Origin of the sequence: Acinetobacter sp. SA01, from assembly GCF_011319235.1 — a bacterium.
GTDB lineage: Bacteria > Pseudomonadota > Gammaproteobacteria > Pseudomonadales > Moraxellaceae > Acinetobacter.
In genome coordinates this window covers 1-115,343 of sequence record NZ_WXXM01000011.1, presented here as the reverse complement: position 1 = coordinate 115,343, position 115,343 = coordinate 1, and the positions used below count along the sequence as shown (strand labels likewise).

At 43.2% G+C, this 115,343-nt stretch carries 107 protein-coding genes and 1 riboswitch (1 of these 108 running past the window's edge); of the genes, 45 read left to right on the top strand and 62 right to left on the bottom strand.

Features of this window, described 5'->3' with window-relative positions; all coding sequences use genetic code 11:
* Positions 1-789: the 5' portion of an acyl-CoA dehydrogenase family protein gene (locus GTU69_RS11515; RefSeq protein WP_166170647.1), read on the bottom strand. It extends 393 nt beyond the left edge of the window; only the first 789 of its 1,182 coding nucleotides appear in the window; it begins with the start codon at positions 787-789; its stop codon lies beyond the left edge, outside the window.
* A gap of 130 nt (positions 790-919) precedes the next feature.
* On the bottom strand, positions 920-2,863 hold the full coding sequence (acs, locus tag GTU69_RS11510) for an acetate--CoA ligase (RefSeq protein WP_166170645.1): 1,944 nt from the start codon (positions 2,861-2,863) through the stop codon (positions 920-922).
* A 295-nt stretch (positions 2,864-3,158) separates the two neighbouring features.
* On the opposite strand from acs, the gene GTU69_RS11505 reads away from it, so the two are divergent.
* On the top strand, positions 3,159-3,740 hold the full coding sequence (locus GTU69_RS11505) for a DUF805 domain-containing protein (RefSeq protein ID WP_166170643.1): 582 nt from the start codon (positions 3,159-3,161) through the stop codon (positions 3,738-3,740).
* A gap of 110 nt (positions 3,741-3,850) precedes the next feature.
* Complete coding sequence (locus GTU69_RS11500) at positions 3,851-4,828, top strand: mechanosensitive ion channel family protein (protein ID WP_166170641.1); 978 nt, start codon at positions 3,851-3,853, stop codon at positions 4,826-4,828.
* Here GTU69_RS11500 and GTU69_RS11495 read toward each other — a convergent pair.
* The 5 genes from GTU69_RS11495 to prfB all read right to left on the bottom strand — a co-directional run bounded on the left by GTU69_RS11495 (position 4,811) and on the right by prfB (position 9,865).
* A complete protein-coding gene (locus tag GTU69_RS11495; protein ID WP_166170639.1) occupies positions 4,811-5,524 on the bottom strand; it encodes a 16S rRNA (uracil(1498)-N(3))-methyltransferase in 714 nt (237 codons plus the stop codon). The genes GTU69_RS11500 and GTU69_RS11495 overlap by 18 nt on opposite strands.
* A 203-nt stretch (positions 5,525-5,727) precedes the next feature.
* Entirely contained in the window at positions 5,728-7,008 is a 1,281-nt protein-coding gene (locus GTU69_RS11490) for a 3-deoxy-D-manno-octulosonic acid transferase (protein WP_166170637.1), read from the bottom strand.
* Positions 7,009-7,118: 110 nt separating this feature from the next.
* Positions 7,119-8,195 carry an alkene reductase gene (locus GTU69_RS11485; RefSeq protein ID WP_166170635.1) on the bottom strand — a complete coding sequence of 359 codons (1,077 nt, stop codon included), beginning with the start codon at positions 8,193-8,195 and terminating at the stop codon, positions 7,119-7,121.
* A gap of 39 nt (positions 8,196-8,234) precedes the next feature.
* Positions 8,235-8,537 carry a metalloregulator ArsR/SmtB family transcription factor gene (locus tag GTU69_RS11480; protein ID WP_166170633.1) on the bottom strand — a complete coding sequence of 101 codons (303 nt, stop codon included), beginning with the start codon at positions 8,535-8,537 and terminating at the stop codon, positions 8,235-8,237.
* Positions 8,538-8,769: 232 nt separating this feature from the next.
* Positions 8,770-9,865, bottom strand: a protein-coding gene (gene prfB / locus GTU69_RS11475; RefSeq protein WP_143222687.1) for a peptide chain release factor 2 whose coding sequence is annotated in 2 segments (ribosomal slippage) — positions 8,770-9,792 and positions 9,794-9,865 — 1,095 coding nt in all. Because the reading frame shifts where the segments join, the coding sequence is not laid out codon by codon here.
* A gap of 419 nt (positions 9,866-10,284) precedes the next feature.
* Here prfB and GTU69_RS11470 point away from each other — a divergent pair.
* Positions 10,285-11,073, top strand: coding sequence for a putative porin (locus tag GTU69_RS11470; protein WP_166170631.1), 789 nt, complete (start codon positions 10,285-10,287; stop codon positions 11,071-11,073).
* A gap of 173 nt (positions 11,074-11,246) precedes the next feature.
* A complete protein-coding gene (locus GTU69_RS11465) occupies positions 11,247-12,080 on the top strand; it encodes a putative porin (protein WP_166170629.1) in 834 nt (277 codons plus the stop codon).
* 43 nt (positions 12,081-12,123) lie between these two features.
* Here GTU69_RS11465 and recJ read toward each other — a convergent pair whose 3' ends face one another.
* The 10 genes from recJ to GTU69_RS11415 all read right to left on the bottom strand — a co-directional run bounded on the left by recJ (position 12,124) and on the right by GTU69_RS11415 (position 25,895).
* Positions 12,124-13,827 carry a single-stranded-DNA-specific exonuclease RecJ gene (recJ, locus tag GTU69_RS11460; protein ID WP_166170659.1) on the bottom strand — a complete coding sequence of 568 codons (1,704 nt, stop codon included), beginning with the start codon at positions 13,825-13,827 and terminating at the stop codon, positions 12,124-12,126.
* Positions 13,827-14,483 carry a pyridoxamine 5'-phosphate oxidase gene (gene pdxH / locus GTU69_RS11455; protein WP_166170627.1) on the bottom strand — a complete coding sequence of 219 codons (657 nt, stop codon included), beginning with the start codon at positions 14,481-14,483 and terminating at the stop codon, positions 13,827-13,829. Before pdxH ends, recJ begins: the two co-directional genes overlap by 1 nt.
* A 9-nt stretch (positions 14,484-14,492) precedes the next feature.
* Positions 14,493-15,824: a phosphoglucosamine mutase gene (gene glmM, locus GTU69_RS11450; protein WP_166170625.1), complete on the bottom strand. Its 1,332-nt coding sequence runs from the start codon at positions 15,822-15,824 to the stop codon at positions 14,493-14,495.
* 126 nt (positions 15,825-15,950) lie between these two features.
* Complete coding sequence (gene guaB / locus GTU69_RS11445; RefSeq protein ID WP_166170623.1) at positions 15,951-17,417, bottom strand: IMP dehydrogenase; 1,467 nt, start codon at positions 17,415-17,417, stop codon at positions 15,951-15,953.
* Positions 17,418-17,750: 333 nt separating this feature from the next.
* A complete protein-coding gene (locus GTU69_RS11440; RefSeq protein WP_166170621.1) occupies positions 17,751-18,116 on the bottom strand; it encodes a YkgJ family cysteine cluster protein in 366 nt (121 codons plus the stop codon).
* 95 nt (positions 18,117-18,211) lie between these two features.
* Positions 18,212-19,009 (bottom strand): MBL fold metallo-hydrolase, encoded by a 798-nt coding sequence (locus tag GTU69_RS11435; protein WP_086196618.1) that lies wholly within the window; start codon positions 19,007-19,009, stop codon positions 18,212-18,214.
* Between the two features lie 181 nt (positions 19,010-19,190).
* Complete coding sequence (locus tag GTU69_RS11430; RefSeq protein WP_086196531.1) at positions 19,191-19,769, bottom strand: TMEM165/GDT1 family protein; 579 nt, start codon at positions 19,767-19,769, stop codon at positions 19,191-19,193.
* A gap of 74 nt (positions 19,770-19,843) precedes the next feature.
* Positions 19,844-19,988, bottom strand: a riboswitch (yybP-ykoY riboswitch).
* A 225-nt stretch (positions 19,989-20,213) separates the two neighbouring features.
* On the bottom strand, positions 20,214-22,229 hold the full coding sequence (locus tag GTU69_RS11425) for a 2-oxo acid dehydrogenase subunit E2 (RefSeq protein ID WP_166170619.1): 2,016 nt from the start codon (positions 22,227-22,229) through the stop codon (positions 20,214-20,216).
* A 2-nt stretch (positions 22,230-22,231) separates the two neighbouring features.
* Positions 22,232-24,946, bottom strand: a complete 2,715-nt coding sequence (aceE, locus tag GTU69_RS11420; RefSeq protein ID WP_166170617.1) for a pyruvate dehydrogenase (acetyl-transferring), homodimeric type — start codon at positions 24,944-24,946, stop codon at positions 22,232-22,234.
* A gap of 259 nt (positions 24,947-25,205) precedes the next feature.
* Entirely contained in the window at positions 25,206-25,895 is a 690-nt protein-coding gene (locus tag GTU69_RS11415) for a M23 family metallopeptidase (protein WP_086196534.1), read from the bottom strand.
* A 109-nt stretch (positions 25,896-26,004) separates the two neighbouring features.
* Between GTU69_RS11415 and GTU69_RS11410 the strand changes: the two genes are divergently transcribed.
* The gene (locus GTU69_RS11410; RefSeq protein ID WP_166170616.1) at positions 26,005-26,445 is read left to right on the top strand and encodes a DUF721 domain-containing protein; all 441 of its coding nucleotides are present in this window, start codon (positions 26,005-26,007) and stop codon (positions 26,443-26,445) included.
* Between the two features lie 97 nt (positions 26,446-26,542).
* On the opposite strand, the gene lpxC is transcribed toward GTU69_RS11410, so the two are convergent.
* The 8 genes from lpxC to gshB form a co-directional block, all read right to left on the bottom strand.
* The gene (gene lpxC, locus GTU69_RS11405; protein WP_166170614.1) at positions 26,543-27,445 is read right to left on the bottom strand and encodes a UDP-3-O-acyl-N-acetylglucosamine deacetylase; all 903 of its coding nucleotides are present in this window, start codon (positions 27,443-27,445) and stop codon (positions 26,543-26,545) included.
* A 124-nt stretch (positions 27,446-27,569) separates the two neighbouring features.
* The gene (gene ftsZ / locus GTU69_RS11400; protein ID WP_166170612.1) at positions 27,570-28,760 is read right to left on the bottom strand and encodes a cell division protein FtsZ; all 1,191 of its coding nucleotides are present in this window, start codon (positions 28,758-28,760) and stop codon (positions 27,570-27,572) included.
* Positions 28,761-28,919: 159 nt separating this feature from the next.
* Entirely contained in the window at positions 28,920-30,182 is a 1,263-nt protein-coding gene (ftsA, locus tag GTU69_RS11395) for a cell division protein FtsA (protein ID WP_166170610.1), read from the bottom strand.
* 71 nt (positions 30,183-30,253) lie between these two features.
* On the bottom strand, positions 30,254-31,108 hold the full coding sequence (locus GTU69_RS11390) for a cell division protein FtsQ/DivIB (protein WP_166170608.1): 855 nt from the start codon (positions 31,106-31,108) through the stop codon (positions 30,254-30,256).
* Between the two features lie 3 nt (positions 31,109-31,111).
* Positions 31,112-32,041, bottom strand: a complete 930-nt coding sequence (locus GTU69_RS11385; RefSeq protein ID WP_166170606.1) for a D-alanine--D-alanine ligase — start codon at positions 32,039-32,041, stop codon at positions 31,112-31,114.
* Between the two features lie 56 nt (positions 32,042-32,097).
* Positions 32,098-33,546, bottom strand: a complete 1,449-nt coding sequence (gene murC, locus GTU69_RS11380; RefSeq protein ID WP_166170604.1) for a UDP-N-acetylmuramate--L-alanine ligase — start codon at positions 33,544-33,546, stop codon at positions 32,098-32,100.
* A gap of 12 nt (positions 33,547-33,558) precedes the next feature.
* A complete protein-coding gene (murG, locus tag GTU69_RS11375) occupies positions 33,559-34,656 on the bottom strand; it encodes an undecaprenyldiphospho-muramoylpentapeptide beta-N-acetylglucosaminyltransferase (RefSeq protein ID WP_166170602.1) in 1,098 nt (365 codons plus the stop codon).
* Between the two features lie 331 nt (positions 34,657-34,987).
* Positions 34,988-35,938, bottom strand: coding sequence for a glutathione synthase (gene gshB, locus GTU69_RS11370; protein ID WP_166170600.1), 951 nt, complete (start codon positions 35,936-35,938; stop codon positions 34,988-34,990).
* 116 nt (positions 35,939-36,054) lie between these two features.
* Between gshB and GTU69_RS11365 the strand changes: the two genes are divergently transcribed.
* Positions 36,055-36,246 carry a DUF3565 domain-containing protein gene (locus GTU69_RS11365; protein ID WP_166170598.1) on the top strand — a complete coding sequence of 64 codons (192 nt, stop codon included), beginning with the start codon at positions 36,055-36,057 and terminating at the stop codon, positions 36,244-36,246.
* A 370-nt stretch (positions 36,247-36,616) separates the two neighbouring features.
* On the opposite strand, the gene GTU69_RS11360 is transcribed toward GTU69_RS11365, so the two are convergent.
* Positions 36,617-37,081 (bottom strand): MarR family winged helix-turn-helix transcriptional regulator, encoded by a 465-nt coding sequence (locus GTU69_RS11360; protein ID WP_086196545.1) that lies wholly within the window; start codon positions 37,079-37,081, stop codon positions 36,617-36,619.
* A gap of 958 nt (positions 37,082-38,039) precedes the next feature.
* On the bottom strand, positions 38,040-38,690 hold the full coding sequence (pyrE, locus tag GTU69_RS11355; protein ID WP_086196546.1) for an orotate phosphoribosyltransferase: 651 nt from the start codon (positions 38,688-38,690) through the stop codon (positions 38,040-38,042).
* Between the two features lie 40 nt (positions 38,691-38,730).
* On the opposite strand from pyrE, the gene GTU69_RS11350 reads away from it, so the two are divergent.
* Both GTU69_RS11350 and GTU69_RS11345 read left to right on the top strand, forming a co-directional pair.
* A complete protein-coding gene (locus GTU69_RS11350) occupies positions 38,731-39,549 on the top strand; it encodes an exodeoxyribonuclease III (protein ID WP_166170657.1) in 819 nt (272 codons plus the stop codon).
* 489 nt (positions 39,550-40,038) lie between these two features.
* Complete coding sequence (locus GTU69_RS11345; protein ID WP_166170596.1) at positions 40,039-40,386, top strand: Spx/MgsR family RNA polymerase-binding regulatory protein; 348 nt, start codon at positions 40,039-40,041, stop codon at positions 40,384-40,386.
* A 75-nt stretch (positions 40,387-40,461) separates the two neighbouring features.
* On the opposite strand, the gene GTU69_RS11340 is transcribed toward GTU69_RS11345, so the two are convergent.
* Entirely contained in the window at positions 40,462-40,899 is a 438-nt protein-coding gene (locus GTU69_RS11340; RefSeq protein ID WP_086196549.1) for a DUF2147 domain-containing protein, read from the bottom strand.
* A gap of 154 nt (positions 40,900-41,053) precedes the next feature.
* On the opposite strand from GTU69_RS11340, the gene GTU69_RS11335 reads away from it, so the two are divergent.
* A complete protein-coding gene (locus tag GTU69_RS11335) occupies positions 41,054-41,965 on the top strand; it encodes an alpha/beta hydrolase (protein WP_166170594.1) in 912 nt (303 codons plus the stop codon).
* 83 nt (positions 41,966-42,048) lie between these two features.
* Here the strand turns inward: GTU69_RS11335 and GTU69_RS11330 are convergent, their stop codons facing one another.
* Complete coding sequence (locus GTU69_RS11330; RefSeq protein WP_086196551.1) at positions 42,049-42,615, bottom strand: NAD(P)H-dependent oxidoreductase; 567 nt, start codon at positions 42,613-42,615, stop codon at positions 42,049-42,051.
* A gap of 259 nt (positions 42,616-42,874) precedes the next feature.
* On the opposite strand from GTU69_RS11330, the gene GTU69_RS11325 reads away from it, so the two are divergent.
* Positions 42,875-44,074 (top strand): GGDEF domain-containing protein, encoded by a 1,200-nt coding sequence (locus GTU69_RS11325; protein ID WP_166170592.1) that lies wholly within the window; start codon positions 42,875-42,877, stop codon positions 44,072-44,074.
* On the opposite strand, the gene GTU69_RS11320 is transcribed toward GTU69_RS11325, so the two are convergent.
* The 5 genes from GTU69_RS11320 to GTU69_RS11300 all read right to left on the bottom strand — a co-directional run bounded on the left by GTU69_RS11320 (position 44,071) and on the right by GTU69_RS11300 (position 48,495).
* Positions 44,071-44,751: a glutathione S-transferase family protein gene (locus GTU69_RS11320; RefSeq protein WP_166170590.1), complete on the bottom strand. Its 681-nt coding sequence runs from the start codon at positions 44,749-44,751 to the stop codon at positions 44,071-44,073. The genes GTU69_RS11325 and GTU69_RS11320 overlap by 4 nt on opposite strands.
* A gap of 4 nt (positions 44,752-44,755) precedes the next feature.
* Positions 44,756-46,510 carry a protein-disulfide reductase DsbD gene (dsbD, locus tag GTU69_RS11315; RefSeq protein ID WP_240921627.1) on the bottom strand — a complete coding sequence of 585 codons (1,755 nt, stop codon included), beginning with the start codon at positions 46,508-46,510 and terminating at the stop codon, positions 44,756-44,758.
* A gap of 102 nt (positions 46,511-46,612) precedes the next feature.
* A complete protein-coding gene (locus tag GTU69_RS11310) occupies positions 46,613-47,383 on the bottom strand; it encodes a transporter (RefSeq protein ID WP_166170586.1) in 771 nt (256 codons plus the stop codon).
* A gap of 15 nt (positions 47,384-47,398) precedes the next feature.
* Positions 47,399-47,941: an ankyrin repeat domain-containing protein gene (locus tag GTU69_RS11305; protein ID WP_166170584.1), complete on the bottom strand. Its 543-nt coding sequence runs from the start codon at positions 47,939-47,941 to the stop codon at positions 47,399-47,401.
* A 176-nt stretch (positions 47,942-48,117) separates the two neighbouring features.
* Positions 48,118-48,495, bottom strand: coding sequence for an HPF/RaiA family ribosome-associated protein (locus GTU69_RS11300; RefSeq protein WP_166170582.1), 378 nt, complete (start codon positions 48,493-48,495; stop codon positions 48,118-48,120).
* 493 nt (positions 48,496-48,988) lie between these two features.
* Here GTU69_RS11300 and GTU69_RS11295 point away from each other — a divergent pair, with 493 nt between their 5' ends.
* The 3 genes from GTU69_RS11295 to GTU69_RS11285 all read left to right on the top strand — a co-directional run bounded on the left by GTU69_RS11295 (position 48,989) and on the right by GTU69_RS11285 (position 51,177).
* Positions 48,989-49,738, top strand: a complete 750-nt coding sequence (locus GTU69_RS11295; RefSeq protein WP_166170580.1) for an outer membrane protein OmpK — start codon at positions 48,989-48,991, stop codon at positions 49,736-49,738.
* Positions 49,739-49,850: 112 nt separating this feature from the next.
* On the top strand, positions 49,851-50,354 hold the full coding sequence (locus GTU69_RS11290; protein WP_166170578.1) for a GNAT family N-acetyltransferase: 504 nt from the start codon (positions 49,851-49,853) through the stop codon (positions 50,352-50,354).
* 121 nt (positions 50,355-50,475) lie between these two features.
* Positions 50,476-51,177, top strand: a complete 702-nt coding sequence (locus tag GTU69_RS11285) for a phospholipase D family protein (protein WP_166170576.1) — start codon at positions 50,476-50,478, stop codon at positions 51,175-51,177.
* Between the two features lie 52 nt (positions 51,178-51,229).
* On the opposite strand, the gene parE is transcribed toward GTU69_RS11285, so the two are convergent.
* Both parE and GTU69_RS11275 read right to left on the bottom strand, forming a co-directional pair.
* A complete protein-coding gene (gene parE / locus GTU69_RS11280; RefSeq protein WP_166170575.1) occupies positions 51,230-53,110 on the bottom strand; it encodes a DNA topoisomerase IV subunit B in 1,881 nt (626 codons plus the stop codon).
* A 14-nt stretch (positions 53,111-53,124) separates the two neighbouring features.
* Entirely contained in the window at positions 53,125-53,709 is a 585-nt protein-coding gene (locus GTU69_RS11275; RefSeq protein WP_166170573.1) for a YqiA/YcfP family alpha/beta fold hydrolase, read from the bottom strand.
* A gap of 248 nt (positions 53,710-53,957) precedes the next feature.
* Here GTU69_RS11275 and GTU69_RS11270 point away from each other — a divergent pair, with 248 nt between their 5' ends.
* The gene (locus GTU69_RS11270; RefSeq protein ID WP_166170571.1) at positions 53,958-55,289 is read left to right on the top strand and encodes a hypothetical protein; all 1,332 of its coding nucleotides are present in this window, start codon (positions 53,958-53,960) and stop codon (positions 55,287-55,289) included.
* A gap of 367 nt (positions 55,290-55,656) precedes the next feature.
* Here GTU69_RS11270 and GTU69_RS11265 read toward each other — a convergent pair whose 3' ends face one another.
* Both GTU69_RS11265 and gshA read right to left on the bottom strand, forming a co-directional pair.
* Positions 55,657-56,181 (bottom strand): disulfide bond formation protein B, encoded by a 525-nt coding sequence (locus GTU69_RS11265; protein ID WP_166170569.1) that lies wholly within the window; start codon positions 56,179-56,181, stop codon positions 55,657-55,659.
* An 18-nt stretch (positions 56,182-56,199) separates the two neighbouring features.
* Positions 56,200-57,777 carry a glutamate--cysteine ligase gene (gshA, locus tag GTU69_RS11260; protein WP_166170567.1) on the bottom strand — a complete coding sequence of 526 codons (1,578 nt, stop codon included), beginning with the start codon at positions 57,775-57,777 and terminating at the stop codon, positions 56,200-56,202.
* A 226-nt stretch (positions 57,778-58,003) separates the two neighbouring features.
* On the opposite strand from gshA, the gene GTU69_RS11255 reads away from it, so the two are divergent.
* The 5 genes from GTU69_RS11255 (at position 58,004) to GTU69_RS11235 (ending at position 63,429) form a co-directional block, all read left to right on the top strand.
* Positions 58,004-58,543 (top strand): DUF924 family protein, encoded by a 540-nt coding sequence (locus GTU69_RS11255; RefSeq protein ID WP_166170565.1) that lies wholly within the window; start codon positions 58,004-58,006, stop codon positions 58,541-58,543.
* 51 nt (positions 58,544-58,594) lie between these two features.
* Positions 58,595-59,146: a hypothetical protein gene (locus GTU69_RS11250; protein ID WP_166170563.1), complete on the top strand. Its 552-nt coding sequence runs from the start codon at positions 58,595-58,597 to the stop codon at positions 59,144-59,146.
* Between the two features lie 30 nt (positions 59,147-59,176).
* Positions 59,177-60,484: a DUF445 domain-containing protein gene (locus GTU69_RS11245; RefSeq protein ID WP_166170561.1), complete on the top strand. Its 1,308-nt coding sequence runs from the start codon at positions 59,177-59,179 to the stop codon at positions 60,482-60,484.
* A gap of 317 nt (positions 60,485-60,801) precedes the next feature.
* Entirely contained in the window at positions 60,802-62,592 is a 1,791-nt protein-coding gene (argS, locus tag GTU69_RS11240; RefSeq protein WP_166170559.1) for an arginine--tRNA ligase, read from the top strand.
* A 225-nt stretch (positions 62,593-62,817) separates the two neighbouring features.
* Positions 62,818-63,429 carry an SPOR domain-containing protein gene (locus GTU69_RS11235; protein WP_166170557.1) on the top strand — a complete coding sequence of 204 codons (612 nt, stop codon included), beginning with the start codon at positions 62,818-62,820 and terminating at the stop codon, positions 63,427-63,429.
* 201 nt (positions 63,430-63,630) lie between these two features.
* On the opposite strand, the gene asd is transcribed toward GTU69_RS11235, so the two are convergent.
* The 3 genes from asd to pncB form a co-directional block, all read right to left on the bottom strand.
* On the bottom strand, positions 63,631-64,482 hold the full coding sequence (gene asd / locus GTU69_RS11230) for an archaetidylserine decarboxylase (RefSeq protein WP_166170555.1): 852 nt from the start codon (positions 64,480-64,482) through the stop codon (positions 63,631-63,633).
* Positions 64,479-65,327 carry a rhodanese-like domain-containing protein gene (locus GTU69_RS11225; RefSeq protein ID WP_166170553.1) on the bottom strand — a complete coding sequence of 283 codons (849 nt, stop codon included), beginning with the start codon at positions 65,325-65,327 and terminating at the stop codon, positions 64,479-64,481. The genes asd and GTU69_RS11225 overlap by 4 nt, the downstream gene beginning before the upstream one ends.
* Before the next feature lie 113 nt (positions 65,328-65,440).
* On the bottom strand, positions 65,441-66,646 hold the full coding sequence (gene pncB / locus GTU69_RS11220) for a nicotinate phosphoribosyltransferase (RefSeq protein ID WP_166170551.1): 1,206 nt from the start codon (positions 66,644-66,646) through the stop codon (positions 65,441-65,443).
* A 360-nt stretch (positions 66,647-67,006) separates the two neighbouring features.
* Here pncB and dtd point away from each other — a divergent pair, with 360 nt between their 5' ends.
* On the top strand, positions 67,007-67,447 hold the full coding sequence (gene dtd, locus GTU69_RS11215) for a D-aminoacyl-tRNA deacylase (protein WP_086196572.1): 441 nt from the start codon (positions 67,007-67,009) through the stop codon (positions 67,445-67,447).
* A 137-nt stretch (positions 67,448-67,584) separates the two neighbouring features.
* Here dtd and GTU69_RS11210 read toward each other — a convergent pair whose 3' ends face one another.
* From GTU69_RS11210 to serB, 3 genes are all read right to left on the bottom strand, one after another.
* A complete protein-coding gene (locus GTU69_RS11210) occupies positions 67,585-68,064 on the bottom strand; it encodes an SCP2 sterol-binding domain-containing protein (RefSeq protein ID WP_166170549.1) in 480 nt (159 codons plus the stop codon).
* A gap of 148 nt (positions 68,065-68,212) precedes the next feature.
* Positions 68,213-68,548, bottom strand: a complete 336-nt coding sequence (aciT, locus tag GTU69_RS11205; RefSeq protein ID WP_086196574.1) for an AciT family ciprofloxacin tolerance protein — start codon at positions 68,546-68,548, stop codon at positions 68,213-68,215.
* 422 nt (positions 68,549-68,970) lie between these two features.
* Positions 68,971-70,191 (bottom strand): phosphoserine phosphatase SerB, encoded by a 1,221-nt coding sequence (serB, locus tag GTU69_RS11200; RefSeq protein ID WP_166170547.1) that lies wholly within the window; start codon positions 70,189-70,191, stop codon positions 68,971-68,973.
* A 77-nt stretch (positions 70,192-70,268) separates the two neighbouring features.
* On the opposite strand from serB, the gene GTU69_RS11195 reads away from it, so the two are divergent.
* Entirely contained in the window at positions 70,269-71,522 is a 1,254-nt protein-coding gene (locus GTU69_RS11195; RefSeq protein ID WP_086196576.1) for a hypothetical protein, read from the top strand.
* Positions 71,523-71,614: 92 nt separating this feature from the next.
* Here GTU69_RS11195 and GTU69_RS11190 read toward each other — a convergent pair whose 3' ends face one another.
* From GTU69_RS11190 to mhpT, 3 genes are all read right to left on the bottom strand, one after another.
* Positions 71,615-72,559 (bottom strand): bile acid:sodium symporter family protein, encoded by a 945-nt coding sequence (locus GTU69_RS11190; RefSeq protein ID WP_166170545.1) that lies wholly within the window; start codon positions 72,557-72,559, stop codon positions 71,615-71,617.
* 97 nt (positions 72,560-72,656) lie between these two features.
* On the bottom strand, positions 72,657-73,292 hold the full coding sequence (gene pncA, locus GTU69_RS11185) for a bifunctional nicotinamidase/pyrazinamidase (protein ID WP_166170655.1): 636 nt from the start codon (positions 73,290-73,292) through the stop codon (positions 72,657-72,659).
* A gap of 229 nt (positions 73,293-73,521) precedes the next feature.
* Positions 73,522-74,727 carry a 3-(3-hydroxy-phenyl)propionate transporter MhpT gene (gene mhpT, locus GTU69_RS11180; RefSeq protein WP_166170543.1) on the bottom strand — a complete coding sequence of 402 codons (1,206 nt, stop codon included), beginning with the start codon at positions 74,725-74,727 and terminating at the stop codon, positions 73,522-73,524.
* 722 nt (positions 74,728-75,449) lie between these two features.
* On the opposite strand from mhpT, the gene dapA reads away from it, so the two are divergent.
* Genes dapA through purC form a run of 3 tightly spaced genes read left to right on the top strand, consistent with a single transcriptional unit; the run spans position 75,450 to position 77,724 of the window.
* A complete protein-coding gene (gene dapA, locus GTU69_RS11175) occupies positions 75,450-76,349 on the top strand; it encodes a 4-hydroxy-tetrahydrodipicolinate synthase (protein ID WP_166170541.1) in 900 nt (299 codons plus the stop codon).
* A gap of 13 nt (positions 76,350-76,362) precedes the next feature.
* Entirely contained in the window at positions 76,363-76,968 is a 606-nt protein-coding gene (locus GTU69_RS11170) for a lipoprotein-34 precursor (NlpB) (RefSeq protein ID WP_086196579.1), read from the top strand.
* Between the two features lie 36 nt (positions 76,969-77,004).
* Positions 77,005-77,724 (top strand): phosphoribosylaminoimidazolesuccinocarboxamide synthase, encoded by a 720-nt coding sequence (gene purC, locus GTU69_RS11165; protein WP_086196580.1) that lies wholly within the window; start codon positions 77,005-77,007, stop codon positions 77,722-77,724.
* A gap of 339 nt (positions 77,725-78,063) precedes the next feature.
* On the opposite strand, the gene GTU69_RS11160 is transcribed toward purC, so the two are convergent.
* Together GTU69_RS11160 and GTU69_RS11155 are read right to left on the bottom strand one after the other, a co-directional pair.
* Positions 78,064-79,338, bottom strand: coding sequence for a replication-associated recombination protein A (locus GTU69_RS11160; protein WP_086196581.1), 1,275 nt, complete (start codon positions 79,336-79,338; stop codon positions 78,064-78,066).
* Positions 79,339-79,496: 158 nt separating this feature from the next.
* Entirely contained in the window at positions 79,497-79,949 is a 453-nt protein-coding gene (locus tag GTU69_RS11155) for a YcgN family cysteine cluster protein (protein WP_086196582.1), read from the bottom strand.
* 192 nt (positions 79,950-80,141) lie between these two features.
* Here GTU69_RS11155 and GTU69_RS11150 point away from each other — a divergent pair, with 192 nt between their 5' ends.
* Positions 80,142-80,300, top strand: coding sequence for a DUF1328 domain-containing protein (locus GTU69_RS11150; RefSeq protein WP_086176419.1), 159 nt, complete (start codon positions 80,142-80,144; stop codon positions 80,298-80,300).
* 181 nt (positions 80,301-80,481) lie between these two features.
* Here GTU69_RS11150 and murJ read toward each other — a convergent pair whose 3' ends face one another.
* Positions 80,482-82,023 (bottom strand): murein biosynthesis integral membrane protein MurJ, encoded by a 1,542-nt coding sequence (gene murJ, locus GTU69_RS11145; protein ID WP_166170539.1) that lies wholly within the window; start codon positions 82,021-82,023, stop codon positions 80,482-80,484.
* 84 nt (positions 82,024-82,107) lie between these two features.
* On the bottom strand, positions 82,108-82,683 hold the full coding sequence (gene ampD / locus GTU69_RS11140; RefSeq protein WP_086196584.1) for a 1,6-anhydro-N-acetylmuramyl-L-alanine amidase AmpD: 576 nt from the start codon (positions 82,681-82,683) through the stop codon (positions 82,108-82,110).
* Between the two features lie 175 nt (positions 82,684-82,858).
* Between ampD and nadC the strand changes: the two genes are divergently transcribed.
* A complete protein-coding gene (gene nadC, locus GTU69_RS11135; RefSeq protein ID WP_166170537.1) occupies positions 82,859-83,704 on the top strand; it encodes a carboxylating nicotinate-nucleotide diphosphorylase in 846 nt (281 codons plus the stop codon).
* A gap of 90 nt (positions 83,705-83,794) precedes the next feature.
* On the opposite strand, the gene rph is transcribed toward nadC, so the two are convergent.
* The 3 genes from rph to GTU69_RS11120 form a co-directional block, all read right to left on the bottom strand.
* On the bottom strand, positions 83,795-84,511 hold the full coding sequence (gene rph, locus GTU69_RS11130) for a ribonuclease PH (protein ID WP_166170535.1): 717 nt from the start codon (positions 84,509-84,511) through the stop codon (positions 83,795-83,797).
* A 174-nt stretch (positions 84,512-84,685) separates the two neighbouring features.
* Positions 84,686-85,825, bottom strand: a complete 1,140-nt coding sequence (locus GTU69_RS11125) for an acyl-CoA desaturase (RefSeq protein ID WP_171522026.1) — start codon at positions 85,823-85,825, stop codon at positions 84,686-84,688.
* Between the two features lie 90 nt (positions 85,826-85,915).
* The gene (locus tag GTU69_RS11120) at positions 85,916-86,938 is read right to left on the bottom strand and encodes a ferredoxin reductase (RefSeq protein WP_166170531.1); all 1,023 of its coding nucleotides are present in this window, start codon (positions 86,936-86,938) and stop codon (positions 85,916-85,918) included.
* A gap of 173 nt (positions 86,939-87,111) precedes the next feature.
* Between GTU69_RS11120 and GTU69_RS11115 the strand changes: the two genes are divergently transcribed.
* Complete coding sequence (locus GTU69_RS11115; protein WP_086196589.1) at positions 87,112-87,771, top strand: TetR family transcriptional regulator; 660 nt, start codon at positions 87,112-87,114, stop codon at positions 87,769-87,771.
* A 60-nt stretch (positions 87,772-87,831) separates the two neighbouring features.
* Here the strand turns inward: GTU69_RS11115 and GTU69_RS11110 are convergent, their stop codons facing one another.
* Positions 87,832-88,449, bottom strand: coding sequence for a thiol:disulfide interchange protein DsbA/DsbL (locus GTU69_RS11110; RefSeq protein ID WP_166170529.1), 618 nt, complete (start codon positions 88,447-88,449; stop codon positions 87,832-87,834).
* Positions 88,450-88,629: 180 nt separating this feature from the next.
* Between GTU69_RS11110 and ubiG the strand changes: the two genes are divergently transcribed.
* The 13 genes from ubiG (at position 88,630) to GTU69_RS11045 (ending at position 100,076) form a co-directional block, all read left to right on the top strand.
* On the top strand, positions 88,630-89,343 hold the full coding sequence (ubiG, locus tag GTU69_RS11105; protein ID WP_166170527.1) for a bifunctional 2-polyprenyl-6-hydroxyphenol methylase/3-demethylubiquinol 3-O-methyltransferase UbiG: 714 nt from the start codon (positions 88,630-88,632) through the stop codon (positions 89,341-89,343).
* Complete coding sequence (locus tag GTU69_RS11100; RefSeq protein WP_166170525.1) at positions 89,343-90,041, top strand: HAD-IA family hydrolase; 699 nt, start codon at positions 89,343-89,345, stop codon at positions 90,039-90,041. The genes ubiG and GTU69_RS11100 overlap by 1 nt, the downstream gene beginning before the upstream one ends.
* A 31-nt stretch (positions 90,042-90,072) precedes the next feature.
* Positions 90,073-90,819, top strand: coding sequence for a YciK family oxidoreductase (locus tag GTU69_RS11095; RefSeq protein ID WP_092820591.1), 747 nt, complete (start codon positions 90,073-90,075; stop codon positions 90,817-90,819).
* Positions 90,820-91,023: 204 nt separating this feature from the next.
* On the top strand, positions 91,024-91,179 hold the full coding sequence (locus GTU69_RS11090; RefSeq protein WP_166170523.1) for a hypothetical protein: 156 nt from the start codon (positions 91,024-91,026) through the stop codon (positions 91,177-91,179).
* 300 nt (positions 91,180-91,479) lie between these two features.
* Positions 91,480-91,878 carry an RcnB family protein gene (locus GTU69_RS11085; RefSeq protein WP_166170521.1) on the top strand — a complete coding sequence of 133 codons (399 nt, stop codon included), beginning with the start codon at positions 91,480-91,482 and terminating at the stop codon, positions 91,876-91,878.
* Between the two features lie 227 nt (positions 91,879-92,105).
* Positions 92,106-92,492, top strand: a complete 387-nt coding sequence (locus tag GTU69_RS11080) for an RcnB family protein (RefSeq protein WP_086196595.1) — start codon at positions 92,106-92,108, stop codon at positions 92,490-92,492.
* A gap of 130 nt (positions 92,493-92,622) precedes the next feature.
* The gene (gene argA, locus GTU69_RS11075) at positions 92,623-93,975 is read left to right on the top strand and encodes an amino-acid N-acetyltransferase (protein ID WP_166170519.1); all 1,353 of its coding nucleotides are present in this window, start codon (positions 92,623-92,625) and stop codon (positions 93,973-93,975) included.
* Between the two features lie 329 nt (positions 93,976-94,304).
* A complete protein-coding gene (locus GTU69_RS11070; protein ID WP_166170517.1) occupies positions 94,305-95,267 on the top strand; it encodes a sulfonate ABC transporter substrate-binding protein in 963 nt (320 codons plus the stop codon).
* A 28-nt stretch (positions 95,268-95,295) separates the two neighbouring features.
* Positions 95,296-96,288 carry a sulfonate ABC transporter substrate-binding protein gene (locus GTU69_RS11065; RefSeq protein ID WP_166170515.1) on the top strand — a complete coding sequence of 331 codons (993 nt, stop codon included), beginning with the start codon at positions 95,296-95,298 and terminating at the stop codon, positions 96,286-96,288.
* A 16-nt stretch (positions 96,289-96,304) separates the two neighbouring features.
* The gene (ssuD, locus tag GTU69_RS11060) at positions 96,305-97,480 is read left to right on the top strand and encodes an FMNH2-dependent alkanesulfonate monooxygenase (RefSeq protein ID WP_166170513.1); all 1,176 of its coding nucleotides are present in this window, start codon (positions 96,305-96,307) and stop codon (positions 97,478-97,480) included.
* Positions 97,480-98,295: an aliphatic sulfonate ABC transporter permease SsuC gene (gene ssuC, locus GTU69_RS11055; RefSeq protein WP_166170511.1), complete on the top strand. Its 816-nt coding sequence runs from the start codon at positions 97,480-97,482 to the stop codon at positions 98,293-98,295. Before ssuD ends, ssuC begins: the two co-directional genes overlap by 1 nt.
* A gap of 10 nt (positions 98,296-98,305) precedes the next feature.
* Positions 98,306-99,115 carry an ATP-binding cassette domain-containing protein gene (locus GTU69_RS11050; RefSeq protein ID WP_166170509.1) on the top strand — a complete coding sequence of 270 codons (810 nt, stop codon included), beginning with the start codon at positions 98,306-98,308 and terminating at the stop codon, positions 99,113-99,115.
* 346 nt (positions 99,116-99,461) lie between these two features.
* Positions 99,462-100,076 carry a TetR/AcrR family transcriptional regulator gene (locus tag GTU69_RS11045; protein WP_086196602.1) on the top strand — a complete coding sequence of 205 codons (615 nt, stop codon included), beginning with the start codon at positions 99,462-99,464 and terminating at the stop codon, positions 100,074-100,076.
* Between the two features lie 79 nt (positions 100,077-100,155).
* Here the strand turns inward: GTU69_RS11045 and GTU69_RS11040 are convergent, their stop codons facing one another.
* Positions 100,156-100,719, bottom strand: coding sequence for a 5'-methylthioadenosine/S-adenosylhomocysteine nucleosidase (locus GTU69_RS11040; RefSeq protein WP_166170507.1), 564 nt, complete (start codon positions 100,717-100,719; stop codon positions 100,156-100,158).
* Positions 100,720-101,039: 320 nt separating this feature from the next.
* Between GTU69_RS11040 and ribF the strand changes: the two genes are divergently transcribed.
* The 5 genes from ribF to GTU69_RS11015 all read left to right on the top strand — a co-directional run bounded on the left by ribF (position 101,040) and on the right by GTU69_RS11015 (position 106,652).
* Positions 101,040-102,041, top strand: a complete 1,002-nt coding sequence (gene ribF, locus GTU69_RS11035) for a bifunctional riboflavin kinase/FAD synthetase (protein ID WP_166170505.1) — start codon at positions 101,040-101,042, stop codon at positions 102,039-102,041.
* Positions 102,042-102,104: 63 nt separating this feature from the next.
* A complete protein-coding gene (ileS, locus tag GTU69_RS11030) occupies positions 102,105-104,951 on the top strand; it encodes an isoleucine--tRNA ligase (RefSeq protein ID WP_166170503.1) in 2,847 nt (948 codons plus the stop codon).
* A complete protein-coding gene (gene lspA, locus GTU69_RS11025) occupies positions 104,944-105,486 on the top strand; it encodes a signal peptidase II (RefSeq protein WP_086196606.1) in 543 nt (180 codons plus the stop codon). Before ileS ends, lspA begins: the two co-directional genes overlap by 8 nt.
* Positions 105,479-105,961, top strand: a complete 483-nt coding sequence (locus GTU69_RS11020) for a peptidylprolyl isomerase (protein WP_166170501.1) — start codon at positions 105,479-105,481, stop codon at positions 105,959-105,961. Before lspA ends, GTU69_RS11020 begins: the two co-directional genes overlap by 8 nt.
* A gap of 148 nt (positions 105,962-106,109) precedes the next feature.
* Positions 106,110-106,652 carry an NAD(P)H-dependent oxidoreductase gene (locus tag GTU69_RS11015; protein WP_166170499.1) on the top strand — a complete coding sequence of 181 codons (543 nt, stop codon included), beginning with the start codon at positions 106,110-106,112 and terminating at the stop codon, positions 106,650-106,652.
* Between the two features lie 656 nt (positions 106,653-107,308).
* On the opposite strand, the gene GTU69_RS11010 is transcribed toward GTU69_RS11015, so the two are convergent.
* From GTU69_RS11010 to GTU69_RS10985, 6 genes are all read right to left on the bottom strand, one after another.
* A protein-coding gene (locus tag GTU69_RS11010) for an IS3 family transposase (RefSeq protein WP_166170497.1) occupies positions 107,309-108,456 on the bottom strand; the annotation gives its coding sequence in 2 pieces (ribosomal slippage) (positions 107,309-108,210 and positions 108,210-108,456; 1,149 coding nt in all).
* Between the two features lie 90 nt (positions 108,457-108,546).
* Entirely contained in the window at positions 108,547-109,731 is a 1,185-nt protein-coding gene (locus tag GTU69_RS11005) for a PQQ-dependent sugar dehydrogenase (protein WP_166170495.1), read from the bottom strand.
* Between the two features lie 318 nt (positions 109,732-110,049).
* Positions 110,050-110,373 carry an ankyrin repeat domain-containing protein gene (locus tag GTU69_RS11000; protein ID WP_166170493.1) on the bottom strand — a complete coding sequence of 108 codons (324 nt, stop codon included), beginning with the start codon at positions 110,371-110,373 and terminating at the stop codon, positions 110,050-110,052.
* Between the two features lie 28 nt (positions 110,374-110,401).
* Positions 110,402-111,793 (bottom strand): RNA-binding domain-containing protein, encoded by a 1,392-nt coding sequence (locus tag GTU69_RS10995; protein WP_166170491.1) that lies wholly within the window; start codon positions 111,791-111,793, stop codon positions 110,402-110,404.
* Between the two features lie 94 nt (positions 111,794-111,887).
* Positions 111,888-113,237, bottom strand: a complete 1,350-nt coding sequence (locus tag GTU69_RS10990; RefSeq protein WP_166170489.1) for an aromatic acid/H+ symport family MFS transporter — start codon at positions 113,235-113,237, stop codon at positions 111,888-111,890.
* Positions 113,238-113,559: 322 nt separating this feature from the next.
* Complete coding sequence (locus GTU69_RS10985) at positions 113,560-114,924, bottom strand: MFS transporter (RefSeq protein WP_171522024.1); 1,365 nt, start codon at positions 114,922-114,924, stop codon at positions 113,560-113,562.
* Positions 114,925-115,343 lie beyond the last annotated feature (419 nt).

The window sequence follows — 115,343 nt, the reverse complement described above, 5'->3', positions numbered from 1 at the left end:
GGATTTGGACCAGGCTTTTTGGCTCTGTACGGTTTGTCTGGCAGTTGCAAAAGCGCCTTCTGCCACGCCTAAAAACAGATGCACAAAAATCAGTTGCGCAATCAACGGACGTAAACTTGAATACGGCGTACTCAGGGGTCCCGGATTGAGCAATAACTCATCTTTTTTAATTTTAACCTGCTCAAAATGACTGGTACCGCTGTCAGTCTGGCGTTGTCCCATATTGTTCCAGTCACCTAAGAAGCTCACCCCTTCTCGGGCTGTCGGAATCACACCTATCAACAATTTACCTTCATCGTTGTAAGCTGAGCAGAGCAATACATCGGAATCGATCGAACCTGAACAGAAGCTTTTGTCGCCATGAAATAGATATGCATTTTCAGACACTTGGGTTGCAATGGTTCGTCGGTCTAAGGGATTTAAAGTATTGCCCCAAAACAGGTTTTCTTTTGCAGTTTGCTCCAACCATTTTCCATACTGTTCAGGCTGGGAAAACAGTTGCACCGTCGCAATCAGCAAATGATGAAAACCATAAACATGTGCCAGTGAACTGTCGACCTGGGCAATAGTCTGAATGGTTTGAAAAACTGTTTTCCAGTCTGCGCCCTGACCGCCATATTGCACAGGAATAGACAGCCCCAATAAACCACTTTGACGGATTAAATCACGCTCCTGTTTTGGGTTGCCGCCCTGTTTATCACGTTCAGCAGCAGTGGTTGCAAACTGTTCCGCCAGTTGTTGAGCGATGTATAATGGATTTGAAGTTAAAAGCGGGGATGAAGCATTCATAATATGATCTGATTATTGCTATATTTTTAGCTTAGCAGATGATGTTTTGCTGCTTTATCTGAATGCCTGCTGTGCTTATACATAAAATAAAAATACCGCCTCATTTTCAGGCGGTATTTTTATAAATGACTTATTTATCGGGATAGACCGTTGCAATCAGATTGTTCACCACCTGTGGGTCGGCCAGGGTTGAAGTATCTCCTAAAGTGTCCAGTTCATTGGCGGCAATTTTTCTTAAAATACGGCGCATGATTTTACCGGAACGGGTTTTCGGTAAAGCTGGAGCCCAATACAGGGCATCCGGTGTAGCTACGGGTCCCAAAACCTTACGCACCCAGTTAATCAGTTCATGACGCAGCTCTTCGGATTCCTCAAAATTTGCCTGTAAGGTGACGAATGCACAGATACCCTGTCCCTTAATATCATGCGGCATACCGACCACCGCCGCTTCAGCGACATGCTCATGCGCTACCAAGGCACTTTCCACTTCTGCCGTACCCAAACGGTGGCCAGAAACATTCAGTACGTCATCGACGCGTCCGGTAATCCAGTAATAGCCATCCTTGTCACGGCGGGCACCATCTCCGGTGAAATACGTCCCCGGATAAGTCGAGAAATAGGCTTCGATAAAACGTTCAGGATCACCCCAGATGGTACGCATCTGACCCGGCCAGGAATCCTTAATGATCAGGTTGCCTTCGGCTTCACCTTCAAGTTCCTTGCCTTCAGCATCGACGATGGCGGGTTGTATGCCGAACAATGGTCGGGTTGCAGAACCGGGTTTTAAATCGGTTGCACCCGGCAAAGGTGAAATCAGGATTCCGCCAGTCTCGGTTTGCCACCAGGTATCGACAATTGGACAGCGGCTTTCACCGACCACGGTATAATACCAGTTCCAGGCTTCCGGGTTAATCGGCTCACCCACCGAACCGATCAGGCGCAAGCTGCTGCGGTCACTTTCCCGAACGAAGGCATCGCCTTCGCGCATCATGGCACGAATCGCCGTGGGTGCGGTATAGAGGATGGAAACATTGTGCTTATCGACAATATGACCGGTACGCGCCCAAGTTGGATATTGCGGTACACCTTCAAACATCACCGTGGTGGTGCCATTGGAAAGTGGGCCATAGATCACATAGGAATGCCCGGTAATCCAGCCCGCATCCGCAGTACACCAAAACACATCATCCTGCTTGATATCGAACACTTCGCGGAAAGTGGAATTCACATAAGTCAGATAGCCACCGGTCGTATGCAACACTCCTTTAGGCTTGCCGGTCGAACCCGAGGTATACAGAATGAATAGCGGATCTTCGGCATTCATCGGTTCAGGCGGGCAGATTTCATTCACCGACATGATTTCCATGTGATACCACAGATCACGCCCTGGCTGCATTTCAATCGGGTTGCCAGTACGGTGTACCACAATCACATGTTCAACCGATTCAGTCCCGGCAATTTTCAAGGCTTCATCAACATTGGCTTTAAGCAGAATCGGCTTGCCGCCGCGCATGCCGGAATCGGCGGTAATCACCATTTTAGCCTGACTATCTTCAATCCGGCTGGCCAGAGAATCTGGTGAAAAGCCGCCAAATACCACACAATGTACCGCACCAATCCGGGCGCAGGCCAGCATCGCAATTGCGGCTTCCGAAACCATCGGCATATATAGCACCACCCGGTCGCCTTTTTTAATCCCGTTCTTTTTCAGGACATTGGCAAAACGGCAGGTCTCATCATAAAGTTCGTTAAAGGAAATAATCTTATGACGGGACGGGTGATCACCCTCCCAGATAATCGCCGGTTTATAAGGGTGTTCCTTGAGATGACGGTCCAAACAGTTGGCACTGAGGTTTAGCTGGCCATCAGCGAACCATTCAATCTTGAAATTGTCCTTGTCAAAACTGGTATTTTTGACCTGGGTAAACGGTTTGATCCAGTCCAGCTTGCTGGCCTGTTCAGCCCAATATTCATCAGGCTGCTCGATGGATTTCTGATAACGCTCGAAATATTCAGACTCATTGGTGCGAGCGGTTTTTTTAAATTCTTCTGGTACAGGATAGATTTCATTCATTGCTTACTTCCTTGATCTTATTCATCTCATCACGAGATGTTATGCCGCGTTATTGCTTTATTTATTGACTGCGTATTTACAGTATGGCGATTATTTTTCAACCGCTTCAATCATGCTTTGGTCGTAGTTTATTTATACAATTTAAAACACAGACCTCTCATCATATTCAACAAAAAAATATGGTTCTATGAGTATCTGACCTGTTCTTTTAATCTTATAATTTAAGCATAGAACGTACTGTTAACTTTACAAAATACAATATTTTTCTTCTCTGAATTTTATTTGGAAAACGCGTATGAACCCGCACGACGACTCCTCCTTTTTTTCCCGCGTCCAACCGGCCAGGTCAGATAATCCACTCTCTCCAGAAGGTCGTTTTGGTCGTCTGAGTTCAATTGGCTGGTATGGGTTTGTGCATCTGATTGCTTTCTTTGCCACCATTGCTCTTAGCCTGACCATGGGTATCTTTAACTTTCATACCCTGTCGATGGACAATCAGTTCGTCAATACCCTGACAGGAATCGCCGGACTCGGTTTCGTAGCCATTCTGGTGCTGTATATCTATTTTCTGATCATGATTAGCATACGCCGTTTGCATGATCTGAACCGTAGTGGCTGGCTGACCCTGCTGTTCCTGCTGCCACTGGTGAATATTTTTATGGGGCTGTATTTGCTTTTGGGTTCAGGGACTAAAGGTAGCAATAAATATGGACTGCCGCGTGAAACACTGGTCTGGGAAAAAATATTGGCCTGGTTGATGATCATCCTCGCAGTTCTGAGCTTCTTGGCTTCAGGCAGCATAATATCTTATCAGTTTGGTACAGGTGAACTGGAAGTTCCCCCACAAGTCATTCAAAAAGGCACTCAATATTTCTAAAGTTGGCTGACAATTTTTGACAAAACGTCAATGAATGCTAAATATTGTCGGTTAAATTTTTGTTCAGTTTCAGGCAAAATGTCCGGCAATGATCATCATCCGGAAAACTTGTGGCTGAAAAACAAAACGCCTTGAATGAGGTAACTCAAGACACCTCTCAACTTTTGCAAGAAGCAACAGAAAAGACAGCGCAAACTGTCATTGAACATACAGCAAAATACAATGATGCCTATTCCACCATCGACAAATTTGTTGATGCCTTTTGGGAACGCCTGCCTTATTTATGTATCGCGTTGGTGGTCTTTAGCATTTTCTGGTTGCTGTCAAAACTGTTTAAGCTCTTTGTCCGTAAAGCACTTACTGACCGTAGTTACACCAAACAAAACCTGGTACTGGTGCTGAACCGTGTCGGCAGTTCTGCCATCATCTTTATCGGCTTTTTAATTGCCATGGTGATTGCCATTCCAGGTTTTACCCCGGGTCAGCTGATGAGTGCTCTGGGAATTGGTTCGGTTGCCATCGGTTTTGCGTTCAAGGACATTTTCCAGAACCTGCTCTCTGGCATCTTAATCCTGCTGGGTGAACCGTTCAAAATTGGCGATGACATTATTGTTTCGGGCATGGAAGGAACGGTTGAGGATATCCAGATTCGTGCAACCTACTTACGTTCTCCCGATGGTCGCCGCATCGTGATTCCCAATGCGACGGTATATACCAGTGCCGTGATTGTAAACACGGCCTATCAACGCCGTCGTTGTGAATTTGTGGTGGGGATTGGTTATGAAGATGATGTACAAAAAGCCAAGAGCATTATCTTAAGCATTTTAGATAAAGACCCGACCATTTTGAGCCAGCCTGGATTTGCAGTAAACGTCAATGCACTTGCAGACTTCTCGATTAACCTGAATGTACGTTGGTGGGTCGATACTACAGAAACCACCACCGCAGGTTCAATCAGCGAAGTTCAGGAACGCGTGATTAAAGCCTTTGCTGAACATGAAATTTCGATTCCTTATCCGGTACAGGAAGTCAAAATCTATCGTGGCAATGACACGACAGAACTCGCTGAATCAGCACGTGCTAAATAAGCGGCCCAATATGTAAGGAATTACCGTTTCGGTCCGAATAATACGGTTGCCCAGGCTGACTGCCTGGCAGCCGTTTTTTATGAGTAAATCAATTTCATAAGGGATAAAACCGCCCTCTGGGCCAATTACGATGGTACAGGGATGATCAATGGCAAAAGGCATGGATTGCTCTACATAAGGATGGGCTACATAAGCAGGACATTCTGCCGTAATTAAACCGGGCAGCACATCTTCAACAAAAGGTTTAAAGCGTTTATGGATTTCAATTTGCGGTGCAACCGTATCCCCTGCCTGTTCCAGACCCAGTGTGACATAATGATCCAGCTGCTGTAGAAATGGGGTTTGCCAATAGCTTTTATCCACACGATAGCTATGCAGCAAAATCATTTTTTCCACCCCCAGGGTCACGCTATCCATAATCAGGCGGCGCAGCACTTTCGGACGTGGCATAGCGACAATTAAAGTTACTGGCAACTTGGCTGGAACATCTTCTTCTTTGAGCGGTTTTAATCTTATAGCGTGTTCGGTCACTTCCACAATTTCGGTGAGATAGCGTTTTCCCTCACGAATACCCACTTTAAGCGTATCACCTACAGTAATCTCTAGATGTTGCTGTAGATGCTCTAACTGACGTTTGCTGGTAATAGACCAGTATTCAGATTCAGTTTGGCGTGGGTCAAGGAGGACAATATTCATAATCTTCTGCTAAAGAATCATTCAACATATTAGGATACGCGGAAGGCGACAGGGATGTCGCCCGCTGATCTGTACAGCATGGATGCTGTCTCAGATCAGCAAAGGATTTTTGCTACTTTTGATCCCTCAAAAGTAGAGATTGCCTACGAATCAGCATTTAAACTTTTCTGTAAAAATGAGGCCGTATGGTGCATTTGAAATATTTAAATATACTGATCAATCACCGCAATATGTTTGGCTAAAGAACCCTTGTTCTGCAACATAATTTTCTGCGCGTGCTGGTTCAGCTGCTCTGCAGCGCTGTGATCATTTAACAGCTCCATCAAAACCTTCACCGCCTGCTCTGCATCTTCTACGACTTTCACACCCTCTACTGCGACAAATTTATCAACAATGGTCTGGAAGTTAAAATAATTTTTACCCAAAACCGTCGCTACATTTAAAGCAATCGGCTCCAGAATATTATGTCCGCCACCCGGTTCATTCAGCGAACCGCCAACAAAGCCAGCTTGGCTAAGTGCATACCACAGCCACATTTCCCCCATCGAATCGGCTAAATAGACTTGGGTATCTAACTGAATAGCTTCCCCTGCACTGCGACGACTGGTTTTTAGATTCAGATTTTGCGCAAGCTGAAACACTTCATCAAAGCGTTCCGGATGACGTGGCACCACAATGACCAGCAATTCTGGATGTTGTGCCAGATAAGGCTTGAAAGCCGTTAACAGTTTTTGTTCTTCAGGAGCATGGGTACTGGCAAGGGTGATGATTTTACGTGCCGATAAATGCCAGTCCTGTTGCAATTGCTGTGCCTGTTGAATAAAACTGTCCGGTGCATGAATATCAAATTTAATGCTGCCCAATACCTGACTTTTATTGGTTGCCATGCCCAAATTACGGTAACGATCTAAGGTCGCCTGATCTTGAGCCAGCAAATGTTCCAAACCCTTCAGCATGCCTTGGGTCAGTCCTTGAACCTTAGCATAGCCTTTGGCCGATTTTTCTGAAAGTCGGGCATTAATCAGTAAACATGGCACTTTAAATTGCTGTGCCTGATCGATTAAATTCGGCCAGATTTCAGTTTCTACCAAAGCCAATACTTTGGGCTGATATTTTTGATAAAACGTCTGGACTAATTTTTTCTGATCGGCAGGCAAATACACGGCCTGAAACAAATGTTCATAAGGTGCTTTTAGAAATAGTGACTTGGCCCGAGCCTGACCCGTCTTGGTGGTATTTGTGACCAGTACCGGATGGCCAAGTTTGAGGTAATGTTCAATTAAAGGCTGGGCTGCGTTGGTTTCTCCAACCGACACCACATGAAACCAGATCGAATGCAGGTTTTTCGGCGGTTGAAATGGACCAAAGCGCTCAAGACATTCTTGTTGCAATTGCTCCGTATTCAGCGCACGTTTTTTAATCTGCCATTTATACAATGGCTTAATTAGAGTAAGTGCCGCGTTGTACCAAAAAGGAGTAGCCAAACAAGTTGCCTCAAATCATGTTCAATCGGCAAAATATAACAGAGCAGCCTTCACATGTTAATGAATTCTGCTCTGTGACATCATTTATTCTATTTTATGGAAGTAGCTGCTTAACTTTCAGCAAGCTGTTTATTCAGGAATGGATAGTCAATATAGCCTTCTGCCACATCGGTTCCAATCATGTTTTCCAGTTTCAATTCATTCAGTGGTTCATCTTCCACCAAACGCTCAAACAGGTCTGGATTGGCAATATAAGCCTTACCGAAAGACACCGCTTCCGCTTTACCTGATGCCAGCAGCTCAAGCGCATCTTCACGGCTTAAACGCATATTGGCAATATACGGCACACCGTTGGAACGCGCTTTCATGTCTAGGCTGATGCTGTCATCGGCCAGATATTCACGGGTAAAGAAAAAGGCAATTTGACGTTTACCCAATTCTTGCATGACATAACCAAAGGTTTCTTTAGGATTGGCATCACCCATATCGTGCTCATCGCCACGCGGTGCCAGATGTACACCGACACGACCTGCGCCCCACACTTCAATCAGTGCATCTACAACTTCTAATAAGAAGCGGGCACGGTTTTCAGCAGAACCGCCATATTCATCTTCACGCAGATTGGTTTTGCTTTGCAGGAACTGGTCAATTAAATAACCATTGGCGGCATGCAGTTCTACCCCGTCAAAACCGGCCGCTTTGGCTTTAATTGCGGCTTGTTTGTATTGTTCGGTAATGGCATGGATTTCTGAAATTTCCAGGGCACGTGGCACCACATATTCACGTTTCGGACGCAGCAGGCTGACATAGCCAGCTTGCTTCACATTACTGGCTGAAACTGGTGTTTCACCTTTTAACAGATCAGGATGGGAGACACGTCCCACATGCCACAACTGCGCTACGATCAAACCGCCTTTACCATGCACCGCATTGGTAACCAGTTTCCAGCCTTCTACCTGTTCATCGGTAAACAGACCCGGGGTTTTTTCATAACCGTTGGCTTCTTCTGAAATCACTGTCGCTTCGGAGATGATTAAACCTGCGCTAGCACGCTGTGCATAGTACTCCGCCATCATGGCCGTCGGAACACGGTCTGCTGTAGCACGGCTACGTGTCAGTGGTGCCATCACCACACGGTTTTTAAGTTTGAGTTCACCAAATTGAATTGGGGTAGAAAAATCTGTCATCAAGCCATCCTCTTACAGCTGGCCTGGACTAATTAAAGTCTAAAGCGCATGCTGTAAATGTTGTAAAAATTCCTGAATCAGTGCTTCATTACGAGAGAAATAAGACCATTGGCCATATTTGGTCACTTGAATCAGTCCTGCTTGTTGCAACACCGATAAGTGATTGGACATGGTGGATTGAGAAATATCCGCGATTTTTTCCATCTGCCCTGCACATACACCACGACTAAAATCATTGCCACATTCTTCAGTGGAAATGAAACGTTCAGGTTCTTTTAAACATTGCAGAATCTGACGTCGAATCGGGTTGGCTAAGGCTTTATAAATCGCTTCTGTGTCCATCTCATTTCACTCATGTTCATGATCAGCACTTTCGCAAAAATCATTATATCGAATTTATGCGATATTAATATCGAAAATTATCGATATTATGAGTCATTTTGTAAATTGCTGTCATTTTATCCAAATCCAGATCATTCTAGCATTGTCTGGTCAGGGGCATTCATCCTGCTGATCGACAAATGTTAAAGCTAAAAAAGCAGAGGACCCGCCTCTGCTTTTCCACGCAATAAACTTATAGACCCTGTTTCAGGCTGGCTTCAATAAATTTATCCAGATCACCATCCAGTACTGCACCAGTATTCGAGGTTTCTACACTGGTACGCAAGTCTTTAATACGCGAGTCATCCAGTACATATGAACGAATCTGGCTGCCCCAGCCGATATCAGATTTGGTATCTTCCAGCGCCTGCGCCGCTTCATTACGTTTGCTCATCTCTAATTCATAGAGTTTGGCACGTAACTGTTTCCAGGCATGGTCACGGTTGGCATGTTGTGAACGCTGGTTCTGACAGGCCACTACAATACCGGTTGGTGCATGGGTTAAACGTACCGCAGAGTCGGTTTTGTTAATGTGCTGACCACCAGCACCGGATGCACGATAAGTATCGGTACGTACATCTGCCGGGTTAATATCAATTTCAATGTTGTCATCCACTTCTGGCGATACAAACACGGCAGAGAATGAAGTATGACGACGGTTACCCGAGTCAAATGGCGATTTACGCACTAAACGGTGTACACCAGATTCGGTACGCAGCCAGCCATAGGCATACTCGCCTTCCACACGAATGGTCGCCGATTTAATTCCGGCCACATCACCGTCAGATTCTTCCATCACTTCGGCTTTAAAGCCATGACGTTCAATCCAGCGCAAGTACATACGAAGCAGCATTGAAGCCCAGTCCTGTGCTTCCGTACCGCCTGAACCAGCCTGAATCTCCACGTAACATGGATTCGGGTCCATCGGATTACTGAACATACGGCGGAATTCAAGTTTTGCCAGTTCCGCTTCTGCAACATCAAGTTCAGCCTGAACATCCTCCAGCATGGCTTCTTCGTCCGCTTCTACAGCAAGATCAAGCATGGCTTGGGCATCTTCAAGCTGAGTAGCTAAACCATCCAGTACATTCAGTACATTCTCAAGCTCGCCTTTTTCTTTGGCCATGGCTTGGGCACGGCTTTGGTCATTCCAGATCGCCGGATCTTCCAGTTCACGCAGAACCTCTTCTAAACGTTCCTTTTTCAGATCGTAGTCAAAGATACCCCCGTAATGTCAGACCACGGTCGTTTAAGTCTTTTAATTGGTTTAGATAAGGATTAATTTCCACGTGAATTACTCTCAATCAGAATATTAGGCTTAAATAGCCATCAATTATAACACAGAGCATCGATGCAGTTTTAGAGGGCTTTAATTCAATAACAATTGAGCAAATAATGCATAAAAACAGCTTATAAAAAACACTTAATCAGGAGAGCATTTTTAAGATTCAAATCATTTTTATGTTACAAAATACTCGGTTTTTTATGTAAAAAACGTCTAAATTCATAAAACCTCCACAATTTTAATAAAACAAAACATTTTAATATTTTTATATTTTTCAAATACTTGTTAAAAATAAATTACACAATATTACCTTAGAAACATTTCTGTAACCTTGGGTGGATTGACCTAGTTTTGTTTTGCTCTAGACTAAAAGTTGTAACAAAAAATGTATTATTTTTAACCGAAATTTGAGGGGTAGTATCCATGAAAAAATTAGCCATTGCTTCAGCACTTCTTTCTGCTCTAGCAGTCACAGGTACAGCCAATGCCTACCAGGCCGAAGTCGGTGCAGCAGCAGCTTATATTGATCCAGACAACGGCAGTTCAGGTAGTGCCTTCGGTGTAGATGGTACTTATTACTTTAACCCCGTACAAACTCGTAATGCGCCACTTGCAGAAGCGGCATTCCTTGACCGTGCCAGCAACGTCAATGCACACGCAACATTTGCCGATCGTGGCGATGTAGATGACAACACTTATGGTGTGGGTGCTGAAGTTTATGTTCCAAACTCAGATTTCTATCTGGGTGGTGATGTAAGCCGTAACAATACTGAATATCGTGATGTATTGGGTCAAAAATATGACTTTGATACCACTTATTATTCTGCTGAAGTCGGTTATCTTCCAGCACCAGGCCTATTAATTGCCGCTGGTGTAAAAGGATATGACAACGACAATGATGATGGTGTAGATCCTACAGTTCGTGCCAAATACGTGACCCAGCTGAGTAATGGTAAAGATATCAACCTTGAAGCAGGCGCATCATTTGGTGATCTAGACGAGTTCAATCTTGCTGCCGATTACTTCATTGATAAATCATTAAGTGTTGGTGCGGATTACTACAACAACGACTTAACTGATCAAAATGAATTTGGCATTAATGCGCGTAAATTCTTTAACCAACAAGTCAGCCTTGAAGGTCGAGTTGGTTTCGGTGAAGTGGGTAATAACGACTACAACTCATTCGGTGTAGCTGCTAAATACCGCTTCTAAGCGTGCCTTAACTCCTTTTCATCAAGTGGCCCATCTTCGGATGGGCCACTTTTTTGCTCTGTAATAAAGCATTTAGATAGTTTTTGCACATTGACGGGGCAAATATAAACTGTACACTTTGTTACAACTGTTCAAGAAACAGTCATATTTTTATAACAAAGAGAGAAATCTAAATGCTTAAAAAACTTGCTCTTGCTACAGCACTTTTGGCTAGCCTAGGAACTGCACATGCTTATCAAGCTGAAATTAATGCTGCATATGAAAATACCGACATTGATGACAGTAACGACATTGATACTTATGCAATTGGCGGGAAATATTATTTAAATGGGGTTCAAGTTAGAAATGCTCCTCTAGCTGAAGCAGCTTTTTTAGGCAAAGCAAGCAATATCGGTCTTGGCTATGCCAATGCCCGTACTGATGATGATTTTGCAGATTTAGAAATTGATACTGTAGGTATTAATGGTGAATTCTTTATCCCTAACTCACAGTTTTATGTTTCTGGAAGCTTAAATCGTGCTGAAGTGACTGTTGAAAGTGAATTTGCTAAAGCATCTGATGACAATACAGGTTATGCAATTGAAGCAGGTTACCTACCAGTTAACGGCTTACTGTTAGCTGCAGGTGTTTCTAAAGAAAACATTGATCCAGTATATGTTTCAAAAAATGGTTTCATAGACACTTTTACCAATCTAGCCTCTGTAGCAGATGAGACTGCTGTGACTTTGCGCGCAAAATACGTCACTCAAATTGGCAATCATTTTACCAATTTTGAGGGAGCAACATATTTTGGAGATGAAACTGCATATCGTCTAGGTGCAGACCTTTACCTCGATCCTACACTTAGTGTTGGTATTTCCTTCGCTGACTCAACGATTGAAGATTCAGATACCATTTTCAGTATTCGTGGTCAGAAATTCTTTACTCCAGTCATTGCTGCCGGTATGAATTACACGACAACTGATGGTGGGGACTCTTTTGGAATCAACGGTACTTTCCGCTTTTAAGCTTTAAGATTAAAAACAAAAACCGCTCAATTGAGCGGTTTTTTTATTGTTCCAAATGGATCACGCGTAGTTGTAAACTGACGTTGCCATTAAATTCATTTTTATCAATTTCATAGACCAGTCGTACACTGCCCTGCATGGCATCAAATTCAAACTTGTTACGTGCATTAAAGGCGATGGCTTCCACAATTTGACCATCTTGCAAAGCCAGACGCAGCTTTAAATGCATTTCTTTCAGCCAGCGATAATCCAGAACCTTAAATATCCCTTCAAAAATCGGCGATGGAAACTTTTGCCCCCAGGGGGTTAAATTTTGCAGAAAATCGACTGTTTCAATGTGAAAATGTTCTGTCGGTAATTCACCATCAGTCCATAAAGTGGCCTGAAACAGTGACTCATCCATATTTGAAATTAAAGCCTCAAAGACCTGCTTAAATTCATCAAAATGCTGTTTCTGAATGGTCAAACCGGCAGCGGCGGCATGTCCGCCAAAATGGCTGACCAAATGGGGATACTGCTCGGCAATCATTTCAATCGCATCGCGTATATGTACGCCCTCTATAGAACGGGCAGAGCCTTTAATATGTATACCATCTTCATCGGAGGCAAAAACAATACTGGGGCGATGAAACTGTTCTTTTAAGCGACCGGCCACAATCCCAATCACGCCCTGATGCCAATGTGGCTCAAACAGAATGAGCACAGCTGGTAAATGCTCTTGGTCCAGCTCCAGCTGAGTAAGCTCAGACAAAGCCTCCTGTTTCATCTGGCTCTCGACCTGTCGGCGCTCAGTGTTCAATTGATTTAATTGTTGTGCCAAGGGATAAGCGGTTTGCAGATCGGCAGCCAGCAGACATTCAATCCCTATGTCCATGGTTTCCATGCGTCCAGCCGCATTAATCCGTGGTCCCAGAACAAAACCCAAATCTTGAGCATTTAAAGAAGCTGGATCACGTCCGGCAATATCCAGCAATGCGCTAATTCCCGCACGACACTGATTTTGCCGTATGCGCTTGACCCCGGCATCGACCAGAATACGGTTGTTATAATCCAGGCTGGCCACATCGGCATAAGTGCCTAAAGCTACCAGATCGAGATATTGGGCCACTTTTGAGGTCGATTTTCCTAATTGGCTGCGATAACTGGACAAATTGGCGAGCAGGTAAAACGCCACCCCGACCCCAGCCAAAGCCTTGCTGGGGAATTCACAGCCCAACTGGTTCGGATTGACCACAGCTTCGGCTTTAGGCGTTTCTTTGGTGGTCAGGTGATGATCAGTAATAATCACCTGCATGCCATGTGCTTGTGCCTGTTCCACCCCGGCATGGCTGGAAATACCATTATCTACCGTAATCAAAAGGTCAGGCGTGAAATTGGCAAAAGCCAGGTCGGCAATTGCAGGCGTCAGTCCATAACCATATTTAAAACGATCCGGCACCAGATACGCGACATTCGCGCCCATATCCCGCAAAGCTAAAATCATCAATGCCGTACTGGTGGCCCCATCGGCATCATAATCTCCCACAATGACAATTTTCTTTTGCTGATCAATGGCCTGATCCATCAACTGAATGGCAGCATCCAAACCTTTCATGGTCGGCGCTAAAAGATGCTTCAATTTCAGTTCAAGTTCTTGTTCCGATTGCACACCACGGCGCGCTAAAATTTGCGCAATAAACGGTGACACGCCCTGGAAGTTTTCAGGGCGTGTAATGAACGGTCTTTGCTGAATCAGTGTTTTTGGCATTAAGGCATGAGTCGTTGTAAGTTCCACTTACCGTCGATTCTTTCATAACACAAGCGGTCATGTAAACGGTTAGGACGACCTTGCCAAAATTCATAATAATCCGGTTGCAGGCGATAGCCGCCCCAGAATTCAGGTTTTGCCAATTCTGCTTTATCGCTCACCTGATCTTGCAAAATCTGAAAACGAGTCTGTAGTTCCTCACGACTGACAATCACACCACTTTGTGGCGTACTGATATGCGCTGCAATCTGGCTGTCTCGCGGGCGTTTATGATAATAATCTGTTGATTCCTCTAAAGAGATTTTTTCAACGCGGCCGCCGACACGAATTTGGCGTTCTTGCTCAGGCCAATAAAACAACAGTTCGGCATAGGGATTGTCTGCCAAATCCAGGCCTTTTTGACTGTCGTAATTGGTATAAAAATCATAACCTGCTTCAGTCGCACCACGTAATAATAGGGTACGCACATGCGGACGGCCTTGTGCACTCGCAGTTGCGAGCGACATGGCATAGGGTTCATGCAGTTGTGCTTCTAAAGCATGGTTAAACCAATTCAAGAATTGCTCATGCGGATTTTCAGCCACATGAGTTTCGTGTAATTCCCCTTTCTGGTAACTCAAGCGCAGTTCGCTCAAGTCTTTAATCAGATCACTCATATTGTTCCCTTATACTGCGTTAGAACGTACACTGTCTGCAAGCTGATTGGCCAAAGCCGTGACTTCTTGCAGATCATCCCCTTCAACCATCACCCGAATGACCGGTTCCGTTCCTGACTTACGAATCAGTAAACGACCACGGCCTTTTAATTGTGCTGCAGCCCGATCAAATTCAGCCACCAATGCAGGCACAGCATACGGGTCAAACATTTGTTGCAAACGTACATTTACCAAGACATTTGGCAATAAATGGAAACCTTCAACCAGTTCATGTAAGGCTTTCTTCTGTTCGACCATGACAGTCAATACCTGCAAGGCAGCTATAATCGCATCGCCTGTGGTACTTTTATCCAGCGTCAGAATATGTCCTGATGGTTCACCACCAATAGCCCAGCCATTTTCATCCAGGGCTTGTAGCACATAACGGTCACCCACGCTGGCACGGACAAATGGAACCTGGGCTTTTTCCAAAGCCAATTCAAGTGCCATATTGCTCATGACCGTACCGACAATGCCTGCCGGCTTTTTCGAGCCCTGTGTTGCCAGAATATATAAAATATGATCACCAGTAATTTGCTGACCGCTTTTATCCACCATAATCACACGGTCTGCATCGCCATCAAAGGCAATACCCAAATCTGCCTGATGTTCAAGCACGGCTTTTTGCAGGTTTTCCGGATGGGTCGAACCACAGTCCTGATTGATGTTTAGGCCATCCGGTTCATTATAAAGTGCTACGACTTTGGCGCCCAGTTCCTTAAACACCGATGGCCCCACGTTATAGGCAGCACCATTGGCACAGTCCACCACAATTTTCAGGTTACTGAGGTCAAAATGGTAAGGGAAAGTCGATTTACAGAATTCAATGTAACGGCCATTGGCATCTTTTACACGCACACTTTTACCCAGGTTTGCGGTATCTTCAATTTTGAGTTCGTTTTCGAGCTCTTTATTGATCGCATCCTGTAATTCATCCGGCAGTTTTTTACCTTCGCTAGAGAAGAATTTGATTCCATTATCAAAATAAGGATTGTGTGAAGCTGAGATCACAATCCCCAAGCTGGCATGTAAAGCACGGGTTAAATGGGCAATCGCAGGGGTAGGTAAAGGACCAAGCAAATGCACATATACACCCGCCGCATTGAGACCGGCCTGTAATGCAGATTCTAAAATATAGCCTGATAAACGCGTATCTTTACCCAACACAACAATTGGTTTTTTCTTATTACTGAACTGTTTTAAAACCTTACCTGCCGCAAAACCTAACTTCAAGGCAAATTCAGGTGTAATTGGAAGCTCCCCAAACTTTCCACGAATTCCATCTGTTCCAAAATAACTCATTTTCTACTCACTTCTTATACATTTATGGGGAAATTAACCATCCCATTTTCATGCAAATACTTTACACCAAAATCAAAAAAGCCGTCATATAAATGACGGCTTTTTCATGAGGTTGATTACTAAAAATCAACCAACACGGTAGTTCGGTGCTTCTTTAGTAATGGTCACATCATGTACGTGTGATTCAGACATACCAGCTGCAGTGATTTTCACAAACTTGGCATTTTGACGAAGATCGTTCACGGTTGCAGAACCGGTATAACCCATAGAAGAACGCAGGCCACCCATCATTTGATGAACGATATTACCCATAGGGCCTTTGTAAGGTACGCGACCTTCAATACCTTCTGGTACAAGTTTTTCCTGACCGGCTTTAGCGTCCTGGAAATAACGGTCAGCAGAACCTGTTGCACCCGCCATTGCACCCAATGAACCCATACCACGGTAAGCTTTGTAATAACGGCCCTGGAAGAATTCTACTTCACCCGGTGCTTCTTCAGTACCAGCCATCAATGAACCGACCATGATAGTGCTTGCACCGGCGCCAATTGCTTTCGCCATATCGCCAGAGAAGCGGATACCGCCATCTGCAATCAAAGGAATCTGGTCTTTCAATGCATTGGCAACGCTGTCAATCGCAGAAATTTGTGGCATACCAATACCGGCAACAATACGTGTAGTACAGATCGAACCAGGACCGATACCGACTTTTACCGCATCCGCACCGGCATCAAGAAGCGCAAGTGCAGCATCACCAGTGGCAATGTTACCGCCAATCACCTGAACTTGCGGATAGTTGGCTTTGACCCAGCGAACACGTTCAATCACGCCTGCAGAGTGACCATGAGCTGTATCGACAACAATGGCATCTACACCTGCTTCAACCAGTGCTTCAACACGGCTTGGTGTTTCTGTGCCAGTACCGACTGCCGCACCGACACGTAGACGACCGAGGTCATCTTTACAGCTGTTTGGATAAAGTTCCGCTTTACGGAAATCAGTGACCGTAATCAAACCTTTCAGTTCGTTGTTATCACCTACCACCAGTACTTTTTCAATGCGATTTTTTTGTAGAAGTGCCTGGATATTTTCTTTTGATTCGTTTTCACGAACAGTCACCAGACGGTCCTGACCGGTCATGATATTGCTGACAGGTTGTTCCAGATTGGTTTCGAAACGTGTATCACGACCCGTCACAATACCGACAACCTTGCCATCTTTAACCACAGGCACACCGCTGATGTTGTTGGCTTGAGTGATTGCGATCAGTTCACGAACCGTGGTTTCTGGCGTTACGGTGATAGGATCTTTCACCATACCCGCTTCAAATTTTTTCACACGGCGTACTTCTGCAGCTTGCGCAGCAATGTCCATGTTTTTGTGCAAGATACCAATACCACCATTTTGCGCCATTGCAATTGCCATACGGGATTCAGTCACCGTATCCATAGCTGCTGACACAAGAGGAATATTCAGGTTAATGCCACGAGTAAGGCGTGTCTTTAAGGAGACATCTTTTGGGAGAACAGTTGAGTAGGCAGGGAGTAATAAGACATCATCGAAGGTTAAAGCTTCTTGAACGATGGTCAACATAACAGTCTCACTGGTAATTTCCGTGCGCTATTATAAACAAAAAAAACAATTTTATTCATGCTTATTTCAGGCAGCAATGTAAAATAAATTTAGATTACTGAATATTATTGGGTTTTTGAATTTAAATACCGCAATTCGGGCTGAATTTCCTGATCAGTATTTCATTCAGACTGGACAACAAAAAACCTCGCGCTATATCACCTAGACACCGCAAGCCCCGCTAACCAGTGCAAAAGGCTCTAATCGTGGCTTTACCCATCAAAACCGTGTGTTTTTAAATAAAAAAGCAGAGCCAGGGCCCTGCTTTTTTATTCTGAGATGACGAATCACGATCTAGCTGACACGTTCAAAACTATCATCATTCTCGGCATCCTCTACCCTAATCTGGATAAAGGGAATCATATTGTGGGCCATACGGGCCTTGTTGCATTGTTCATCGGCAATTTGCACTTCTTTACACGAGGAACTGCGCAGCTGGTACATGCCACAACTGACCTGTTCACCTATGCTGCCTTCTAGCGCGATACAGCGTGGATTTTTTTGATTGGTTCCTGCCATGCATGAATAGACTGCTGTGACAGGTTCAGTATAATTTTCGGGCATTGGAATTCCCTCTGCCCAATAAAATGAAACCCGAAAATAGGCGCAACATGCGCCACAGCTTAAACATGCATCCTGTGCAGGAACTTGAGACAACATTTCTTATAAATTCTCGTCATCAAAAAAGTTTTTTGGGATAGAAAATATAAAAAATGTTGTTTTTTGACTCAAGAAAAATTTTGTATTTTCTTGAACTATTCAGGACAGGTAAATACGCTTTCGTCCATCAGGTCGGTGCCGCATTCCAAGGTTTCAATCCAGTCCAAAAATTGATGGATCTGCTCTTTGCCAATAAATGGCGTGCCATGCTGTGGCACAATCATTTCCACATCCATGCTACGAACCATTTGTACCCACAGACGGATCACTTTATTGCAACACATATAGCGTTGATGAAAGCCTTTCATCTTCGGAATATGCGCAGCAAAATTTTCCAGCGGTTTAGAGACATCATCTACCATGGATGCGCCCATATCACCAGAAAACAGAATTTTGGCAATCGGATCATAAAACTGGAAATTACCGACCGAATGCAGAAAATGTGCCGGAACGGCAACAATGCTCGATTCACCCAACGGAATCACCTGACCATGGTCAGGCAGCTCAACCAGACGATCCAGCCAGTTCCCTTTCATCCGGTCGCTCATGAAAGCCGAGCTCAAATGTGGCAAGAAACGTGCCCATAATTTTGATGCTACTATTTTGGCCTCGGTATAGACCAGCCAGCGTGGCATAGAAGTAATAATGTCGGGGTCCTGATGGGAGGCCATGACATAATCAAGATTGGTTAGACGGGTATATTTGTTCAGCTCCATGGTCAATGGAACATAGGTCAAGTCGCCCCCTGGATCAAGCACTGCAGCACGTTCATGATCCAAGATTAGAAACTGGTTTGCCTGTACACCTTCACCTTTCACTAAACTGGTAAAACTAATACATTTATGCGTACCATTATCAAATAGTACCTGTGATGTGGTGCGATCAAACGCCATACCCATTCCCCAAAATATCGTTTTTAAACTAAATTTTTAATTCCTCTCAACATATAGGGATTCATGGAAATTTACAACAAAATAACATCTGAATACTGGTAGATTTATCAGTAAATTGTGCGGTATTTCTCAATAAAAAATCCCGACAAAAATGCCAGGATTTTTTTAATGCTATTCAAATTTAAAAGAAATAATGTTGTACTAGTGCCGCCACACCTATCACTAAAAACACAACTGCACCAATTTTATGAATCAGTGAAATCGGTAGTTTTTCTGCCAGTTTGTTACCAATAAAGACCGCAGGAGCATTGACCAGCATAATGCCCAGTGTAGTTCCCAATGTTACCCAGCCAACACTGTCAAAGCGCGCGGCAAGGGCCACGGTAGCAATCTGGGTTTTATCACCAATTTCTGCCAGAAAGAATAAAACAAACGTGGCACTAAAGACGCCATATTTTTGCCATTTATTAATACTTTCAGTTTCATCATCCAGTTCATCTGGAATCAGCATCCAGGCCGCCATCCCAATAAATCCAAGAGAAACAATCCATAACAATACGGTCGGGCTCAGAACAGTGGTAATCCATTGACCCAGTACAGCGGAAACACCATGGTTGACCACGGTCGCCAGAAAAATTGCAATCAGAATGGGTACAGGTTTACGGAAACGCGCGGCCAGCAGTAAAGCCAGCAATTGAGTTTTGTCACCCATTTCAGACAAGGCAACAACAGCTAAAGAAATCAGGAAGGCTGAAAGCATGATGTATTTCTCTGGCTAGCATAATAAAACCTGTGACTCACCCCTCCTGCTAGCCAAATTGAGCAGAGTGGTAAATCAAAGGTCTTGCCAACAAAAAGAAAATCATGATCAAAAGATCATTTGGTTCTTTGCTATGATGACCATGTTCTGTGGAACAATTATGTTGACCATCACCTTTTTACATTGCGTAAAAAGCGGCTACTCCCCAATGAAGTGCATGCATTTTAAGCTGAAAGATAAAAATTTTCAAATGACTTTAAAAATATCATTTCAGGATAATGCTAAACATTGCTACTCATGACAAAAATTGCATTAAAGATCATTTTAAACGGCTGTGTTCAGCGTCTTATCCCTATCATAAGAATGAGTCTGTGTATGTCTCAACACCAAAGCTTTCATAACAAAACCCTGCCGAAGCAGGGTTTTGTGTAGCCTAAACTGAAATTAGAGCAACAGACTACGGATATCCGCCAACAATTTGGTCAGCTTATGGGTAAAGCGTGCTGCATCTGCGCCATTAATCACCCGGTGGTCATAAGACAATGACAATGGAAGCATCAGCTTAGGATCAAAACTTGTACCATTCCAGACCGGTTGCATGGTGGCTGGTGAAATACCTAAAATCGCCACCTGAGGCCAGTTCACCAATGGGGTAAATGCGGTACCGCCAATTGAACCCAGGCTGGTAATCGTAAAGTTCGCACCTTGCAAATCTTTCGGTGACAATTTCTTGTCACGTGCTTTCTTGCTCAGCTCACCCAGTTCAACTGCAATTTGCTTGATTGATTTTTGATCTGGATTACGCAGTACCGGTACAGTCAAACCATCCGGTGTTGCCACGGCAATCCCCATATGGATTTCATTACGCAGCAATACCGATTTTTGATCGTCTGCCAAATGGCCTGCAAAATACGGCTCTTCCTTCAACAGATGAGCGACTGCTTTGGCAATAAAAGCCAGAATCGTCAGGCTAATACCGTCTTGTTTAAACTTAGCTTTGAGTTCACCACGCCATGCTTCAAGTTCGGTAATATCTGCCAGGTCAAACTGCGTCACCTGTGGAATGTAGTTATTCAATGACAATTGCGGCACAGATACCTGTTGCAGACGGGTCATGGCTTTCACTTCACCACCGCCAAATGCCGAGAAGTCTGGCAATGCAGGCAAGCCAGGAACTTGTGCTACAGTCTGTGCTAACGGTGCAGCTTGAGGTGCAGTTAAGCGTGTTTTTACATAAGCAAAAACATCTTCCTTCATCAAGCGGTCATGAGCACCTGATGCCTTCACTTCAGCAAGTACCACGCCCAACTCACGCGCCAGCTTACGCACCGCAGGACCGGCATAGACTTTGGCATTGGCAGCATTCTGCTCTTTGCTCAGCTTATCAGCCGATTGAACGGGTGCTTGTTCTACAGATGTAGCCGCTTGTGGCACTGCTGCCGGAGCAGGTGCTGCTTTGGCTGCAGGAGTAGCTTCAACTTTAGCTGGCTGAGCTACAACTGCCTGTCCTTCCACTTCGATGGTTACCAGAGCCATGCCTTGTGAGACATTTTGCCCCATTTGTACGTGAATGGCTTTAATTACCCCTGCCGATGAGCTTGGTACTTCAACGGTCGCTTTATCAGATTCAACCACAATAATGCTTTGATCCGCCTCAACCGTGTCACCGACTTGAACTAAAATTTCCGCCACTACAGCTTTATCTACACCCAGATCAGGCACAGCAATTTCAACGTCTCCGCTTGGTGCAGAGGCTACAGGTGCCTGAACTGATGTTTCTGTTTTTGGCGCATTCACAGAAGATGTTTCTGTAGAAGCTGTACTTGGTGCTGCTTCAACAGCTGAAGATGCAGTTTTCACTTTGAGCAGAACCACACCTTCTTTGACTGTGTCGCCTGCCCGAACTTCAACGCTCTCAACCGTACCTGAAACGGTACTTGGCACTTCTACAGTGGCTTTATCAGATTCCACCACTACAATGCTTTGATCGACAGCAATTTCATCACCTACCTGGACCAAAATTTCGCCGACCAGGGCTTTTTCTACCCCAATGTCAGGGACTTGCACTTCAACAATTGAAGAGCTGCCAGTCGGAGCCTTCGGTGCAGAAGCTGCTGGTTGATGGGATGCCAGTTCCTGCATAATTTCCTGATCAGGCAGCGAGGTCGGAGTATTTTCCGAAGTCTTCTGTGAAGCAGCTGCTTCCTGGACTTCAGTCGCACTGGTTGAACCGTCTTCAGCTTCTAGTTCAATCAGGACCGAACCTTCTGAAACCACATCGCCCGCTGCAACCGTAATACTTTTCACAATCCCTGCCGAAGTACTTGGCACTTCAACAGAGGCTTTATCTGATTCAAGCAAAATCAGGCTGTCATCTACCGCAACGCTATCGCCCACTTTCACTAAAATTTCAGCAACGGTGGCTTTATCTACCCCAATATCAGGTGTTTTGATTTGCATGCTTAGTTCTCCTCACCTGATTGTTCTTTATAGTCCGCAACCGCCTGAATTTCAGGATGTGCTTGAGGTGCCCAAGCGACTGGACGATCAGTATCAAGTTCAAAGCTGGAGATGGCATCTTTCACCAAACGCGCATCAACCTCACCTTCATCGGCCAGTTTCTTCAAGGTTGCCACAACAATGTGCGCAGCATCCACACCGAAGTAACTACGCAAATTGCCACGAGTATCTGAACGGCCGTAACCATCGGTGCCCAAAGCTACAAATGGACGGTTGTCTGGAAGATAGGCACGAATCTGTTCGCTGTATGCGCGCATATGATCGGTTGCAGAAACCACGATACCGTCTGTTTCACGCAATTGTTGTGACACCCAAGATTCTTTGGTGTCTTCTGCCAATGGATGCAGGCGATTGTATTCTTCACATGCCATACCATCACGTGCCAGTTCGTTGAAGCTGGTGACACTCCACACATTCGAGTGAATCTGGTATTCATCGCGCAAGATTTTCGCCGCTTTAATCACTTCACGAAGAATCACACCGGAACCCATCAGCTGAACAGTGGCTTTATCATCCTGTTCAAGCAGATACATACCGCGCTTGATGCCTTCTTCCACACCTTGCGGCATTTCAGGATGCTCATAGTTTTCGTTCATGACGGTCAGGTAATAGAACACACGTTCCTGATTGACATACATGCGTTGCAAACCATCGTGTACGATCACTGCAAGTTCATAACCGAAACATGGGTCATAAGACACACAGTTCGGAATAGTATTCGCCAGAATATGCGAATGACCATCCTGATGCTGCAAACCCTCACCATTCAATGTAGTACGGCCCGCAGTTGCACCCAACAAGAAACCTTGTGCCTGGGCATCACCGGCTGCCCAGGCAATATCGCCAATACGCTGGAAACCGAACATCGAGTAGTACATGTACATTGGAATCATCGGCAGGTTATTGGTTGAATAACTGGTTGCCAAGGCTGCCCATGCACTCATTGCACCGGCCTCGTTAATTCCTTCCTGCAACATGTGACCATCTTTGGCTTCACGATAGTTCATCAGCTGTTCTTGGTCTTCGGGAGTATATTTCTGACCATGTGCAGCATAGATCCCCAACTGACGGAACATGCCTTCTAAACCAAAGGTACGTGCTTCATCCGGTACGATCGGAACAACGCGGTCTTTAATGGCTTTTTCTTTCAGCAGCGCTGAAATTAAGCGAACCATCACCATCGTGGTTGATTGCTGTTTGCCATTTGAACCTTTTAATACCGCATCAAACACTGAAAGTTCTGGAATTGCCAAAACTTCACTTTCTTTACGACGTGCAGGCAGATAGCCACCCAATGCTTCACGACGTGCCTTCATGTATTTAATTTCAGGCGAGTTTTCACTTGGACGGTAGAATGGAACTTCTTCAAGCTGCTCATCGGTAAATGGCAGATTGAAACGGTTGCGTACATACTTGAGTGATTCAAGCTGCATTTTCTTGATTTGATGCGTTTTATTGACCGCTTCAATTTCTTCGGACAGACCATAGCCTTTGACAGTCTTCGCTAAAATTACGGTTGGCTGACCTGTAGACTTCATTGCTTCGGCATAGGCAGCGTACACTTTGTAAGGGTCATGACCGCCACGGTTTAAGTTATCGATGTCTTCATCACTTAAACCTTTAACAAGTTCTTCAGCTTCTGGGTATTTACCAAAAAAGTGTGCACGCGTATAAGCACCACCTTTGACTTGATAACGTTGATAATCACCATCAACGGCCTCTTCCATCACGGCTTTTAAAGCGCCTGACTCATCTTTGGCAAGCAGCGGATCCCAATGACGGCCCCATACCACTTTAATCACGCGCCAGCCGGCACCACGGAATAAGGATTCAAGTTCCTGGATAATCTTACCGTTACCACGCACCGGACCATCAAGACGCTGTAAGTTACAGTTCACCACCCAAATCAGGTTATCTAACTTTTCACGACCGGCGAGCGAAATCGCACCTGTACTTTCCGGTTCATCCATCTCACCATCGCCAAGGTAAGCCCAGACCTTACGGTCTTCTTCTTTAATCAGACTACGGTTCATCAGGTATTTTTGAATATGCGCCTGATAGATCGACATGATCGGACCCAGACCCATCGATACGGTCGGGAACTGCCAATAATCCGGCATCAAGTACGGATGCGGATAACTCGGTAAACCATTGCCACCCACTTCACGGCGGAAATTGTTGAGCTGATCTTCAGTCAAACGGCCTTCAAGGAATGAACGCGCATAAATACCAGGCGCACAATGTCCTTGGTAATAGATCATGTCACCACCAAAGTGGTCGCTATTGGCGCGGAAGAAGTGGTTAAAACCAACATCATACAAGGTTGCAGAAGATGCAAAACTGGCCAGGTGACCACCCAGGTCGTCACCGGTTTTATTGGCACGTAACACCATTGCCAAGGCATTCCAGCGAATCAGGGCACGGATACGGCGTTCCATATCCTGGTCACCTGGCATGGCCGGGGTTTCTTCAACTGAAATGGTATTAAGATAAGGAGTATTTAGACGCTGAATAGGAACATGCTTGGCAATCGCGCGCTGATAGAGTTTTTCTAACAAAAATGCAGCACGCTCTGTACCCATATGCTGTAAAACCGAGTCAAATGCATCTTGCCATTCTTGGGTTTCTTGCGCGTCGGTATCACCATAAAACGCCATATTTCACCTATTCCTTAAGCTTATTTATAGTTTCTATATGTATCACACTTTAGAGGGCATCAGTTATCGCCACAACTGAATACGGAATACCACTATTATTTAGATAATAAATACTCATTGACCATTCTTTACGCAATAAAACAAAAAACCGCCAATAAAGGCGGTTTTTTATACAATAACTATTCTCTTGAATGATACTATTATATTCGAAAGCTCTAAATGCCCTAGAGTTACTCTTTAACGAATATGTACATCTATCTTATGGCAACATTGCTAAATAAGTAGATGGATTTTTGCGTTGTCCATCTTTCACTACTTCATAATGCAAATGTGGACCGGTACAACGACCTGTACAACCCACATTGGCAATGTGCTCTCCAGCTTCTACGCGATCACCAACACGGGCAATTAAACGTGATGCATGCGCATAACGGGTTAAATAGCCATTACCGTGATTAATTTCCACGTATTGGCCATAACCTGTACCCCAACCCGATTTGGTCACTACACCCGGGCCAGTCGCATAAATAGGCGTACCGCTTGGTGCGGACAAATCCAGACCAGAGTGATTTTCAGCGCGGCCACCCATGGTACGGCCACCAAAGTCTGAGCTCACACGTTTCATGGCTGGAAGGGGATGAGATACTAACCAGGAGTAAGCGTTGCCAGAATAAGTTTGTGAATTCTTTGAACCATATTTTTTAGCCAATGATTCATTGTTTAATTCAATTGTTTTTTCACGCAATTGAACATTCATTCTGGTTTCAGCAGGAAGATCAATATCATTTGACTCTGCATAAGACCCTTGAGCCAAAGTACGAGTCAATTGTTCAATGCGATCTTCCGATACATTATTAGAGTTAGGATTTAATTCAACTAAATCTGCAAAAGCCACAGATGCGGCAGAAGCTGCCAATGAAAACGCTAATAAAATACGTCGCGTATGCATAAAAAAACCTCTTTTAACTGTTCTTAGTCAATGTCCTTGCGTGATCTCTTCCTTGATATCCACTAAAAGAAGTGCGTAAGATTAAGACACAAGTATGTAGGAACAATGTATGTCGGAACCAGTTAACATCTTTCAACAAACAAGAAAACACTTAAAAACAGGAAACTTTACGTTTCTCTCTACACAAGTTGCTGCATGGCAGAAACTTACAAAACTCATTCAACCGATATTGCCCCAACCGGAGCAATGGCAAGTTGTTTGTTATGAACATGGCATTTTGACGATTACGGGTGCAAATCAAGCCATGATTAGCCAGCTTGCCTATCTTCAAAAGCAATATATCTCACAATTGTTACAATTACCTGAATTTAAAGACTTACAAAAATTGCAAGTACGATTAAGAATTCAGACGCAACCCCCTTTAAAACCCCAATCTCTGTCCCGATCCCTTAGTCCAGATACTCAAGACTTACTGCGTGGTGCTGCCGACTTTGTAAGCGACCCTAAGCTTAGCCAAGCTATGCTACGTTTGGCAAGAAATAAAAAGTAACCAATACAGGCATATCTTTGAATTAAGAAAAAAAACATGTGAACTGCTTAACAATTCATTTTGTTATACTATAACGTGTGCATTAAAAGACAATAACTTATGTCACACTTACATAAGAAATTGGGCATTGATTAATGTCATCAAATGTTACAATTTCGTAATTACTTGGATCACTTTTAACATTGCGTAATAATTGATTATTTAAGGCATGTCCGGACTTATACCCATCAAATTTGGCAATAATCTGGTGGCCTAAGAGATATAAATCCCCGACTGCATCCAGAATTTTGTGACGGACAAATTCATCTGAGAAGCGAAGCCCTTCTTCATTGACCACACCAGTTTCATCTACCCCAATGGCATTGTCCAGACTCGCCCCCAAGGCCAGATTATTGGCTTTTAGATAATCCAGATCTTTCATAAAACCAAAAGTACGTGCTCCACTGACTTCATAGACAAAAGTTTCGGTAGAAAAGTCGATGGTTGCTGACTGATATTCTTTTTTAAATGCAGGATGATCAAAATCAATGGTAAAGTTGAGCTGGAAGCCATCATGAGGATGAAATACTGCACGCTTATCATCAATGAATGCTTCAACATGTTTTAAAATTTTTATAAATTTTTTCGGTGCATCCTGTTCTTGTAGTCCGCCTTGCATCAGCAGGTAAATAAATGGACCAGCACTACCGTCCATAATCGGAACTTCTGAAGCCGAAACTTCAATAATCAGGTTATCAATCCCCAGTCCTGCAATGGCACTCATGACATGCTCAATGGTCCCGACTTTGGCATTTTCCTGAACCAAGTTTGAACACATAAATGCTTCTTGAATCAGCATGGCGTCTGCAGGAATGTCCACCTGCGGATCTAAATCGATACGTCGAAATACAATACCCCCATCCACATGGTGCGGCACAAAGTTAATTAAGACTTTTTGCCCACTATGAAGACCAATACCGCTCGCTTTCACGACACGCTGTAGGGTACGTTGTTTCAACATGTTTTTCTATCATCTGCTCATCAAACCGCTATACGTTAGCATATTTAGCCATTGATAAAAAATAAAAAGGTAGTCTTGCGACTACCTTTTCTGTTGAATTTATGCATTCTGCATAAATTTACCATTATTTACGTTGCTGATTTTTCAAGTAATCCTGAATACTCATTGGCGTTGGACGGGCTGAACCGACTGCTGGAGCAGGTGCCGCTGCTGCCTCATTTTGCTGACGTTGAATGGCTGGCACATCATCATCTTCAACGACAGCCTGAGCCGTATGAGTGACTGGACGTGTTGCAGACTGTACTGATGGGCGTTTTACCGTATCTGCAGAGTCCGCTGAATTACGGGTCAAACCGGTTGCAATTACAGTGACACTGATTTCATCACGCGCATCCGGATCAAAGACCGTACCGTAAAACACCTGACCTTCATCAAGATCGACAATCTGGTTGACGACATCGGTAATTTCTTCAATTTCACCGAAGGTCACATCATCACCACCGGTGACGTTAATTAAAATGCCTTTGGCATTCATAATAGTCACGTTATCCAGTAATGGGCTGCGAATAGCCTGTTCAGCCGCCTGACGGGCGCGTGTTTCACCACGGCCTGAACCCACACCCATCATCGCATAACCGCGAGTGCTCATGGCCGTTTTCAAATCAGCAAAGTCAAGGTTGATATGACCGGGACGAACCACCAGATCAAAAATACTGCGCACTGCATTCAGCAATACATCATCTGCCTTTTTATAAGCATCTTTCATGGAAATGTCACGGAAGACTTTAAGCAAACGCTGGTTAGGAATAATAATTAATGAATCGACATGTGCTTCCAGAGCTTCAATGCCTTTTTCTGCCGACTGTTGACGACGCTTACCTTCAAAGTTAAACGGAGTCGTCACCACACCCACAGTTAAAATGCCCATTTCTTTGGCAATTTCAGCAACAACTGGCGCAGCACCCGTACCTGTACCACCACCCATACCGGCAGTGACAAATACCATATCGGTACCCTCCAGATGTTGGCGAATCAGTTCACGGCTTTCTTCAGCAGCAGTTTGACCTACTTGCGGATTTGCACCTGCCCCCAGACCACGCGTGCTTTGTTCACCTAACTGGATTTTGAATTGGGCATTCATACGGTCTAAAGCTTGTTTGTCGGTATTGGCACAAACAAATTTTACCCCTTGAATGTCGGATTCAAGCATGTGTTGCACGGCATTACCACCAGCACCACCAACACCAAATACAGTGAAACGGGCTTGACCGTTGCTATCGTTTTGATCATCTTCTAAAAATTCAAATGAGGCCATGACCTTTGGATTTCCTAATTCGTAATTGGCAGTCACTTAAGCCCGTATACTGCCTTGATCTTAATAAAAATTGAGTTTAGGATGCTGTCCAACCACACACTTGTCAAGTGCAAGCCGTTAGACGAACAACTTCCTTACAATATTCCCAATAAATTTCACTTAAAATATCGATTTTAACTGATTGTTTAACGCTGACCATGCCCGACCGACCCGCTTAAATAGAGTCAGTTTTTCAGGATCTGTCGCTTCTACAATAGTATCTTGCGTATCACTTTGGCTAAACATCAACAAGCCGGCAGCAGTGGCATACTGTGAACGGCGCAAAGCCGCCTGATTCTGTTCATCAGCATGTACTTGTACTGGTGGATTGCCTAAATGCGCTGACACCCCCAACATATGACGTGCCAAATTCACCATACCTTCAATTTGACTAGCATCACCCGTCAGAACTACACCATGATACAGACCATGAATGGCCCCATTCTGCTTTAATTCTTGATGAACCTGGGTCAGAATTTCTTCATAACGCGCAATAATGATTTCTGCCAATTCAATACGGCTAATGGTCTGTGGACCATCAATGCCCTGAAATTGAATCATATGGTCAGGTTTAACCACTTTCAGGTCAACACAGCCATACAACAATTTCAGCCGTTCAGCTTCTTCAGTGGTGGTTTGCAATACCGCAGCAATATCACGGGTGACATGCTCTCCCCCACGCTGCAAAGTATGCGTCAATGCCAAGCGACCATCCAGATAAACGGCAATATTGGTGGTACCGGCACCGATATCGACCAAACATACCCCATATTCTTTTTCATCTTTCAGCAAACTGGCTTCAGCTGTTGCCAAACAGGAAACCACCATTTTCTCCACGCCAATATTAGCCCCTTTAAGGGCACGATCCAGATTTTGCATGGTGCTGATTGGCAACATCATCAGCTGATAATGCCCGATCATGCTATGAGCAGACATGCGAATCGGATTTTGCACCCATTCCGCAGAATCATCCAGTTCAAAACCTAAAGGTACCGCACTCACCAGATAATGGTCTGAAGTCAAATGACTGGCTTTGGCCAATTCGAGTGCACGAACCACTTCGCTTGTTGTAATTGTGTGGTCGCTATTTTCAATCGGAGTACGGCCTGAGGCATAAAAGCTTTTTAATTCTGCACTTGGAATGGAAACCCAGGCAGAATGCACCCGGCATTCAGCCATATCTTCTGCTTCTTGTACGGCATTTTTAATTGCAGTGATGACCTTATCGAGACTTACAATTTTCCCTTTATTCATGCCTCGGTTACGAGCGGTTGCCATCCCAATCACTTGGATATTGTCTGGCGCATGTACCTTACCAATCAAAACTGAAACTTTGTGTGTCCCAATGTCAATCGCAACAACCGAGGGAACAGCTTCATTCATTATCTACTACTACCATTACGTGTTTAGTTAATTTATGGCCTTAAGCCTCTATTTTATATAAAGCCGCTCAATTATGGCTTTACCGTTCTTGTATCTGCAATGCTTGTGTCATCAATCGTTACAACAAAATGACCATTTACAATATTCGGGGGTGCTGCATTCTTCCATTGTATGGCCAATCCGTTTCTATAACGCAAGTCTACTGATGAAATTTTAGCCCAAACGGGTTTTAGATCACTTTGTGCCAGATGACTTAAGCGTTGAAGTTTACCCATGGTCTGATCCTGATCGACAATAATGCGTAAACCTGAATCAAACTGCATGAACCAGGTCATACGTTCTGTTAAATATAATTCTTTTAAACGAATGTTGACCGGCAGGAACAACTGGTTAATTTCATTGTAGCGACGCATCATCATTTTTGACTGAGAAGCGGGACCATGCAGCAAAGGTAATTTCTGGTTATTCTGCGGCACCACTTCTGCAAAAATATCACCACTGTCACTCAATAGCCGTCCGGTTCCCCAACGAGCAATGGCATGACGCGGCATGACGCGCACACGAATTGAATTTGGCCATGCACGTGAGACTACCACGCGATCCACCCAAGACAACGCTAAAGCCTGATCGCGGATTTGTTCCAGATCAGAGGTAAAATAATTTTCTGTCACCTTGGGTGCAACATGAGTCATGACCTGGCGATTTTCAGCCTCTGAGCGGGTACCCACTACACTCAGTTTAGCCACCTGGGCATCCGTCATAACACCATACAGACCATAAATCCCCACTGCCAATACGGCAAGTGCAACCAGCAACAACAACCAGCCACCCAAATTCGCAAGCTTTTCCTTAGGTGTAGGTAGCTTTTCATGAATAGAGGTAATTGCTGCTCGTTTACGACGCATTGAAGCAGGGAGTTGAGCCATAATCTAGTAAGCCGCAGCCGTTAAAGTCTGTTCTAAAATCGCCACACATAACTCATCAAAACTATAGCCCACAGCTTTTGCCGCCTTTGGTACTAGAGAATGACTGGTCATGCCCGGAACAGTATTCACTTCCAGTAACCAGAAGTTGCCCTGTTCATCCTGCATGGCATCAATACGCCCCCAACCACTTGCACCTACGGCCTGGAAAGCACGTAAACACAAAGCTTGCAGACGTTTTTCTTCTTCTTCGGTTAAACCACACGGAATGCCGTACTGCACGTCATTACGGTTGTATTTGGCTTCATAGTCATAGAATGCCACATCTTTTGGCGGTTCCAGGCGAATAATCGGCAAAGCCTGACCATTTAAAATCACAATAGTAAATTCACGGCCGGTAATCCATTTTTCTGCCATCACCACGGCATCATGCTCAGTGGCTTTGGCAATTGCATCGGTAAAGTCTTCCTTACGTTCAACTTTACTCATACCAATACTTGAACCTTCATGTACCGGTTTGATAATAAACGGCAGACCAATGCTGTCCACTATGGCATCCAGATCAGAATCTTTGGTCACAATGCGATAGGGGGCCGTTGGCAGTTCCGAACCTTGCCAGACCTGCTTGGTCTTCACCTTATCCATGCCAATCGCAGAACCTTGCACACCGGTACCGGTATAAGGAATATTCAACCATTCCAATGTACCTTGGATTTGACCGTCTTCACCACCGCGGCCATGCAAGACAATAAAAGCACGGTCATAGTTCACCAGTTCAGTTACACTACGCTCTTGCGGGTCAAAAGCTTCGGCATTCACGCCCGAACGCACCAATGCTTCAAGCACAGCTTTACCACTATCTAGAGAAACCTCGCGCTCAGCTGATTTACCACCAAGCAATACGGCAACTTTACCGAATTTTGAAGCATTTGCCACGTTTATATCCTTAAACTTTATAACTGAACAATCACACTCAAAAACACACAAAGTGATTATTTTAAATACAACTTATTTTGTGCAAGCTCAACCGAGATCGCACCCACATTACCTGCGCCTTGCGTTAATAACAAGTCATTTGGCTGCAACACTTTTTGCATCACATTTTGTAAATTGCCATCTACAGGATCAATCAAAATCGGTTCAACCTCACCGCGCAAACGGATACTGCGCGCCAGACTGCGACTATCTGCCCCGACAATCGGCTTCTCGCCTGCAGGATACACTTCCAGCAATAACAATTGGTCAACTTGTGACAATACATCGACGAAGTCATCAAAGCAGTCGCGGGTACGGGTAAAGCGATGCGGCTGGAACATCATCACCAGACGGCGGTCTGGATGACTTTGACGTGCAGCCTTAATGGTAGCTTCGACTTCTTTAGGATGATGACCATAGTCATCCACCAGTTTCACATTGCCACCTTCAATCTCAAATTCACCTTGAACCTGGAAGCGACGGCCCACACCGCTAAAGCCTTCTAATGCACGGCAGATCGCGCCATCAGAAACGCCTTCATCCGTAGCGATACCGATTGCTGCCAAAGCATTAAGCACATTATGCAGACCCGGCTGGTTCACCGTCACACGAAGCGGTTCACGGTTTTTACGCAGCACGGTAAAGTGAGTACGCATACCGTCCTGATCAACATCGACAGCACGGATGTCATTGTCTTCATTAAAGCCATAAGTCAACACTGGACGACCAATACGTGGCATGATTTCACGGATGTTGGCATCATCACCGCACACCACAGCCAGGCCGTAGAATGGTAATTTTTGCAGGAACTGGACAAAAGTATCTTTGAGCACATCAAAGCTGCCGCCATAGGTATCCATATGATCCGCATCAATGTTGGTCACAATGGTGGCCATAGGTTGCAAGTGTAGGAATGATGCATCTGACTCATCTGCTTCAGCCACGATATAACGGCTTGCACCCAGTGCCGCATTGACACCGGTACGGTTTAGCAAACCACCAATCACATAGGTTGGATCCAGGTTTTCTTCCGCCAGCATACAGGTCACCAGACTTGTCGTGGTGGTTTTACCATGCGTACCGGCAACAGCAATACCGTGACGGTAACGCATCAGCTCACCCAGCATTTCCGCACGGCGAACCACTGGAATACGGCTTTCAATTGCGGCCTTGATTTCCGGGTTTTCCGGATCAATCGCGGTTGAAACCACCAGTACATTGGCATCTTTAATATTTTCAGCCGTATGACCGATATAAACCTTGATACCGTTTTCTTCAAGTTGCGCCGTAGTTTTAGACGCTTTGATGTCTGAACCAGAGACCTGATAGCCTTGGTTCTTCAATACTTCTGCGATACCACACATCCCTGCACCGCCGATTCCCACAAAATGAATGTGTTTGATACGGCGCATTTCAGGCACTTTGATTAACTTTTTTGCTTGATCAGCAGGAGTAGATGGAGACATATATTACTCTAATTACAATTCTTGAATTAAACGAACCACGTGTTGGGTTGCATCTGGTTGAGCCTGTTGACGTGCCTTGACTGCCATTTCAGACAACAATTGGCGATTCATCAACGGGACTAAAAGTTCTTTTAAACTGTCTGGGGTTAAGGTAGATTGTGGACAAATTTTTGCCGCCCCACTTTTGGCTAAAAATCTGGCATTCGCCGTCTGGTGATCATCGACCGCACTTGGCAGCGGCACAAAAACAGCTGCCACACCTGCCGTTGCAATTTCTGTCACGGTTAAAGCACCAGCACGACAAATAATCAGATCGGCATCAGCATAGGCTTTGGCCATATCTTCAATAAAGGGTTGTACTTTAACCTGCAACGATGCCGGCTTATCAGCATAACGGGCACGGGTTGCCTCGGCATGGTTTTGACCACATTGATGATACACATTCAATGGTACGTTTAGCTGCTTTAACGCTTCCGGTACACGCTCATTCAATGCTTGCGCGCCCAATGAACCACCGACAATCAGTACACGTAGTGGCAAACCAGCTTTTTCACGTTCCTGATAACGCCAGGACGGACTTAAAATTTCAGTAATTTCTTTACGAACCGGATTGCCTGTGGTCACAATTTTTGCACTTTCAGCAAAAGTACCGGGAAATGCCTGACACACTTTTTTGGCAATACGTGATAACTGGGTATTGGTAAAACCTGCAATGGCGTTTTGCTCGTGAATAATCACGGGAATGCCCAAGGCACGGGCAGCCAAACCACCGGGACCAGCCACATAACCGCCAAAACCGGCTACGGCATCGACTTTCAGCTGTTTCATATAGCGCATGGCGCTTAAGGTAGCTTTTAAAATTTTAAACGGTGCCAATAACTTACGTACAGGACCATTACCACGTACACCCTGAATATCAATCTGGTAAATTGGAATATTGTGATTTTTTAATAAGCGGTTTTCCATGCCTGTCGGCGTTGCCAACCAGGACACTTGAATTCCCTGCTGCTGTAATTGTTTGGCAACAGCAAGTGCTGGAAAAACATGCCCACCGGTTCCGGCAGCCATCATCATCACATGTTTCGGCTTTGTTTGCGTTGCTTCGGTCACAGTCTAATTCTTCAATTCTAAAATAGGAATAACGAAATTTGATTTTAAGCTAACAATTGTAATCACAAACGCATAACCGTGAAAGGTTATTTACTTTTTTTCAACATGCGTTTCATTGTTTTTTTCTTCAGATTTTAAAGTTTAAACTAGTTTTATTGATAATCGAGCAAAATATATATTTTTTAAGCAATTTTATGACCTGTCTTTTGAACAATGCATAAATTCCCGTCCCTTTGTATCCCCAAATAAAAAGCAAGAAAAGGAACGGATCAAACAGAATAAAAAAGAGCTCTTATTTTAGTAGGAGCTCTTTTTTTTATAAACATCAGACTTATGCTTTTACTTTTAAACCTGTTTCCAGAACAGCAAATAAATCGTCGGCAATAGATGTGCCAAACTGTGCATCAATCTCACGAATACAGGTTGGACTGGTAACATTGATTTCTGTCACATAATTGCCAATTACATCTAATCCCACAAAAATCAGGCCTTTTTCTCTGAGATAAGGGCCTACTTTTGCCGCAATCGCTTTATCATTTTCAGTTAAGGGACGGGCTTGACCCAAACCACCAGCTGCTAGGTTGCCGCGCACTTCACCATTTTGCGGAATACGGGCTAAACAGTAAGGTATAGGCTCACCATTTACCATCAGGATGCGCTTATCGCCCTCAACAATTTCCGGAATATAACGCTGCGCCATAATCGGCCGAGTACCGTTATTGGTCAGCATTTCAATAGTCGATCCAATATTGATGCCATCTTGATACAAGCGGAAAATACCTGTACCCCCCATCCCGTCCAGTGGTTTTACAATCACATCCACCTGTTCTTTTAGAAACTCACGAATCAGCCCTTCATTTGAGGTCACCAGAGTCGGAACCTGAAGTTCAGGGAACTGGGTGGCGAACAATTTTTCGTTGCAGTCACGCAGGCTTTGCGGCTTGTTAATAATCCACGCCCCTTCACGCTCAGCCTGTTCCAGAATATACGTGGTATAAACAAAATTCATGTCGAAAGGTGGGTCTTTACGCATCAACACCACGTCATAAGCTGCAATCGATTCTTTTTTCTTTTCACCCAATTCATAATAATGGTTATAGTCTTCAAACACTTTCAGGGGTGAAATCAAACCGAAGGCTTTACCCTGATCAATATATAAATCTTGCTGTAATGCATAACCCAACTCATGCCCACGACGGCTGGCAGCCCACAGCATGGCCATAGAAGAATCTTTTTTCAGGTTTACATTTTCGATGGGATCCATCACAACAAGTACGCGCATATCGATCTGCTCATGTATTTTTAACTTGAGAAAAGTATAGCGGAGTTTAATCTTTCTTTTTTCTCAATTTTAATAAAGCTTGTATCGAATCATTTGAAAGCGGCAAGGAGTACCTCATGCAACAAGCGATTATTGGATTTCATTTAGATGAAGAAAACCATTGGGTTGCAGACCTTTCCTGTGGCCATACCCAGCATGTTCGACATAATCCGCCTTGGCAAAACCGCCCGTGGGTGATAACTGAACAAGGTCGAAAAGAGAAACTAGGAATAATATTGGAGTGTAAGAAATGTGAAGAACCAATTTAATTATGATTCCATAAAGGATAAATAATAAAATAATTATGCAGAATACAATATTATATCTTATTTATCCCATCTTAAAAAATAATTTTATTTTAACCTTATAAAATTTAAAACTGCTTAAATAATAAAGTACAGACAATTTAAATCAAAATATTTAAAAAATAAAATTTTCATCAATCATATTCACCCCAACCAGTTTAATTTTTATTTAACAAAAAAAATACCTTATTAGACTTAAAAAAAGCATAATCTTTCACAATTTTTATTAAAATAATAACGATTAACTTATTTCTAATATAAAACAAATCCTCTTTATTATCACAATAAAAAATCATGGACATTTTATTTAAATAGCTATGTACTTTAATTTATTTTAAGGGGCAAGATTTTTAAAAATATGTTTCAGGTTATCCAGCATTTTTTCAATTTGTAGCGGTGTTAAGCCATCAAAAGATTGTTCTAATACGACCAGGCTGAGATCATTAATTTTTTGAATCATTTGTTGTCCTTTATCTGTTAATAATACTCGCGTAATTCGAGCATCATCTTCACAACAATAAGTATTTACTAATCCTTCTTCTTTTAAGCGATAGACCACTTTGGTGGTGGTCGACATTTTAGAAATCAACATTTCCGACAGATCAGATACGCTAGCCTTATTTTTGGATTGTAATGCCAGCAAGATACGACGGCGCGAATTATCTAAACCATATTTTTTTAATGCATGATCAACATTTTGTATATATTGAGCATGTACTTGAGTAATCCAGTGATACAGAGAATTTTCTAAATTAAAATCTGCAGATCCAGATAAAAATTTATTGTACTTTTTTGCCATAATCTCACCTTTTTAATATATTAAGACCATTTAAATTATTTTAAAGACGCATTGTATTTTAGCTTCTTTAGTTTTAGGTTACATTTTTATCAATTCAATATCTGGTATTAAGTTTTTCCACTCACTCTCAGGTAATATTAACTCTCTAATTCTTTTTCGCTTCTGTGAGCCTCTTTTTTATAAAAAGAATTAGAGAGCCAAAGTTTAAATGAAAATCCCTTTTATATTTATCTATTGTTATTATGCAAGCCGATTAAATCATTTTAATGGTTAAATGATCTATCACAAAAAATACCATTTTATTTCTGAAAATGTGTAAAAATGTGACAAAGTTTACAGTAATTTATTTTGGAAAAATCCTCCATTTTCTGCACTTTTTATTCTCAAAAAATAAGTTATAATTTAATTTATAGTCTTTTTATATTTATGAATAAAAATAAAATACTGTTTAATTTAGTATTTTTATCTATAAAAATTTTATACCCTTAGGGTATAAAATCACAGCACCCCCATAAAATCGAATGAAAAATAATCTATTTTTAATAACTTACAATATGCATTTTGTATAATTTATTAACTAATCATGAATTTATTAGATATTTTTATACAGAATAAATTTAAAGCGGAATTTTACTCTGAAAAATCAGGTTTTCTTTGTCGCAAAATTTTAAGAGCTATCCGTATACGGAGCCTGAGCAAAAGGGGTAAGTCTCTCTTAAATCTTCTAGTCTTAGCCCTAAATAAATACCGGTTTAGAGGGTATAGATTAAAACGGTGCTCAACTTCAATAGCATGTATTGGCGTCTTCTTTCAGCCTAAAAACAAACAAAAGATGAATATGACTAGAGCTTTGTTTAAAGCCTGAGTACTTTTTTAGTCGATTTTTTTAAGTTATCTCTTATTTTCTTAAAATGACAAAAAAGGAAGCACATGGCTTCCCTTTTTAACCATTGACCGATCAGATACCGTATTTCACACGATAGGCTTCCATTTTCGCTAAAGCGTCTTTTTCGCCTTTAGCTTCCAAGAAATCCATCAAATCTTTCATGGTAATCAAGGCATGAACTGGAATTTCCAGTTCTTTTTGAACTTCCTGAATAGCAGACAATTCGCCCTGTCCTTTTTCCTGACGGTCTAGAGCCACCAATACTCCGGCAATTTGCGCACCAGCATTTTTAAGAATGGTGACCACTTCACGAATGGCTGTACCTGCAGTAATGACATCATCAATAATCCAGACTTTTTTGCCTTCAACCGATGCGCCAACCAGCACCCCGCCTTCACCGTGATCCTTGGCTTCTTTACGGTTAAAGCCCCAAGGTACACTTACACCATGATTTTGTGACAATGCCACGGCAGTCGCAGCAACAAATGGAATCCCCTTATAGGCCGGGCCAAAAATCACTTCGACATTGTCACATGCCGTTAATTTGTCTGCATAGCCTGAAGCCAGTAGCGTTAACGCCTCGCCATCATTGAGCAAACCCGCATTAAAAAAATAAGGACTCACACGACCCGATTTTAAAGTAAACTCACCAAATTTAAGCACACCACGTGATAATGCAAGTTCGATAAAAGCTTGAGGGTTAAAAGTCGCTTGCGACGTCATGAGGTGCTCCAAAATTCAGAAATAGAGGTAAGACTTGCGTATGATACCAAAGAGTAGCTATCCAAGTGATCAAAAAATTCTAAGAGTCGTTTCAATTAACGTAAATGGCTTGCGTTCAGCAGTGACCAAAGGCCTGCTGGAATGGCTGGAACAGTCAGATGCAGATGTCATTTGTATGCAGGAAAGCCGGATCACCCATGCGCAGTGGACTGAAAAATTTAGACCTGAAGGCTGGTACACGCACCTGTTCCCAGCAGAACGTGCAGGCTATGCCGGTACCGCCATTTATAGTCGCCTACCTTTTGCCTCTGTAAAAGATGGTTTAGGCTTTGAACTGGCCGACTCTCAAGGGCGCTTTATCGCTGCCGAATTTGATCTCGGTTTAGACAAGCCTGTATACATCTGTTCGCTGTATTTGCCTTCAGGTTCATCCGGTGAAGAAGCCCAAGCCCGTAAAGATCACTTTTTGGATCAGTATCAAGATATTCTCAAACAATGGCGGGATGAAGATAAATCGATCATCGTCTGCGGTGATTACAACATTGTGCATAAACGCATTGATATCAAGAACTGGTCGGGCAACCAGAAATCTTCAGGCTGCCTGCCACATGAACGCGCCTGGCTCGATCATATTTATGATGATCTGGGTTATGTCGATACTTTCCGTGAAGTGCGCAAGGAAGCCGAACTTTATTCATGGTGGTCTAATCGCGGACAGGCACGTGCCAAAAACGTCGGGTGGCGCATTGACTATCAAGCCTGCTCACCAGACTGGAAAGCCCGTACTGTCAATGCCTGGGTGTATAAGGAGACCTGGTTTAGCGACCATGCACCGGTGATTATTGATTATAAAATATAGTCCACAATGCACATTGAGTGAACTATTGTTCACTCAATACAGGCATATAGATTACAAAAGATGTCGAATTTGTGGCTTTTTATATACATGTTTTAAGTGCATTATTGTTGCACGGCACAGGGACAAGTCAGGATGACTGAAAAAGGACAGGACGCCGTAGGATGAAACAGAATAAAGCACTTCGGTAGCTTATTTTGCAAGGATGTGACAATGGACGTTGAAATGAGACCCGCATAATCAGGATGATTGAATGCGGGTTTTCTCTATTCGTTATCTTTATTTTTTCTTTTCTATTTCTATATTTTTTCTATTTTCTATATATTATATTTAGAATAATCATATGGTTCTTATTTATAGCTTTATAATTACAAATCTAAATGTCAGTTTAATGACAGCTGAATTTTTTAATTTTAATCATTTAATTCACTCTAGAGCTTCTGATGGATTTTCGTTACGCTATTGAAGAATAGAAAATGGAATAATTCACCTATGCTGAAGATTTATGGTATCAAAAACTGTAATTCAATGAAAAAAGCCTTTGACCTGCTTAATCAACTCGGTCTTGAATATGAGTTTCACGATTACAAGAAACAAGGCATTGCTGCTGAAACGGTAAAAACATGGCTGGATAACGAAGGTCAGGAAGTCATCCTGAATAAAAAAGGCACCACTTGGCGCAAACTGAGCGAAGCGGAACAACAAACAGCTTTAAGCAGTGAAGAAAATCTCATTGAAGCGCTCACCCGCCATAACAGCTTAATCAAACGTCCTGTGCTTGAAACTGATTCTGGTTATATCGTCGGCTTTGATGAAGAAGCATATCGGGCATTAAAGTAAGCCTCCTGCACCATCCGCATTAAAAAAGCCTGACATTGTCAGGCTTTTTTGTTTTATCCATTAGGCTAGGCAAACTTAGTTTGCGCGAACCCAAGTCTGGTTACGGCCTAAAACAGATACGCCAATAAAACCGCGTAATTCGAGCGTTTTACCGCCATTTGCCAGTTCACCTTTGAGTTTGTAGGTTTTGCCTGAAGAAGGGTCAAGGATAGTACCCTCTTCATAACTTGTACCACCGACATTTTTAAGACCGTGAACAATCTTTAAACCTTTTAAAGATTTATTATGATATGGACCTTCACATTTTTTACATGCCTGTTCTTCGCCCGGTGTCAAAACTTTTTGAATACTCGCAGACAATGTGCCATTTTTTTGTTCAGTAAATTTTACGATTGCTTTGGGTTGTTTTGTTTTATCGTCAATCGTTTTCCAAACTGTTCCATTTAAAGGATCAGCAGCATTTGCCAAAGCTGTTAATCCGAGCAATCCTAATGCAAGAGCAATTCTTTTCATTTTTTTTCGTTTCCTAGTCTAGTGTAGACGGCCTTAGTATTAAAAAGTCACAACATATTTGCAATTCTTCCGTGTGACCGTTTAGTGTAATCTTGTAACTTGAATTGGTAAACAACCAGTTATCCCCCAAAAGATATAACAAGATGGAAAAAACATGAAGATAAATCCGTTATGGAAACAATTAATTACAGAAAGTTTTTTAAAAACCACCATCCGTCTGCCAAGCCAGTTTAACTTACCTCCAAATTCAGCACGCTTTGTCATTGAACAAATGTGCCGTCTATTTCCGCAGAATAAAAATGTCAGTATTCGCCCAATCCGTCTTGCCGGTTTACGTGCTGAAGAAATCAAACCTCACAATGAGGCCACACAGCTTATTTTACATATACACGGCGGTGCATTCTTTTTAGGATCCTTAAATACCCATCGGACATTTGTATCCGACATGGTGGCACGGACCCAAATGCAAGCGCTGCACGTAGATTATCCTCTCGCGCCTGAACAGCCTTTTCCTGAAGCGCTGGATGCACTGTTTGATGTTTACAATATTTTGCTCGACCAAGGCATACAAGCCAAGGATATTATTTTGTCCGGGGATTCCTGTGGTGCCAATCTGGCTTTGGCCTTGACACTTAAAATTCGTGATGAACAGCTGCCTCAGGTCAGTGGTCTGATGCTGTTGTCACCCTTTTTAGATTTAACCCTCACCAGTGAATCCTTACGCTATAACCAGAAACACGATGCCTTATTGTCCATTGAAACCTTAGAAACCGGAATTGATTATTACGTTCCTAAATCGATGGATAAATCACATCCCTCAATTTCTCCCCTATTTGCAGATTTAACTGGATTACCTCCTACACTGGTACAAGTAGGATCGAAAGAAATTCTGCTGGATGATGCACAGCGCTTTAAAGAAAAAGCAGAACAGGCCAATGTTGAAGTGACTTTTAAACTTTATACCGGCATGTGGCACAATTTTCAGATGTTCCATGCGTGGTTTGATGAAGCCAAACAGGCACTGGCCGATCTGGCTGAATTTGCCCATGCACTGGATCAAAGCTAAATTTAATCCGCAATGAACCATATTCCATAAAAAAGGTCAGCCGAAGCTGACCCAAGAGGAATCATGGATAGGATGATTTCACATTACAGGCTTTGCACCTGAGCTAAAGCGCTGGCAATTGCCTGATCTTTTGACTCTGCACCCATATTGACACCTTCTGCACGAATAATTTCGACATCGTTCACACCGGTGAAATTAAATACAGTTTTCAAAAAACCTTCCTGAAAATCTGCCGGGCTATTTTCACCATACACGCCGCCACGACTGCTGGCGATATAGGCTTTTTTCTCACCAGCCAAACCAACAGGACCATTTTCAGTATATTTAAAGGTTTTACCGGCCACACTGATCCGGTCAATCCAAGCTTTTAGCGTAGACGGCAAGCCAAAGTTATACATTGCTGCACCGACTACAACCACGTCCGCATCCAAATATTGCTGAATAATTTTTTCACCTAAGGCTGCCTGTTCAGCATCTTGCCCCATCAAAATTTCAGCGGTTAAATGTGGAATGGGCTGTTGTGCCAAATCCAGATATTCTACGGTCGCATCTGCATGCTTGGCTTGCAACTGAGTGACAATCGCCTGACTTAATTGGCGTGAAACAGAAGCATCACCTAAAATACTCGAATCGATATGTAAAACTTTCATGCCTGTTACCTTCATCTTTATTTATTCAATGTAGGCATTTTAATCGACCACTAAAAATAGAATAATACGTTTATATACAACACAACGTTCCATATTTAATACAACAATAATTCAGCTAAAAGTACTTTTTAGACCAAAAAGTACAAAAAACAACCATTACCATTACTGAAAAAACGTGCTATGTTGTGAATTATTAAAAATAAATCTACTTATTTCACATTAATTCATGATTTAGACAACCAAGGATTATATTTATCGAATGAAGCCAATCTTTTCACCAAATCATGCCTTCTCATTCAAAGAAAAAATTGCGAAATACCTGTTAGAAGATGGGGGTGTAATGAATTGGAGTGTCCTGAATAAATGCATTTTGATGCTGATTTTAGGAAGTTCAGTGCATATGATCTGGATTATCTGGAAAGTTTTTGTACTTTTATCTCCTGAAGTCTGGCCTTGGGTAAATTTACCCTTGCTCAAACTACAGCTGGAAATGAATATCCTGATTTTGACCGTCTTTATTGCGCTGATTTACCCATGTTCGGCATGGCGTAAAAAAGCCTGGGTACAGCAATGCCTACCCTATGTATCCGTGGGGATTTTGGTCATGTCTTTATGTCGTGATGGTTATGTGATCGGCGTACTCAGTCCGGCCACCATGATCACTTACATGTGTCTGCTCACGGTGGGCCTGGTGCTGTTTAACCGTAAAATCGTTTATTTCGCCCTTATCCCGGCCACATTATTTTTACTGGTTTGCGGGTATTTAGGCTTGCAAGGTCAAATCAGCTACGGTCCGTTGTTTAATCTTCACACCCAACCCTACCAGAATATGTTTTGGGTGCTGACAATGATGTATTTCATTGTACCAATTCTTATTACTTGTTTAATTTTATTTGAAATTTTACTTAGCCAATGGCGGCATCGAGAAAAACTGATTCAGCATTTAAGTCAGGTTGACCCACTGACCAATACTCTTAACCGGCGCAGCATCAACAATTGTCTGGAAAAACTAGAACGCAAGCCCAATGAATCTTATGCACTGGTGTTAATTGACCTGGATCATTTCAAGCGCATTAATGACCAATACGGGCACGATAAAGGCGACGAAACCCTGATTCAGGTCAGTCAAGCACTCTCTCAAATCATTCGAGATAGCGATATGCTGGGCCGTTTTGGTGGAGAAGAATTTCTTCTTATTTTAAATCATTCTTCTCTAGAACAGGCACAAATTATTGCTGAACGGTGTCGTCAGGCCATTCAACAGCTTCATTTATGCAGTGAATCGGGAGAGATCATTCCGATCACCGCAAGTTTTGGCATTGCACTATCCAGTCCCTCACTCAATTCGCAACAATTGCTCAGCCGGGCAGACAAGGCTCTGTATGCAGCCAAAGGCTACGGACGCAATCAGGTCAAGTGTTATCAGGCAGAGTTGTTTACTGAGCCCAAGCCCTGCTAAAGCGGCTGCTGTTGATACGACTCTAAATAATTCACCCAAGCTTGTTCTTGCAACGCGCCTTCCATCCACAGTTTCATGGCCGGATGTTGCAGCATGGTGTGCATATACTGCTGTGTCGACTCACTGACCGGTAAGGCATAGGTCATAAGCCGCGTCACCACCGGGGCATAAAATGCATCGGCAATTGAAAATTCACCACATAAAAAACCGTTCACCTCTGGACGTTCTGACCAGATCTGTTCGATCCGTGCCACATCTTGCCTAAGCTCGGCATTGTCCTGCCATAAACGCTTACCCACATCGGCTAAATGGGCTCGGATATTCATGCCGCAGGCATTGCGCAAACCTGAAAATCCGCTATGCATTTCCGCCACAATACAACGTGCATGCGCACGCTGCTTGACATCTTGTGGCCACAAATGCTGATTGGGGTGCCGTTCTGCCAGATATTCACAAATCGCCAGCGAATCCCACAGCATCAAGTCATGATCGATCAATACCGGGACTTTCCCATTGGGGTTAATGGCCAATACATCCTGCTTGAATGTGCCGGTGTTGCGTTCTGCGGGAAACGGAATCATGAATTCCTGAAAAGGCAACTGAAAAGCCTGTAACACCAGCCACGGGCGCATTGACCAGCTGGAATAATTTTTATTGGCTATATAGAGCTGATACATCACATTATGATCCTATATGCTGTTGAAACAACTCAAGCTGTTTCAGTAATTCAGCCTCGCTAAAAGCACCGGTTAGACGTAAACCACGAATTTCCTGCTGCTTGGCATCCAAGAATAAATAGGTGGGCGGCCCTAAAATATCCCATTGATTCAATAAGGCCTGATGCGTTGCATCATAGTTACTCAAATCCAGTTTAATCAAAAAATACGGCGCAAGTGCTTGTTGGACTTGAGCCGATTTTAGCACCTGATGTTCAATGGGCTGACATGCCACACACCAGTCTGCATAAACATCAATAACAACCGCCTGATTGGAGGGCGCACTGGCCAATAACTGCTGAAATTCATCCGCTGTTTTCGCCACATGCCAGCTGGCCTGGGTCGTGCTTTGCCCGATAAAAAACCGCTGACTGTGTTGATATTGAGTATAAGCTAGATAAGGCATCACCACGAGCAAGACGATTATATATAAGGCCCTCAGCGGGGTCTGTTGCCGAATGCGGAAAAGGATATACACAATAAAACAAATGCCCAGACCTAAGCCTGCCCATTGCAGCCAGGCTTCAGAAATAAGCGGACGAATAAAATACAGGGCCAGGGCTAGCATGATAAAGGCAAACAGCACCTTAATCTGGTGCATCCACAACCCTGCTTTAGGCAACACCCTGGAACCCAGTACACTGGCCAGAAGCAAGGGCGTTCCCATGCCAAAACCCAAGGTGAACAGCAAGAGTGCCCCCTGCCACTGGCTTTGATTCTGGGAAATAAATAACAGTGCCCCGGCTAGAGGTGCGGTCATGCAGGGTCCAACCAGCAGTGCAGAGATCATCCCCATAACACCTGCCCCAATCAGGCTGCCACCTTTTTGTAGCGACTGGGCCTGATCGAGGCGGTTGACCAAAGCTTGGGGCAATTTAATTTCAAATAAACCGAATAAATTTAGTGCAAATAAAACAAATAACGCACTAAAAGCAATCAGGGTGGAAGGCTGCTGTAACCAGCGCTGAAAATTCAAACCAGCAGATGAAGCAATTAAGCCTAAAACCGCATAGACCATGGCCATACTGCAGACAAATACCAGAGCAATCATCCAGGCTTTCAGCCCTTTACTGTCGCGAACAATCAGCGAAGTTAAAATCGGCAGCATCGGTAATGAACATGGCGTAAAGGCCAACAAGATGCCTAAACCGAAAAACAGCAATAAGCCATACAGCAAAGAGCTTTCAGCCAGTGTTTCCGACCACATTTGATCTTTTGCAATATCGCGTATGACGGGCTTTGCTGTCGGTTGAATGCTATTCTGTTCAGCACTCAAAGTGTTTTGACCAGTTACAGAACTGTTTGAAGATGTTGAAAGATCCAGCAGGCGCTTGCTTGCTCTGGCCTGATTTTGCAACAGCACCAAACCGTCAATATCGGTCTGAAACTCAATGGTTTGCGGTGGATAGCAAATCCGGTCTTGGGCACAGCCCTGCCACGTCACCTGGTAGGTTTGGGAGGCTTCGGTCGAAATATTAAATTGCACTTGATGAAAATAAACCTGGGTGCGACCATAGTTTTCATCATGTAAATCGGTGGCTTGCGGCAATTTTAAAGCCAGCTTTTGTGCCCCTTGCCGGACTTCAAATTTGTGCTGATATAAATAATAACCCTCTGGAATTGTCCAGTTGAGTCGGGCTTCATGTGTACTGCTAGATTCAACACTAAAAGAAAAAGCATCCTCGGGTGCAAGCAATTGCTCTTGCGCCTGCAGTGTCATGGAGCACAATATAATCACACTACCGATCAATCCGCATATAGCGAACCGAAACCACAAGCCCATGTCTTGAAGATGCTTTTTCATATCAGTTTATTTTTTTAATTAAAATAGGAATGCAACACCCAAACCTGATTGATAACTTTTATCTCGACCATTTAAGTCCACACCAATACTGGCATCCATTTGCACACGCTCATTCAGTGCATAAATGAGTCCTGAACCCAGTGCATATTCATAATTCTGACTTTCGGCTTTGCGATAGACCAGTTCAGAAAAACCTGACAATTTGTCAGTGATTTTATATTCAATGGTCGGTACTGCAGTCACTGCCCAGTTGCTGTTTTGGACTTCATAGCGCATGGTCATGGAAGTAGCAATTAAATCGCTGTAATCATAAGCCACAGCCGAGGTTAGGCTGTAAATATCATCTTCATTGCTAAAACCGTCATTACCAGTCGCCAGAATAGCTTCGGCTAAAATAGCCATAGAAAGCTTTTCATCATCCAGATTAATGGCCTTTTTTACCCCAATGCTGACATCACCCAGACCGTCTTCTTCAATGGACTGGCCTGCCGTTTTGGTCTTTAACCAGGATGGTCCTTGCCAGCCCAATTGCACTTCAAGATCTTTGGCTAAACCGGTACGCAATAACATGTCGGCATTTAAGCTGGTGTTTTTAACCTTTAGCCCGTTCTCATCAGTACTTTCTGAGTAGTTTAGGCTTGGTAAACCCTGTTCCCATGCCAGCTGACCGACTGGAGTAATACCTGTACCAATTCCTGTACCCGGACGGTCAAAAGAAAAGTTGGCAGCCATCGCATTGATGCTAAAACCTGCTGCAAAAATGAAACTTACTGTTTTTAGGACTGGCATGAATTGTCTCACTGATTATGTTAATTCTTTAGTCATTTTAGCCCCATAACTACGGAGCAATTCTAAAGTTTGCTTTTCTTCGGCCAATGCTTCTGACCAGTTGATTTCATCAAAGTCACAATCAAAGAATAAATCACTAATCGAAGATAGTATGGTCTGACTATCTTCATCTTTGGTATTGGGATCTACTTTTTCATCCAGTAAACGTTTCACTGCAGGCACGCAGGCGGAGCTGGCAGCATCCCATAATGGACCATACAGTTCTTCGGCATCCCACAAATGTAAATTGACTTTGGCTTGAATAAGCGCCTCTAAAATTTCAAGATGAACTGCCAGATTCTGCTGTTTTTCTTGTTCAGATAAAGGTGAACCAGCTTCATAAGCTTCGCAAATATGCTCCCACCATTTGAACAAACCATCGGACCAGACAGAAATGGCCGGACCTTTTTCCAGATCAATAAAATTCGGATCGAGACCTTCTGCCAAAAGACGTTGTACCTGAGCAAGATCCAGCTCTTCTATTGCCTGTACAAAGACTTGTTGTTGTGCTGTTAACATGGAGAAAATACTCTTCAATCATTTTTTAACTATTATGCCGAATAAACTGTCATTTGTTTTAGCTAAATGTATAAGGAGTATATTTTTTATTTCTGTTGCCCTGTCCCAAATAGCGTATTAAAACGCCCATAAAAAAAGCTCCGAAGAGCTTTTTTTTTCTTTAAGCAAGATGTTGCTTAATCATTTACATCGTCCACATCACTGGCTTCTGCAGTTTCAGCAAGTACCGGCGCTGCGGCACGAGGGTCATCTATTTTCTCAAATAGATGTTCCAAACTGCGTTTTAAGCGGTCAATGGCTCCATGTATGGCAGTATCGATATTATGACCATGATGGTTCACCACTACTGGTTTCAAACCTGCCGGGCGTGCTTCGATCATGCAGTGAATATCATCTGCACCACCTTTTGGACCATTTTCATCGCTAAAATGAACCGAGAAATGGGTAATACGTTCGCTATAACGTTGGAATTCAGCATTCAGTTCTGCACGAACATAAGTAATTAAACGCTCACTATTTTGGATGTTTTTATCGGTACGAATTTCAATGTTCATATAATTTCATCCTCTTTATTCATCAAATCTTTTTTTGTGCAAAACTTCTTATCTTGGCACGTTTCACCTTGCTGTTAACAACAGCGCTGAGCATCTTCAACCTAGTTTGGAACGAGTTCCTCCACATTGAATGATGAACACTTTTAACTCTGCAGATTCGTGTCCTTATGCTTTGAATATAAGGGTCTAGGTGAAGCTTATGCAAGTAGTATTTTGATATTTTTTTTAAATACCCTATAACGTATAAGGAATTTGACTTTCCCTCTAAATAATTTGATAAATATCATATTATTTCTTTGCGGATAAAATGCCTTCTTCAAACTGCTTTACTTTTTTTATCAACATGTATTTTTAGGTATCAAAGCGGTGTCTTGATTTTAATCAGGAGTACGCTGAGAAAAGCAGACTATTTTTTTAACCATTGATCAATTTTGGCTTTATTTTTGCTAAAGAATCTGTATGCTTTGCTTGCTTCTCGGGGGAGATATTTTTAATGAAACTTACACAATTTTTTGCTACATGTGCATTGGCTTCAACAGCTGCACTTACACAGGCTTCGCCAGTGGTATGGCAAGACTTCAGCGTAACTGGTCTTTATGGTGATCACTATAAAGTGGGTACTGAAGACCGTACGACCGTGACTGCAGAATATGCAGCTAAACTTAAATACTCGGATGTATTTTTCTTTGTTGACCATCAATTGGATGGCAATGATGAACAAAATACATATTTCGAGTTAGCGCCACGTTTAAGCTTAGGCGAAGTATCTGGAAAAGATCTTTCTTTTGGTCCAATTAAAGATGTCCTTATTGCGACAACTTGGGAACACAATGCCGGATACGATCAAAACCAAGAGTTTAATAACTTCCTGTACGGTATTGGTTTCGCTTTAGATATTCCATACACACAGTATGCCAATGTGAACTTCTATAAAGTAGATAACGATTCGAAATCAGCTTTCACTAAAGATGATTATCAAATGACGATCACTTATGCAGTTCCGTTTAAATTGGGTTCTGAAGATTTCCTGGTAGATGCCTTCCTGGATTGGTCAACAGCTGAAAAAGGCGCTCAAGCAAGCGAATTGAACTGGACCAGCCAGTACAAATGGAATGTAGGTAAACACATTTCACCTAAAACCAAATTATATGTGGGTATCGAACACTCAGTTTGGAACAACAAATTTGGTATTCAAGGCGTTGATCAAAACGACGTCAGTGCTTTGGTTAAATATCACTTCTAAGCACCACGTTTTGAACGTTAAAAAAGCAAGGCTTCTGTCTTGCTTTTTTTATTGCTGAAAATCAAGTTTATTTCTAAAATCCAGGGTCTATTGATTCGTTCGGCAAATACTCATGGGATTTCTGATCCGCCCTGCTCAACCACAAGACCTAGAACATATCCTGAAAATTTATAATGCTGAAATTTTAAATGGTACTGCGACCTGGAATAGCACACCAAAGTCTATTGAGGATTTTCAGAACTGGTTTAAAAGCCTTACTGAACAACTATTTCCTTTGTTTGTCGCTGAACATTCAGAGACTAAACACATCGCCGGCTATGCCGATTATTCTTCTTTCCGCCAAATTAGCGGGTTTAAACATACAGTGGAACATTCGGTCTTTATTCATCCGGACTTTATCGGACAGGGTTTGGGTAAAGCCTTAATGCTGAAACTGATTGAATATGCACGGCAAAATTATATTCATGTGATGGTTGCTGCGATTGATCATGAAAATCAGGCATCAATTGTGTTACATGAAAAATTAGGTTTTAAGCAGATAGGTTATATGCCTGAGGTGGGGCAGAAGTTTGGTAAATGGCGTGATCTGGTGTTAATGCAGCTGATATTAGATTAAATATTAAATTCTTTAATCCTTGGAAAAAGTACTTCAATTTTGTTGAGTTACTGCTAAACAAATAATGTGTATGTGTTTTAATAATAAAAACAATTTGAATGAACCTAATTGGGGGGATCGAATGGCTAAATTTTTGAATACCAGTGGAACAAATTTCTTTCTAGAAGAACTAATTAAAAATGCCAAAGAACGCTTAATTCTTATTAGTCCTTATCTACGTCTTAATGACCGCATTAAAGAATTACTAGAAGATAAAGACCGTCTTAAAATTGATATTCGGATTGTATATGGCAAAAGTGACTTACATCCCGATGAAATTAAATGGCTGCAGAAACTCGATTATGTACGCCTGAGTTTTTGTAAAAATCTCCACGCAAAATGCTATCTAAATGAATCTGAATGTATTATTTCCAGCTTAAACTTATATGAGTTTAGTCAGGTCAATAATAATGAAATGGGCATTTTAATTCGTAAGTATGAAGATGGGGATGTTTTCAAAGAGGCTTATGAGGAAGCACAGCGTATTATTCGAATCAGTGATGAAGTGCGTATTACTTTAGACGAAGTTAAAACTGAACAGCGTTCTGAAGATAACGAAGAAACAAATACAGATAATTTTTCAAAACTTACCACTTCAAAGCTTGCAGCTAAACACAAGATTAAAACAGCTGATTTATTAGAAAAACTGGTTAAAAAAGGCTTACTCACATTGAATGATAATGGCAAACACTATCTTACTGATCAAGGAAAGTCGTTAGGAGGTGAATTTAGATCAAGCCAATACGGCGGTTATTTTCTTTGGACAGAGAATATAGAGCTTTAATAAAGAAACCCGCAATTGTGGGTTTCTTTATATGTAAATAATAACTTAAAAACTAAACCGCCAGATCCGCCAGATTACCTTTCTGTTCTAACCAGTGTTTACGGTCTGATGAGCGTTTTTTCGCAAGTAATTTATCCAGTAGACCGGCAGTAAAATGCGCATCATCTAAATCAAGCTGCACCAAACGACGGGTATTCGGGTCCATTGTGGTTTCACGTAACTGGCTGGCATTCATTTCACCCAAACCTTTGAATCGGGTGATTTGCGGATTTTTACTTTTGCATTTTTTCAGAATGCTTTCCAGCTCGTCTTCATCCAGCGCATAGTGCACATCCTTGCCATCATCAATACGGAACAATGGCGGCATGGCTACAAACAGATGCCCTTCTTCCACCATGGCCGGAAAGTGTTTCACAAACAGGGCACAGAGCAGGGTCGCGATATGCAGACCATCAGAATCGGCATCGGCCAGAATACAGATTTTACCATAGCGCAGTTCGGACAGGTCATCACTGCCCGGGTCCACCCCAATCGCAATGGCAATGTCATGCACTTCCTGAGAACCCAGAACTTCATCAGAAGAGACTTCCCAGGTATTCAGGATTTTCCCGCGAATCGGCATGATTGCCTGGAAATTCTTGTCACGTGCCTGCTTAGCAGAACCGCCTGCAGAATCACCTTCCACAATAAAGAGTTCCGATTCTTCCAGGGTATGTCCTACACAGTCGGCCAATTTACCCGGGAGTGCAGGTCCGGAAACAATCTTCTTCCTTTCAACTTTTTTTGCCGCTTTTAAACGGCGACCCGCCTTGGCAATTGCCAGTTCAGCCAGCTGCATGGCAATGTCTGAATTCTGGTTGAGCCACAGTGCAAAAGCATCTTTGGCGATATTCAGTACAATGCCTGAGGCTTCACGGCTCGACAAGCGCTCTTTGGTTTGACCGGAAAATTGTGGTTCCTGAAATTTTAACGACAGAATGTAGTTCACCCCATCCCAGACATCTTCGGCAGACAGTTTCAGATTACGTGGCAACAGGTTACGCAGTTCACAGAACTCACGCATAGCATCGGTGACCCCTGAACGCAGACCATTGACATGGGTACCCCCTTGCGCGGTTGGAATCAGGTTGACATAGCTTTCCTGAATTTGTTCGCCACCTTCAGCATTCCAGCAAATCGCAAATTCGGCGCTGGCACGTTCAGCTTCGCCAGTAGCCACAAAAGCTGGACTTGGAATGATTTCCCGGTCTTGCAGCTCATCCATCAAATAATCAACCAGACCATTTTCGAACTGCCAGCTGATCTTTTCATCATTGATCTGGTCTACATAATTGATTTCCAAACCTGCCGCTAATACGGCTTTGGCTTTTAAATTATGTTTTAAAGCCTTGAGGGCAAACTTGGGCGAATCAAAATATTTGGCTTCTGGCCAGAAATGTACTGTGGTACCGGTCGCACGTTTCGGTGCCTTGCCTTGCAGTACTTCAAGCGGTGCAACCGGTTCACCGTGCTCAAAGGTCATTTTATACAGGTTGCCCTGACGCTGAACTTCCACTTCCACCCGGTCAGATAGGGCATTGACCACTGAAATCCCTACCCCATGCAAGCCGCCCGAAAACTGGTAGTTATCGGTACTGAATTTACCGCCAGCATGCAACTTGGTCAGAATAATTTCAATTCCGCTCTGGCCATATTCCGGATGAATATCCACCGGCATCCCCCGGCCATTGTCTTCAACTGACAGGGAACCGTCTTTATACACTGTGACGGTAATTTTATTGGCATGTCCGGCAAGTGCCTCATCCACAGCATTATCAATGACTTCTTGCGCCAAATGGTTTGGACGAGTGGTATCGGTATACATACCCGGACGACGACGTACCGGATCTAAACCAGATAAAACTTCAAGTGATTGAGCCGTATATTGAGACACGTTGTACTGTTTCCTTAATTTATACAATCCGATAAAAACTGTAAGGCCATCGGTATTTTGTCTGCGAAATTTTCCATCGCATGGTTGCCATCTGCTTCGGTAATCAGCATGGACTGATGCGGAGCATTGCTATAATAGCGCTGTGCTTCACGATAATCCAAAACTTCATCACCTTGTTGTAATAACACTAAAATTTTGTCTGCATCTTGCACAAATGGCACTGCCATCTGCTCAAGCTGATCCAGATGACTATCATCCAATGTCCATTCAGCATTCACCACATAGGGAATCTGCTCGGCACCAAACAAGTCGCGGAACAGTTGCCATGGTCGCATAGCCGGATTAATTAAAACAGCCGGAACGCCATACTTTGCGACCAGCTGTGTCGCATAAAAGCCTCCTAGACTGCTCCCCACCAGCACCACCCGGTCCAGACTTTCAATCATGGCAGCCACATGCGCCATGGTCTGCTCTGGCGGCATGTTGAGATCCGGCAGATGAACCTGAACATTGCTGTGCTGCTGACAGTAGTCTTTAATCTGCCGGCCTTTTATGGATAAAGCACTGCTTTGAAATCCATGTAAATAAATGATGTTCATGGTTTTTATTGCATCATGGTCAAATTTAAACTAGATTTATTTTATCCCTGAGTCTTCGCCACCCATCTGTTTTAATGTAGATATAGCCAGGATTGTCAGACAAAAAAATTAATACCGAAGCGCAATCATCGTTATTGTAAAAGCTGTTCGAGATGAACGATATAAAATGAAAAGTTAAGAGTTTATACCGTGATCCCAAGAAAAAATAAAGGGTATGGGAAACATGGTCTCAAAAAGGACAGGATCAAATGCCGAGTTTAACCCCATTACATGAAACCTATTGTAGATGGGACCGTACACCACCCAGTCAGGCTGATGTATTGGAAGGTCTCGCACAACTGGTCACGACTCGTCTCAACGACGTCATGCAGGAGCTGATCCAGGCGATTCAACGTGAAATTTTAATTAGCCTGTTTGGCATGAGTGAACAACGCTCGAAAAAATTGCAAAAAATTCCTTATATCGAAAAACTGTATCAGTTTTCCTACGATACTCTGCTTAATTACGGATCGTATCTTTTGGCACCAGGTTTACGTCAAATTATTGAAAAATATCCAAAATTACATGACAAACCGCTAACACCTGCACTGCATTTTCTCGTCGGAGTGCTCAACGGGGTGCTGGGTGATTATTTATTAAAATATCAGAACCCGATGGCACTGCCGATGGTACTGTATGACCACTATGGTGGACTGCAAAAAGGGGATTTATCCGGTCGCGTGGTCATTTTTGTACATGGCTTGTGCATGAACCATCTGGACTGGAGCAACACGCAATATGGCGGTATTGGCGAAAAATTGTTGGCGCAACGTGACAATAACACCATGCTGTACCTGAACTACAATAGTGGACGTCGTATCTCGGCCAATGGCCGTAGTCTTTCCCATACCCTAGAAGATTTGATTCGTCGCAATCCGCGCATTACCAGCATTGATTTAATTGGCCACAGCATGGGCGGCCTGGTCTTACGCAGTGCCCTGTTTTACGGCAAACAGAACATGTATCAATGGATACATCTGACCGAGAACCTGGTCTGCCTGGGTTCTCCGCATCATGGTGCAGTCTTGGAACGTTTCGGGTTTATCCTGCAAGACAAACTCGGACATTTTCCCTTTGTGAAAATCATCCGGCATATTGTCAATATCCGCAGCAATGGCATTCTGGATTTGCGCTATGGCAGTGTTCGCGATGATGACTGGGAACATAATCATGCCCGGATTGGCGGCATGGATGACAACCGTAAACCGGCTCCCCTACCGAAACATATTAATACTTACCTGGTTGCCGGCACCATTGAATATGAAAACAAAAAGAATCGAACCTTAAAGGTGCTGGGGGACTATCTGGTCAGTGTAGACAGTGCTTTGGGTGAACATCCAAATCCGCGCTTTCAACTGAAAGTGCCCCAATCCCATAAAGCGATCTTTTATGGCTTAAGTCATTTTGAAATCAACTATCATTCCAGTGTGGCGGAACAGATCGTGAAATGGTTCTACCCGCCGCAAAATGAACAGGTCAAAGAAGAAGTGCATGAATACCGCATGCAGCTGGAAGATTTGTCAGGTATTGCACTGACTTAAGTAAAAAATAAAAAAGCCAACGTTCGGTTTAATGCCAGTCAGTTAAGAAATTGACTGGTATTTTCTTTTTTAAATTCATGACTGTATTTGATATGTGGGAAAGTCATCCGCAACTGTTTGAGGCCGGACTACATTAAAAAATGATTGTTTCTGCGATAAATTTGCGAGTTGATAGTGGTTGACGAGTTTTGCGGATGACAAATGCCTTTGGTTACTTTGGGCGAAACCAAAGTAACAGATGAGCTGCAAGGGTTTGATTTAAAATGGTAAGACTCCGCCATGAATCACTAAAAAGTTAAGGAGTTTATTTCTAAACTCCTTAACTGATCAGCATTACAACATTCAGTTGGCTTTTTTATATACCTCTTTATTTTTTCTTGGCTGTTTTATTGGTCATCCCTGGATAGTGACGCAATAGTTGCCACAGGCTGATCAAGGCAAGTACGGCAAAGAAAGCCAATGACCATACCGGAAGCGATAGTCCAAACAAAGTCCAGTCAACCTTGGCACATTCACCCGAACCTTTCAGCACCTGTTCAAATACCGACTTTAACGGCAAAGTATCCAACCAATAATCTAAACCTGGACCACAGCTCGGCACCTGATCGGGTGGCAAATTTTGCAGCCAGACATGACGTGCAGCCACCCCTGCGGACCAGAGGATACTAAGCGTACCCAACAAAGCATAAAAACGCTTAAATGCATTTGAAATGGGGTTATGCAGGAAAGCGATCAGGGAAATAATCCCCAGCCCAATTAGACCTATACGCTGAAAAACGCAGAGTGGACAAGGCTCAAGCCCTTGTCCATGCTCTAAATACAACGCAAATGCCATCCCCACGACACTGGCTAAAAATAAAAAACCACTCACGAAGCGATAACTCCATTGCATGGCAAATCCTCTTAATTTTTATCGATAATCGGCAAGATATTGCTCAAAACTGATGCTCGTATCTTGTTCCAGTTGCTGTTGCTGTTGCAATGACTGCCCCGCCAAACCATCAAAATAAGCCAGCGTATCCGGGCTTAAAGGGTGCTGTTCATAAGTTGCTGCATGTTGCAGCGCCATCATACTGCCAAAACCCCATGTCCCGCCATATTCCAAAGTATCGGCTATAACCTGGGCAGACAGGGTTTCATCTACTTCATCAATACGATTGAGCATGACCACCAGGGCTGCTGAATACATTTGGGTATCATAAGTCGCATCCAGTAAATCAGCCCAAGGCTGCATTTTGATGACCTGCGCACGTGCCCAATCCTCAATCGGATGTTTCCCAGCCGCATCCAGAATAGCGGCATTCGGTGCACGGCCACGATTGACCACTTCGGCCTGATTACGCTCAATCCGTTCCTGTTCCGGATCGAGTAAATCCGGGCTGTCTTGTAGCAAGCAATGCAGTGCCAAGACTTCCAGAAATGCTGCCGTGTTTTCATCAATTCCGATTGGACTGTACGGATTGACATCGACTGCGCGCAGTTCCACATAACCGACTCCGCGATTTTGCAGTGCCTGGGATGGTGTTTCTCCTGCTTGAGGCACCTGCTTCGGACGGATTAAGCTGTAGTATTCATTTTCAATTTGCAACACATGATCATTGATTTGAATCGGTTCACCGTGTTCATCATTGAGCCCCAAACGGCTAAAAGGTGCATAAGGCGTTTTCACGGCTTTTTGCAAACCCTCCAGATAACCCGACAGGTTGTTGTAGTGAATACCCAATTGCTTCTGGGCAGAATTCTGATAGCCAAAATTGCCCATCCGCAGTGCTGTTGCATAAGGCAAGAACAGGGTACCTTTTAACAAAGGCAACAGATGATGGTCACGTCCGGTCATGAAGCACTGGCAGACCGAAGGGCTGGCCCCCAACAGGAACATCACCAAGGGCGTTAGACGGATGAAATTACGGATCAAGCCAAAGTAACGGTGACTGCGATAATCCTGCAGACTGAGGCTTTTTAGATCTTCATTGCTTTCATGCTGTTGCAGTGCTTCAAACAATTGATCTGGAAAAGATAAATTATAATGCACCCCGGAAATGGTTTGCATGCGACGACCATAACGTACGCCCAGACCACGACGATACAAAGTTTTGAAACGTCCAATATTGGAACTGCCATATTGGGCTAGACGAATGTTTTCTTCATTATCATCCAGCATGCAGGGCATCGACAAGGGCCAGAGTTTTTCCCCATTTTCCAAATGACGGTGCGTAATGGCATGAATATCGGCCAGATAATCGAGTGCTTTTCCAATACTGTCTTGTGGAGGAGTAATAAATTCCATCAAGGCTTCGGAATAGTCAGTGGTGATATGCGGATGTGTTAATGCAGAACCAAGTGCCTGAGGATGTGTTGCCTGGGATAAAAAGCCATTGCTTTGCATACGCAGGCTTTCACGTTCAATACCGCGCAACATGCCCTTAAACAGCGAAGAATCCACCCAAGTTGGTACCATAACTTGAGAGGTCGATTCGGGTTGACTCATTAACAATCTCGCTTATCGGAAGATAACTACTAAATAAAACTACTAAAATAAAATCATCAGTTTATATCAGTATAACGTGATTTTTGGCTGCTACATTACACCCTGTATAGTTTTCAAGCAAAATGTCAATTTTATTTCTGGCAAATTTTTATCACAAAGATACTGTATAAGACATCTGAATTTTGTGTTTGTATTGAATAATAAGTACTAAGGATTTGTAAATATTATGAATTATCCAGATGTTTTGGACTTTTGGTTTAATCCGGAAACCCAGCCGCTGTGGTTTGCAAAAAGTGATGATTTTGATGCACTGATCAAGCAAAAGTTTTATGACATTCACCAAAAAGCGGCACAAGCCGAACTATGGTCATGGCGTAAAACGGCTGAAGGCCGCCTAGCAGAAATTATTGTTCTGGATCAATTCTCGCGTAACCTGTTTCGGGATCAAGCTCAGGCCTTTGCCCAAGACCCCTTAGCATTGGCTCTGGCGCAAGAAGCCATTAGCCTGGATTTGGATAAACAATTAAGTCTAGAACAACGTACGTTTTTATATATGCCCTTTATGCACAGTGAATCGAAACTGATCCACGAATTCGCGTTAAAATTATTCCAACGCTTAAATAATCCCCTGAATCTGGATTATGAAAAACAGCATAAAGCCATTATTGACCGTTTCGGGCGCTATCCGCACCGCAATGCCATCCTGGCACGTAGCTCAACTGCGGAAGAGCTCGAATTTTTAACCCAACCGAATAGTCGTTTCTAAACATTTATTGTGTCTCCTCCCCACGCACAGTAAATCGTATGGAGGTTTAACATGAAGAACAGCATTATAGGTTTAAGTATGGTCATAGCCATAGCGCTGTCAGGCTGTGCAACCACACCTTCAAAACCACTGACGTTTGACCAGCTGGGGCAATTCAGCAATACGCCCCTGAATGCACAAAGCTATCGCATCAGTTTTCAGGCCCGTCCCAACATGAGTTTTGGGACTGCCGAAGAAATTACTCTGGTGAAAGCCGCCCAGACCACGGTACAGAACGGCTTCCGCTATTTTAAAGTACTAGATGATCCGAGTAACCGTAACCAGCCACCTCGTCAGGCTGTGGTCTATTCCAGCCCAATGTACTATCCCTATGGTTATTATCGCCGTTATCCCGGCTTCTGGCCTGACCCGTTTTATGACATGCCACACGTGGTGACTATTGACCCGGTACAGGTTTCCTATAGCATTGAATGTTATAAAGATCAGAAAAAAGCACCCGATGATGCCTTTGATGCCTATTTGATTTTAAAATATTTAGGACAAAAGTATGGCTTGGGCCCTAACGGCCAGGTATTACCACCAGTACCAAAAACAGCAAAATAACAACAGTTTAGTAACCGACAGGAATCCTGCATGACCACAGCGGAAGCAATCACCACACCGAGTTTGCAACGCAGTAAACGCTTTGCCACCATTGCCCTCATCAGTGCCATTTTGACCTGGTTGGTGTTAATGGTAGTGGCCAAACTGATTCCTGAATATGCCTGGCTGGTTCATATTTTCATGCTTTCTGCCGAAGCGGGTGTGGTCGGCGGACTGGCCGACTGGTATGCCATTACCGTATTGTTCCGCAATCCTTTTGGGAAAATGCCAATTCCCAAGTTTCTGCTCGACCACACTGAAATCATTCCGCGCAATAAGGCCAGGATTGCCGAATCGATGGGACGTTTTGTACAGGAAAACTTTTTATCTCCACAAGTGGTGGAAAGAAGCCTGCAAAGTACCGATCTGAGTCTTGCGGTCGGACAATGGCTGGCAAAACCGGAAAATAACACTCAAGTGACCCAAGTCATTCAGCAAACCGTACCGAAGATTTTTGAATTTGTTGGTCAGGAACAGATTGGAAACTTTATTCAAAACAACAGTGTGCAATGGGTACGTAACACCCAGGTTAACACCCTAGCCAGTGAAATGCTGCGCGCGGTGCTGGAAAATGACTTCCATCAGGACGTATTGCAACGTGGACTCGATTTGGCACATGAATGGATGATTTCCCATCCTGAACAAGCCCATGAAATGACGCGCCGGCTTTTCAAAGAATTAGGCGTGTGGAAACTGGCCAAAGGCGCCAGCTGGATTGGGATTGATGTACAGCAACGCACCATCGATTCACTGATTGAACGGGTGGAATCCATGCTGGCCGATCCGCAGCATCCCTGGCGGCAAAAAATTGAGCAGATGGGGCAGCAGCTGATGCTGGAACTGGCTGATAGTGAAAGTGAGGCCAGTGAACGGTTAAACCGCACCAAAGATGCCCTGCTAGATAGCCCTCAGGTACTGAATTTTATCAGTGGTGCCGTAGTGATCCTCTGTGATGCCATTAAAGCAGACTTGCTCAAACCCGATTCAGGCATTGCACAAAATCTGCGTGTTGCGATTCAACAGGTCGGGGAAAATATCATTTCCAATCCGGCAGTACGTCAATTGCTGAATGAACGAATGAGTGGGCTTGCCGTCAATTTGAGTGATCAATACAGTGAAAAAGTGATCCGTTTTATTAGCGAACGCATTCATGAATGGGATTCGCGCGAAATGATCGATAAAATTGAAAATGAAGTCGGTGGCGATTTACATATGATCCGAGTCAATGGGGTTGTAGTCGGTGCATTTATCGGTTTGGTGCTGGGGATAATCCGTGCCTTGGTGGATGTATTGCTTTAAAGATCTGTTCAAAATCAATAAAGCCTATTCATCAAAGCAACTGGTCTGGACTAAGAACTGATTCACTTCGATGAATTGGGAGCAGAAAGATTAACCCGTTTGTCTGTTAATTTACGCACCAAAGGCAACAGGGTTAGCACAATGGGAAAAGCAAAAGCCTAGAAAATCCTGCTTTTTTGAATCTTTTGCAGAATTTTCCTGCTTCAATTCTGCGTTAGTTGTCGGACAAGATTCATTCAATACAAATGCATTCACCTAAAGACCACGAAATTTGCTATATTTGCTGTTTTTCTGCGACATTTATTTTTCGACTGATTATGAATACGGCAATCCAAGCAGCTCTCGATCATGCAGTGCAATCTCTTCAAGCTGAAGGTGTACTTCCATCCGACTGGAATAACAGCGGTCATTTAACGCGAACCAAAGACCGAAGCCACGGTGACTTCGCTTCGAATATTGCCATGATTGGTTCTAAAGCTGCGGGTATGAAGCCTCGTGATCTTGCAGAAAAAATTCTTGCTGCATTGCCTGAAGTAGCAGACATCAGCAAAGCAGAAATTGCGGGTCCCGGCTTTATCAACTTCTTTTTAAATGCCGACCAACGCTTTGCTGTTTTAGACCAGATTCAAGCACAAAAAAATCAATTTGGTCGTACTCAAGCTAATGGTGAAAAACGCGTTCAAGTCGAATTTGTTTCAGCAAACCCGACTTCTAGCCTGCACGTTGGTCATGGTCGGGGTGCAGCCTATGGCATGACCGTTGCCAATCTGCTGGAAGCAACCGGTGCCAAAGTTGACCGTGAATATTATGTCAATGATGCTGGCCGTCAAATGGACATTCTGGCGACATCTACATACCTTCGTTATTTAGAGCTTACGGGTCAAACCTTAGTCTTCCCTAAAAATGCTTACCAGGGCGACTACGTTAAAGAAATCGCGCAAAGCATTATTGACCAAGACGGCACTACTTATGTACGTTCGGTTGCAGACGTATATAAAGATGTACCTGAAGATATTCAATACGCTGAAGAACTGGATGCTGACGGCAACAAAGTAGTGTTATCCGGTGATAAAGAAAAACACATCGATGGCTTGATTCATAATTCTCAAGCGTTGATTGGCGAAGGCTACCGCGTATTCCATCAAGCGGCGCTCAAAGCGATTCTTGATGACATTAAAGATGACCTGGGCGAATTTGGTGTGACCTTCAACCAATGGTTCAGCGAAGCATCTTTAACTGAAAAAATTGAAGAAGCGCTACAAACTTTAGATCAACGTGGATTCCTATACGAACAAGATGGCAATATCTGGTTTAAATCGACTGAATTTGGCGATGAAAAAGACCGCGTAGTGAAACGCCGTAATGGTCAAACCACTTACTTTGCCTCTGACATTGCTTACCACCTGAATAAATTACAACGTGGCTATACCGATATCGTCGATATCTGGGGTTCAGACCACCACGGTTATATCGCCCGTGTTAAAGCAGCGATTGACGCCATGGGTTATGACTCGAAAAAATTGACCGTGCTTTTGGTTCAGTTCGTGAGCTTGTGGCGTGGTGGCGAGATGGTGCAAATGTCATCCCGTTCAGGTCAGTTCGTGACTTTACGTGACCTGCGTAAAGAAGTCGGCAACGATGCAGCACGTTTCTACTACGTGATGCGTAAGTCTGAACAGCACATTGACTTTGACTTGGACCTTGCTGTTTCTCAAAGTAAAGACAATGCCGTGTATTACATTCAGTATGCACATGCCCGTATCTGCCGTATGCTAGAAAAAGCAGTTACAACAAGTGTGAACTTTGATGCTACGAATGCACGTCAATTTGCGGCGAAACTTGCGCTGGATGCAGAAACAGAAATTCTGGCCAAACTTGCAGCCTACCCTGAGATCGTGATTCGCGCAGCCAACAGTTATGAACCGCATCAAGTCGGTAACTATCTGAAAGAATTGGCAGCATTATTCCACGGTTGGTATAATGAGCATAAAGTACTCAATGATGATGCTGAACTTACACAAGCCCGTTTATTGCTTTCAGTAAACGTACAACAGGTTTTACGTAATGGTTTAGAATTATTAGGTGTATCTGCTCCTGAGGCGATGTAAGCACAACAAGGTTTTGCATCGCCGCAAGACCGAAAGCTATGCTTGAAGTGGCGATGTAATAATTAATGCCCGTGTGCAGCAATGTTACTCGCAGCAAAAGTCATGTTTGTGATCATCTAAACTTAGTTAATGATTTATAGACAATAGGGTAAATAAGGTGTTATCTAAAAATAATACCTTGTTTTAAATAGATTTAAATTAAAAATAATACACGAGGAATCCCACGTGTTTGGAAAAACGCAGCGCGGTGTCTCTGAGCGACCGAATAAGCCGAAAAAGCCATTGATTCCTGCATGGCTGGGAACGCTGGTGGTTATTTTAATTGTGTTGAGTTTTGCCGTAGCTTTGATGCTGTGGAAACCGTGGGCACCGGTTAAACCGAAAAATCAGATCAGTTCTGAACATTATCAGGAAGATACCAACAAGGACTATCGTTTCTACGATTTATTGCCACAACAACAAGTGACACCCATTCCAGATCAGGCAGTTCCTGAAACTAAAAATTCAGAAACTGTAGTGATTGTTGAAGCTCCAGAAACAGAAACGGCTCCTCCGGCTGAAACAGCCGAGCCAGGTCTGGAAAGTTCTGAAGCACCTGTTGCCCACCAGCCAAGTTATATTTTGCAGGTGCGTAGCTATCCCGATCCAGATAGTGCCGATGCACGCCGTGCCGAAATTATCCTGAATGGTCTGTCTGCAGATGTAGTGAAATCGGTTGAAGGCGGTCAAACCTGGTACCGGGTAATTTCTGGGCCTTATGATTCTCAGGAAGCTGCCATGATTGCACAGCAAACCTTGCAACGCAGTGGTATTGATTCGATTGTGGTGAAACGTTAATTTTTAGACATTAAAAAGCGCCTTATTTGAGGCGCTTTTTTATTTTGACCGTCCTAAATCTTTTCCTTGATGAAACATTCCCCTTAACAAAGGGGGACTGAGGGGGATTGATATAATTCAAGAGGTAAAATAATCCCTCCCTGACGCACTCGAAATATATTTCGAGGATGCTCACCTTTAAAAAAGGGAGGCTAAAAGCATTTAAACCGTATGCCCCAACGCTTCGCCCATCACTACAACAGAATTGGCCTTGAACATCGGATCCCATTGCATTTTATCTTTTTCAAATAGCACCACAGCAGTTGAACCCAAATAGAAACGGCCCAGCTCTGCCCCTTTTTCAAGGCACAAATTGTGCTGGTTAAGCTCCAGATGTCCAGTCGGTTTCACCTTACCCGTTGCCACAGTTTCAATACCTGCAACAATCATGGCACCGACCAAAACCACCGCCATACGCCCCAGCTCAGTATCAAACAAACACACCATCCGTTCATTACGCGCAAACAGACCCGGAATATTTTCCGCAGTGGTTTGATTGACCGAGAACAATTCCCCTGGAACATACAAGGTTTCAGTCAAAGTCCCGGCAAAAGGCATATGCACACGGTGATAATCTTTAGGTGATAAATACACCGTAGCAAAATGACCATTTTTAAACGGTTCGGCCAATTGCGGATCGGCAATCAGTTTTTCCACCGAAAAGCTTTGCCCCTTGGCCTGAAAAATATCGCCTTCTTCAATTTTACCCAATTGTGAAATGGCACCGTCGGCAGGCGACACAATACTATGCGGATCAGCATCAATTTGGCGTACACCCTCTTTTAAAGAGCGGGTAAAAAATTCGTTAAATGATTTGAATTTCAATGCATTGCTTTGTTCAGCAATCGACATATCAATTCCATACTGGGCTTTAAAAGCCTGAATCACGGTATTTTTGATAATCGGATGTTCACTGGCAGCCAGTTTACCCACGACACGTGATAATTGGTGTTGTGGCACAACACGTTGTGCTTGAATAAAAATTTGTTTTTTTAAACGTGATGCGAAGCTCAAGACGGTAACTCTCCGGTAATAATCGGACTGTCGAGGCGGTTGCCCCATTCACTCCACGCACCATCATAAGCCTGTATCTCCCAACCGAGCAATCGGCCCAGAATATAGGCCAAACCCGAACGATGATGTGACTGACAATAGACCACCACAGGTTGTTTTAAATTGAAACCCAGTTGTTCCAAGCGCTGTTGAGTGCGTTGTAAAGGATGCAATTTTAAATGATTTTCACGATTTAGGGCAGTACTCCATTCAAAATGTCGGGCATTTGGAATGTGACCGCCGCGTCGCGCTGCAAGTCGAAGACCGGTATATTCATCTTCGGTGCGGCAATCCCACAATTGAATGCTATTGTTTTGTACTTTTTCTAACAGCTCCGCATATTCAATACGGTACTTTTCGATATTGGTTAGATTAATCTCCACCAGAGGCACTACGGGAACTAATTTTTCCACTTCTGAAGAAGTAGGCAAACCGGCTGCCAGCCAGGCATGAATGCCACCATTTAACAGGCTGGTATTTTCAAAACCCAGACAATGCAGGTTCCAGATCAGACGCCCTGCCCAAGCCCCACCTTCATCATCATAAGCCACCACATGATGTTCCGGAGAAATATTCAGATATTCAATCAGGGCTTTTAAGCCCTCTACATCAGGCAACAAACCTGAAGCCTGCTCTTCTTGGCGTACCAGCTGCTTCGGTTGCACATGAATGGCATGCGGAATATGCAATTGATCATAAACAGAACGACGGCTTAAATCGACAATGCGTAATTTTTCATTGCCTAAAAACGGAACCAGCTCTTCTGCTTCTATCAGCAGAGCAAAATTAAATGCAGATACAGTCATACTTTTTTCGTGTTTTGTTTAGATCAACATGGACGATCTTAGCATAAGTCATTTTCACTATTATGCTGATTTTTTGCATTGGTTTAGCAAAAAATCAGCTATAGCCATGATGATTATTCTGTTTCGCTGAGATTAAATACCTGACGTAAATAGGCCAGGAAGGTATCGTTATCGGTCATGGTTTTTCCTGGACTATCGGAAATTTTTGCTACCGATTGACCATTGCATTCCACCAGTTTTAACACAATATTGAGTGGGGTTTGTCCCAAGTCATTGGTTAAATTAGTGCCTATACCAAAGCTGACCTGAAAACGGTCTTTAAAGTATTGATGCAAGCCCCAGGCTTTTTCCAGATTCAGCCCATCACTAAAGGTCAGCATCTTGGTTTTGCTGTCAATTTTTAATTTTTTATAATGTGCGTAGGCTTTATCACCCCATGCATAGGGATCCCCACTGTCATGACGCAAACCATCAAACAGTTTGGCAAAATACAGATCGAAATCACGCAGAAACGCATCCATTCCTACCACATCGGTCAGGGCAATCCCTAAATCACCACGATATTCCTGCACCCAGGTTTCCAGTGCCGCTTTCTGAAAATCGCGTAAACGCACATCCAGAGCCTGAAAGGCCTGTAAAAACTCATGTGCCATAGTTCCGATCGGAGTAATGCCTAATTCTTTCGCAATCAACACATTGCTGGTACCACGGAAAATATTCGGTGAGGCTTGGTTAAATACCTCAATCACATGCTTTTGCCATGCAAAGCTATAACGACGACGCGTACCAAAGTCAGACACCAACAAAGGTGGTTCATGAGGCTTCAGTTCTTTTTCATAATGCTTTAACAGTTCGACTTTGGCTTGCAAACGGCGTTCACCTTCTGCCAAAACTTCATCACTGCGAATACGCATGAAATACAGTTCATTGACAATCGCCAGAACAAAAATTTCAAACATCATGGCCTGAACCATCGGGCCTTCAATCCAGATGTCCAGACGACCTTGCTCATCAATGCTGGCTTTAATAAAACGACGTTTCAGCTGGAACAGTTCCAGATAATCGACAAAGTCACTTTTGATAAAACGTAAACTGCGAAGATAAAGCAGCTCATCTTCTTTAAACTTAAGCTGGCATAAATAGTCAAGTTGCTGATTCAAATCGTCCAAAATATCCGTCAGTGGATAAACGGTATCCTCTAAATTACGGCAACGAAAATGATAAACACTGTGCGTTTGGGGAAATTTATGCAATACCACTTGTAGCATGGTGAATTTGTACAAGTCGGTATCAAGCAAAGATTGAATGATTGGGGCCATATCTAATGAAATTTCGCTGTGCTGACTGCATTAAAACACACTTTTTATCTTGATATTGCTAGTTTTGCGTACAGCTGGACCCGTCAAGGCAATAGAGTAAGGGCTAAACCTCCTTCTTATTCAGCCATAGAGTCATATTTCATTTCCTATGAGCGGCTGTGGGTCACATGACTCTCACATTTGCATCTTCATATCCAGTTTCATTAAAATCTGCTTGAATTCATTCATGTCAAGATAGAGCAAAATATCTTTAACCAAACCTGATGATTCTGTTGAGATATTGTGTGTATTTTAAAGCTTAAATTTCTGCCTGTTTGCTACAATGCTGCGGATAAATTGAAGATTTAAATTGGTTAAGTTATGCGTGCATTATTGCAACGGGTTCTAGAAGCAAAGGTTGTGGTGGATGGTGAAACCACTGGGCAAATTGAAAAAGGCATTTTAGTTTTTCTGGGATTAGCTAAAGAAGACAATCTGGAAAAAGGCAAAAAGCTGATCGACAAGATATTGAAATACCGTTTTTTTGATGATGAACAGGGCAAAATGGGCTGGAATGTGGCTCAGGCCGGCGGTGGATTATTACTAGTGTCGCAATTTACCTTGATGGCACAAACGCAAAAAGGTTTACGTCCGGACTTTGGTCCAGCCATGCCACCGGGTGAGGCAAAAGCTTTATATGAAGCCTTGGTCGACTATGCAAAATCTCAATTTGAAAATGTGCAAACGGGTATTTTTGCCGCCGATATGAAAGTGCATCTGGTCAATGATGGCCCGGTGACGTTTAATCTGGAAGTTGAATAAAGCGACAATATTCCAGGCATCAAAAAAGCCCTCGATTGAGGGCTTTTATTATTTTAATCCTTTCCCTCTTGCGAACTCAGAATATATTCTGAAGATTCCCACATTTTTAAAAGGAGAAGAACGAAAAGCATAAAATCTTATTTACCAGTCTTTTCACGAATGAATGAACGTACCAGTTTCACTTTTTCTTGTACCGGTTTTGGTAATTTTGGAGGAATCAGTTTGGCAACCTTGTTAAACCAGACCAAAAGGCTAAAATCGCCTTCCATTTTAATCGTACCATTTTGCATGCCAGTCATGAAAGCGCTTGGATCACCTTTCATTAAGGTTTTTACACCTTGCTCACTGTCTGCAAACTGCAAAATGAAGTCTGCTTTTTCTGCATCGCCTGCTACTGTGTCAATTTGCCCATTATTTACAATAATTTGACGTGCAAAGCCCAGATCAGTACCAATTTGAATACGGAATTGACGTTCATGAACCAGTTCAATAAATTTTGGACTGGTACGCGCTAACTGTTTCATACGCAAAGCTAAGCCCGCAACTAACAAATCAAGCGGATCCGTGCTTACATCGACCAGTGGTAATTTTACGACAGGAATCGAAGATAGTTTCATGACATTTAAGCCTATTGTAATTGTTGGAAAATTGACGACTTATCCTACCATAAGTTGGGTTTTTTGAAGTAAGGCTTTGTATAACAATAATCAATAAAAAAAGATGTGCCGCAGCACATCTTTTTCTTGGAATTATCAGTTTTTCAAATTAACGGCTTGAGTAGTGTTGCTGCTCATCATCATAGACTGGTGTATGTTCAATATAGCGACGTTTGGCTAAAGCGCGTTCTGCACGACGATCTTCGCGGATTAATAGCAGGGTTAAAATCCCCATGACCGACATTAACGCCGTCAGGTAACTGTATCCCATCGGTAAATCAAACGCCAGTTGAGTACTAAAGCGAATGGCTTCAATCAAGCCCCAAAACAGCATACCTGCAAACATAAAGCTTAACAAACGACGATAAGGCGAGAAGAAAACAGCTATCAAAGCAGCGGCAATCAAGCTTAAGCCTATGATGGTTGCTAAATTCGCTGTAACCATAAAAACCTCCGTCCTATAAAGGATGTTGACACTTTTATATGGGTCTAAATCAAATCCCCGATAGCGTGAATAAATGCTGAAATATATTTATATCAATTTCTATGCAAGCATTATGCGGAGTTTTTTGAAGAAAAAAAGTCTTGTATTTTCAGCAAGCGACATACCTTGTCGCAATATTATTTTGTCATTACATTTTTTTATTTTTAACTTTTTCTGGAAATAAGATGGGCTCGGACTTGCCGTGTCATTACAAAAAAATAATGCATTAAAAGCATTAAAAAAATATTTTTTACCAATGGATAGATTGGTGTTTTGATCGGCAATTTAAGCCAACCGTTTATCGTAATTTCACTATTTTGGCCACAAAAAACGCGACATTAATGTCGCGTTTTGTCAATAACATCCACCGTTAGACTGAACCATTAGGCACGGCTCAGGTCTTTATCATGTACACCTAGAAGATATAACACCCCATCCAGCCCCACACTTGAAATCGCCTGATTGGCATTCTGGCGAACCAGAGGTTTGGCGCGAAAAGCCACCCCTAAACCGGCAATCGACAGCATTGGCAAGTCATTGGCACCATCACCCACGGCAATGGCCTGTTCCAGTGAAATATCCATTTTGTCTGCCAATTCACGCAGCAACAAGGCTTTGCGAGCGCCATCCACAATATGACCCTTGACTTCACCTGTGACCACGCCATCTTCTACATCCAGAATATTGGCATGGACTTCATCGATACCCAATTTTTCTTGCAGGTATTCGGCAAAATACTGGAAACCACCAGAAAGAATTGCCGTTCTATAGCCCAACGCTTTCAAGGTTGAAATCAGGCGTTCTGCCCCTTCCGTCACGGTCAGACGCTCGGCAATTTTAGGTAAAACAGAGGCATCCATACCTTTGAGCAAAGCGACACGGGCGCGGAAACTTTGCTGGAAGTCCAGTTCACCTTGCATGGCACGTTCAGTGATTTCAGCCACTTGCTCACCGACACCAGCTTCAATGGCCAACTCATCAATCACCTCCTGTTCAATCAGGGTCGAATCCATATCGAAGCAGACCAGACGGCGATTACGACGGTAAGCATTATCTTCCTGAACCGCAACATCGACACTCAGTTCACTGGATAAACGCAAGCAGGCGGCACGCATGGCAGTGGCATCGAGCATTTGTCCTTTGAGGCCAAATTGTACGCAAGAGCGTTTTGGTGCTTCAACTGTGCCATTGAGTTCCGGGCGGCCCGACAAACGGGTCACGGTTTCAATATTAAAACCCTGGTTAGAGACGATCTGGGTCACGGCCTGCAAATGTGAGGCAGTCAATTCAGGTGCCAGTGCCGTCACGATATAACGGGTCTGTCCCCCTTCACTCACCCATTGATCATATTCTGATGTAGAGATTGGTTTAAAGCGCACTGTTAAGCCAATATCATGTGCTAGAATCAGAATCTCCTTCATGGCTAATGCTGTAGCAGTTTGGTCATCTGACGAAACAACAATACCTAAAGTCAGTTGGTTGTGGATGACGGCTTGTCCAACGTCCAAAATTTGTAACGAATGTACGGACAATACCTGCATTAATCGTGTAAATTGATTAGGCTGGTCGGGTCCCAAAAATGATATAAGAATGATTTCTCGCATGAATTGACTCGGATCTGAGCTACAACTATTGCTAGAATCATAATCGAATTTGAACATAAATGCCTTGGAAGTTTACGTTGAATGCGCCTAGACAAGGGCTATTTGCTAGCCTACTGATTGTAAGTTTTGCTTTTCACACCTTTTTACTGGTACTTGCGACGACGCATCAGCTGAATGCTAACCGCGCCAGTCAGGGACAGCTGATGACCTCACAACTGGTCACAGACAGCCTGTCCGAGCTGGAACCGGCCAATACGGTGTCATTGGCTTTACTGGCCGACCGTTATGCCACCAACCCGAGTGTGGCTTCTATCCGTATTTTGGATGCGAACAATCAGGTACTGGCAACAGGCGGTTTAACCAAAACACGCCAAGGCGAAGTGTTTGTTCGTGAAGCACTGCAAAATGAAAAGAAAGTTGGCAGTATTGAAATTACCCTGATTCAGCCCAGTATTGGAGAAATTTTACGTACCCAATGGCTGGCCATTTTATTATCGCTGCTGATTCATGGCTTGTTATGGTTGGCCTACCGTGCCATTGCCCGTCCAAGCCGTACCGAATATCTGGCACGTATCAATAATGAATCACGCCTCAAACATGAAATTCAAACCCTGACTCAGGCTTTGGAACAAGAACAGCACAATGCCGCAGTCGCGATTGCCCAGGCACAGAACAATGCTCAGGCCAAAGCTAAAATCAAAGAATCGAAACCTGTGGTACTGGATGACAAGTGTATTGCCTTAAATATCCAGTTTTATGACCCTAAACAGCTGATGGATTCGGTCAATAAAACCGTTTCCATCCCCTATTTCAATCTATGTCAGATTTTCCTGAATAAAGCCACTGAACTCTGTGTACAACATTACAAGTTAAACAGTTCAGACATCACCACGGTGCATAAATTTGATGAACATGGCGCAACCATTAGCATGACGGTAGAAACACCAAATGCAGTGCCTTGCCTGGTGATGATCAGCACCGTGTTCCAGCTCTTGTCCGATGTGCTGTACAAACGTTATCGTGAAGAAAAACGTTTTGTGTTGCAGACCCGCAGTGCCATTTCCAGCCACGTTGAGGCCATGCAGCTCAGCCCTGTCCAAGCAGCAGAACGTCTGGTACAACAATTGACTGCCAAGGAAAGTGCTATTCACTTACCGAATGAGTTGCTCAAGCAGATCTCGGATTGTTACCAGCTGGTTAGCCTGCCGAATCCAACCAATGTACTGACCCGTCATGCCTTTATGATGAACGGGATGGACAGTGAAGTGGCGGAACTGGCACAAACCTTTAGAACCGAAATTTTAAAAGCCAAACAGTCCAAGGCCTCTTAAACTTAAGGTATAAAAAAACCGAGCAGTTCAGCTCGGTTTTTTTATCTCTAGGTTTCTGTGCTGAAGTACAGTGCTCAACAGAGAGTTCTTGATCATTCTTCTATTTTATCTGTCCTGCTTGCCCAATAACTCGCTAATGCAGGACCTGAAATATTATGCCATAAACTAAAAATGGCACTCGGCACCGCAGTTAGTGGTGAGGCAGCAAAATGCACTGCTGCTAAAGCCACGCCTAAACCCGAGTTTTGCATGCCGACTTCTACCGCAACGGCTTTACAGTCTGCATAAGGTAATTTAAACAAACGGCTTGCCCAGAAACCCAGCAGATAGCCCAGACCATTGTGCAAAGCCACAACCCCTAGAATCAATAAACCAGATTGCAAAATTTGTGTCTTACTTCCTGCAATAATTGCCGCCACAATGGCCACAATCGCCAGCACTGAAATCAAGGGCATCACCTGAATATAAGAGTCCACTTTTGACTTCAGTACCGCCCGAATCATTAAACCCAGAATAATCGGAAACAATACCACTTGCAGAATCGAACCCAGCATCGACAGAGCATTAATCTCAATCCACTGGCTGGCCAGAAGATAAAAAATTGCCGGAGTTAATACAGGCGCTAAAAGAGTCGAAACCGAAGTACAAGCAACCGATAAAGCGGTATTGCCTTTGGCCATATAGGTAATCACGTTAGATGCTGTCCCGCCCGGGCAACAGCCCACCAGAATTACCCCGATGGCAATTTCAGGGGGCAGTTGAAACAGCTGGCATAAGCCATAAGCCAGTCCCGGCATCACCACAAATTGTGCGACCACACCAATCCCCACGGCTTTGGGACTTTGCACTACCCCTTTAAAATCATCCACGGTCATAGTCATGCCCATACCGAACATGATGATTCCCAGCATCCAGGTAATATAGGCTTTAAGCCAGACAAAGGCTTCCGGGAAAATTAAAGCAATAGCAGCAAATAGCACTACCCACAGGGCAAAGGTTTTCTGAATAAATTGGGTAAAGCGCAAAAAAGCAGACATACAATACATCCAATATTTATGCTGTTCTGATCTGGAGAGCTGGTTGTACCATATCTATTCAGCAAAACAGCAACTTTATTCAGCTTGATCCTGTTTTTTAGGAGATATGGCGTTGAACGATATCCTTCACCAAAATACGCTTGACCCCTGCTGCAAGCATGTCTTGCCAGGCATGCTGTAATGACCCGTGTAAATCGATACCTTTGGTGGCATCGGAAATCACATAGCTTTTAAAGCCCAGTTTACAGGCATCTATTGCGGTCCAGGCCACACAAAAATCTGTGGCAATGCCGACAATAAAAACCGTATCAATGCCACGTTCTTTTAAATAGCCAGCCAAACCGGTTGTGGTTTTCTGATCTGCTTCCAGAAAAGCTGAATAGCTGTCGATATGGGCATGCGCGCCCTTGCGGATGACCAGTTGGGCAGTCGGTAAATGCAGATCTGGATGAAGTTCTGCATCAGCAGTGCCTTGCACACAATGGCTCGGCCATAAGACCTGACTGCCATAGTCGAGCTGGATACTGTCATAAACCGCCTTACCCGGATGATTGTCTGCAAAAGAGATATGATTTTCAGGATGCCAGTCTTGAGTCAGGACAATATTGCTAAAATACTGGCCCAATACATTGATATTCGGAATAATCTGATCGGCATTCGCTACGGCCAGATTACCACTGGGGGTAAATCCTCGTTGCACATCCACCACAATCAAAGCCGCATTCTGCATTATTTTCATCCCTTGAAATATCAATTTACGCCCAAGCATAGCGCAAAATAGTAGAGGATTTTTAGCACTAGCGATAAAAATAGAATGACTGTTCATTCGGACTAATCTTGCAATCAGTTCAATATCTGCATCATTTTGCATGAATAATAAATGAAGGATTGGTTTTTATTTCCTCTCAATCGGTAAGCAATAAAAAAGCCTGCATTTGCAGGCTTTTCAGGATTGTAATGCTTTACACTTTGGTGCGGTTGACCAGGATCAGCATACATACTGCAGAGATAATGATACATGGAATCGCTGCGGTAATAACGCCTGCTGCACCGAAACCTGCAGTCAGTAACTGACCTGCAATCACAGGGCCAAGCATTGCGCCGATACGGCCTACTGCAGAAGCAACACCTACACCAGTACCACGTACTTCGGTCGGATACACGATACTACCGAAAGCATACAGTACGCCCTGACAGCCAATCACGAAGGCACCTGCCAATGCTGCAGCCATATACATCTGGCTCAGCGAGCTTGCACCGTTCAATGCCAATAGGCCTGCCAAAATACCACCGTACATCAACACAATCACGTAGGCTTTTTTCCAGCGGTCGGTCAACATACCCAAAATTACAGTACCAATCGTTGCAGTAACCATAAAGTAGAACTGTGCAGTTGAACCGTCTTTGCGGGTGAAGCCCAGCTCCATAAACAATGATGGTAACCAGCTCAGCATGATGTAAACCACCATCAGCGTGAAGAAGTAGCTGACCCAGATGCACAGGGTACGTAACAGGTTATTCGAGTTAAACAGATCCTTGAATGAACCTTGTGGAGCAACGGCAAGTTCAGCTGCAGTTTTGTTCTGTGCCTTCAGGTATTCTTTCGACTCAGGCAGAAACAGCATCATCAGTGGAATCACGAAAATCGGTAATAAACCGCCCAGGTAGAATACATTCTTCCAGTTGGCACCGAATTCAGTTGCGGCAATTAACGACAGGATCGCAGCACCGACCGGCATACCACAGTACATCAGACCCACGGCACGACCACGGTTTTTTGGCGATACGGCTTCAGAAGCCAGCGTGATCAGAATTGGCATGGCACCACCCAGACCGGCACCCGCCAGAAAACGCACAGCCAGCAACGTGTTAAAGCTGTTTACCCAAACTGTACATAAAGTAAATGCGGCAAACACTGCTGTCGACCAGATCAGGACTTTCTTACGACCAATACGATCTGCAAATCGACCGCCGACCAGTGCACCAGGCAGTAAGCCTAAAATCCCTGCACTGAAAAACACACCCAATTGCGAGCTGTCAAGACCAAAATGCTCACGAATACCCGCGGCTGCAATACCTGCGGCCTGAATATCCAGGCCCTCGATCACCGCGATCAGAAAACAGATCGCTACTGTGATGACCGCGTGCTTGTTATCTGATTTTTCCATTGGAATATCCTTGTTTCAATCAGCGTTGTTCATAATAAAGTCGCAATCATCTATGAGACTGGCAGCATAATTAACTACCAATAAGTTGAATAATTTACACTTTATTAACAAAAATACTGGATATTTAAAGTTTTTCAGTACCAAATACACATAGTCGCAAAAACACTTAATCCGCGTAATCCGTACAAGAAAAATTCACATGATCTTGATAAATTCGATTCTAAAAATCATCCTGTGCGAAAAAAGTTAAAATGGAGTAATAGTTTTTATTAATTATTCTTCTAGTTTTTAATGATCATTTTGATAGATTAACTGTCTGGTTCATATAGCTTTAAAGTCTATACTGATTCTTATTAAATCTTAAATTCTGATGTTTTTACCCGGAATTATTGAGTTGATTGGGCCCAGCGCAGTTTTTTAAAATAAAAGTAAGCATTTTCACAGTCAAAAAATTGATCTTAAAGGATTAAAAACAGATTAGAATTTCAGGGCACATCCTTTTAAAAAAATTACCCTGGTTATATTTGTGCTGTTTTTCACTTGCTTTTCATAAAGTTTTTAGATGGTTTGACTAAAGCATATTGTTCTTCACCGCTTGTTCGTTCATAATTTGCATAAGCATTATTCAATTGGCTTGAATTTGCTATAAATCAAAATACGTAACCATCCACATCTCTGTTTTTCTACCCCAGTTGGATGGCCAAATAGGATAATTTTTTAAAATGACTCAGCAAGCACAGATCATTCAAGGTTCAATTGTCGCAATCGTCACCCCGATGTTTGAAGATGGCAGCGTAGATTGGAAGGGTCTAGAAAAGCTGGTTGAGTGGCATATAGAACAAGGCACCAACAGTATTGTGGCTGTAGGGACCACAGGTGAAGCATCGACTCTAAGCATGGCTGAACATACCCGCGTGATTAAAGAAATCATCCGTGTAGCCAACAAACGCATTCCTATTATTGCCGGTACCGGTGCAAACTCGACTCATGAAGCCATTGAGCTCACCAGAGAAGCAAAAGAGCTCGGTGCAGATGCCGCATTACTGGTTACGCCTTATTATAACAAGCCTACACAGGAAGGTTTATATCAGCACTACAAAGCGATTGCTGAAGCCGTTGATTTGCCTCAAATTCTGTATAACGTCCCAGGACGTACCGGCGTGGACATGCTCAACAAAACCGTGATCCGTCTGGCCGATATTCCGCAAATTGTCGGTATTAAAGATGCGACTGGGGATGTAGCGCGAGGGAAAGAACTCATCGAAGGATTAGCCGGCAAAGACATGACGGTTTATTCTGGCGATGATGCTACGGCATACCAATTAATGGGACTTGGCGCTAAAGGCAACATTTCTGTCACTGCAAATGTCGCACCGAAGGAAATGAGCCTGATCTGTGCTGCAGCACTCGCAGGTGATGCAGAAGGTGCTGAAGCTTTAAATAATAAAGTTGCAAATTTACACAATATTTTATTTTGTGAATCTAACCCAATTCCTGTGAAATGGGCACTCCATGAAATGGGCTTAATTGGTACCGGTATTCGCTTACCATTAACTCCTCTTGCAGAACAATATCGTACCCCGTTGCGTGAAGCACTCAGCGCTGCGGGTGTCATTAAATAAAGAGCACAACATTATGCAATTACGTTTCGGTTTAACCCTTGCACTTTCGGCATTCAGTTTAGCGGGTTGTAGTTCCATGGGAATCAGCAATGGTTCACTGGACTATAAAAATACAACAACCCTTGAACCTGTGAAATATCCGGAAGGTTCAATGGTTCGACCGGCAACGCCGTTGTATCCAGCCCCAACAATTGACCCGCTGGCGATTGAGCATGCACCCAAGCTTGAAAACAAGCACGGCAACCGCTTTGTGCTACCCCGTCCCGACAAGGCGCAAAGCAATAGCGCTGCCGATGCTCAACAAGACAGCACAAATATCGGTCGTCCACAGCTGGTTCGTGATGGAAACCAAAATCCACTGCTCAAAATAGACGGAAATTCTGCTACAATTTGGCAGTACACACTTGCCACCCTCAGTAGCCTCAACCATAGCATTGTTGGTCAAAGTAAAAATCGTTACGAAGTAACCATTAAGATTGATCAGCAAATTTATGTATTAAGACTGACCTCTGTAGGCACAAGTAACAACTTAGCTGTATTCAATGCCGATAACAGCTTTGCAGACCAAGAAAAAGCTGCAGAACTGTTAACCCAGATTTACCAAAATTGGCCAGCCTAGTCGTACTAGGCATTTTTTTTTGAAAAAGGTTCCCCCATGTTGAAACAAACCTTGCTCTATACTGGTAAAGCGAAATCTGTTTATGAAACAGATAGTGCAGATCACCTTATCCTAGTTTTCCGTGACGATGCTTCTGCATTTAACGGCGAAAAAATCGAACAGCTGGATCGTAAAGGCAAGGTGAACAACCGTTTTAACGCCTTCATCATGGAAAAATTGGCTGCAGCTGGCATTGAAACTCACTTTGAAAAACTTCTTTCTCCAACTGAAGTTTTAGTGAAAAAATTGAAAATGGTTCCAGTTGAATGTGTAATCCGTAACTATGCTGCCGGTTCTTTATGCCGTCGTTTAGGCGTAGAAGAAGGTAAAGAACTGGTTCCACCTACTTTCGAATTGTTCTTCAAAGATGATGCGCTTGGCGATCCAATGGTGAACGAATCTCAAGCGATTGCTTTAGGTTGGGCAACTGCTGAACAATTGGCACAAATGAAAGAACTCACTTACAAAGTAAACGAAGTGCTTAAAGGCTTGTTCGATGCAGGTAACATGTTACTTGTAGACTTCAAACTTGAATTCGGTGTATTCCACGACCGTATCGTACTAGGTGACGAATTCTCTCCAGACGGTTGCCGTCTATGGGACAAAGACACCAAGAAAAAACTCGACAAAGACCGTTTCCGTCAAGGTTTAGGCGGTGTTGTTGAAGCTTATGAAGAAGTTGCTGCACGTTTAGGTATCGACCTTTCTGATATCTAATTCGTTCATCGAATTTCAAAAACCGGGCTGTTTAGCCCGGTTTTTTTATATCCCAAAAATCGAAAAAATAGATTTAATTAATAAAAATGATCGTTTTTACAATATTGGTTTTTTTACTTAATATCTCTTATATACCGGGCAGCAAGAGGTTGAAGTCAATGACTTTATAAGCTCCTGCTGACCGACCAAGATTTTTAGTTTACCCTCTAGGATGTATCTCCCCTAAGACATCCTATTTTCAGCCCAATCCGTCCTATGGATTGGGCTTTTTTTACGCTTTTTCATCTGAAAAACTCAGCATGAAAGAAAATACCTCAGCGCCTGGAATCATCTTGACTGTTATTGCTGTTGTTGCTGCTGCATCCAGCGACGCTGTTGCAGTTTTTCTCCTTCCACTTCGCGCTTGTTCCGTGCAGATTCGTATAGCTTGGTGCCTTTTAATTCAGGTGGCATATACTCTTGCAGAACGAAATGCTCTGGATAATTATGCGGATAGAGATAATCCACACCATAGCCCTGCTCTTTCATGAGCTTGGTTGGTGCATTGCGTAAATGTAGTGGCACAGGCAAGTTTGCAGTTTTTTCAGCCAGGTCGAGTGCCTTATTAATGGCCAGATAAGTGCTGTTACTTTTGGCACTGGTCGCCAAATACACTGCACACTGACCGAGAATAATACGACACTCCGGCATGCCCACAGCCTGTACCGAACGGAAACATTCGCCTGCCAGAAGCAAGGCATTCGGATTGGAATTGCCAATATCTTCCGAAGCGGCAATCAGCATACGACGGGCAATAAACACCGGATCTTCTCCACCTTTTAGCATGCGCGCCATCCAGTACAGCGCTGCATCCGGATCACTGCCGCGGATGGATTTAATAAAGGCAGAGACCAGGTCATAGTGCTGCTCACCCGATTTGTCATAACGGGCAATATTCTGCTGCGCCACCTTGACCACAATGGCATTGGTGATGATATTTTCCAGTTCCGGTTCAAAAGTACTGGCAATTAAATCTAGAAGATTAAGCGCCTTACGTGCATCTCCAGCCGCAAATTGCAGTAATGCTTCGTATTCTTCAATTTGGATATAACGCTCTTTTAAAAAGGCATCCTGCTGTATGGCATTATTCAATAAAGTTCGAATTGACTCATCATCCAGCGCATTTAAGGTATACACCTGACAACGCGATAACAAGGCATTGTTCACTTCAAAAGAGGGATTTTCTGTGGTTGCTCCAATTAAGGTAATTTTGCCTTTTTCTACTGCATTCAATAAGGCATCTTGCTGTGACTTGTTAAAACGGTGAATTTCATCAATAAACACGACCGGGGTCAATAAATCGCCACTTTCGGCAATCACTTCACGCAGTTCTTTTACTCCGGTATTGAGCGCCGATAAACTGATAAAGGGCCGATCCACGGCTTGAGCCAAAAGCAAAGCAATGGTGGTTTTTCCAACGCCTGGTGGCCCCCAAAAAATGATGGAAGGTAAATGGCCCTGATCAATCATTTGACGTAAGGGGGCACCTGCTCCCAATAAATGATCTTGCCCGATAATTTCGGACAAATCACGCGGACGAAGTCGTTCAGGGAGTGGAATATGGCTCTCAGACATCTTGTTATTTCTTTACTGTACTTAAACTAAGTCTACTATGTAATTTTAATATCGCGCATTTCAAATGAGCCGATTTACAAAAAAATCGCTGTGTCAGGTCGGGGTGAGGATGAAATTTGCAAATTTTTTCAGCCAAAAATTATATGATGAACAGGAAATTAACGAACCCAGCGCACAATATATTCCTCAAGATCGTCTTCATTGACTTCTGTTTCGGAAATACAACGGCCTGCTGCCGATTTGCGCGCCTTGATCACACTGTCACGTGTTCCTGTATTTAAATAATGCCAGGCAGGTAGACTCTTGCCTTCTTTTAAACGGCGATAAGCACAGCTCGGCGGCAGCCAATGAATAGTGGCTAATTTTTCTGGTGTGAGTTGAATACAATCCGGCACATGGTCAAGTCGCTGCTCATAATTACTACAACGTGCAGTTTTGCAGTCTAAAAGTTTGCAAGCCACCTTGGTATAAGCGACTTCTTGCAGTTCTTCATCTTCTAATTTGATTAAACAGCAGAGACCGCAACCATCACATAATGCTTCCCATTCGGCAGGATTAAGTTCAGTTAAAGCGTATTCTTTCCAAAATTGTGGACGTAAGGATTCGGTCATAGCAAAGCAAAAATTAGCAAATGAAGCATATTATAACCTGTGCATGATTACAGTCCATAAACGTGATTATTACTTTAAATCATCGATTTGCCGTCAAACTGAACATTTTTTAAACACAAGCATAACACTGCTGGAAATTTTCCGCCCCTATACTGAATCTACTTTGAAAATAACAACACATGGAGAAAGCTTATGTTCCGTTGGGCGATTATTTTTGCAGTAATTGCACTGATTGCAAGTCTACTAGGTTTTGCTGGCGTTGCAGGATTATCTAAAGATTTTGCGGTTATTTTACTCGTGGTTGCCGTTATTTTAGCAATCGTCGGCTTCCTCTCCAGGGGAAGAGTTTAGTTGAATGAACTCCACTTAAAAATATCTCACTTGATCAAAAAAAAGAGCCTATTCAGGCTCTTTTTTCATATCCGATTTTTTTTATTCAGCTTTCTATTATCTACCTAGCAAAAGAACCGAATCAAAAATTAAATATCTTTTTATCTAACTTATCTCGCCGTGTAGAGTTTTAAGATAAAAATTAAGGTCTTAAATGACGTGGTCTAAAGCCGGTGACCAATAAACCAATCGCATAAGCCACCACACCAACGATACATAAACCGATCACTTCCAGTATACGCATCCATTGTGATACATCTCCATTGTACCAACTCAATCCATACCACAGTGCAGCAATCATCGCGGCATTCGCCACTGCATATTGCAGGAACAGCTTTTTCCAGTGTCCGGCAAAGCGGAAAATATTGCGTTTATGCAGATAAAAATACAGCATACCGGCATTGACCAAGGCCGAACCTGAAGAAGCCAGGGCCAAGGCCATATGTTCTGCATGCCAATCAATGAGCTTGAAGAAACCAATAAACACCACGTTTAAAATGGCATTCGCTGCCACGGCCATCAAGCCAACACGCACAGGTGTGCGGGTATCTTGCTGGGCATAAAAGCCCGGGGCAAAGACTTTAATCAGCATGAAGGAGATTACCCCGGCACTCATACATTGCAGGGCCAGCGCAGTCATTTCAGTATCTTGCAAGGTAAATTGCCCACGCTGGAACAAGGCCTGAATAATTGGAGTAGACAGCATAAATAAGGCGATGCTGGCAGGAATACCAACCAGCATGATCACTTTGGCAGCCCAGTCAATCATGCCTCTAAATTTAACCTGATCCTGTTCGGCATGACGTGCAGACAGTGAAGGTAAAATCACGGTACCAATCGCTACACCGATCAACCCCAAAGGCAATTCCGTCATCCGCTCGGCACTGTATAACCACGATACCGAACCATCCTGCATGAACGATGCCCAAATGGTGTTGAGCAATAGATTAATCTGGGTGACCGAAACACCAAACAGTGCCGGAAGCATCAATTTCATGATGCGTTCCACACCTTCATGTTTGAAATCTACTTTAGGCGGAATCAATAATTTTTTACGCCACAGCTCTGGAATCTGAATGACCAGCTGTAAAATACCGGCAATCACCACAGCCCAGCCGAGTGCCATAATCGGTTCGGCCATATAGGGCGTTAACCACCAGGCGCCTGCAATCATGGTGATATTCAATAGTACCGGCGAAAAAGCCGGGGTTGAAAAAGAACCATAACTGTTCAGAATACTGCTGGCAAAAGCCGTTAAAGACATAAACAGCAGATAAGGAATGGTCAGACGGAACATGTCTGTCGCCAGGGCAAATTTTTCCGGGTCGTCATGGAAACCGGGCGCATAGATATACAGCACCGCAGGTGCTGCCACCATGGCAATAAAGGTCAGGGTGGTCATAAAGGTGGCCAGACAGCCAAACACCCGGCTAATCAGGATTTGCACTTCGGCATGGGTTTTCGTGGTTTTATATTCGGTTAAAACCGGAATAAAAGCCTGTGAAAATGCCCCTTCGGCAAATAGGCGCCTGAAAAAGTTGGGAATACGAAAGGCCACCACAAAGGTATCGAAATCTTTACCTGCACCAAACACATTCAGCAACACCACATCTCGGACTAGGCCCAGCACCCGAGACAACATGGTCATTGTACTAACAATAAAGGTCGATCGCCAAAGCGCCATCGTAACTACCCAGTGAAAAAATTAAGTCGCTATTGTAATGAAACTCCACATGGAATTTCGTTGTTTAATCATAAAGCCCACTTATTATTGATGGATTTTATGCTGCTGCAATAAGGTTCTGAATTTGACCCAGTCAAAAAATGGGCCCGGATCGGTTTTACGTCCAGGCGCAATATCCGAGTGACCGGCCAAATGTTGTAAAATTTTGGGATAAGCCGCTTGCAATGCAGCCGTCACTTGCGCCAGCACTGCATATTGCACCTCATCAAAAGGCAAATCATCACTGCCTTCCAGTTCAATGCCAATGGAATAGTCATTACATTCTTTTTTGCCCAGGTAAATGGAACGTCCGGCATGCCAGGCCCGATCATTAAAATTGACAAATTGCAGCACTTCACCACTGCGTAAAATCAGCAGATGTGCAGAAACCTGCATGCCTTCAATGCTTTGAAAATAAGGATGCTCTGACCAGTCCAGCTGGTTCTGAAAAAACTGTTCAATATATCCCCCACCAAATTGTGACGGCGGCAGACTGATGTTATGCACCACAACCAGTTGAATTTCGGTATGTTCGGGACGTTGATTATAATTGGGGGAAGGTACTTGCCTGGCACCGATTAACTGACCGTCGATGACCTGAAAAAAGGGGGCCTGTTGCATAGTCCAATCCTGAGTCCTGTTCGCATAAACAGATGATTTTAGCGCAATCCTAAAACTTTAAACTTAAAATCTCAAATTCCGCAGCTAAAATCGCTGGAAAAAAACATTTCTTTTAAATGAACAGTGCTAAAATAACGCGCAATTTTCATGGGTTAAAAAAGATACGGGAATCCTTATGAGCATATCTCAATCCTTGCTTGAACAATCGATCCAAATCAACATTCAACAAGCATTACAAGAAGATATTGGCGAAGGTGATATCACTGCATTATTAACCCCTGAAGATGAACAGGCGACAGCAACCATTATTAGCCGTGAAGACATGGTGCTGGCCGGTCAGCCTTGGGTCAATGCACTGATTCAGGCTTATGATCCAAAGGTACAGGTCACCTGGCTAAAAAATGATGGCGACCGCGTACAAGCCAATGAAGCCTTTTTAAAACTGGCCGGTTCTGCACGCAGCCTGCTGACAGTGGAACGCCCTGCCCTCAACTTTGTGCAAACACTTTCTGCAGTTGCGACCAAAACCGCTTTATATGTCAAAGAACTGCAAGGCTTAAATACCAAATTGTTAGATACCCGTAAAACCTTGCCGGGCTTACGTATTGCACAAAAATATGCCGTGGCGATTGGTGGCGGTCAGAACCATCGTCTGGGTTTGTTTGATGCCTTTTTGATTAAAGAAAACCATATTATGGCAGCGGGCGGTATTGCACAGGCGATTAGCAAGGCACATAACATTGCACCGGGTAAACCTGTTGAAGTTGAAGTTGAAACCTGGGATGAACTAAACCAGGCTTTAGAAGCAAAAGCGGATATCGTGATGCTGGATAACTTCAGCCAGCAGCAAATGATTGATGCGGTGAAGCATGTTGCCGGTCGTTGCAAGCTGGAAGCATCGGGTAACATTACCATCGCAAACTTACGTGAAGTGGCAAGCTCAGGTGTGGACTATATTTCAATGGGTGTGTTAACCAAAGATGTGAAAGCAGTGGATTTATCCATGCGTTTTAATGCTTGATCTCCCCCTACTCAACTCAATAAAAATTGAGTCAATAAAAAACGCACCGATGGGTGCGTTTTTTATTGCTGAGATTGTTAAATTAACAACTTACCAGCCTAAAGCTTCTTGCTGTTTTTTAATGAGTTCTTGGATGCCTTTTTCTGCCAATTCAAGCATTTCGTTACATTGTGCACGGGTAAATGGCTTGTCTTCAGCAGTCCCCTGCAGCTCGATAAACTCGCCTGCTTGAGTCATCACTACGTTTAAATCAGTTTGGCAGTTTGAATCTTCTTCATAACACAAATCGAGCAAGGCTTTGTCTTGATACATACCGACAGAAATCGCAGCCACCAGACCTTTCAACGGATCGTGTTTAATTTTCTTGGTTTCAAGCAATACATTCATGGCATCGACTAAAGCCACTGCTGCACCAGTAATGGATGCTGTACGTGTACCACCATCAGCCTGAATCACATCACAGTCGATGGTAATGGTATTTTCACCCAGTTTTTTCAAGTCCACCATGGCACGCAGGCTACGACCAATCAGACGCTGGATTTCCTGAGTACGGCCACTTTGTTTACCACGCGCCGCTTCACGGTCACTACGGGTATGGGTAGAACGTGGCAACATGCCGTATTCTGCAGTCACCCAACCCTGTCCCTTACCTTTCAAGAAACGCGGGACTGAATTATCAATACTTGCAGTACAAAGAACTTTTGTATGACCAAATTCAATCAACACTGAGCCTTCCGCATAACGTGTATAGTTACGGGTAATTTTTACGTCACGTAATTGATCTAATGTACGTTGGTCGATACGCATAATGAGTCCTTAATTTCGGCTAAAATTCATTGCGGCCTAGTATAACAGAAGCATGCTCTCAGGTTTTGCCAAGAGATTCTCTATTGGCAAAAACCATCAAGCCCGGACGCATCCATTTTAGCTTGCATGAAATTCGCTACCCACCCTGCATATCCTTAAGCTTGTTATTGAAGTTTAAAAGCTCAATAAGTCTTTTAATTTCTGTTTGGATTGTTCAAGAGTTGAAGTCCATGAATTTGGCAATGAACATTTAGCCACACGTACCCAGACGCTAGCAAACTGTTTCATGAAACTGGCTTCATTATAGTGAATGCCATACTCTGCACATAAGACACGGATTTTTGGTGCAGCTTCAGCATAACGGTTCGCTGGCATATCAGGGAATAAATGGTGTTCAATTTGATGACTCAAATTACCACTCAAAATATGCAGCCATTCTGTGCCGCTAAAATTACTCGATCCGTGAATTTGACGTAAATACCATTCGGCACGCGTTTCAGTGGCCGTATTGTCCGGTTCAAAGGTTTCGGCATCTTCAGTGAAATGTCCATTAAAAATCACTGCGGATGCCCAGAGGCTACGAATAACATTCGCCACTGCATTTCCGGCAAAAACAGGCAGTGCATTCGGACCTGCGATCAGGGGGAAAAAGACATAATCTTTGGCAATCTGACGGGTGGCTTTCTTGCGGAATTTTGTCGAATCTTTCCACACCTGTTTCCAGGTTTTGGTTTTATAGGCAATCGCATCTTCCAGATGTAAATTCTGTACGCCCACATACCATTCAAAAAACACCATAAGCTGAATGGCTAAAGGAATATTGAATAAAAAGCGCGGTTCCCATTTTTGCGCTTCACTGACCCGAATCAGGCCATAACCGACATCATGATCTTTACCGATAATATTGGTATAGGTGTGATGGATATAGTTATGCGTATGTTTCCAGTCATCCCCGGTCGCCATAGTGTCCCAGTCATAATTGGCGCCGTTTAACGTCGGATCATTCAGCCAATCAAACTGACCATGCATCACGTTATGGCCCAGCTCCATATTTTCCACAATTTTGGAAATACCCAACAAGCCGGTTCCCAACAACCATACTGGTGGAATCCAGCCGCCAAACATCAACATGCCACGTGAGGCAATTTCGCTATAACGCACAAAATCACGAATTTTGTAAATATATTGCGCATCTTTCTCACCAATGCTGTCCATGATTTCGCGGCGAATGGCATCGACTTTTTCACCAAATTCGGCAATTTGTTCAGCAGTTAAATATTTGGATTTACTATTTTCTGGAAATTTCACTGACATATTCATTGTTTTTCTCCTGAGTGAGAATCAAACACTGCTATAAAAATTGCAATCAATCACTGAGCAGCGCTATCAAAGCATTTTTTGTTTTTAAAGGTTAATCACCACCGGACTCACGGCCTGGCTAATACACAATTTAATCTGGGTATTGCTATCGTGGTCGATTTCACCAGTCAGCAGGTTTTTGGTGGAGCCACTGACTTTGGTACAGGTACAGGTATTGCAGATGCCCATACGGCAGCCATGTGCGGGTCTTAAGCCCGCCTGTTCGGCACTTTCCAGCAAATTGGTCTTGGCTTCAAACTCTTGTTGAGCGCGTAAGAAAATTACCGGTTGTACTGCAGCAGTTTCATCTACAACAACCTGGAAATATTCCTGTTTGAGTTGATCGGCAATGCCGAATTGTTGATAAATCTGGTTCAGGCTTTGCATCATGCCTCGGGCACCACAGGCATAACTTTGACGTTGCTGAAAATCTGGCACGGTACTTTCAAGCAGTTCCGCGGTTAAATGTTGCTTCTGTGCCAGAGTATTAAAATGGTGATAATGAAGCTGTGGATATTGTTCTGATAACTGCTGCAATTCAGCATTAAAGGCCTCATCACGGCTAAAATAAATCAGGTCAATCTGACTGACTTTTTGACGGATGGCCTGTTGCAATAAAGAATAAATTGCAGTGATACCACTGCCTGAAGCTAACAACAGAATAGGTTGTTGAGATGAACTTAATGTGAAATCACCCTGCACCTGAGAGATTTCCACTACGCCACCTACGGGCAAATGGGTTAAAGCATTAGATACTTTGCCCTGACGTTTTACGGCAATCACCACGTTGCCGTTGGCAGTGATTTTGACAACGGAATAACTGCGTTGCTCACGCACACCTGCAATCACCACAGTCACTAAAGTACTTTGTCCGGCATGAAAAGCGTTAGCACGAAAATTATGATTCGGCTGCAACTCGATCTGATAAAAGTCTGAACTCAGCATCTGTACATCGACAATACTGGCTTTGACTTTTTTCCATGCCCAAACTGGATTGATTTTTTCAGCAATAAAATCGACGAAATCTTCTCGAATCCATTGCGGCTGATATTGCATGACATGACTCATATGACGTTCCTCTTTTATTGCTGGCTATTTATTTGAGTGAACAGGTGTTCTTATAGTGAACACATGTACACTATAATCATTTTTTAATTCAGTCAACATCCGTTCACTGACATTCGTCGTTTAATTTGTTTTTTTTTGATAGACTTCATTCAGCATTTTTTTAGGGTAGTTGCATGTCGATACGGGATGAGCGTAAACAGCAGAGCCGCCAGGCACTTTTGGATGCTGCGCTGGCTTTAAACACGTCTGGACGCTCTTTCAGCAGCATCAGTTTGCGTGAAATTGCACGCCATGTCGGTTTGGTACCGACGGCGTTCTACCGTCATTTTCAGGACATGAATGAGCTGGGACTGGAACTAGTCGATCAGGTGGCCCTGCATTTAAAAGGTATTTTTCATCAGCTGGGACAAGCCTATATCTATCAGCCAGATACCGAAACCCAAATCAGCCTAGACCTGTTTTTTCAGGCAGTTGAACATCATCCTGAACCGTGGGTATTTATGATTGCCGAACGCTGGGGGGGATCGGAAGTGATTCGCCAGGCCATTGCCCGGGAAATTAATTTTTTAATTGAAGACCTGGCTAATGATTTGGGTCAAATTGAGGCCATGCAGCACATTGGTAATACCCAAGACCTACAAGTATTTTCTAATATTTTAATTAACTTGTCTTTTACCTGGGCGATGACCTGGATGGATATCAACCGTCACTATCAGGCTGAAGAGCGTCTAGAACAACAAAAACAGTTTAAGCTGCAAACCATGACTCAAGTGCATTTAATTTTCCGTGGCATCTCCAACTGGGACCCTTCCAAAGATTCGGTCTCTTCATAATTGAATAACGACCAGATGTAAAAAAACCGCCATGATGGCGGTTTTTTTAGAACCTATTACTTATTTGGCTTTACGCTCTTTTTCTACCAGATAGCTGATCACTTGAGTGACTTTGCCATCTTCACCTTGCACCACATATTTACCATTGACCACAACCGCAGGCACACCACTGAGTTGATATTGCTGTGCCAACTGTTTGGCTTGTGCTATTTTTGAAGTAATAACAAATGAATTAAACATGCTGTTGAATTTGGCTTCAGGCACGCCATATTTTACAAAGAACTTGGCTTGGGATTTTTGATCAAAAATCTGCTGGCCACCTGCATGAATGGCATGGAATAAAGGCAAGTGAGTTTTCTTACGAACGCCTAATGCTTCAGACACATAATAGCCACGCGCGCCCTGCTCCCAGACAGGATTCATTGCAGCCGGAGTACGCACGAAACGCACATCTTTAGGTAATTTTTTCAGCCAGGTCTGCATATGCGGCTCTAAGCGATAGCAATGCGGGCAGCCATACCAGAAGAATTCACGCACTTCAATTTTTCCAGGAACTTCAACCTTAACCGGATTGGCCACCACGGTGTAATCTTTACCTGCAACAAAATTGGCTGCCATTGCAGTACCGGATAAGGCAAAAATAGCCGTTGCTACACTACCTAAAAGAAATTTTTTCATTGACCTTATTGTCCTCTAAATCATTATGTCTAATTTATGCGATCACTATAAATCAATTATGCCGAATTCGTTTTCATTCTGTGAACTTTTTTACGGCATTTATCGCTTTTTTTAGAATTAACGCTACACTAAGCTTCTGTAACTTTTTTAAATTATAATGACTTGATTGAGGTGATACCGATGTCGCAATTGAATGTTGATCCACAAGAAATTGCCAAATTTGAAGCATTCGCTGCCATATGGTGGGATCAGCATTCTGAGTTCCGCCCCTTGCATATGATCAATCCACTGCGTTTAAACTGGATTGATGAGCATGCTGGCGGTCTCAGCGGTAAAAAAGTGCTCGATGTCGGTTGTGGTGGCGGTATTCTGTCGGAAAGCATGGCACGTCGTGGAGCTAATGTTTTGGGTATCGACATGGGTGAAGCGCCTTTAAATGTAGCCCGCATTCATGCCGAACAGGAAGGCGTGCAGAATATTGAATATCGCCAGGTTCCAGTAGAACAGTTGGCTCAGGAACAGGCTGGACAATATGATGTGGTGACCTGTATGGAAATGCTGGAGCATGTTCCAAATCCGGCATCAATTATTCAGGCCTGCCAAACCCTGGTCAAACCGGGCGGCCATGTGTTCTTCTCGACCATTAACCGCAATCCAAAGTCTTATCTGTTTGCCATTATTGGCGCGGAATACGTTCTGCGTATGCTCGCTAAAGGGACCCATGATTACAGCAAATTTATCAAGCCTTCCGAGCTGGCGCATGATATCCGTGCAGCAAATCTGAAACTGAAAGACATGACCGGCCTGCATTACAACCCGCTAACAAAACGTTACTGGCTGGCACCAAATGTCGATGTGAACTACATGGTTTATACGGTAAAAGAAGGTGCCTGATGAAAGCTGTACTGTTTGACCTGGATGGCACTCTGATTGACACAGCGGCTGACTTCATTCGCATTATTCAGGACATGTGCCGCGACAAACCCTGTGACATCGTAGCGGCGGATTTAATTCGTACCCAGGTCTCTGAGGGTGCCCGGGCAATGGTGAAACTGGTCTATCCGGAACTGGAAGTGGAAGATCCGGTATTCCTCGCCCATCGCCAGCGCTTTTTGGATTTGTATGGTGAAGATATTGCCGTGGATACCGACCTGTTCGACGGTATGTATCCCTTGCTGCAACAACTGGAAAGTCAGGATATTCCCTGGGGCATTGTCACCAACAAGCCACGCTGGCTCAGTGAGTCCCTGCTTCAGGCACTCAATCTGACCGAACGCTGTGCGGTTCTGGTTTGCCCGGAAGATGTCAGCAATACCAAACCCGATCCGGAACCGATGTATCTGGCGGCCAAGCAAATTCAGGTACGACCTGAAGATTGTATTTATGTGGGTGACCATCCGCGTGACATTGATGCGGGCCGCAATGCCAATATGTACACCATTCTGGCAGGCTATGGCTATTTACCATTGCAACACAAAGATAACTTAACAGCATGGCAGGCGGATTGTATAGTGAAGACAGTTGCAGAATTACATCAAGTGATTAATCAACTAGTCGGCGTAAAACAAGATCATCATTCACTCATTTCATAACGACATAACAATATAAACGAGGAGGTAGGCAATGAAATATTCAGAATATCAACCTCGCCCCGATCTGTTAAAAGATCGCATTATCCTGATTACAGGTGCGGGCGATGGTATAGGTCGTGCTGCTGCAATAAGCTATGCCCTGCATGGTGCAACAGTCGTTCTGCATGGACGTACCCTAAACAAGCTTGAAGTCATTTATGATGAAATTGAAAGCCTGGGTGCGCCACAACCGGCTATTCTGCCTTTGCAGCTCTCCAGCGCTTCTCCTCGAGACTATGAGTTACTGGTCGATACTTTAACGCAACAGTTCGGTCGCCTGGACGGCATTTTGCACAATGCCGGTATTCTGGGGGAACGTACCGAACTGGCCCATTACCCGGTAGATGTCTGGGATGATGTGATGGCTGTGAATTTGCGTGCGCCCTTTATTTTGACTCAGGAACTGCTGCCCTTACTGGCAAAGTCCGAGCATGCTTCCGTGGTATTTGCCAGTTCAGGTGTCGGCCGTGAAGCACGTGAACGCTGGGGGGCTTATTCGGTATCCAAAATTGCCATTGAAGCAGTGAACCAGATCTTTGCCAAAGAAAATGTTTATCCTAACGTGCGTTTTAACTGCATCAATCCGGGTGCCACCCGTACTGCCATGCGTGCCAAGGCTTATCCTGAGGAAGATCCAAAAACCTTGCCAACACCGGAAAGCATTATGCCGGCTTACCTGTATTTAATGGGGGATGACAGCCTGCATTTAAATGGTCAAAGCATTGATGCACAAGACTAATCTCTAAAAATAAAAATGGGAGCTCTATATGCTCCCTTTTTTATTGCAGACTTAAATTTTTAAAAACTCAGAACTGTACTTTCGCTATTTAAGGCTTAAATCGTATTTTTAGATAATTTTTACAAAAATATTCGGTTTTATAAATTAAAAGAATGCCGCTATGCTGAACACCATTCAAAAACATTCAGTATGAGAAATTTCAACATGGCAGATCAAAAACGTAAAATTGAAACGATTCGTTGTATTGAAAAACTACAGCTTTCAAATTCTTTGATCATCGGTCTGGATGATGTCAAACAGGCAGAAGCAATTGCTGAGGCTGTCAGCTCACTACAAGGCCTGGTGGAACAATGGAACTAAAAGAAAACTATATGGAACTGTCGAATCCAACCTGCTGTTCAGCCCGTTGCTTAGAACATTGTTAAATCAGTCAACGTGATCTCAAAACTTTGATACAAAGTTTTCCTCAAGCAAAAGTTTTTTAACATTTAATAGCGCTATAAAATTGCTAAAGATTTTTAAATGATGAGATATTTTCCCATAATATCCTTATTATCTCTGCATTTTTTAAGAAATGCATGATTGATCTTCACAGTTTCTCTGCAATTATTTTGTACATTAACATTAGTGAAATTAATACTTTTTTTATGAGGGTTCAACATGAAAAAGATTTTGACTGTTTTGGCAATTTCTTTCAGTGCATTGATGGCAAGTAGTGTCAGCCTTGCCGGACCTCATGAAAAAAACAATAATTATCGTGGCTGGGATCAATCCGATCAACCAAAATTTAGCCGCGGTCGTGATTTTCGTGAAGATGATGATGACATGCAAGACAAACGCCGTATGCGTGAAGAACGCGGATTCAAGCGTCTACAACAGCATAAATGGCAACCGGGCTATGTGATGCCACAGCATTATCGTGGCGATGGCTACAAGGTCGACTATAAAAACCATGACTTGCCCAAACCATCGCGTAACCAGCAATGGTACAAAATCAACAATGACTATATTTTAGTTGATACCGACAGTAATAATATTCTGCGGATCCAAGGTTTCTAAACTCGGTTTTAATTCTCCAAGCCCAAACTCCAGTTTGGGCTTTTTTATTTTTGCACTTTTATTGTCAAGTCTATCCCTTTATCTGTATAACTTTCAGTCTTTTACAATCTTCTTTTTTTCTCCATCAATTTCACAATTCAACTAAGATTCCAACATCGTTTATCTCGACTTTTCCTCTAATTTTGAATCATCGAAAACATCTTCCTAAATGATCCAGGGTGAAAGTAATGAAAAAAATTCTGACTACAATTGCGCTTTCTTTATCTGCATTGATGGCAACTTCAGCGATGGCAGCACCAGACCATCGTTATGATGATCATCAACACTACAATCATACAGCATCACAACAGGACCACCGTTGGGATCACAATAATCGTTATGACAATAATCGCTATAACCAGAATCGTTATGACAATAAAAGAGTAAACCCAAGCCGTGACTGGCGTGCGGGCCAAAACTTCCCGCGTGTATTTAGCTCATCCAACTATAAAGTCAGCGACCGTGAAGCACGCCGCTTACCGAATACCAACCGTTATCAACAGTGGTATAAAATCAATGGCGACTATGTGTTAGTGAATGAACGTACCGATCGTATTGTGCGCATCATCAACTAAAACCGGCCTAAGTTTCATCTTCCCTAAAAAACACCTGAATTCGATTCAGGTGTTTTTTATTTTTTAGCTTCCCCCCCGTCATTTTTTGATTAGAATCAAGGAAGGAAATTTTTTTAATTTTGAGATAGGTATGCAAACGAATTCATCTGAAACATCACAAAGCACAAATTTACAATATGTGCATTGGTTTCGACATTCTGCACCCTATATCAATGCCCACCGCAACAAAACCTTTGTCATCATGTTTGACGGTGAGGCAGTGCAACATGAAAATTTCCAGCATATTATTCATGACATTGCCCTGCTGCATTCTTTAGGCATTCGTCTGATTCTGGTACATGGTGCACGTTCGCAAATCAATCAGAACCTCAAAGCCAGCGGTATTCAAACGCCTTTTCATAATCACCGCCGCATTACCACACGCGAATCTTTAAGCTGCGTCATGAATGCTGTGGGTTCGATCCGTTTACAAATTGAAGCGCTGCTTTCCATGGGACTGGCCAACTCCCCCATGTACGGCGCACGCATTGATGTGATCTCAGGCAATTTCGTCACCGCCAAACCTTATGGTATTCGCGATGGTGTTGATTTCCAGCTCACAGGTGAAGTACGAACGGTCGATACTGACGCCATTCAAAGACATTTAAAAAATCACAATATTGTGTTGCTGGGTCCAACCGGCTATTCCAGTACCGGTGAGGTGTTTAACCTGGTGGCAGAAGAAGTGGCCACCAATACTGCCATTCTGCTAAAAGCCGACAAGCTGATTTTTTTGGGTAAACAGCAAGGTCTGGTCAACGAATTTGGACAATTGCAGCGTGAAATAGCGCCGCATCAGCTGGATCGGCAGATCTTGCAATATCAGGATTCCAATCCCGATATTGCCCTGCAATTGCGCGGTGCCAAAAATGCCTCACTGCAAGGGGTACATCGTGTGCATTTGATTTCTTATACCTACGATGGGGCCTTGCTGGAAGAACTGTTCACTCGTGATGGTGCGGGCACCATGATGACCGATGCCCATTATGAAGATGTGCGTACGGCTACGATTCAGGATGTCGGCGGCTTGATGAATCTGCTTCGTCCACTGGAGGCCGAAGGCATTCTGGTGTATCGCTCACGTGAAAGATTAGAAAGTGAAATTGAACAGTTTTCCGTGATTGAACGGGACGGGATGATTCTGGCCTGCGCCGCCCTATATCCAATTCCCACCTCAGCCAATGAAATTAAATCGGCGGAGATTGCCTGTGTGGCGGTCGATCCGACCTATCGCAAGTCCAACCGCGGCAGCCAGATTCTGCATTATCTCGAAGACAAGGCCAAAAGTCTGGGCATTCAGCAACTATTTGTACTGACCACACGTACCGCGCACTGGTTTGTCGAACATGGTTTTGAACCCGCCAGTGTGGATGACCTACCCAATGCACGTCAGGCCCTGTATAACTATCAACGTAATTCCCTAGTCTTCAAAAAGCCACTTTAAAGTGGCTTTTTTTATGCCGCTTATATCTTTATTTTTTATATCTTTATGATAAACCCATCGAAATTTATCATGATTTGTTTATGGCATTTTTGCATATCCTTATCCACGCTTAAGATTTAGAATTTAAGTTAATTAATATCAATAATTTAATTAAATAAAACTGGATATTGAGTTGTCCTGATAAATCATATTTCTGCATAAGGTTTTCTTTATTTTATTTATCTTTTTTCCTCATTAGAAATTTATCTTTTCTTATTTTTTTCGAAAAAGAAAAGGCTTTAGCGTATGTGTTCAATATTCAACACTTCCTTATTGCGGAGCACACATACATGAGCGCCATTCAAGCAAAATTCTGGGCGAAATCACTGGTCCTTTCTTCAGTAGTTGCTGGCGCAATGATGATGTCAGGTTGCGGAAAAAAAGAAGCTGAAACAGTCACGTTAAATATCGGCTTCCAAAAATATGGCTTGTTACCGATCATTAAAGAACGCGGCACTTTAGAAACGGCATTGAAAGATCAGGGCGTCAATGTGAAATGGGTAGAATTCCCTGCCGGTCCTCAATTGCTTGAAGGCTTAAATGTCGGCAGTGTTGTATTAGGTGAAGCAGGTGAAGCGCCGCCTATTTTTGCACAGGCTGCCAATTCAAATCTGGTTTATATCGCCAACCAGCCGGAAGCGCCTAAAGCAGAAGCGTTAATTGTTCAAAAAGATTCAGCCATTCACAGCATCCAGGATTTAAAAGGTAAACGTGTTGCACTCAATAAAGGCTCCAATGTGCATTACTTATTACTCAAAGTGCTTGAAGCCAACAAGCTGACTCTGAATGACATCCAAGTAGTGTATTTACCGCCTTCGGATGCACGCGCAGCCTTTGAGAAAGGTGCAGTCGATGCCTGGGTGATTTGGGATCCGTTCTTTGCTGCTGCAGAAAAGCAGATTGGTGCTCGTGTCATTGCCACAGGTGAAAACCTGGTCAGTAACCATCAGTTTTATCTGGCTGACCGCAAATTTGCCGAGCAGCATCCGGATGTACTGAAAGCGGTCGTAAATGAACTCAACACCACCACCCAATGGGTATCCCAGCATCAGGACGAAGCCGCCAAGCTACTGGAAAAACCAACAGGACTGTCTAAAGATATCCTGAAAACGTCCATTTCCCGCATGGGCTTTGGGGTACAACCCATTTCTAATGAGGTGGTGCAAAAGCAGCAATATGTTGCCGATGCCTTTTATCAGCAGAAACTGATTCCAAACAAACTCAATATTCAATCCGCGATTTTGGCGAAGTAAATCATAAATAAAACCTAGGGGATTTAACATGACTCAGCATCAGCTACACAACAAAGCAGCCACATGGTTCAAGACCTCCAGTCATGGCATGAATGCCATGTTAATTGCTTGTGCGATGTTGGGTTCAAGTGCCGCCTGGGCTGTTGATCCTTCAGTGAAACAGCTTCGTGTCGGCTATCAAAAATCTTCTGTCAATCTGGTGATTGCACAACAGCAAAAGTTATTTGAACAGGAATTTCCCAACGCCAAAATCAGCTGGAATGAATTTCCGGGCGGTCCACAAATTTTAGAGGCCCTAGCCGTCGGTTCTGTAGATATCGGTTCAACCGGCGATACACCGCCTGTCTATGCTCAGGCAGGCAACAAGCCACTGCATTATTTTGCTTATGAAACGGCAAAACCTTTGGCTTCTGCCATTTTGGTGCCAAGCAACTCCAAAATTACCCAGCTCAGTCAATTGAAGGGTAAACGTATTGGAGTTCACCGCGGTTCAAGCTCACATTATCTATTGGTGCAGGCAGTACGTAAGGCCGGTTTGCAATGGACAGATGTTCAACCGATCTGGCTCAGTCCGGCTGATGCCCGTGCAGCTTTCCAGAAAGGTGCGATTGATGCCTGGGCCATTTGGGATCCCTACTATGCTGCGGCACAACTGGAAGATAAGGCCAAGGTACTGACCACAGGTAAAGGCTTAAGTCCAAATTACACCTTCTATCTGGCTTCAAATGATTTGGTTAAGAATCATCCTCAGGCACTTAAAGGCATTATCAAGCAGCTGAATGTTGCCGATAAATGGGTACAAAGCAACAAGGCTGCGACTGCAAGCCTGTTTGCTCAAAGCACCGGTCTGAAACCGATTGTCAGCCAGACTTTTATCCAGCGCCGTCCTAACCCGTCTGGTGCTGCTCTACTCAGCAAAAAAGTGATTGCCGATCAGCAAGAGCTCGCCAACCGTTTTAGCGAACTCAAGATCATTCCGAAATCTATCAATATTCAGCAAGCCGTTTGGGCAGGCAAATAATCTAAGGATCAATGCAATGAAAATTTTCTGGTTTATTCCTACGCATGGTGACAGTCGTTATTTAGGCACAAGCAAAGGCGCCCGTCAGGTCGATCATGCTTATATGAAACAGATTGCCGTCGCGGTAGATAACCTGGGTTATGAAGGCGTACTCATTCCAACCGGCCGTTCATGTGAAGATCCATGGATTACCGCTGCCAGCCTGATCGATGCCACTAAAAATTTGAAATTCCTGGTGGCATTACGTCCAGGCGTCACCACACCTGCACTGGCTGCGCGTATGGCAGCAACTTTTGACCGTTTATCTGGCGGTCGCGTTCGGCTGAACCTGGTCACTGGTGGTGATGAGCAAGAGCTTAAAGGTGACGGCGTATATGAAGATCATGCGACACGTTATGAAACTGCGGCTGAATACACCACCATCTGGCGTGAAATTTTAAAACGTTCACATACTGGTGAAAGTTTTACTTTCCACGGTGAACATTTAAGTGTCGATGACGCAAAACTGCTTTATCCACCCGTACAACAACCTTATCCACCGCTTTGGTTTGGCGGCTCTTCCGATGCAGCCGTGGAATTGGCCACCGACCAGGTCGATACTTACCTGACTTGGGGCGAGCCACCGGCAGCCGTGAAAGAAAAAATTGAAAATGTCAAAGCCAAAGCTGCCGCCAAAGGCCGTAGTTTAAGTTACGGTATCCGTTTACACGTGATTGTGCGTGAAACCAATAAACAGGCATGGGCTGCTGCTGAAGAGCTGATTCAATACGTTGATGATGCCACCATTGTTGCTGCACAACAAAAATTCAAACAGATGGATTCAGTCGGTCAACGCCGTATGGCAGAACTGCACAACGGTGACCGCACTAAACTTGAAGTATCTCCAAACCTTTGGGCAGGTGTAGGCCTGGTTCGTGGCGGTGCAGGTACAGCACTGGTGGGTGACCCTGAAACTGTCGCTGCACGCATTCAGGAATATGCCGATTTAGGCATTGATACCTTTATTTTCTCAGGCTACCCACATCTGGAAGAGTCCATTCGTTTTGCCGAACTGGTGTTCCCGCTGTTGCCTTTAGAAACCCGTAAAAAACTGGCTCAACCGAACTTGACTGGTCCTTTTGGTGAAATCGTGGCAAATAACTATGTTGCTGATGAGGCCAAGAAGGAAGTGAAACATCAGGAGCCGGCTTAATGAGCACAAGCATCTCTGCTGAAGCCCTGGCGAAACCCAAGGTTTCACGTGGAACACAATTTGGGCAGCGTTTGCTGCCCTGGTTGTTCCCGATTGCACTGATTGTCATCTGGCAAATTGCCTCCAGTACCGGACTGTTGGAAAGCCGTATTCTACCTGCACCGACGGCGGTCGTAGCTGCATTTTGGCATCTGCTGATCAGTGGTGAACTTTGGCAACATGTCAAAGTCAGTGCCGGACGTGCCCTGCTCGGTTTATTGGTCGGTGGCGGTTTAGGTTTATTACTAGGCCTGCTCAATGGCTCTTCGAAGACGGCATCGACTCTGCTGGATACCACGTTACAGATGATCCGTAATATTCCGGCTTTAGCCTTAATTCCTTTGGTGATTTTATGGTTCGGGATTGATGAATCTGCCAAGCTGTTTCTGGTGGCTGTAGGGGTATTCTTCCCGCTTTATATCAATACCTATCACGGCATTCGTTCGGTGGATCCACAACTGATCGAGATGGGTAAAAGTTACGGCTTAACGCGCTGGCAATTGTACAAAGAAATTATTTTACCGGGTGCGATGCCTTCGATTCTGGTCGGTTTACGCTTTGCCCTAGGTCTAGTCTGGGTACTGCTGATTGTGGCCGAAACTATTTCCGCACAATCCGGCATTGGTTATATGACCATGAATGCGCGTGAGTTTTTACAAACTGACGTGGTCTTGGTAGGAATTTTACTGTATGCCCTGCTGGGCAAACTGGCGGATGTATTGGCCGTCGCTTTAGAAAAATACCTGCTGCGTTGGCACGCTGGCTATCAAAAATAAGGAATAAGACATGACTGATTTAAGTATCGGGCGTCATGTATCTGAAGAACGCTCAATATCGAAACAACCTGACCCTACAGATATCAATCCTAACGCTGTGGTGGGTGCAGAAATTCTGATTGAACAGCTGCACAAATTCTATGGCGAAGTGAAAGTTCTGGAAGATCTGGACCTGCACATTCAACCGGGTGAATTCTTGGCCATTGTTGGACGCAGTGGCTGTGGTAAAAGTACCCTGCTGCGTCTGATTGCCAATTTGGAACAACCGAGCTATGGCGAAATCAAGTTTAAATCAGCACGTCATATTCGCGAAGGCATCACCAGCGATGACATTCGGGTCATGTTCCAGGATCCACGACTGTTGCCATGGCGTAGCATTGAGCAAAATGTACAATTGGGTTTAGCCAAAGAGCAGCAAACCAATGCTTCTGCACTACTGGAAAAAGTCGGCTTGAAAGAAAAGGCCGGACTCTGGCCATCACAACTTTCAGGCGGTCAGCGTCAGCGTACTGCACTGGCCCGGGCCTTATCGCATAAACCTCGCATTTTGCTGCTTGATGAGCCTTTAGGTGCACTGGATGCACTCACCCGTTTGGACATGCAGAACCTGATTGAAAAACTCTGGACTGAACAAGGCTTTACCGCCATTTTAGTCACTCATGATGTCAGTGAAGCTGTACAACTGGCCGACCGGATTATCCTGTTAGATAAGGGGCACATTGCCCAGCAGTTTAAAGTGGATTTGCCTCGACCACGTAAAAAAGATTACACCTTTACCGAGCTGGAACAGCAAGTATTAAATGCGGTATTGGCAACCTGAGCATGCAACACGGCGATAACGAATCTAAACGATCCGTTATCCTTCCTCGGTTTATGCATCTTTTAGTCCAGCCTAAACATACTCTTTAGTTTTTTTAAAACTGCACCAAATCTAAACACAAAAGACCAGTCGTATCATTTACCAAAAAAATCAATTCCATTTAATCATTTATATAAAAAATGTAATCATTGCCTATCGGTAGGTTCTATAGGATTTTTAACTCATTAAATAGCTAACCTACAGAATAAACTATCAATTATGATAAAAATGCAATTTTTAGTAATGCACAAATCTGCCGATTTGCCGTACAATTTGCCTTTCCTCTTTAATTTTTTTAAATTTGCCAATGGAACAAAAAAAGAGTACACAAAAAAGACATCAATTGCTAAATGCTGCACTCGATGTATTTTCCCTTTACGGTTTTAATGGGGCAAGCTTAGACGAGATTGCTCAGATTGCTGAAATGCATAAATCGAATATTTTCTACTATTATGAAAATAAAGAAGCTTTATATGTAGAAGTGCTCACCACCGTTCTACAGAAATGGCTTGCGCCACTGCAAATGCTGGAATCAGAGTTGGAACCTGAAGAAGCGATTACCAATTATTTATTGCAAAAAATTGAAGTGTCACGTACTCAACCGAAAGCATCCCGCCTGTTTGCGCTGGAAGTGATCCAAGGTGCACCCCATATTTTGCCAATTCTAAAAGGTCCTTTAAAGAAACTGTTTAAGCGCAAGGCTAAAGTGATTAGCGTGTGGCAGGAACAGGGGAAAATTGCCAAAGAAATTGATCCTGAACTGCTGATTTTGAATATTTGGGCATTGACGCAAAACTATGCAGATTTTGCCACCCAAATGGAAATGGTCACGGGTAAAACCTTACGTAACCGCAGTATGCAACAACGTTGTATTCAACATACTGTACATATGATGTTATATGGCGTAATTCCTCGTTCATAACTGTTAAATTATCCCCAAGGATAATTTTGGCATACGACCATAGCCTTCTATGGTCGCCAAATTACTACTGTTACCCATCTTATTTTATCGTTTGATATAATTCTGACAATTTTTTCGCACCCAACAATAAATTTTCTTCCCAATCCAGATGGGCAGTTTCATTGGCCCCATCGGTAATATATTTTACAGAAACGAATCTTACCCCCAGTTTTTTACAGACTTTGGCCATGGCATAGCCTTCCATATCGACCAGATGGCATGGTACTTTGGGTAAGCCTGTTTCAAAGCTGTCCCCTGTTCCGCAGATACCTTGAGGCAAATGCTGAAAATAGGACTGCAAATGAATTTCTGCCGGATGATCCTCATCCATAGGCGTAACCCCGACTGCAAAACCGAGCGGGGATACATCCATGTCCCGTTGCACAAAGGTGCTGACTTCTACCAGTTCATGCGCATTAAAATGCGAACTTCCGGCGGTACCCAAATTGAGCAGGGTCTTGCAACCAGTCTTGTGAATCACCTCGAAGGCTTTAAACGCCGCATTGACTTTGCCTATACCGCTGTAATGGACTTCGATGCCTGCCTGTTCAAACAGACCTTTAGATTCACTGGGCAAAGCCATAATTAAAGCCAGATCAGACATAGCAAAACCTTATCGATGCACAAATTTAAAATTGTGCACATTAGAAAAGAATTACCAATTAAGTGCAAATTTAAAATCATAAGCACGTTCCCGTACAAAAATTTGATCCCCCGATTCACTTGAATATTTAAATTTATTTTTCTTGTCATCACCGATTTCGAAGCCATTCCATGCAATGAATCTTCTGGATGCAGATTTTTTTCAAATACTATTTTTGCAAGAAATTTAATATTTTTTTGTATGAAAACACAACAACAAGACGAACGCGTAAGATTATGGCAATATATAGCCCTGATAACTTTTCACTTATTGATTCGCCCATGAAGCTGCTCCGCCTGAATGCTTTAGCGCCCAATTTTCAATTGTCAAAAACGGCCGTAACCATTGGTAATTTTGACGGTGTACATTTGGGCCATCAGGCAATGATTAGCCAGTTAAAACAGCTGGCAGCCGCAGAAAATTTAAAAACGCTGGTGATGATTTTCGAGCCGCAACCTCTGGAGTTTTTTAAGGGTTATGATGCTCCTCCACGTATTACCTCACTGCGTGAAAAAGTGGAATATCTGACTAAACTGGGCGTGGACTACATTGCCGTTGCAAAATTTGATAACCATTTCCGCAGTCTAAATGCGGAAAGCTTTGCTGAACTGTTAAAAGTAAAACTTAATGCAGAACATCTGGTTCTGGGCGATGACTTCCACTTTGGCAAAAACCGTCAGGGCAATAGTGAATTTTTAACAGCCTATGGTTTTCAGGTCACCAACTTAACTACGGTTGCACTGGATGGTGAACGCGTCAGTTCGACCAGGATCCGCCAGACCTTGCAAGCAGGTGATTTAGCCCTTGCTGCCAAATTGCTGGGCCGTCCCTATAGCATCACCGGTCGGGTACAATACGGTGACCAGATTGGACGAACCCTTGATTTTCCAACCATTAATGTCGCGCTAAACCGTCATAAACCGTGCTTGAAAGGCATTTACGGCGTAGAGGTGATGTGTGAAACCCTATCGTTAGAAGATAAAGTGAAAGCCGACAATCCTGAAAAACTGGGCATTGCAGGCTATGAACATACCGCCCTGTTCGGTGCCGGACATGTCGGTACCCGACCGGCCATCAAACAAGTCCATCCGGAATGGCGATTAGAAGTACATTTTCCTGATGTTTCTGCTAATCTGTATGGCCTGTTAATGCGGGTGACATTCTTGAACTATTTACATGGCGAAAAGGACTACCCTTCGCTTGAAGCATTAAAAGCCGGAATTGATGACGATGTTGAGAAACTGCTTGAGTTTCGACAAAACACGCCCCATTTTCCCTTTTAAATCCCAGATTTTTTATTGTAAAACGCGTCAGCCTCAGACTGATTAAATTGGAAGACAACTTGCATGAGCGATAAGCAAACTCCTGAAAATGCAGTGGATTATAAAGCCACGCTAAACCTCCCAGGTACTGAATTTGCAATGAAAGCAAATCTGGCAGTACGTGAAGCAAAATGGTTAGAAGAGTGGTATGCCGACAACATTTATCAGCAGATTCGTGCATCGCGTATTGGCAAGAAAAAATATGTGCTTCATGACGGCCCTCCGTACGCCAACGGTCAAATCCATTTAGGTCACGCAGTCAACAAAGTCCTGAAAGACATTATCATCAAAAGCCGCGTGATGGATGGCTATGATGCCCCTTATGTTCCGGGTTGGGACTGTCACGGTCTGCCCATTGAACTGAAAGTTGAAGAAAAAGTCGGTAAAGTCGGCGTGAAAGTCGATGCCGCAACTTTCCGCAAGCACTGCCGTGAATATGCCTACACCCAGGTTGAATTACAGAAAAAAGACTTCGTGCGTATGGGCGTGTTTGGTGACTGGGATAACCCCTACCTCACCATGAACTTCAAGCAAGAAGCCGACATCGTGCGTTCATTAGGTGCAATTGCCAAAGCAGGTCATATCGAACCGGGTTTAAAACCAGTGAACTGGTGTCTGGACTGTGGTTCAGCACTGGCTGAAGCTGAAGTTGAATATGAAGACAAAAAATCAGACGCGATTGATGTCGGTTTTACAGTGGTTGATCTGGCTGACTTATCTGCACGTTTAGGCGTTGAAGTTAAAGACTCAACTGACATCGTGATCTGGACGACAACACCTTGGACATTACCTGCCAACCAGGCCGTTGCCCTGCATGCTGAAATTGAATATCAATTGGTCAAAGCACGTGGTGAAGATAAAGAACCGCAAAACTTTATCTTGGCGAAAGATCTGGTTGAATCTGCTACTGAACGTTATGGCTTTAACACTGTTGAAGTGATTGCCGATTTTGCCGGCGCAAAACTTGAAAACCTGCAACTGCAACATCCATTAATCGCTGATCGTCAAGTACCGGTGATTTTGGGTGAACACGTCATTGCAACCAGTGGTACGGGTGCAGTACATACCGCGCCGGGCCACGGTGTGGACGACTATAAAGTCGGCCTGTTATACAATCTAAAAGTCGATAACCCAGTCGGTGGTAATGGTGTTTACCTGCCAACTTCACCTATTTTTGCCGGCGAACACATTTATAAAGCCAATCCAAAAATCATTGAAGCATTAAGTGAAGCGGGCAAACTTTGGGCGCATCACCCAATCAAGCATAGCTACCCACACTGTTGGCGTCATAAAACCCCGATTATCTTCCGTGCTACCCCACAATGGTTCATCAGCATGGATGCCAAAGGCTTACGCCAAGGTGCTTTGAATGCCATTGAAAATGACATCAGCTTCGTACCGGATTGGGGTAAAAACCGTATCCAGGCGATGATTGAAGGCCGTCCGGACTGGTGTATCTCGCGTCAACGTACCTGGGGCGTGCCAATTCCGTTCTTCGTGCATAAAGACACCAACGAATTGCATCCGCGTACCCCTGAACTGATCGAAGAAGTTGCGAAGCTGATCGAACAGGAAGGCATTGATGGCTGGTACAACCGTGAAGCGAAAGACTTCATCGGTGATGATGCTGAACACTACAATGCGGTACGCGATACGCTAGACGTGTGGTTCGACTCAGGTACAACGCACTACGCGGTATTACGTGAACGTGAAGAACTGCAAGACCCTGCTGATTTGTACCTTGAAGGTTCAGACCAGCACCGTGGCTGGTTCCAGTCTTCATTGTTGACTTCAATTGCGATTAACGAGCGCGCACCGTATAAAGGATTGTTGACTCATGGCTTCGTAGTCGATGAAAAAGGCCGCAAGATGTCTAAATCACTGGGTAACATCATTACCCCGCAAGACATCATTAAAGACATGGGTGCCGATGGTCTACGTTTCTGGATTGCATCTGCCGACTACCGTTATGAAATGACTGCCGGTAAAGAAATCTTTAGCCGTGCATCGGATGGTTACCGCCGTATCCGTAACACGCTACGTTTCTTGCTGGCCAACCTGAATGGCTTCCAGCCTGCAACGGATGCTTTGCCAGTCGATCAATTGATCGCGCTGGATCAATACATCCTGCAACGTGCTGCGGACGTACAAAAAACCATTCAGCAAGCGTATGAAGATATGAACTTCCATATCGTCACAAATGCCTTGACTAACTTCTGTATCAATGACTTGGGTGGTTTCTATCTCGACATCATCAAAGACCGTCAGTACACCACCAAAGCGGATTCACAAGCCCGTCATTCTGCACAAACTGCCTTGTATCACCTGGTACAAGCCTTTGTTCGCTGGATGGCACCGATCTTGAGCTTTACTGCTCAAGAAGCTTGGCCTTTAATTCCAGGTCAAAGCGAGAAATACGTGTTCACTGCCGAGTGGTATGACATTCCAGTCGCTTCAACAGCCAACCTGGTTTCAGAAGCTGACTGGCAGACTTTAATTAGCGTTAAATCTGCAGTCAACAAGCAAATTGAAGCAGCACGTAATGCCAAACTGATTGGTTCTAACCTGTCTGCCAAAGTTGAACTTTGGGCGAATGCTGAATTGAAAACGGTACTGGATCAGTTAGGTGACGAATTACGTTTTGTCCTGATCACCTCTCAAGTTACTGTAAATGCCTTTGATGCAGCGCAAGGTGAAGCCACTGATCTGGAAGGTTTACGCGTCAAAGTCTCTGCAGCCGATGGTGAGAAATGTGCACGCTGCTGGCATGTACTGCCTGATGTGAATACACATCATGAACATCCAGGCCTTTGTTCTCGCTGTATTATTAACCTTCCTACAGGTCAAGGCGAAGAGAGAAAGTATGCCTAATCCGCAAAATAAAAAGGGCTTATTCCAGTTCTACCCGCACAATCTGGTGTGGGTCGGATTATCCATTGTGGCAATTATTCTGGATCAATGGACCAAATGGTTTGCAACGACGCATCTGAATTATGCAGATCCGGTCCCTGTACTGCCCTTTTTAAACTGGACATTGCTACATAACTATGGCGCAGCCTTTAGTTTCCTGTCCGATGCCGGTGGATGGCAACGCTATTTCTTTACTTCACTGGCAGCATTAGTGTCTGTAATTTTTGTATTTTGGCTGATGCGTATGCCAAAAAAAATTGTGATTTTACCTATGGCGATTGCCCTGATTCTGGGTGGCGCCATCGGTAACCTGATTGACCGGGTAACCTTGGGTTATGTGGTCGATTTTATTCACGTTTACTACAATAACAGCCACTTTCCTGCTTTTAATATTGCCGATAGTGCCATTACCGTGGGGACTATCTTGCTCCTGATCGATACGTTTTTCCTGGAAAAACACCGTATTCAACGTGCGGAAGCGCAACAAAATGACTGATTTTATTAATCCAAATGAAGAAACCCGAATTGCAGAAGGCTCTAAAGTCGAGCTGCATTTTTCGGTCGCCATTGAAAATGGTGTGGAAATTGACAACACCCGTAGTCGTGAAACGCCTGTCAGCCTGGTAATGGGTGATGGCAGTTTATTGCCGGGTTTCGAAAAAGCCCTGTTTGGTCTACGTGCCGGGGACCGTCGTACCGTGAGTCTTCCACCAGAAGAAGCTTTTGGTCCATGGAATGCTGAAAACGTACAAAAGTTTGACACCGTTAAATTCGAACAGCCTCCTGTTGTGGGTCATATGATTGAATTTGAAGATAAAGCCAAGCAAAGTCTGTTTGGTGTGGTGAAATCAGTCGGTGAAGATATTACTGAAATTGATTTTAATCACCCGCTTGCCGGTAAAAACATTACCTTTGAAGTAGAAATCTTTAAAGTGACCCCGGCGGGTCAGCAAGGCGTTAAAATTATGTAAGGTTTCAGCCTTTTTCGTTTAAAAGCTCCCTCGGGAGCTTTTTTATTTTCTGCTTACAGCGATAGTTAAAGATACAAATCCTTAATATTCAATAAATAATATTCATAATAAGTTAAAGATGACAATTCAAAAAATCTAGGATCTATACATGAAAATATATATTGTCGTGGGTAGCGTGCGTGAAGGTCGGACTGCCATTAAAGTGGCACGTTGGGTCAAGCGCAGTATTGATCAGGCCAATTTGAGTACGGTTCAGGCAGAACTGGTTGATTTAAAAGAATGGAATCTGCCAATTTTTGCCGGCAGCCATCCTCCCTTGACCGGCATTTATGATCAACCCAAACAGCAGGACTGGGCAGACAAGGTTGCTTCGGGCGATGCCTTTATTTTTATCAGTCCTGAATATAATCATGGTTATAGCCCGGCGCTTAAAAATGCCCTCGATTACGTCGGTAAGGAATGGCAAGGTAAACCGGCTGCCTATATTGGCTATGGTGCAACCAATGGCTCCCGTTCCATCGACCAGATTCGCCAGGTCGGAACGCAACTTGGCTTAGTGGACAGTAATGCAGTGATTGAAATTCGCGATATTTTTTCACGTAATAAAACCGAAGAATTTGAACCGAATGAGTTTGATGAAAAAGCTTTAAAAAGTGTACTGGATAAACTGATTCAATACGTAAGCACTTGATACCTAGAAAATCGTTGTACGTTTAAGCTTACAAGAGTTGAAGATTATATCTACTTTTCACACATTATCTTTCACGATATATTTAACTCATACCGAGACAGGAAGTCTCTAAACTTACAACTAGAAAGATAAGTGATATAACAGCAGGATGCTGCAAGGTACGACAGGAGTTATACCTTAGAAAGAATATAAAAAACCTCGACAGGATGTCGGGGTTTTTTCTTTATGCATGATGCTGATCGGGCTGAGTATTTAGCGAAACCTTCAACTTAGACGATTAAAGTTTACATGCTATTGAAACTTCAAACTCTATAATCACAAGCATAGAAAAATGAGGAATCATTAGAATAACCCTCAGAATTATTCCAGCCATCCTCAACAAAATAATAAAATGGAACGCTCAAGACAAGCAGACCTTTTTTGATGCCATGTACCTAACGTGATGTCGTGTGACTACAATGACAGAAAGGTGATGTCACCCTTGTGGTTAATATCAGGATTGCCGATTGGGGCATGAATGGCAAACAAGGCAATCGTAAACTGATCTAGATTCAGGCCAATGTGTTTAATGCAGACGAGCATTACACAGTCTGATTCAATGCAATCAAATATATAACGATCATTGTAAAAGCCCCAGGTGAATAGCCACCAAAATTCTAGACACACCTAACCATCTTTTGATGGGCTTTTTCATAATCTAATGGAGAACGCTGACCATTGGAACCATGTCTGCGTTTTGAATTGTAGAACATCTCAATATATTCAAAGATATCCGATCTGGCTTCAGTTCTTGATGCATAGATTTTCTTCTTAATTCGTTCACGCTTTAATAGCTGAAAGAAGCTTTCTGCAACAGCATTGTCATGGCAATTCCCTCTACGACTCATACTACTTTCAAGATTATGATGCTTGAGAAATGTCTGCCATTCATGGCTGGTGTATTGGCTGCCTTGGTCAGAATGGATTAGGACTTTGTTCTTTGGGTTTCTTCGCCATAAAGCCATCAATAATGCATCTAAAACCAGGTCTGTAGTGATTCTGGATTTCATCGACCAGCCAACAACAAGACGTGAAAACAGGTCAATCACAACTGCGAGATATAGCCACCCTTCATGAGTACGGATATAGGTAATATCTGTCACCCATATTTGGTTGGGATAAGTTGGATTAAATTGGCGGTCTAAAGTGTTTGCGGCAACGATAGCTGGATTACCAGCGTGAGCTCTAGGTTTACGATAGCCACGCTGTGATTTGAGACCATTCGCCTTCATGAGCCGATGTACTCGATTAATCCCGCAACTTTCACCAACATCTTTTAAATCACAGTGAATCTTGCGATAGCCGTAGACTCCGCCAGATTCTAGCCAGAACTGTTTAATTAATCCCGAAAGCTGTTGCCGTTTCCTCGCAGTTTTACTGGTGGGTTGCTTTAACCATGCGTAATAACCACTGTGATGAACATCCAGAGCTGAACATAAACGACGGACAGGCCATATGTGCTGGTTATCCTGAATAAAGGCGTACCTCATTTGGACTGGCTTGCGAAGTACACAGCGGCCTTTTTTAAGATGTCCCGTTCTTCAGTGACCCTTTGCAGCTCTTTTTTTAACTTTGCCAATTCTGCACTTGGATCAGTAGATTCTGTTGTCTTGGGTTGCTGTGGATCATAACGTTTAATCCAGGCATATAAACTATGTGTGGTGGTTCCTAAACGTGCAGCAACTTCGGTCACACTATGACCTTTCTCAGTGACTTGTTTTACTGCTTCAATTTTGAATTCTTCAGGGTATCGTTTACCGCTCATAAGCACCTCGTTAATTAGCCATTTTATCTAACTAAAAGGTGTCTACAAAATTAGTGGCTATTCAAGGGGTTTTGAATTGTATAAGCCGTCTTATTTCGCCGTCATTTTCAGCAGTCTGGCATTGCTACTATCTTCCAGCACCCAAATTGAACCATCCGGGGCTTGCAGCAGATCACGGATACGCTGCTTCATATCCACGCGCTGTACTTCAGTCACAGGTTTCATCGCTGTATCTACCACTACAATGGTTTTGGAAGACAAGCCACCAATCAGGGCCTTATTTTTCCATGCCGGAAATTGGGAACCGTTATAAAAAATCAGGCTGGATGGGGAGATGACAGGTGTCCAGCTGATTTCAGGTGCTTTAAATTCAGGACGGGTATGATGGTCAGGAATATCTCTGCCATCATAATGATCGCCATTTGAAACCAGCGGATAGCCGTAATTTTCACCTTTAACAATCAGATTCAGTTCATCCCCGCCTTTCGGTCCCATTTCAACCACCCAAAGTTTCCCTTTAGGATCAAATGCTATACCTAAGGGATTTCTGTGGCCCAACGACCAGACCTGTTTTGCAATCTCGCCCTGACCGCTAAACGGATTATCTGAGGCAGGTGTGCCATCCTCATTTAAACGCAATATTTTGCCTAAATTGGATTGCATATTTTGCGCAGGATCAAACTTCTGGCGTTCACCCGAGCTAATCCATAACTTTCCATCAGAACCGAATAACAGCCGATGGGCATAATGTCCCTGTCCTGGTACTTTAGGAACTTGTTTCCAGATTGTTTTTAAATTTTTAACGTGTGGTTGCTGAACATTGGATAAATCCAGTTCACCACGAGCCACTACAGCCCCATAACCACCTTGTCCTGCTTCTACATAACTTAAGTAAATAATATGATTCTGTTCAAATTGCGGATGCAAGGCGATATCGCCCAAGCCACCTTGCCCACCATAGGCCACTTTAGGAATGCCTTTGACTTCAATTTTTTCTCTGGTTTGGGGATCAAATAACTGTAACTTTCCCTTTTTTTCAGTGACCAGTAAACGACCATCCTTCAGCCCTGTCATGGCCCAGGGTTCATTAAATTCTGCGATGCTGGTGAGTTTATACGTTTGATTGACTGAACCTGAAGAAGGTTTGGAAGATGTGGTTTCTGAAGCTGACTTGGATGCCAGACTTACAGCGTCAGTTTGTGCATTACAGGCTGTTAAACTTGATGTACTGATTAATATAGTTGTGATCAGCATACGCTGTCGGAATATTTTCATCGTTATTATCCTCTGCCATTCAAATCGCTCACCCGTTTTATTCTAAGTACAATATTGAAAATCACTATTTTTTATTGGTAACAAACTTTCATTTGGTCTGGTGGGCTGTGTAAGAGATAACGTACATAAAATGGTTCTATTGGCCTCTATCTGCCTCAAGATAAATTTCTTATTCTAAATTCATCAGGAAACAGGACGTTTCCCAAACAGAAAACAACAATAATAAAGTTTGAGCATCAGGACGTGAGGTACGACAGGAGTCATACCTAAGCAACCCATATAAAGAAGCCCTATCACAATGATGGGGCTTCTTTTTTATCAAGATAATCCTTTTAAGCTTTTAAGATAAGCTACGACTTCTTTATTGCCTGCCATTTCAGCAAGCTCTAAAGCCGTATAGGTACTGCGATGATCAACATCTGCACCTTTACTGATCAATAGTTTAACGACTTCTAAATGATCATTTTCAGCTGCTGCCTGTAAGGCGCTATAGCCTTCTTCATCAGCTGAGTTGACGTCCAGACCTTCTTGTAAAGCCTGCTCAATCTGGTCAATGTCACCAATAGATGCCCAGTACACAAGTTCAGGAAGATGCAGTTCGTCATCATCTTCAGGGATTGGGGAGAATGAGTTGATGTTCATAATAAGTGAATCCAATAAATTGTTTAAATTATAGCTTTTTAGCTGTTTCAGTTCCTTTTCCAGTTAACTGGTATGCAGCTGTGTAACGTGTCCGTCCTGGAACAGATTCTAACAATCCATTTTGTACAAGACCTTGTAAAATTCTTTTCATTTTGTTTTCTGACTTAATAAAACAAACTTCTCTTGCATGACGATTTGCAATTTCTTTGTTATTAAGCAAATAAATCAAAATAGATTCTTCTGGGCTTGCTAAAGGTTCGTGTTTTAAAATAACTTTTACATAATTTCCTTCTTGAATAATTTCCGGCATTTTCAGCTTTAAATTTCTCATTGATTCAAAAGCTGTATTTAAACCTTCACCAATATCTTTATTAGGTGGATTAGGAAATTTATTAATTAATCTAACGAGTCCAGGATTTCTGGCAAATCTTTCTGTCAAAATATTTTCAGGTGTGATGTGTGCTGGTAGTTTACCTGGGCTCCACACTTCTACTCTGTTATCAAAAATTCGGACATGAATATCTTCTGCTATTGAATAATCTCTATGAATCAGGGCATTAGTTATAATTTCATGTATAGCTTCTTGTGGATATTTTACTTGAACTAAACCGTCTGTAGTCTGTAATCGTACAGATTCAACAATTTTAACAGTTTCTGCTACAGCATTAAAAACTTGATTATAGACATTTCCATCTATTGTAATTGGTTGAAAATCAAGTGTCTCTCTTGTTCCCTCTTCTGATGAGGTTTTATATTTATAAATTTTTAATCCTGTTCTCTTAGGTAATACCGCTTGTGGCTCCTCTGCAAATAATAAAATAGATAAAACTGTCGGTTTACCATTTTGGATTACCATTTGTTTCTTTAACCATACTTCCGGTTCAGCATTCGGAATAACATTTAAAAGGAAATCAATAATTTCTTCCGAGTTAGTTACTACCTCAAGTGGGCAATTAACTAATTCAGTTTCAAATGAGATAATTCCTTTATCTCTTCTTAAACTTTGCAGTCTACCTTGATCGTCAATAGGAAGGCTTTGAGCCCCTCTTCTAATATAAACCTTACCATCACTAGCACTTTTTAAATCTCTAGATTTGTTAATAATAACTTTTAACACTAATCCTTTTTGTAATTCAGACTTTAAAAATTCATATTCAATATCAGTACCTAATGGAAACAAACTATCTAAAATTTGAATATGAGCATTTGCATGTTCAATATTTTCAAAACCTGACCATTCTCTAGGGTCGTCTTCAATACCTATATATAACTCACCACCTTCAGCATTTGCAAAAGCAGCTATAGCCTTAGTTAACTTTACGGGAGAAATTCGAATCGATTTAAAATCTAAAAAATGACCTTCACTTAACTCAAGAATTTTTTCAGCTTCTAAAGCTGAAATTTTTATAGTTTCTAACATGTTATCTCATATTTTTTAGATTACTTTTCATATTAAATAAATTTTATATTAAAAAAAAGCCCCCTTTCGGAGGCTTCTTTTTAAAACTTAAATTTTAAGCTTTAGACACTGCTGGTTCAGCAGAACCAATCTTCTCAGACTCATCATCATGCATAATCAATGCAACTGCAATCGCAGTAATTAGCACCGGTAAACCGACTGCAATGAAGTTGAAATGTGCAGGCAGGTTCATACCCAGTAAGCCACCAATCAGAATTGGCCCTACAATCGCCCCCATACGACCAATCGCAGACGACCAGCCAATACCGGTTGAACGTACCGCAAGTGGGTAGAACTGCGCGACATAACTATACAGCAACATTTGCGAACCAATCGACGCCGCACCCGCCAGGAACACCAAGATGTAAAGTAAGAATTGGTTAGACGCAAAGCCCATTGAGCTCATCACAACCGCACCCATCATACCGAGGACCATCAATACAGGTTTCAAGTGGAAACGGTCTGCAAGAATACCGCCACCCACAATACCGACAACCGCACCGACATTCATCACCATCATGAACATCAGGCTGTTATCCATCGAGTAACCTGCTGCCATCATCAGCTTTGGTAACCAGCTGCTCAAGGCATACATGGTCAGTAAGCAGGTGAAGAACGCAACCCAGAACAATAAGGTATTGGTTGCACGGCCACGACGGAACAGGCTCACTACGTTTGCCGCTTCAGGTACACTTTCCTGTGGCAAAGTAAATGTGGTTTGATCCGTAACCTTGGTATTTGGCGACAAGCGACGCACAATACGACGTGCTTCAGCCTGCTTGTTTTGCTTTACCATAAACGCTAAAGATTCAGGCAAGAATTTCCAGATTAAAGGCAGTAAAAATAAAGGAATACCTGCAATAAAGAACATGATTTGCCAACCAAAATCAGGCGTAAACCATGAACCTAATAATGCCGCCATCACACCACCAACCGCATAACCGCTAAACATGGTGGTCACAAGTGTGCTGCGCATTTTTTGTGGAGCATATTCAGAAGTCAGTGCCACCAGGTTCGGCATCACACCACCAATACCCAGACCGGCAAGGAAGCGTAACATACCAAATTCAGTTGGATTCGAGGCAAAACCACCAGCAAAGGTCAAACCACTGAATAAAACAATACAGATCATGATGACTTTCTTACGACCAATCTTGTCTGCCAAAGAACCAAAGATCATCGCACCAAACATCATGCCTGCAAGAGCTGTACTGGCAAGCATTCCCGCTTGAACGGCACTGAGGCCCCAGTCCTTCATTAATAGTGGTAAAGTTACACCATTAATTGCCAAATCATAACCATCAAATAAAATTACCAGTAAACACCAAGCAACTACATTGAAGTGAAAAGGCGTAAATTTCGCATTGTCGACTACAGAATTTATATCTACAGTTTCCATTGTCATCGTTCTCATCTCCCATGAGTACTTGTCCGTAACATTCTTTAAATATTCAGCTGAATATTTAATTCGACGCAATATACGCAAGCCGGATTTAACGCACAATAAGACTAATTGATATTCTTCTATGATCACTGAAATAACATTTATTTGATTGATATATCACATTATTATTAGAATAATTTATGATCATTTTTATAAGTAAATTGGGCTTTTCAGGCCTTCTAGCTCGATTATTTTTTTGATTGGTTTGATTTTGTACAAAAGATATGCAAAAGCCCCTTAATTCAAAGGGGCTTTTTTAACTGGATGGGTCAATTACGATAGTCTAAATTTTGGCGGTTTTTAATTTTTTCAGCACAATGCGACCAGGTTGTGGCTGACGAATCATTGAAATAGCGATCATGCCAATAATGCCTGGAATTGCAACCGCGATAAAGTTCCATTTATGTGGTAATTCCATACCAAGCAGCATACCAATCACGATTGGACCAACAATTGCACCGGTACGTCCCACAGCAGAAGCCCAACCAATACCAGTAGAACGTACTGCGACAGGATAGTATTGAGCAACAAAGCTATATAACAAGATACTTGTACCAATCGATGATGCACCTGCCAAGCTGACAAGTAAGTAAATAACAGGCTGTGGAGAATTAAAGCCTAAACCAACCAAAGACAGTACACCGACAATTAACATACCAATAAGAACAGGTTTAAAGTCAAAACGGTCTGCTAAAATACCACCACCAATCGTTCCGATCACTGCACCAATATTCAGTGCTAATAAGAACATTAAACTGCTACCTAAAGAATAACCTGCAGCCATCATCAGTTTTGGTAACCAACTTCCAAGTGCGTAAAGCATGAGTAAGCACATGAAGAAAGCAACCCAAAATAAGAATGTTCCTGTTGCACGGTTTTCTGAAAATAAAGCTTTTACTGATGCACTATGTGTCTGATCGCCTGTTGCTAGAACAAGTTCAGTATCTGCTCGTACGTCTGCAGTTGGCTCAACTCGTTTGATAAAACGACGTGCTTCATTCATTTTTTGCTCTTTAACCAGGAAAGTTAAAGACTCAGGTAAAAACTTCCAAAAAAGTGGCACAAAAAGTAATGGAATACCTGCAATGAAGAACATAATTTTCCAGCCAAAGCTTGGTGCAAACCATGAACCACATAATGCAGCCATAATACCGCCTACGGCATAACCACTAAACATTGCGGTTACAAGTGTACTTTTTAAACGTTTAGGCGCATATTCAGATGTTAAAGCAACCAGGTTTGGTAATACGCCACCAATCCCTAAACCTGCAATAAAACGTAAAATACCAAACTCTGTTGGATTCGTTGCAAATCCACCCAAAAATGTAAAACCACTAAATAAAGAGACGCAAATTAAAATAACTTTTTTACGACCAATTTTGTCTGCAAGCATACCAAACAGCATTGCTCCAAACATCATACCAGCTAGGGCTGTACTTGCCAGCATACCGGCTTGAACAGCACTCATGCCCCACTCTTGCATCAGCAGAGGCAGAACCACACCGTTAATTGCTAAATCATATCCATCAAATAGGACAATAAACAAACACCATAAGACAATGCTTAAGTGGAATTTAGTGAATTTTGCCTGATCAATCACATCATTCACACTAACCGTGTTTGCGACCATCTTCGTGTTTTCTGCCATTTTTACTCACCTCCTGTGAGTTGTTATTCGTTGTTTTCTGTACGAGACATGACATTAACTTCTTATTTATTCTTTTTAATGATTCTTATCACCATGTTTTCGCCACAACTTAGTTCAACACAGCTATTTTTGACTAAACACTCTACTAAAGTATTAAAAATGACCAAAATTCTAGACCCTTGAGTTTAGTTTTTAACCATTTTTAAATTGACAATGCTGAATTGGGGGCCAGGGAAAGTAAAATTGAATTGTTCTTTTTGAATCATTCTTCTTTTTAATAAGAATTCCCTGCATAAAAAAAGCCCCCTCATTTGAGGGGGCTTTTTAGGAATAATGAGCTGGCGATGACTTACTCTCACATGGGTAATCCCACACTACCATCAGCGCTAAGAGGTTTCACTTCTGAGTTCGGGAAGGGA

Bases quoted from the DNA above. Each gene is read 5' to 3' on its own strand.
- dsbD (WP_240921627.1), bottom strand. From the start codon at position 46,510: ATGACACTGCAGGCGCAAGAGCAATTGCTTGCACCCGAGGATGCTTTT.
- glmM (WP_166170625.1), bottom strand. From the start codon at position 15,824: ATGAGTTATTTTGGAACAGATGGAATTCGTGGAAAGTTTGGGGAGCTT.
- dapA (WP_166170541.1), top strand. From the start codon at position 75,450: ATGACTCAGCAAGCACAGATCATTCAAGGTTCAATTGTCGCAATCGTC.
- mhpT (WP_166170543.1), bottom strand. From the start codon at position 74,727: ATGGAAAAATCAGATAACAAGCACGCGGTCATCACAGTAGCGATCTGT.
- GTU69_RS11080 (WP_086196595.1), top strand. From the start codon at position 92,106: ATGAAAAAAATTCTGACTACAATTGCGCTTTCTTTATCTGCATTGATG.
- GTU69_RS11125 (WP_171522026.1), bottom strand. From the start codon at position 85,825: ATGTCAGTGAAATTTCCAGAAAATAGTAAATCCAAATATTTAACTGCT.
- pncB (WP_166170551.1), bottom strand. From the start codon at position 66,646: ATGGCCCCAATCATTCAATCTTTGCTTGATACCGACTTGTACAAATTC.
- GTU69_RS11435 (WP_086196618.1), bottom strand. From the start codon at position 19,009: ATGGCGTTTGATCGCACCACATCACAGGTACTATTTGATAATGGTACG.
- GTU69_RS11275 (WP_166170573.1), bottom strand. From the start codon at position 53,709: ATGAACATCATTTATTTACATGGATTTCAAAGCAGTGCTTTATCCATA.
- GTU69_RS11410 (WP_166170616.1), top strand. From the start codon at position 26,005: ATGTCGGAACCAGTTAACATCTTTCAACAAACAAGAAAACACTTAAAA.
- GTU69_RS11365 (WP_166170598.1), top strand. From the start codon at position 36,055: ATGCAACAAGCGATTATTGGATTTCATTTAGATGAAGAAAACCATTGG.
- GTU69_RS11000 (WP_166170493.1), bottom strand. From the start codon at position 110,373: ATGAACATCAACTCATTCTCCCCAATCCCTGAAGATGATGACGAACTG.
- ubiG (WP_166170527.1), top strand. From the start codon at position 88,630: ATGTCGCAATTGAATGTTGATCCACAAGAAATTGCCAAATTTGAAGCA.
- GTU69_RS11005 (WP_166170495.1), bottom strand. From the start codon at position 109,731: ATGAAAATATTCCGACAGCGTATGCTGATCACAACTATATTAATCAGT.
- purC (WP_086196580.1), top strand. From the start codon at position 77,005: ATGTTGAAACAAACCTTGCTCTATACTGGTAAAGCGAAATCTGTTTAT.
- GTU69_RS11150 (WP_086176419.1), top strand. From the start codon at position 80,142: ATGTTCCGTTGGGCGATTATTTTTGCAGTAATTGCACTGATTGCAAGT.
- murC (WP_166170604.1), bottom strand. From the start codon at position 33,546: ATGTCTCCATCTACTCCTGCTGATCAAGCAAAAAAGTTAATCAAAGTG.
- GTU69_RS11070 (WP_166170517.1), top strand. From the start codon at position 94,305: ATGAGCGCCATTCAAGCAAAATTCTGGGCGAAATCACTGGTCCTTTCT.
- GTU69_RS11465 (WP_166170629.1), top strand. From the start codon at position 11,247: ATGCTTAAAAAACTTGCTCTTGCTACAGCACTTTTGGCTAGCCTAGGA.
- GTU69_RS11430 (WP_086196531.1), bottom strand. From the start codon at position 19,769: ATGCTTTCAGCCTTCCTGATTTCTTTAGCTGTTGTTGCCTTGTCTGAA.
- ssuC (WP_166170511.1), top strand. From the start codon at position 97,480: ATGAGCACAAGCATCTCTGCTGAAGCCCTGGCGAAACCCAAGGTTTCA.
- GTU69_RS11120 (WP_166170531.1), bottom strand. From the start codon at position 86,938: ATGAGTCATGTCATGCAATATCAGCCGCAATGGATTCGAGAAGATTTC.
- GTU69_RS11340 (WP_086196549.1), bottom strand. From the start codon at position 40,899: ATGAAAAGAATTGCTCTTGCATTAGGATTGCTCGGATTAACAGCTTTG.
- GTU69_RS11015 (WP_166170499.1), top strand. From the start codon at position 106,110: ATGAAAATATATATTGTCGTGGGTAGCGTGCGTGAAGGTCGGACTGCC.
- GTU69_RS11090 (WP_166170523.1), top strand. From the start codon at position 91,024: ATGGCAGATCAAAAACGTAAAATTGAAACGATTCGTTGTATTGAAAAA.
- murJ (WP_166170539.1), bottom strand. From the start codon at position 82,023: ATGGCGCTTTGGCGATCGACCTTTATTGTTAGTACAATGACCATGTTG.
- ampD (WP_086196584.1), bottom strand. From the start codon at position 82,683: ATGCAACAGGCCCCCTTTTTTCAGGTCATCGACGGTCAGTTAATCGGT.
- GTU69_RS11110 (WP_166170529.1), bottom strand. From the start codon at position 88,449: ATGAAAAAATTTCTTTTAGGTAGTGTAGCAACGGCTATTTTTGCCTTA.
- GTU69_RS11350 (WP_166170657.1), top strand. From the start codon at position 38,731: ATGATACCAAAGAGTAGCTATCCAAGTGATCAAAAAATTCTAAGAGTC.
- GTU69_RS11310 (WP_166170586.1), bottom strand. From the start codon at position 47,383: ATGCCAGTCCTAAAAACAGTAAGTTTCATTTTTGCAGCAGGTTTTAGC.
- GTU69_RS11250 (WP_166170563.1), top strand. From the start codon at position 58,595: ATGAAGAACAGCATTATAGGTTTAAGTATGGTCATAGCCATAGCGCTG.
- rph (WP_166170535.1), bottom strand. From the start codon at position 84,511: ATGCGTATCGACCAACGTACATTAGATCAATTACGTGACGTAAAAATT.
- GTU69_RS11495 (WP_166170639.1), bottom strand. From the start codon at position 5,524: ATGAATATTGTCCTCCTTGACCCACGCCAAACTGAATCTGAATACTGG.
- GTU69_RS11265 (WP_166170569.1), bottom strand. From the start codon at position 56,181: ATGCAATGGAGTTATCGCTTCGTGAGTGGTTTTTTATTTTTAGCCAGT.
- GTU69_RS11330 (WP_086196551.1), bottom strand. From the start codon at position 42,615: ATGAAAGTTTTACATATCGATTCGAGTATTTTAGGTGATGCTTCTGTT.
- GTU69_RS11040 (WP_166170507.1), bottom strand. From the start codon at position 100,719: ATGTCTGATCTGGCTTTAATTATGGCTTTGCCCAGTGAATCTAAAGGT.
- GTU69_RS11320 (WP_166170590.1), bottom strand. From the start codon at position 44,751: ATGTATCAGCTCTATATAGCCAATAAAAATTATTCCAGCTGGTCAATG.
- GTU69_RS11020 (WP_166170501.1), top strand. From the start codon at position 105,479: ATGACTGATTTTATTAATCCAAATGAAGAAACCCGAATTGCAGAAGGC.
- GTU69_RS11335 (WP_166170594.1), top strand. From the start codon at position 41,054: ATGAAGATAAATCCGTTATGGAAACAATTAATTACAGAAAGTTTTTTA.
- GTU69_RS11100 (WP_166170525.1), top strand. From the start codon at position 89,343: ATGAAAGCTGTACTGTTTGACCTGGATGGCACTCTGATTGACACAGCG.
- GTU69_RS11115 (WP_086196589.1), top strand. From the start codon at position 87,112: ATGTCGATACGGGATGAGCGTAAACAGCAGAGCCGCCAGGCACTTTTG.
- GTU69_RS11480 (WP_166170633.1), bottom strand. From the start codon at position 8,537: ATGGACACAGAAGCGATTTATAAAGCCTTAGCCAACCCGATTCGACGT.
- gshA (WP_166170567.1), bottom strand. From the start codon at position 57,777: ATGAGTCAACCCGAATCGACCTCTCAAGTTATGGTACCAACTTGGGTG.
- GTU69_RS11095 (WP_092820591.1), top strand. From the start codon at position 90,073: ATGAAATATTCAGAATATCAACCTCGCCCCGATCTGTTAAAAGATCGC.
- GTU69_RS11225 (WP_166170553.1), bottom strand. From the start codon at position 65,327: ATGACTGTATCTGCATTTAATTTTGCTCTGCTGATAGAAGCAGAAGAG.
- GTU69_RS11155 (WP_086196582.1), bottom strand. From the start codon at position 79,949: ATGACCGAATCCTTACGTCCACAATTTTGGAAAGAATACGCTTTAACT.
- guaB (WP_166170623.1), bottom strand. From the start codon at position 17,417: ATGTTGACCATCGTTCAAGAAGCTTTAACCTTCGATGATGTCTTATTA.
- GTU69_RS11245 (WP_166170561.1), top strand. From the start codon at position 59,177: ATGACCACAGCGGAAGCAATCACCACACCGAGTTTGCAACGCAGTAAA.
- GTU69_RS10995 (WP_166170491.1), bottom strand. From the start codon at position 111,793: ATGTTAGAAACTATAAAAATTTCAGCTTTAGAAGCTGAAAAAATTCTT.
- ftsA (WP_166170610.1), bottom strand. From the start codon at position 30,182: ATGAATGAAGCTGTTCCCTCGGTTGTTGCGATTGACATTGGGACACAC.
- GTU69_RS11255 (WP_166170565.1), top strand. From the start codon at position 58,004: ATGAATTATCCAGATGTTTTGGACTTTTGGTTTAATCCGGAAACCCAG.
- acs (WP_166170645.1), bottom strand. From the start codon at position 2,863: ATGAATGAAATCTATCCTGTACCAGAAGAATTTAAAAAAACCGCTCGC.
- nadC (WP_166170537.1), top strand. From the start codon at position 82,859: ATGAGCATATCTCAATCCTTGCTTGAACAATCGATCCAAATCAACATT.
- GTU69_RS11425 (WP_166170619.1), bottom strand. From the start codon at position 22,229: ATGCAAATCAAAACACCTGATATTGGGGTAGATAAAGCCACCGTTGCT.
- GTU69_RS10990 (WP_166170489.1), bottom strand. From the start codon at position 113,237: ATGACAATGGAAACTGTAGATATAAATTCTGTAGTCGACAATGCGAAA.
- GTU69_RS11290 (WP_166170578.1), top strand. From the start codon at position 49,851: ATGGGATTTCTGATCCGCCCTGCTCAACCACAAGACCTAGAACATATC.
- pdxH (WP_166170627.1), bottom strand. From the start codon at position 14,483: ATGAGTGATCTGATTAAAGACTTGAGCGAACTGCGCTTGAGTTACCAG.
- aciT (WP_086196574.1), bottom strand. From the start codon at position 68,548: ATGGTTACAGCGAATTTAGCAACCATCATAGGCTTAAGCTTGATTGCC.
- GTU69_RS11065 (WP_166170515.1), top strand. From the start codon at position 95,296: ATGACTCAGCATCAGCTACACAACAAAGCAGCCACATGGTTCAAGACC.
- GTU69_RS11050 (WP_166170509.1), top strand. From the start codon at position 98,306: ATGACTGATTTAAGTATCGGGCGTCATGTATCTGAAGAACGCTCAATA.
- GTU69_RS11085 (WP_166170521.1), top strand. From the start codon at position 91,480: ATGAAAAAGATTTTGACTGTTTTGGCAATTTCTTTCAGTGCATTGATG.
- GTU69_RS11045 (WP_086196602.1), top strand. From the start codon at position 99,462: ATGGAACAAAAAAAGAGTACACAAAAAAGACATCAATTGCTAAATGCT.
- GTU69_RS11160 (WP_086196581.1), bottom strand. From the start codon at position 79,338: ATGTCTGAGAGCCATATTCCACTCCCTGAACGACTTCGTCCGCGTGAT.
- GTU69_RS11190 (WP_166170545.1), bottom strand. From the start codon at position 72,559: ATGTCTGCTTTTTTGCGCTTTACCCAATTTATTCAGAAAACCTTTGCC.
- serB (WP_166170547.1), bottom strand. From the start codon at position 70,191: ATGCGAGAAATCATTCTTATATCATTTTTGGGACCCGACCAGCCTAAT.
- GTU69_RS11270 (WP_166170571.1), top strand. From the start codon at position 53,958: ATGCCGAGTTTAACCCCATTACATGAAACCTATTGTAGATGGGACCGT.
- GTU69_RS11210 (WP_166170549.1), bottom strand. From the start codon at position 68,064: ATGAAACTATCTTCGATTCCTGTCGTAAAATTACCACTGGTCGATGTA.
- GTU69_RS10985 (WP_171522024.1), bottom strand. From the start codon at position 114,924: ATGGCAGAAAACACGAAGATGGTCGCAAACACGGTTAGTGTGAATGAT.
- GTU69_RS11170 (WP_086196579.1), top strand. From the start codon at position 76,363: ATGCAATTACGTTTCGGTTTAACCCTTGCACTTTCGGCATTCAGTTTA.
- GTU69_RS11285 (WP_166170576.1), top strand. From the start codon at position 50,476: ATGGCTAAATTTTTGAATACCAGTGGAACAAATTTCTTTCTAGAAGAA.
- GTU69_RS11415 (WP_086196534.1), bottom strand. From the start codon at position 25,895: ATGCATACGCGACGTATTTTATTAGCGTTTTCATTGGCAGCTTCTGCC.
- dtd (WP_086196572.1), top strand. From the start codon at position 67,007: ATGCGTGCATTATTGCAACGGGTTCTAGAAGCAAAGGTTGTGGTGGAT.
- recJ (WP_166170659.1), bottom strand. From the start codon at position 13,827: ATGCCAAAAACACTGATTCAGCAAAGACCGTTCATTACACGCCCTGAA.
- ssuD (WP_166170513.1), top strand. From the start codon at position 96,305: ATGAAAATTTTCTGGTTTATTCCTACGCATGGTGACAGTCGTTATTTA.
- GTU69_RS11505 (WP_166170643.1), top strand. From the start codon at position 3,159: ATGAACCCGCACGACGACTCCTCCTTTTTTTCCCGCGTCCAACCGGCC.
- lpxC (WP_166170614.1), bottom strand. From the start codon at position 27,445: ATGTTGAAACAACGTACCCTACAGCGTGTCGTGAAAGCGAGCGGTATT.
- lspA (WP_086196606.1), top strand. From the start codon at position 104,944: ATGCCTAATCCGCAAAATAAAAAGGGCTTATTCCAGTTCTACCCGCAC.
- argA (WP_166170519.1), top strand. From the start codon at position 92,623: ATGCAAACGAATTCATCTGAAACATCACAAAGCACAAATTTACAATAT.
- GTU69_RS11295 (WP_166170580.1), top strand. From the start codon at position 48,989: ATGAAACTTACACAATTTTTTGCTACATGTGCATTGGCTTCAACAGCT.
- GTU69_RS11390 (WP_166170608.1), bottom strand. From the start codon at position 31,108: ATGGCTCAACTCCCTGCTTCAATGCGTCGTAAACGAGCAGCAATTACC.
- GTU69_RS11485 (WP_166170635.1), bottom strand. From the start codon at position 8,195: ATGACAGATTTTTCTACCCCAATTCAATTTGGTGAACTCAAACTTAAA.
- GTU69_RS11440 (WP_166170621.1), bottom strand. From the start codon at position 18,116: ATGTTGTCTCAAGTTCCTGCACAGGATGCATGTTTAAGCTGTGGCGCA.
- argS (WP_166170559.1), top strand. From the start codon at position 60,802: ATGAATACGGCAATCCAAGCAGCTCTCGATCATGCAGTGCAATCTCTT.
- ribF (WP_166170505.1), top strand. From the start codon at position 101,040: ATGAAGCTGCTCCGCCTGAATGCTTTAGCGCCCAATTTTCAATTGTCA.
- GTU69_RS11325 (WP_166170592.1), top strand. From the start codon at position 42,875: ATGAAGCCAATCTTTTCACCAAATCATGCCTTCTCATTCAAAGAAAAA.
- GTU69_RS11470 (WP_166170631.1), top strand. From the start codon at position 10,285: ATGAAAAAATTAGCCATTGCTTCAGCACTTCTTTCTGCTCTAGCAGTC.
- pyrE (WP_086196546.1), bottom strand. From the start codon at position 38,690: ATGACGTCGCAAGCGACTTTTAACCCTCAAGCTTTTATCGAACTTGCA.
- gshB (WP_166170600.1), bottom strand. From the start codon at position 35,938: ATGCGCGTACTTGTTGTGATGGATCCCATCGAAAATGTAAACCTGAAA.
- GTU69_RS11305 (WP_166170584.1), bottom strand. From the start codon at position 47,941: ATGTTAACAGCACAACAACAAGTCTTTGTACAGGCAATAGAAGAGCTG.
- GTU69_RS11300 (WP_166170582.1), bottom strand. From the start codon at position 48,495: ATGAACATTGAAATTCGTACCGATAAAAACATCCAAAATAGTGAGCGT.
- GTU69_RS11345 (WP_166170596.1), top strand. From the start codon at position 40,039: ATGCTGAAGATTTATGGTATCAAAAACTGTAATTCAATGAAAAAAGCC.
- aceE (WP_166170617.1), bottom strand. From the start codon at position 24,946: ATGGCGTTTTATGGTGATACCGACGCGCAAGAAACCCAAGAATGGCAA.
- ileS (WP_166170503.1), top strand. From the start codon at position 102,105: ATGAGCGATAAGCAAACTCCTGAAAATGCAGTGGATTATAAAGCCACG.
- ftsZ (WP_166170612.1), bottom strand. From the start codon at position 28,760: ATGGCCTCATTTGAATTTTTAGAAGATGATCAAAACGATAGCAACGGT.
- GTU69_RS11360 (WP_086196545.1), bottom strand. From the start codon at position 37,081: ATGGCAAAAAAGTACAATAAATTTTTATCTGGATCTGCAGATTTTAAT.